Annotated in this window: 85 protein-coding genes and 3 pseudogenes; 32 read left to right on the top strand and 56 right to left on the bottom strand. The window is 69.3% G+C overall.

Annotated features, from left to right (window positions below; all coding sequences use genetic code 11):
• From ACIBHX_RS48640 to ACIBHX_RS48655, 4 genes are all read right to left on the bottom strand, one after another.
• Positions 1–506, bottom strand: a 506-nt coding sequence (locus tag ACIBHX_RS48640) for a hypothetical protein (protein ID WP_397075379.1), incomplete at its 3' end; no start/stop codon positions are given.
• A gap of 351 nt (positions 507–857) precedes the next feature.
• Positions 858–1,289, bottom strand: coding sequence for a CocE/NonD family hydrolase C-terminal non-catalytic domain-containing protein (locus ACIBHX_RS48645; RefSeq protein WP_397075498.1), 432 nt, complete (start codon positions 1,287–1,289; stop codon positions 858–860).
• Positions 1,286–1,498, bottom strand: coding sequence for a hypothetical protein (locus tag ACIBHX_RS48650; protein WP_397075503.1), 213 nt, complete (start codon positions 1,496–1,498; stop codon positions 1,286–1,288). Before ACIBHX_RS48650 ends, ACIBHX_RS48645 begins: the two co-directional genes overlap by 4 nt.
• A gap of 168 nt (positions 1,499–1,666) precedes the next feature.
• Positions 1,667–1,858, bottom strand: a complete 192-nt coding sequence (locus tag ACIBHX_RS48655) for a DUF1048 domain-containing protein (protein WP_397075500.1) — start codon at positions 1,856–1,858, stop codon at positions 1,667–1,669.
• Positions 1,859–1,917: 59 nt separating this feature from the next.
• Between ACIBHX_RS48655 and ACIBHX_RS48660 the strand changes: the two genes are divergently transcribed.
• A complete protein-coding gene (locus tag ACIBHX_RS48660) occupies positions 1,918–2,136 on the top strand; it encodes a hypothetical protein (RefSeq protein ID WP_397075504.1) in 219 nt (72 codons plus the stop codon).
• Here the strand turns inward: ACIBHX_RS48660 and ACIBHX_RS48665 are convergent.
• Both ACIBHX_RS48665 and ACIBHX_RS48670 read right to left on the bottom strand, forming a co-directional pair.
• A pseudogene (locus ACIBHX_RS48665) lies at positions 2,112–2,201 on the bottom strand (MerR family DNA-binding transcriptional regulator); the annotation flags it as partial. The gene ACIBHX_RS48660 and the pseudogene ACIBHX_RS48665 sit on opposite strands and share 25 nt — an antisense overlap.
• Positions 2,202–2,251: 50 nt before the next feature.
• Entirely contained in the window at positions 2,252–2,602 is a 351-nt protein-coding gene (locus ACIBHX_RS48670; protein WP_397075380.1) for a hypothetical protein, read from the bottom strand.
• Between the two features lie 268 nt (positions 2,603–2,870).
• Between ACIBHX_RS48670 and ACIBHX_RS48675 the strand changes: the two genes are divergently transcribed.
• Positions 2,871–3,305, top strand: a complete 435-nt coding sequence (locus ACIBHX_RS48675) for an MmcQ/YjbR family DNA-binding protein (RefSeq protein WP_066372915.1) — start codon at positions 2,871–2,873, stop codon at positions 3,303–3,305.
• 415 nt (positions 3,306–3,720) lie between these two features.
• Here the strand turns inward: ACIBHX_RS48675 and ACIBHX_RS48680 are convergent, their stop codons facing one another.
• The 3 genes from ACIBHX_RS48680 to istA form a co-directional block, all read right to left on the bottom strand.
• Positions 3,721–4,440: a DinB family protein gene (locus ACIBHX_RS48680; protein WP_049575795.1), complete on the bottom strand. Its 720-nt coding sequence runs from the start codon at positions 4,438–4,440 to the stop codon at positions 3,721–3,723.
• A gap of 213 nt (positions 4,441–4,653) precedes the next feature.
• The gene (gene istB, locus ACIBHX_RS48685; protein ID WP_397075382.1) at positions 4,654–5,439 is read right to left on the bottom strand and encodes an IS21-like element helper ATPase IstB; all 786 of its coding nucleotides are present in this window, start codon (positions 5,437–5,439) and stop codon (positions 4,654–4,656) included.
• Entirely contained in the window at positions 5,436–7,085 is a 1,650-nt protein-coding gene (gene istA, locus ACIBHX_RS48690) for an IS21 family transposase (RefSeq protein WP_397075501.1), read from the bottom strand. The genes istB and istA overlap by 4 nt, the downstream gene beginning before the upstream one ends.
• A 2,006-nt stretch (positions 7,086–9,091) precedes the next feature.
• On the opposite strand from istA, the gene ACIBHX_RS48695 reads away from it, so the two are divergent.
• Positions 9,092–9,340: a hypothetical protein gene (locus tag ACIBHX_RS48695; protein ID WP_397075383.1), complete on the top strand. Its 249-nt coding sequence runs from the start codon at positions 9,092–9,094 to the stop codon at positions 9,338–9,340.
• 137 nt (positions 9,341–9,477) lie between these two features.
• Here the strand turns inward: ACIBHX_RS48695 and ACIBHX_RS48700 are convergent, their stop codons facing one another.
• The 3 genes from ACIBHX_RS48700 to ACIBHX_RS48710 form a co-directional block, all read right to left on the bottom strand.
• Positions 9,478–12,333, bottom strand: a complete 2,856-nt coding sequence (locus ACIBHX_RS48700) for a tetratricopeptide repeat protein (protein ID WP_397075384.1) — start codon at positions 12,331–12,333, stop codon at positions 9,478–9,480.
• A gap of 557 nt (positions 12,334–12,890) precedes the next feature.
• Entirely contained in the window at positions 12,891–13,445 is a 555-nt protein-coding gene (locus ACIBHX_RS48705) for a hypothetical protein (RefSeq protein WP_397075385.1), read from the bottom strand.
• A gap of 133 nt (positions 13,446–13,578) precedes the next feature.
• Positions 13,579–14,049 (bottom strand): hypothetical protein, encoded by a 471-nt coding sequence (locus ACIBHX_RS48710; RefSeq protein WP_397075387.1) that lies wholly within the window; start codon positions 14,047–14,049, stop codon positions 13,579–13,581.
• 84 nt (positions 14,050–14,133) lie between these two features.
• Between ACIBHX_RS48710 and ACIBHX_RS48715 the strand changes: the two genes are divergently transcribed.
• From ACIBHX_RS48715 to ACIBHX_RS48735, 5 genes are all read left to right on the top strand, one after another.
• A complete protein-coding gene (locus ACIBHX_RS48715) occupies positions 14,134–17,139 on the top strand; it encodes a tetratricopeptide repeat protein (protein WP_397075389.1) in 3,006 nt (1,001 codons plus the stop codon).
• A 267-nt stretch (positions 17,140–17,406) separates the two neighbouring features.
• Complete coding sequence (locus tag ACIBHX_RS48720) at positions 17,407–18,615, top strand: M20 family metallopeptidase (protein WP_397075391.1); 1,209 nt, start codon at positions 17,407–17,409, stop codon at positions 18,613–18,615.
• Positions 18,608–19,495 carry a GNAT family N-acetyltransferase gene (locus ACIBHX_RS48725; RefSeq protein ID WP_397075392.1) on the top strand — a complete coding sequence of 296 codons (888 nt, stop codon included), beginning with the start codon at positions 18,608–18,610 and terminating at the stop codon, positions 19,493–19,495. Before ACIBHX_RS48720 ends, ACIBHX_RS48725 begins: the two co-directional genes overlap by 8 nt.
• The gene (gene menC, locus ACIBHX_RS48730; protein WP_397075393.1) at positions 19,492–20,598 is read left to right on the top strand and encodes an o-succinylbenzoate synthase; all 1,107 of its coding nucleotides are present in this window, start codon (positions 19,492–19,494) and stop codon (positions 20,596–20,598) included. Before ACIBHX_RS48725 ends, menC begins: the two co-directional genes overlap by 4 nt.
• Before the next feature lie 87 nt (positions 20,599–20,685).
• Positions 20,686–22,365 carry a PucR family transcriptional regulator gene (locus ACIBHX_RS48735; protein WP_397075395.1) on the top strand — a complete coding sequence of 560 codons (1,680 nt, stop codon included), beginning with the start codon at positions 20,686–20,688 and terminating at the stop codon, positions 22,363–22,365.
• Here the strand turns inward: ACIBHX_RS48735 and ACIBHX_RS48740 are convergent.
• The 7 genes from ACIBHX_RS48740 to ACIBHX_RS48770 form a co-directional block, all read right to left on the bottom strand.
• On the bottom strand, positions 22,343–24,406 hold the full coding sequence (locus ACIBHX_RS48740) for a prolyl oligopeptidase family serine peptidase (RefSeq protein ID WP_397075396.1): 2,064 nt from the start codon (positions 24,404–24,406) through the stop codon (positions 22,343–22,345). The two genes, ACIBHX_RS48735 and ACIBHX_RS48740, sit on opposite strands and share 23 nt — an antisense overlap.
• Positions 24,403–25,524 carry an erythromycin esterase family protein gene (locus tag ACIBHX_RS48745; RefSeq protein WP_397075398.1) on the bottom strand — a complete coding sequence of 374 codons (1,122 nt, stop codon included), beginning with the start codon at positions 25,522–25,524 and terminating at the stop codon, positions 24,403–24,405. Before ACIBHX_RS48745 ends, ACIBHX_RS48740 begins: the two co-directional genes overlap by 4 nt.
• The gene (locus ACIBHX_RS48750) at positions 25,524–27,371 is read right to left on the bottom strand and encodes an ABC transporter substrate-binding protein (RefSeq protein WP_397075400.1); all 1,848 of its coding nucleotides are present in this window, start codon (positions 27,369–27,371) and stop codon (positions 25,524–25,526) included. The genes ACIBHX_RS48745 and ACIBHX_RS48750 overlap by 1 nt, the downstream gene beginning before the upstream one ends.
• Positions 27,372–27,466: 95 nt before the next feature.
• Positions 27,467–28,369 (bottom strand): ABC transporter permease, encoded by a 903-nt coding sequence (locus ACIBHX_RS48755; RefSeq protein WP_397075401.1) that lies wholly within the window; start codon positions 28,367–28,369, stop codon positions 27,467–27,469.
• Entirely contained in the window at positions 28,366–29,316 is a 951-nt protein-coding gene (locus ACIBHX_RS48760) for an ABC transporter permease (protein ID WP_397075403.1), read from the bottom strand. The genes ACIBHX_RS48755 and ACIBHX_RS48760 overlap by 4 nt, the downstream gene beginning before the upstream one ends.
• The gene (locus tag ACIBHX_RS48765; RefSeq protein ID WP_397075404.1) at positions 29,313–31,382 is read right to left on the bottom strand and encodes a dipeptide ABC transporter ATP-binding protein; all 2,070 of its coding nucleotides are present in this window, start codon (positions 31,380–31,382) and stop codon (positions 29,313–29,315) included. Before ACIBHX_RS48765 ends, ACIBHX_RS48760 begins: the two co-directional genes overlap by 4 nt.
• Before the next feature lie 155 nt (positions 31,383–31,537).
• On the bottom strand, positions 31,538–32,923 hold the full coding sequence (locus ACIBHX_RS48770; protein WP_397075405.1) for a serine hydrolase domain-containing protein: 1,386 nt from the start codon (positions 32,921–32,923) through the stop codon (positions 31,538–31,540).
• Between the two features lie 217 nt (positions 32,924–33,140).
• Between ACIBHX_RS48770 and ACIBHX_RS48775 the strand changes: the two genes are divergently transcribed.
• From ACIBHX_RS48775 to ACIBHX_RS48785, 3 genes are read left to right on the top strand one after another with little or no spacing between them, the layout of a single operon-like run.
• A complete protein-coding gene (locus ACIBHX_RS48775) occupies positions 33,141–35,342 on the top strand; it encodes an MMPL family transporter (protein ID WP_397075407.1) in 2,202 nt (733 codons plus the stop codon).
• A 5-nt stretch (positions 35,343–35,347) separates the two neighbouring features.
• Entirely contained in the window at positions 35,348–36,520 is a 1,173-nt protein-coding gene (locus ACIBHX_RS48780; RefSeq protein WP_397075409.1) for a sensor histidine kinase, read from the top strand.
• Between the two features lies 1 nt (position 36,521).
• Positions 36,522–37,163 (top strand): response regulator, encoded by a 642-nt coding sequence (locus ACIBHX_RS48785; protein WP_397075411.1) that lies wholly within the window; start codon positions 36,522–36,524, stop codon positions 37,161–37,163.
• Positions 37,164–37,201: 38 nt separating this feature from the next.
• On the opposite strand, the gene ACIBHX_RS48790 is transcribed toward ACIBHX_RS48785, so the two are convergent.
• From ACIBHX_RS48790 to ACIBHX_RS48800, 3 genes are all read right to left on the bottom strand, one after another.
• Positions 37,202–37,660, bottom strand: coding sequence for a hypothetical protein (locus ACIBHX_RS48790; RefSeq protein ID WP_397075412.1), 459 nt, complete (start codon positions 37,658–37,660; stop codon positions 37,202–37,204).
• A complete protein-coding gene (locus ACIBHX_RS48795) occupies positions 37,612–37,923 on the bottom strand; it encodes a hypothetical protein (protein ID WP_397075414.1) in 312 nt (103 codons plus the stop codon). The genes ACIBHX_RS48790 and ACIBHX_RS48795 overlap by 49 nt, the downstream gene beginning before the upstream one ends.
• Positions 37,924–38,344: 421 nt before the next feature.
• Positions 38,345–38,842 (bottom strand): MarR family winged helix-turn-helix transcriptional regulator, encoded by a 498-nt coding sequence (locus ACIBHX_RS48800; protein ID WP_397075415.1) that lies wholly within the window; start codon positions 38,840–38,842, stop codon positions 38,345–38,347.
• Positions 38,843–38,923: 81 nt separating this feature from the next.
• Between ACIBHX_RS48800 and ACIBHX_RS48805 the strand changes: the two genes are divergently transcribed.
• The 3 genes from ACIBHX_RS48805 to ACIBHX_RS48815 all read left to right on the top strand — a co-directional run bounded on the left by ACIBHX_RS48805 (position 38,924) and on the right by ACIBHX_RS48815 (position 41,970).
• Positions 38,924–40,123: a flavin-dependent oxidoreductase gene (locus tag ACIBHX_RS48805; RefSeq protein ID WP_397075417.1), complete on the top strand. Its 1,200-nt coding sequence runs from the start codon at positions 38,924–38,926 to the stop codon at positions 40,121–40,123.
• Positions 40,120–40,593, top strand: coding sequence for a DUF3237 domain-containing protein (locus ACIBHX_RS48810; RefSeq protein WP_397075418.1), 474 nt, complete (start codon positions 40,120–40,122; stop codon positions 40,591–40,593). The genes ACIBHX_RS48805 and ACIBHX_RS48810 overlap by 4 nt, the downstream gene beginning before the upstream one ends.
• Before the next feature lie 393 nt (positions 40,594–40,986).
• The gene (locus ACIBHX_RS48815; RefSeq protein ID WP_397075420.1) at positions 40,987–41,970 is read left to right on the top strand and encodes a DUF1838 family protein; all 984 of its coding nucleotides are present in this window, start codon (positions 40,987–40,989) and stop codon (positions 41,968–41,970) included.
• 289 nt (positions 41,971–42,259) lie between these two features.
• Here the strand turns inward: ACIBHX_RS48815 and ACIBHX_RS48820 are convergent, their stop codons facing one another.
• The 3 genes from ACIBHX_RS48820 to ACIBHX_RS48830 all read right to left on the bottom strand — a co-directional run bounded on the left by ACIBHX_RS48820 (position 42,260) and on the right by ACIBHX_RS48830 (position 44,738).
• Complete coding sequence (locus ACIBHX_RS48820) at positions 42,260–43,126, bottom strand: CU044_5270 family protein (RefSeq protein ID WP_397075421.1); 867 nt, start codon at positions 43,124–43,126, stop codon at positions 42,260–42,262.
• Entirely contained in the window at positions 43,119–43,706 is a 588-nt protein-coding gene (locus ACIBHX_RS48825; RefSeq protein WP_397075422.1) for an RNA polymerase sigma factor, read from the bottom strand. Before ACIBHX_RS48825 ends, ACIBHX_RS48820 begins: the two co-directional genes overlap by 8 nt.
• 489 nt (positions 43,707–44,195) lie before the next feature.
• Positions 44,196–44,738 (bottom strand): dihydrofolate reductase family protein, encoded by a 543-nt coding sequence (locus tag ACIBHX_RS48830; protein WP_397075424.1) that lies wholly within the window; start codon positions 44,736–44,738, stop codon positions 44,196–44,198.
• 268 nt (positions 44,739–45,006) lie between these two features.
• Between ACIBHX_RS48830 and ACIBHX_RS48835 the strand changes: the two genes are divergently transcribed.
• Positions 45,007–45,231: a hypothetical protein gene (locus ACIBHX_RS48835; RefSeq protein WP_397075425.1), complete on the top strand. Its 225-nt coding sequence runs from the start codon at positions 45,007–45,009 to the stop codon at positions 45,229–45,231.
• 162 nt (positions 45,232–45,393) lie between these two features.
• Here ACIBHX_RS48835 and ACIBHX_RS48840 read toward each other — a convergent pair whose 3' ends face one another.
• The 12 genes from ACIBHX_RS48840 to ACIBHX_RS48895 form a co-directional block, all read right to left on the bottom strand.
• Positions 45,394–46,374: a phosphotriesterase gene (locus ACIBHX_RS48840; protein ID WP_397075427.1), complete on the bottom strand. Its 981-nt coding sequence runs from the start codon at positions 46,372–46,374 to the stop codon at positions 45,394–45,396.
• 40 nt (positions 46,375–46,414) lie between these two features.
• Positions 46,415–47,638: an FAD-dependent oxidoreductase gene (locus ACIBHX_RS48845; protein ID WP_397075429.1), complete on the bottom strand. Its 1,224-nt coding sequence runs from the start codon at positions 47,636–47,638 to the stop codon at positions 46,415–46,417.
• Positions 47,635–48,366, bottom strand: a complete 732-nt coding sequence (locus ACIBHX_RS48850; protein WP_397075430.1) for an SDR family NAD(P)-dependent oxidoreductase — start codon at positions 48,364–48,366, stop codon at positions 47,635–47,637. Before ACIBHX_RS48850 ends, ACIBHX_RS48845 begins: the two co-directional genes overlap by 4 nt.
• Positions 48,363–49,127, bottom strand: a complete 765-nt coding sequence (locus ACIBHX_RS48855; RefSeq protein WP_397075432.1) for a sugar isomerase domain-containing protein — start codon at positions 49,125–49,127, stop codon at positions 48,363–48,365. Before ACIBHX_RS48855 ends, ACIBHX_RS48850 begins: the two co-directional genes overlap by 4 nt.
• Positions 49,124–49,978, bottom strand: a complete 855-nt coding sequence (locus ACIBHX_RS48860) for an ROK family protein (RefSeq protein ID WP_397075433.1) — start codon at positions 49,976–49,978, stop codon at positions 49,124–49,126. The genes ACIBHX_RS48855 and ACIBHX_RS48860 overlap by 4 nt, the downstream gene beginning before the upstream one ends.
• Positions 49,975–52,023: a GH36-type glycosyl hydrolase domain-containing protein gene (locus ACIBHX_RS48865; protein WP_397075435.1), complete on the bottom strand. Its 2,049-nt coding sequence runs from the start codon at positions 52,021–52,023 to the stop codon at positions 49,975–49,977. Before ACIBHX_RS48865 ends, ACIBHX_RS48860 begins: the two co-directional genes overlap by 4 nt.
• Position 52,024: 1 nt before the next feature.
• Positions 52,025–52,822: a carbohydrate ABC transporter permease gene (locus tag ACIBHX_RS48870; protein WP_397075436.1), complete on the bottom strand. Its 798-nt coding sequence runs from the start codon at positions 52,820–52,822 to the stop codon at positions 52,025–52,027.
• Positions 52,819–53,751: a carbohydrate ABC transporter permease gene (locus ACIBHX_RS48875; protein WP_397075438.1), complete on the bottom strand. Its 933-nt coding sequence runs from the start codon at positions 53,749–53,751 to the stop codon at positions 52,819–52,821. The genes ACIBHX_RS48870 and ACIBHX_RS48875 overlap by 4 nt, the downstream gene beginning before the upstream one ends.
• Positions 53,748–55,037, bottom strand: coding sequence for an extracellular solute-binding protein (locus tag ACIBHX_RS48880; RefSeq protein WP_397075439.1), 1,290 nt, complete (start codon positions 55,035–55,037; stop codon positions 53,748–53,750). Before ACIBHX_RS48880 ends, ACIBHX_RS48875 begins: the two co-directional genes overlap by 4 nt.
• A gap of 70 nt (positions 55,038–55,107) precedes the next feature.
• Entirely contained in the window at positions 55,108–55,875 is a 768-nt protein-coding gene (locus ACIBHX_RS48885) for a GntR family transcriptional regulator (protein ID WP_397075441.1), read from the bottom strand.
• Positions 55,876–56,329: 454 nt separating this feature from the next.
• Positions 56,330–57,376, bottom strand: a complete 1,047-nt coding sequence (locus ACIBHX_RS48890) for an aminotransferase class I/II-fold pyridoxal phosphate-dependent enzyme (RefSeq protein ID WP_397075442.1) — start codon at positions 57,374–57,376, stop codon at positions 56,330–56,332.
• On the bottom strand, positions 57,373–57,525 hold the full coding sequence (locus ACIBHX_RS48895) for a hypothetical protein (RefSeq protein WP_397075444.1): 153 nt from the start codon (positions 57,523–57,525) through the stop codon (positions 57,373–57,375). Before ACIBHX_RS48895 ends, ACIBHX_RS48890 begins: the two co-directional genes overlap by 4 nt.
• A gap of 86 nt (positions 57,526–57,611) precedes the next feature.
• Here ACIBHX_RS48895 and ACIBHX_RS48900 point away from each other — a divergent pair, with 86 nt between their 5' ends.
• The 4 genes from ACIBHX_RS48900 (at position 57,612) to ACIBHX_RS48915 (ending at position 62,064) form a co-directional block, all read left to right on the top strand.
• Positions 57,612–58,082, top strand: coding sequence for a luciferase family protein (locus tag ACIBHX_RS48900; RefSeq protein ID WP_397075445.1), 471 nt, complete (start codon positions 57,612–57,614; stop codon positions 58,080–58,082).
• Between the two features lie 124 nt (positions 58,083–58,206).
• Complete coding sequence (locus ACIBHX_RS48905; protein WP_397075447.1) at positions 58,207–58,557, top strand: DoxX family protein; 351 nt, start codon at positions 58,207–58,209, stop codon at positions 58,555–58,557.
• Between the two features lie 379 nt (positions 58,558–58,936).
• Entirely contained in the window at positions 58,937–60,334 is a 1,398-nt protein-coding gene (locus ACIBHX_RS48910; RefSeq protein ID WP_397075449.1) for a CHAP domain-containing protein, read from the top strand.
• 80 nt (positions 60,335–60,414) lie between these two features.
• Positions 60,415–62,064 (top strand): glycoside hydrolase domain-containing protein, encoded by a 1,650-nt coding sequence (locus ACIBHX_RS48915; RefSeq protein ID WP_397075450.1) that lies wholly within the window; start codon positions 60,415–60,417, stop codon positions 62,062–62,064.
• 30 nt (positions 62,065–62,094) lie between these two features.
• Here the strand turns inward: ACIBHX_RS48915 and ACIBHX_RS48920 are convergent, their stop codons facing one another.
• The 3 genes and pseudogenes from ACIBHX_RS48920 to ACIBHX_RS48930 form a co-directional block, all read right to left on the bottom strand.
• Entirely contained in the window at positions 62,095–63,084 is a 990-nt protein-coding gene (locus tag ACIBHX_RS48920; protein ID WP_397075452.1) for a GlxA family transcriptional regulator, read from the bottom strand.
• A gap of 214 nt (positions 63,085–63,298) precedes the next feature.
• Positions 63,299–63,514: pseudogene (locus ACIBHX_RS48925) on the bottom strand (transposase); the annotation flags it as partial.
• Between the two features lie 583 nt (positions 63,515–64,097).
• Positions 64,098–64,445, bottom strand: a complete 348-nt coding sequence (locus tag ACIBHX_RS48930; RefSeq protein WP_397075454.1) for a hypothetical protein — start codon at positions 64,443–64,445, stop codon at positions 64,098–64,100.
• 676 nt (positions 64,446–65,121) lie between these two features.
• Here ACIBHX_RS48930 and ACIBHX_RS48935 point away from each other — a divergent pair.
• The 5 genes from ACIBHX_RS48935 to ACIBHX_RS48955 all read left to right on the top strand — a co-directional run bounded on the left by ACIBHX_RS48935 (position 65,122) and on the right by ACIBHX_RS48955 (position 67,645).
• A complete protein-coding gene (locus ACIBHX_RS48935) occupies positions 65,122–65,400 on the top strand; it encodes a hypothetical protein (RefSeq protein WP_397075456.1) in 279 nt (92 codons plus the stop codon).
• A 104-nt stretch (positions 65,401–65,504) separates the two neighbouring features.
• Positions 65,505–66,005, top strand: a complete 501-nt coding sequence (locus ACIBHX_RS48940) for a hypothetical protein (protein WP_397075457.1) — start codon at positions 65,505–65,507, stop codon at positions 66,003–66,005.
• A gap of 442 nt (positions 66,006–66,447) precedes the next feature.
• The gene (locus tag ACIBHX_RS48945) at positions 66,448–66,918 is read left to right on the top strand and encodes a hypothetical protein (protein ID WP_397075459.1); all 471 of its coding nucleotides are present in this window, start codon (positions 66,448–66,450) and stop codon (positions 66,916–66,918) included.
• A gap of 182 nt (positions 66,919–67,100) precedes the next feature.
• Positions 67,101–67,466: a VOC family protein gene (locus tag ACIBHX_RS48950; protein ID WP_397075460.1), complete on the top strand. Its 366-nt coding sequence runs from the start codon at positions 67,101–67,103 to the stop codon at positions 67,464–67,466.
• A 2-nt stretch (positions 67,467–67,468) separates the two neighbouring features.
• Positions 67,469–67,645, top strand: coding sequence for a hypothetical protein (locus ACIBHX_RS48955; protein WP_397075462.1), 177 nt, complete (start codon positions 67,469–67,471; stop codon positions 67,643–67,645).
• Between the two features lie 403 nt (positions 67,646–68,048).
• Here the strand turns inward: ACIBHX_RS48955 and ACIBHX_RS48960 are convergent, their stop codons facing one another.
• Entirely contained in the window at positions 68,049–69,020 is a 972-nt protein-coding gene (locus ACIBHX_RS48960; RefSeq protein WP_397075464.1) for an Acg family FMN-binding oxidoreductase, read from the bottom strand.
• A 75-nt stretch (positions 69,021–69,095) separates the two neighbouring features.
• On the opposite strand from ACIBHX_RS48960, the gene ACIBHX_RS48965 reads away from it, so the two are divergent.
• Positions 69,096–69,431 carry a hypothetical protein gene (locus ACIBHX_RS48965; RefSeq protein ID WP_397075466.1) on the top strand — a complete coding sequence of 112 codons (336 nt, stop codon included), beginning with the start codon at positions 69,096–69,098 and terminating at the stop codon, positions 69,429–69,431.
• A gap of 19 nt (positions 69,432–69,450) precedes the next feature.
• Here the strand turns inward: ACIBHX_RS48965 and ACIBHX_RS48970 are convergent, their stop codons facing one another.
• Positions 69,451–70,077, bottom strand: coding sequence for a TetR/AcrR family transcriptional regulator (locus tag ACIBHX_RS48970; RefSeq protein ID WP_397075467.1), 627 nt, complete (start codon positions 70,075–70,077; stop codon positions 69,451–69,453).
• A 91-nt stretch (positions 70,078–70,168) separates the two neighbouring features.
• Here ACIBHX_RS48970 and ACIBHX_RS48975 point away from each other — a divergent pair, with 91 nt between their 5' ends.
• Entirely contained in the window at positions 70,169–70,417 is a 249-nt protein-coding gene (locus ACIBHX_RS48975; RefSeq protein ID WP_397075469.1) for an SCO4226 family nickel-binding protein, read from the top strand.
• Between the two features lie 233 nt (positions 70,418–70,650).
• Here the strand turns inward: ACIBHX_RS48975 and ACIBHX_RS48980 are convergent, their stop codons facing one another.
• From ACIBHX_RS48980 to ACIBHX_RS49000, 5 genes are all read right to left on the bottom strand, one after another.
• Positions 70,651–70,851, bottom strand: coding sequence for a hypothetical protein (locus ACIBHX_RS48980; protein WP_397075470.1), 201 nt, complete (start codon positions 70,849–70,851; stop codon positions 70,651–70,653).
• Positions 70,852–70,959: 108 nt separating this feature from the next.
• The gene (locus tag ACIBHX_RS48985) at positions 70,960–74,502 is read right to left on the bottom strand and encodes a phospholipase A2 (RefSeq protein WP_397075471.1); all 3,543 of its coding nucleotides are present in this window, start codon (positions 74,500–74,502) and stop codon (positions 70,960–70,962) included.
• Positions 74,503–74,537: 35 nt separating this feature from the next.
• Positions 74,538–75,545 (bottom strand): helix-turn-helix domain-containing protein, encoded by a 1,008-nt coding sequence (locus ACIBHX_RS48990; RefSeq protein WP_397075472.1) that lies wholly within the window; start codon positions 75,543–75,545, stop codon positions 74,538–74,540.
• Positions 75,546–75,555: 10 nt separating this feature from the next.
• A complete protein-coding gene (locus ACIBHX_RS48995; protein WP_397075473.1) occupies positions 75,556–75,753 on the bottom strand; it encodes a hypothetical protein in 198 nt (65 codons plus the stop codon).
• A 389-nt stretch (positions 75,754–76,142) separates the two neighbouring features.
• Positions 76,143–77,108 (bottom strand): NPCBM/NEW2 domain-containing protein, encoded by a 966-nt coding sequence (locus tag ACIBHX_RS49000; RefSeq protein WP_397075475.1) that lies wholly within the window; start codon positions 77,106–77,108, stop codon positions 76,143–76,145.
• A 95-nt stretch (positions 77,109–77,203) separates the two neighbouring features.
• Here ACIBHX_RS49000 and ACIBHX_RS49005 point away from each other — a divergent pair, with 95 nt between their 5' ends.
• Positions 77,204–77,794, top strand: a complete 591-nt coding sequence (locus ACIBHX_RS49005) for a hypothetical protein (RefSeq protein WP_397075477.1) — start codon at positions 77,204–77,206, stop codon at positions 77,792–77,794.
• Between the two features lie 291 nt (positions 77,795–78,085).
• Here the strand turns inward: ACIBHX_RS49005 and ACIBHX_RS49010 are convergent, their stop codons facing one another.
• A complete protein-coding gene (locus ACIBHX_RS49010) occupies positions 78,086–78,694 on the bottom strand; it encodes a zinc-binding dehydrogenase (protein WP_397075479.1) in 609 nt (202 codons plus the stop codon).
• A 384-nt stretch (positions 78,695–79,078) separates the two neighbouring features.
• On the opposite strand from ACIBHX_RS49010, the gene ACIBHX_RS49015 reads away from it, so the two are divergent.
• Entirely contained in the window at positions 79,079–79,234 is a 156-nt protein-coding gene (locus ACIBHX_RS49015) for a hypothetical protein (protein ID WP_397075481.1), read from the top strand.
• A gap of 148 nt (positions 79,235–79,382) precedes the next feature.
• Here ACIBHX_RS49015 and ACIBHX_RS49020 read toward each other — a convergent pair whose 3' ends face one another.
• Positions 79,383–79,772 (bottom strand): nuclear transport factor 2 family protein, encoded by a 390-nt coding sequence (locus ACIBHX_RS49020; RefSeq protein ID WP_397075483.1) that lies wholly within the window; start codon positions 79,770–79,772, stop codon positions 79,383–79,385.
• A 411-nt stretch (positions 79,773–80,183) separates the two neighbouring features.
• Between ACIBHX_RS49020 and ACIBHX_RS49025 the strand changes: the two genes are divergently transcribed.
• Complete coding sequence (locus ACIBHX_RS49025; protein ID WP_397075484.1) at positions 80,184–80,537, top strand: nuclear transport factor 2 family protein; 354 nt, start codon at positions 80,184–80,186, stop codon at positions 80,535–80,537.
• A gap of 9 nt (positions 80,538–80,546) precedes the next feature.
• The gene (locus tag ACIBHX_RS49030) at positions 80,547–81,167 is read left to right on the top strand and encodes a LysE family translocator (protein WP_397075485.1); all 621 of its coding nucleotides are present in this window, start codon (positions 80,547–80,549) and stop codon (positions 81,165–81,167) included.
• A gap of 82 nt (positions 81,168–81,249) precedes the next feature.
• Here ACIBHX_RS49030 and ACIBHX_RS49035 read toward each other — a convergent pair whose 3' ends face one another.
• From ACIBHX_RS49035 to ACIBHX_RS49045, 3 genes and pseudogenes are all read right to left on the bottom strand, one after another.
• Positions 81,250–81,414, bottom strand: coding sequence for a hypothetical protein (locus ACIBHX_RS49035; protein WP_397075487.1), 165 nt, complete (start codon positions 81,412–81,414; stop codon positions 81,250–81,252).
• Positions 81,415–81,562: 148 nt separating this feature from the next.
• Positions 81,563–81,745, bottom strand: coding sequence for a hypothetical protein (locus ACIBHX_RS49040; RefSeq protein WP_397075489.1), 183 nt, complete (start codon positions 81,743–81,745; stop codon positions 81,563–81,565).
• A gap of 146 nt (positions 81,746–81,891) precedes the next feature.
• Positions 81,892–82,140 (bottom strand): annotated as a pseudogene (locus ACIBHX_RS49045) (recombinase family protein); the annotation flags it as partial.
• A 106-nt stretch (positions 82,141–82,246) separates the two neighbouring features.
• On the opposite strand from ACIBHX_RS49045, the gene ACIBHX_RS49050 reads away from it, so the two are divergent.
• Positions 82,247–82,762 carry an RICIN domain-containing protein gene (locus ACIBHX_RS49050; RefSeq protein WP_397075491.1) on the top strand — a complete coding sequence of 172 codons (516 nt, stop codon included), beginning with the start codon at positions 82,247–82,249 and terminating at the stop codon, positions 82,760–82,762.
• Between the two features lie 456 nt (positions 82,763–83,218).
• On the opposite strand, the gene ACIBHX_RS49055 is transcribed toward ACIBHX_RS49050, so the two are convergent.
• Both ACIBHX_RS49055 and ACIBHX_RS49060 read right to left on the bottom strand, forming a co-directional pair.
• Positions 83,219–83,794, bottom strand: coding sequence for a dihydrofolate reductase family protein (locus ACIBHX_RS49055; protein WP_397075492.1), 576 nt, complete (start codon positions 83,792–83,794; stop codon positions 83,219–83,221).
• A 209-nt stretch (positions 83,795–84,003) separates the two neighbouring features.
• Complete coding sequence (locus tag ACIBHX_RS49060; protein ID WP_397075493.1) at positions 84,004–84,174, bottom strand: CGNR zinc finger domain-containing protein; 171 nt, start codon at positions 84,172–84,174, stop codon at positions 84,004–84,006.
• Here ACIBHX_RS49060 and ACIBHX_RS49065 point away from each other — a divergent pair.
• Entirely contained in the window at positions 84,104–84,661 is a 558-nt protein-coding gene (locus ACIBHX_RS49065) for an SRPBCC domain-containing protein (protein WP_397075495.1), read from the top strand. The genes ACIBHX_RS49060 and ACIBHX_RS49065 overlap by 71 nt on opposite strands.
• Here ACIBHX_RS49065 and ACIBHX_RS49070 read toward each other — a convergent pair.
• Positions 84,645–84,833, bottom strand: a complete 189-nt coding sequence (locus tag ACIBHX_RS49070) for a hypothetical protein (RefSeq protein ID WP_397075496.1) — start codon at positions 84,831–84,833, stop codon at positions 84,645–84,647. The two genes, ACIBHX_RS49065 and ACIBHX_RS49070, sit on opposite strands and share 17 nt — an antisense overlap.
• 423 nt (positions 84,834–85,256) lie before the next feature.
• A complete protein-coding gene (locus ACIBHX_RS49075; RefSeq protein WP_397075497.1) occupies positions 85,257–85,952 on the bottom strand; it encodes a DUF6348 family protein in 696 nt (231 codons plus the stop codon).
• Between the last annotated feature and the right edge of the window lie 546 nt (positions 85,953–86,498).

Raw genomic sequence — 86,498 nt, forward strand, 5'->3', positions numbered from 1 at the left:
GACTGAGTGCCGAGCACCACCTTGCCACCCACGGCCTCAGCGATCCGGATGTCACCCCGCGCCGCGCTGATCTGCGCAGGGCCGCCCAACCGACCGACCTCGACATCACCGTCAGTCGCAGTGAGACGCAGGCTCGCGACCTCGTCAATCTTGATCAGGCGGTACGCACCGTCGAAAGCGACGTCGCCCAGGCGACCGACGGTCCGCAGTTCAGCGCTGGCCGTCTTCGCCTCAACCTGAGAACCGGCAGGCAACTGAACCGTCACATCGATGGCTCCAGACGGGCCCAGGTACTGATTCTTCCCCACCGCAGTCTCGATCCGCAGCACACCATCGGCGTACTCGACCGTGGTCTGCTCCACCGCCTTCACATCGCGGCTCTTCGAGGCATTCGTCGGCCGGACCTCGACCGTAGTGTCAGCCCGGTCCGCAGCGATGAACTGAACACGCCCCGCAGGGACGTCCAGGACGACGGAGATCGGGGCAAGGGTCTCGAACTTCTGCATCATGCGCTCCTTGTGCTGTGTTCCTTCGACATCCACCATCTCCAACCGCTCTGATACCAGGCCGTCGCCGACCTGACACCGCCGCTGACATGACCCGGAACTCCCACCGCCAGGGCACTGAGCAGGTACTTCGCCTCCGAAGGGCTGAGCACGTACACCCATGTCACCGACCATCGAGGGCGAGCCTGCCCAGCTCGGCCCGACCGGATACCGGCCCCTGCGGATACGTGTTCCAGGATCGCTCGCGACCGGCGCCGGCCAGGGCGTGGGGAACGGTGCCGTGCTCGGGACGTCATACCTAGGGTCGCGGCCAATGGCGGCCGCGACCCTAGGCGAAGATCGATCTTGCTGTTACTTGATGGATGTGCCGGTGACCAGTGGCAGCGAAACCGACGTGCCGGCCAGGTCGACGGTGACCTTGGCCCCGGTGCCGGGTTCGACGTCGTCCCCGGAGCCGGTGCCGGTCTGGTCGAGGTTGAAGTCGTCGTTGGCCCCGGTCAGCACCAGGCCCAGCCGGTGCCCGGCCTTGAACTCGTAATCCAGCGGCAGCATCTTCCAGGTGATCTGGTACGACTTACCCGGCGTCAGCGGTGCCTGGCGGCTGAGCGATGTGTGGTTCTGCGCGTCCAGGATTCCGCGGGTGACCACGTTGAAGCCGGAGGTCGCCGTGTTGTCGCCGGCCTTGAGGTAGCAGCCGTCGTCATCGGCCGTGCTCTGGCCGACGCAGTCTTCGCCGCCGATGAACTTGAGGCCTTCCGCGGACGCGGGCGGGCTTGCCGTCAAGCGGCGTCGACGCTGCTCAGGTTCATGCCCTTGGGATACGTGGCGAGCACGTGCCCGACCAGGCCGGTCCTGGAGCCCAGGGCGATGGAGCCGTCGACGGCGGCCCGGTGGGGCTTGCCGGTGGCATCGGCGGCGGCCATCAGCGAGACGGCGCCGTAGGCGGCGGTCCGCAGGGTGATCTTGTCCTGGTCGGTAAGGGTGATGGACATGGTGGTGTGCTCCTTTGAATCGGTTACTAGGCGGTAAAGCGCCCGACTTTGCGGCTTCGGTGACCGAGCCGCCCTCGTCCGGGTGCCATCGGAATACGGGCGGAAACGAGCCGCGGACGCGATCGCCGCAGGCGAGCGGCCGTACGCGCCCGCTGTGGCGTTCTCTCGTTACGGCTTGTCGCCCGTGACGCGATCGATGGCGTCGGTCAGCCGTTCCCGCTCCCGGCTGATCCACTGACTCTCCGGGTAGTTCCGGAGAAACGCCTCGGCGAACTCCACCGGGTCCTCCCCGACGACATCGCGGATCGGGGTTCCGTCCGCCGCGCTCTGCGCGAACAGGTCGGCGAGATCCTCCAGCAGCCAGCAGGCTGTCGGCGTCCCTCGGCCCGAAGTCCTCCAGGCAGCGCCTCGATCGCCATGTGATAGTTCGCGGGAAGCTGCTGCGTGCGCGCCTTGTGCTGCCGGTAGCGCCTCTTCTGCTCGATCGGCCCTTCGATCCGGTCGGTGAGGCGCCGCTGGACATCGGCAAGGGCGTCGGCATCGAGCAGGTCCCGATCTCGGCCAGCGGCACGCCGGCGGTGGCCAGGGTCCGGACTTGGACCAGCCGCAGCAGGTCGGCCGAGGCGTCGCATCGGTAGCCGGAGCTGTCGCGGCGGGGTTCGTCGATCAGCCCGTGCCGATGGTAGTGCCGCACTGTCTGCACCGTGACAGCAGCGAAGGGCGCTGCCAGGCTGATCGTCAGCCCGCCGGTCTTCAGCGCCGCCCGCGGTCGAGGGCGGCGACTTCGCGTACGGCCTCTGCGATGGCGCGGAAGTCCTTCTTCAGGATGGAACCGTGGTTGCTGGGGACCTTCGCGTGGATTTTGATGTTGGGGTTGCGTTCGCACACCTTGGCGAGGCTGGCGCGGATGCGTTCCTGCTCGTCATCCTTGCTGCCGAAAGACCTCCCCGACGCGACCACATACCGGGCCGGGACGGTGATGTTGTCCAGCACGGGGGCCAGCGCGCGCACGCTGGCGATCCGGCCGATCTCGATGTTGCTCTCCGCGATCTGCGCGGCGGACATCCGCGAGGTCAGGCCCGTCGGGCGCAGCACCAGCAACAACGGGCTCAACCGCCGAAACAGCTTCCGAAGCCGCACCTTGGCGTTCGCTCAGGTGTTGATCAAGTCAGCGAGAGTGCCACCTGACGCTGATGCATCACTGAAGGTCTCCGCCGCCTGCCTCAGGGTCTTGAGCGTTCCGGCTGTTCAGCGGTTGATGATCGGTAAGGCATGTCAGGCAAGTGGGTCAGCCGCCAGGACGATGTCGACGTGGTTCAGGCTCATGGCGGGGCATCATGCACGAGAGCACCGACAATTTTGGGAGACGCCGATGCCGGACAGCCCCGACGTGCCGGACGACGTCCTCGACCGCCTCCGCGCGCTGTGCCTCGCACTCCCCGGCGTCTACGAGGAACAGGCCTGGGTCGGCACCCGCTGGCTGGTCCGCAAGAAGACCTTCGCCCACGTCCTCGGCATCAGCGACGAGTACCCGCCCGCCTACACCCGCGACGCGCCGTTCGTCGGGGATGCCACCGTCCTGACCTTCCGCTCCGACGGTGCCGAGCTCGCCGCGCTCGTCGGCACCGGCCACCCGTTCTACAAACCGAGGTGGCACCCGCAGGTCGTGGGCATGGTGATCGAACCGGACGCAGACTGGGACGAGATCGCCGAGCTGCTCATCGAGAGCTACTGCCTGCGGGCGCCGAAGAAGCTGGCGGCACAGGTTCCCCGGCCAGGTCCATGTCGGCCGCCCGAACGGCGATGACCGCGATGAAGGACATGCACCGCGCCACCACCTACGAGGCCGATTGTTATCTGGGTTCTCAAGCGAACTTGCTGGTCAGCTGTTTGAGGGGCTGTCAGTCACGTTAGGCAAGTAGGCTGCCCGGATCGGCTTCGGTGGTCATGTTGGGCAGTGGGCTCGTCCCGCTGGTTTCGTTCGCGTGACCTGACCGCGGTTGTTCGTCGGCTGTGACCGCGGGCATGGTTGGGCGAAGTCGTTGTTCGTGGGATTCGACCGCACTCATGGACCGTATCGCCGGCCTCCAGGGCAGCGCACCTCTACGAGCTCGCCGACATCCGGGCGGCCGCCCGTTATCAAAGGTGCCTGCGGAGCATCAGGCATGAGAGGCAAGTACCGCCGGATGCTCGAGAAGTACCGCGTGAGTCCGTGGCCGGTCCTACTCAGCGTCCTGTGCCTCGATCAGGTCGAGGTCGCGGACGCAGAAGCCGTGGTGCTCGAAGGTCTCGTTGAGCACCGTGCCGAGGCACTGCCGCACCGAGCGGCCCCGGGCGTACGGCGGCCAGACATCGTCGTCGGGCACCGGCGCTCGCCCGGCGAGCTGCTCAGCGGTGACCTTGTCGAGCCAGGCCTCGAGCTCGGCGGCCTGTGCGTCACGCACGCTCACGATCTCGTCTAGGGACGGATCGAGCGAGAGGTCAAGCCCGTGCGCTCCACGGTAGGGCTCGACGGTCGTCCCGATGCCCATCGGCGTGAACAGCTCCGTCGAGCCCAGGCAGCAGCGGCGGAACCACGAGTCGTGGACGAAGACCAGGTGGCGCATCGTCTGCACGGCCGACCACTCGTCGTTCACGCTGCGGCGCTCGATGCCGGGCGTACGACGGATTCGCTCGATTGTGGCGGCCCAGCCGGCATGGAGCTGACGCGCTGCCTCGCGCAGCTCGGCAGGGTCCTCGGAGCGGATCAGCAGCCGCACCGGATTACGCCGGTCGAGCTCTGCCTCGACGTACTCGGTGACCTCGACCCCGTTCACCACGAGGTTGGTGATAAGCCCGTCGATCACGGCGTCCTGCATGACGACGCCGATCAGGCGTGCCCCGGTCAGATCGCACTCGCGGAACTCTGCACCGTGCAGGTCCTCGTCGACATATCGTTTCATGCTCCGCATGCTAGGGCCGAGTACTGACAAACTGGCCTCCCTGACCCCGCGACCTCCATCCCATGGTGCGGTCGGCTCTCCCGAACATTGATCATGGTTCCAGCCCTCAAGTGCGGTCAGAACTCACGAACAAATGCGGTCACTTCTCACGAACGAAACCAAACGCACGGCCGTCGATGGCATCGGGTGGCGTGGATGGTCGGAGGCTGGGACTCAGGCTCCGCTTGCCTGGCGTGCGCGTGTCTGTGCGAGTCGGTAGGAGCTGGTGCCGGTCTCGATGATGGAGCCGTTGAAGGTGAGCCGGTCGACGATCGCGGCGCAGAGGCGGGGTTCGGTGAAGGTTTTGGTCCAGCCGCTGAAGCTGTCGTTGGAGGCGATGGCGACGCTGGCGGTCTCTTCGCGTTCGGTCAGGACCTGGAAGAGCAGCTGGGCGCCGCGTTTGTCGAGTTCCATGTAGCCGAGTTCGTCAATGCAGAGCAGTTCGTAGCGGCTGTAGCGGGCGATGGTCTTGTTGAGGATCATCTCGTCGGCGGCTTCGACCAGTTCGTTGACGAGTTTGGCGGCCAGGACGTACTTGACGCGGTATCCGGCCATGGCGGCCTCGGTGCCCAGGGCGATGAGTAGGTGTGACTTGCCGGTGCCGGAGTCGCCGATCAGACACAGCGGGTGCCCGTTCTTGAACCATTCGCATTTGGCCAGGGTGTGAATGGTCGCTGCGGGGATGTCGGGGTTGGCCTCGAAGTCGAAGTCGGACAGCCATTTTTGGCGGGGGAATCCGGCGGCTTTGATGCGCCGCTCGGAGCGGCGGCGCTCTCGGTCCTCGCACTCGCCCATCAGCAGCTCGGCGAGGAAGCCGCGGTAGGTGAGTTGTTCGCGCTCGGCGGCGTCGGCGATGGCCACGAACTGGCTGCGCATGGTGGGCAGGCGCAGCATCTTGCAGGCCTGGTCGATCGCGGTCTCGGCGGCCGGCTCGGTGAGACCACGCTGGTGAATCGTCATGGGGTATCTCCCTGGCCGGTAGCGGGTGGACGAAAGCGCAGGAGCTGGTCGTAGGCGGCCACCGACGGCAGCGGTCGGCTGTCGGGTGGGAGCGCGGCCAGGCGCCGCTCGGTCAGCGAGGGCAGCGGCGGCAACTCGGCCGGTTGGCCCACCGGGCCGGTCGGCGAGGAGGTAGTGGCGGAGGCCATTCCGGTCTCGGCGTGGGCAGCCTTGCGGGCCTCGATCGCGACGACGTCACTGGTCAATGCGCCGACCGACAGCGCGGTGGCGATGCCGTCGACGACGTGCCGGTGGGCCATGCCGCGATGGAGGAGTAGCACCTCGATCAGCGCGCGGGTGCCCTCGGCCTCGCCGTGGGCCTTGCGGACCGCAGCCCACCAGGCGTCATGGACGGTGGTGAAGGTTCCCAGCTGGCGGGCCTGCTCCAGCGCCGTTGACCCGGCCAGCGCGCCTGGTTTGCGCAGCAGAATCTCCAGATAGTGATCCAGCCTCAGCCGGGGCTTACCCCGGGCGATCAGCCGCTCGTGGCGGGCGACTTCGGTCTTGCCGTCGAAAATGACCAGTTCCGAGGCGTGTAGCAGTACCCGGACTTTGCGGCCCACCAGCCGTACTGGCACCGAGTAGTAGTTCATCCGGACGCAGACCAGCGAATGACGGTTCACATGGGGATGGAAGACGCGGCCCGTCTCGAATCGATCGTCGGGCAGCGGCCGCAGCAGGGGGCGCTCGATGGCGAAACTCTCGCTCACAGTGTGCGCACGCGAGCCGATCCGCCGCTGGTCATCGACGGTGTCCCACTCATCGATGGTGGCATTCAGCTCCGCGAGCGTGGCCACCACCGGGACCGGGACCAGGTGGTTGCGGCGGAATCGGCCCACCTCGCCCTCGACCCCGCCCTTCTCATGGGCTCCGCTCAGGCCGGGGCGGCAGTAGAAAACTTCCAGGCCGTAGTGCGAGCGGAAGGCGGTCCAGCGCTCGTTTTCCACCCGGCCGCGGGTGAAGCCAAGCACCTGGGCCACCGCGGAGGTCAGGTTGTCGTAGCGGACTTGGCCCGTCGGCAGGCCCCCGAGCACGTTGAAGGCGTGTTCGTGTCCTTCCAGGAACGCTTCTTGGCCGCAGGAAGCGGTCACGCGGTGCACCGCCTTGCCCGAGTACGACATCCGGAACACGAACATGTAGCACACGGTCATCGTCCCGGCCAGATTCACCCACACCTCGCCGAAGTCGACCTCGGCCTCGACTCCGGGCCGTTTCGACTGGGAGATGAACACCTCAGGAGCCGCCCGGCCCGCCTCAATGCGGATCTTCGGGCGCCGGTCGTGGACGTATTCGCACAGCGTGGAATAGGACACGCCTTCCATCTCGTGTTCGGCGACCAGTCGGTCGAAGATGCGCTGAGAGGTATGCCGCTGCTTACGGGGCGCGTCCAGGTCAGCCCGCAGGATCTCATCGATCACCTGCTTGTAGGGGTCCAGCCGTGATCGGCGCGGGAGCATCTTCTTCCTCGGTAACGGCCATGCCGAGCCCAGCGCGTCCCGCACGGTGCGGCGGTGCACCTCGTACTTGTCTGCGAGTTTGCGGATCGACAGGCCCTCAGCCCGGGCATCTCGGCGGATCGCCGCATACAACTCGACCTTGGTCTTCAGACCCACCACGTGCCCCCTCGCCATCGGGCACATCGAGAGTCTCACCACAAGCCTGCGGGTGGGGCCAAAACTCACCAGAACGCAATCAACCGATCACGCAGTGGGGCCAACACTCACCCGTAGATGGGGCCAGCTCTCACCCTTGAAACCATTGCAGACCTCTGACACCCGAGATTCCTGACATCCCCTACCTCGGATGCCATGTTCTCGCTGGTCGGGCATATGTGTTGGATATTCACTTCTCGCCCGGCTTCGGCTCGTCGGCCGAACGGCTACGGACTACTGGGCTGCTCACGGCTTCGATCCAGCCAACCCATCTCGACTCCAGACAGTGAGCCTTCCTCAGGGCGATCAGCCGGCGCAGCGGCGGCCGGGGCTTCGACGACGGCCGGATGGCGGTGGCCGTCTTCCTTGCGCGTGATGACGATCGCGAGGGTTTGGCCGGGATAGTGGACCGCGCAGCATGCGCAGACCGACATCACCAAGTCGTTTTCGGCCAGTCTCCGGCCGACCGTGCCCAGGGCGGTGGCGTCGGCCTCGTCGTACGGCTCCAGATCACTTCCGCCCGAGAAGGGATGGCTCCCTCGCTGCCGGTCAGTGGAGCCAGTCCCCGTCTACGAAGTCAGCTCATCCCGGCCAGCGCATCCGAATTGGATGGCGCATATCTGGCGAGGCTCCCGCACTGCTGTCCCCTCCGCGACGACCTGACCCTCGATACAGTAACCAAGTTTCTCCTTAGTACGTAAAGTAACTTTCGCCTTCAACACTCTCTAGAGCCCAGAGCATATGTCGAACGGCTCTTCGTTCAGCACATCAGGCGGTTCAGCCTCACTAATTCTTTCCCAGAATCCGGGAGGCGGTCGAAGAGGCTGGGAAGCGACGCAGGCATCTCTTATAAAGCTGGAACTCAGCTTGGGCAGCAGCCATGAATAAGCCCCGCCAGCCCTTGTTCCTACGGTAATCACGGTCCCACCCTCGTTCATGGCCAGCTGCCAGCTTTGAGACTCAGGAACTCTTAACGTGGCCAGTAGGATTGGGTGCGACGGATCCTTCAGCCCCCATATGACTACCGGGCCAAGGCTCGACACCCCACCCGATTCGTTCTCAACCGTGGCCACGATACTTCCGTCGCCGGCGACGGCCAGCGGCGCTCCCCCTGCTGCCGGACTTGGCAGGCTTCCCATTCGGGTCGGTCGCGCCGGGTCGGTCACATCCCAAACAGTCCGGCCGATTATCGCCCTCCGGCCGTCGGTGCTCATCACGCCGCCGCCCCATCCGCTCACAGTGGGCTTCTGCTCCGCACTCTTGAGTCGCGAACTCAGAGCAGGGTGGAGCGGATCAGTGAGCGACCAAACGACAGCCGAATCCTCGCTAATGGTGAGCAGCTTTCTTCCGTCCGCTGACGCCGACACCACGCTCACGTCAGAGGTGTGCTCACGCACGCGAGCCAGCAGCCGAGGCTTCCGCCCAGCTCCCAAGCTCCAGATTTCAACCGAGCCGCTCTCAAAGCCGGCGAACAGCGTCATGCCATCGGCACTCAGAGAGATATCGAGAAGACGCCCCGTATAGTTCCCAGTACAGACAACGGTTCTACGGGGATCGTCGTCCTCGCTCAGGTCCCACATCTTTCCGAGTGACTCAGTACGGCGACATAGCCCAGTAGGTCTGCGGCATACCAGTCCGACCCGCGCTGCTTGGTGCCGTCAAGGGCGATTGCCCGAGCCTCGGACACAGTTTGAGCTTGCAGGCCGAGAGACACCCCTGTCCCTATCAACAAAGAGAGCAGTACCACTCCAGCAGCAAGCATGGGGCCCAGGCGCCTCCAACGACGCTCGGAGCTTACCTTTGCTATGGCAGGAAGTTCCTCGTCAGCATCAGGCTTCGGCATGGCACCTCCCACACATATTTCCGCGCTCCGTCGCATCACACTGACGGAGTGGCTCGACTTGTGTTCTTGTCTTTCAGACAGCCCTCAAAACCAGAGTCCCACCCACAGCGCCTCGCTCATGCTGGCGGCCGGCGTGGAGATGAAGGTAGTGCAGGAAACGCTGGGACGCACCTCCAGCGCCTTCACCACCGACACCTCCGTCTACCCACAGGTAGCCACGGCCGCGGCCGAGAAGACCGCCCCCTTGCTCTTCGGCGACGAAGGCCAGGCCGAACCCGGAAAACTCATCTTGCTCCACCACGTAGTGCGCCAGGTCCGGATCTCGCGAACCCGGGCGAAATCGCGGAGTTCTATTCACTTGGGCTGATGCGGCGACCGGGTTGCGACCATCATGCATACGAGTGCCTTTACCGCGAGGCGCAAGGTGTCGATCGCATCGAACAAGCATCGTCGCGGAAAGTCGTTGTGCGCCGAAAGGATCCAGCGTTTTCCCAATTGTCCGCGTTATTGGGGTGGCGAAGGGTCCTGCTCGGACGGGTGGCCCTCAGGTTTCGGGGCGGGCGAGGGACGCATCATCGACGGGTCGGCGTAGGCGAGGTAGCCGTACTGAGAGTAATGCTCGGCCCGCCGTAGATCCTTTTCTCGCCTCTCGAGCTCACGCAGAGCCCTGCGGGCGAGCGACTCCGTCTCCGGGTGCCCGCTGGCGATCGCCTCGCGGTACCAGCGGCGGGCCTCGTCCTTGTTTCCCTGCCGCTCCTCCAACCACCCGAGATTGTGCTTCGCGCCGGGCGCCTCGTCCGGATGACCGGAGGCGATCACCTCCTGAAACCAGCGGCGGGCCTGCTCGGCGTTCCCCTGTCGCGCCTCCAACTCCCCCAGATTGCGCATCGCGGCAGGAGCCTGGTTCCGGTGACCGGACGTGATCGCTTTGCTGTACCACTGCCGCGCCTGCTCCGTGTTTCCCCACTGATGATCTTCCAGCCACGCGAGAGTGCGCATCGCGGCGGGCGCCTCGTTCGGGTGACCGGAGGCGATCGCCTCCCGATACCAGCGCCGGGCCTCCTCCATATTGCCCTGCAGCTCTTCCACCCACCCGAGACTGTGCTGGGCGGCGGGCGCATGGTCGGCATGGCCCGATGCGAACGCTTGGTGGTACCAGCGCCTGGCCTCGTCCATATTCTCTTGCTGCTGTTCAAGCCACCCAAGGTTGCGCATCGCGGCGGGCGCCTCGTTCGGATGACCGGAGGCGATCGCCTGCCCGTACAGGTCCCGGGCCTCGTCCAGATCGCCCAGGTCCCTTGCCAGCCAGGCGAGACCCCGCAACGCCATGGGCGCCGCCTCCGGGTGACCGGAGGCGATCACCTCCCGGTAGCAACGCCGGGCCTCGTCCAGATCACCCTGCTCCACTTCCAGTTCGGCCAAGCCGTTCATCGCGACCGGCGCCTCGTCCGGATGACCGTAGGCGATCGCCTCCTGATACCAGCGCCGGGCCTCATCCACATGTCCCTGCTGCTTTTCCAGCAGCCCGAGGTCGTGCATCGCGTTCGGCGCGTGGTCAGGATGGCCGGAGGCGATCGTCTCCGTATACCAGAGCCGGGCGGCAGCAATCTCGTTCTGCTCATGTAGCAACAAGCCCAGATGGATCATGGCCCAAGGCGCGTAGTCGCCGTGGCCGGTGGCGATCGCCCTACCGAACCAGTGCCGGGCCTCGTCCAGATTGCCCTGCTGCTTTTCCATCAGCCCCAGGCTGCCCTTGGCGCGGGATGCGTGGTCGGGATGACCACTGGCGATCGCCTCGCCATACCAGTGCCGGGCTTGCTCGAAATTGTCTTGGCGCTTTTCCATCAGGCCGAGTTCGTACATCGCGTACGGCGCGTGGTCAGGATGGCCGAGTGCGATCGCCTTCTTCCACCAGCGGCGCGCCTCATCGAAATCTCCGGCATTCTGCAACTGACTGGCAGTTCGCCCCCACACGTCTGCCTCAATGTCGGTGTCGGTGTGATTCAGCAGGGAAAACGCCGCCGGGTACGCCTGCCGCTGCAGGGCGGCATAGCCGATGTCCCGGCGCTGTTCCCCATCGAAGTACTCGTCGGCGTAAGCCCATAAAGCGTCGTGTACGGGCCAGCGGGCCGGTTCGCTCAAGTCCTCGGCGAACACGGTCAGCAGCGGGTGAGGAGCATAGAACCGGCCCGACCTCGAAGCCTTGAGATCGATCAACCGCGGTCGGCTACTGTCGGCGGTCATAGCCCACTTCAGGGCAGAGCGGTAGCCGGTGACAGGAACGGGAGCATCGGAGGGCAGGGCGGCGATCTCACGCCGGTAGGTCTGGAAGAGATGGTCCAGGATGTCGCGGGTGAGCAACCGCCGGCTGTCCAGGTGCAGGCGGTACCAATCGGTGACTGCGCGCAGCAGCGCGATGCGGTCGGTGGAGCGTTCCCCGTCACCGGCCAGGGCACGGCGGATCTCTTCCCAGGCCACCATGAGGCGGCCCATCAGCACATCATGGCCCTCGGCCAGCACCGGCCGCAGCGCGGCATAGGCGTCACAGGACTCGAGGGCTCGACGCTCGATCGGCGTGATGGTCCGCAGTTCGACCCGCACCGCGTTCTCGTCGAGGAACTTGGCCGGTCGGCCGGAAAGCGGCTCTACCTGAGGCCCGCCGTCGGCCAGGGTGACTGCCACCCACAAGCCCGGCGTGAGCTGGTCCACCGCAATCGCCGCCAGCTCAGCGAGGCGCTGCGGGGTCAGGCCGTCCAGCCAGAGCACCACACCGCCGCGATCGGCGCGATGACGGGCCGCATGCTCGATCATCGCGCTGATCGACAGGCGAGGATCGTCGTGGTAGGCCACCACCCGATAGTGACCAGGCAGATGAGTGAGCACCGCGTGCGCGAGGGTGGCGGTGGCTCCCGCCAGCCGAGGCCCGTGGACGATCACGAGACGCGGGCCGTCGTCGCCGGTGAACGCCGCCGCGAGCAGATCGTCGGCGACACGCGCGATGTAGGGCGGCTGCCCACTGACGGCGAACCTGTTGACGTGCACCCCTAAATCCCGCGGAGTGATCTCGCTCAGCTCTTTCGGGCGGCCACTCCCGCCGGTGAGCTCCGGCCACAGGACCGGCTGGAGTTCGGCGTCGGCGAGGTCTCGCCGGTACAGCCACCGCTGCAGCGCTATGGTCAGCACCGCCAGCACCAGCCCCAGGACCAACCACAGCGGCTGGAAATCGTCGCCGTTGAGAACCTGGTTGGTCGCCACTCCCAGGCTGATCGTCAACACCGCGGCGGCGATGACGTACGCCACACCGCGCGCCGTCTTCGCGGCGGGGTGCCGGCGACGTGTGGCACTGCGATGAGGGGCCATGCTCCGTCCTCTCCAGAGCTGCAGGGTCCCACATTGACTCAATAGTGCATCGGGAGTCACCGGAGAGCACGTCTGGACATCGTGAGCACGACGGTAGCTCGGCCGAGATGTACGTTGGCGCATACCGACAGGACGCTGTTCCCGGTTGCGGCCGTCCCGTGCCGGGCGCCACGGGCAGCCCACGGGCAGAGATCTTTCAGGGCAGGTCCCGACGCGCTTGGTTGCGGCGGTGGTAGATCCGCTGCAGGACTTCGACGCTGTGTCCCGCCCGTTCGGCCGCCTGAGCGGCCGGAACACCGGCGGATAGGCGCCACGTGACACCTGCATGGCGTAGGTCGTACGGCCTGCCCGTGAGCGGCGATACGACTTGGTCGGGGGTGAGGGCAAGCGGTCGTACTTGGCCCATGTGGGCTCAATAATCTTGACCATGCCCGACGTTCCGGCCGAGGCGGGGCCGCTCTGCGGCCCCACGACGACGCCGGCAATCGTGACCAGGACCGCCAGCAGTCCCGCGACAGTCGGCCGTGTGCCGTGCGAGCCTCCTGTCGCCGCATGGGTCAGGGCCGGTGGAAGACGAGGACGGTGATGTTCTCCTGGCCGCCGTTGTCGTCCCGGTTGGGGTCGTTGACCTGGAATCGGAGGCGACCGCTCGCCGAGCCCCGGTAGATGTAGCAGGGGCTGTTGGACCCGACGGGCCGCCACGCGGTCGTGCTGAGCTCGCCGTCGTCGAGCCGGATCGGCCGGTTCGTGACCCGCGAGAACGCCTTCACCATCAGCATGTACGGTGCGAGCGTCGGCGCCGGCCAGCCGGACCCGGCGATCCGGCCCTCGTCGCCGTCGGGGTCCTTCGTGGTGCCCCACCAGTCGATGCGCAGGATGGAGAAGTTGTCGGTGCGCGCGGAGAAGACGTCTCCGGGGACGAGCGTGGCGACGCTCACTCCCCGCGGGTCCTCGCCGTCGAGGGTGGCGTGCAGGACCCGGTCCGGGGCGTCCCCGCCGTCGCAGTGGTCGAACGGGGCGCGGACGGTCGCGCTCGCCGGCGCCGTGGCGAACCCGGCCGCCAGGGGCAGCGCGAGGGCGAGCGCGGCGGCGAGCATTCGGCGTGCTTTCATGGTGATCTCCTTGCCTGCCTCAGAGAAGTCGATAAGCGGTACGTTCGAGCCCTGCCTTCATGGCCATCGCCGAGGCGGGGGCGGAGCAGAGGGCGGCCAGGAGCGCGCTCAGGATGAGCAGCCGCATCGTGCCTCACCCGCCGACAGGGTTGGGGACGACGTCGTCGCGCAGGGACACGCAGCGGACCGAGACGTCGACCGGGTTGGAGTAGTGGATGCCGTCGTCGTAGTAGACGGCCGCGCTGAGACGCCGGACGCTCTGGTGGACGATCAGGTTGGTCTGCGGCGCCATGCGCTGGCCACCGCCTTCCAGGTTGAAGTCGAGCTGATGCCACCGGTAGGCGCGGTTGGCCGCGTAGAGCCGCCAGCGCAGCGAGACCGGCGCCCGCCGCACCTCGACCGAGAGCGTGAACCGGAACGGCACCCGCCGCCCGGTGCTGTCCACCGGGTAGCCGTTGACGCAGCGGCCGGTGAAAGAGGTGCGGTCGGCGCTGAGCCAGAGCCGGCTGATCGGGCTCGGGTCGGCCGTCGCCTGTGCCTGAGCCGGTACGGCAGGCAGCAGCACGCCCGCCGCGACAGCCGCCACCACCATCGTCGTTTTCATGGTCCCCCTTACGGAGTGAGGTGATACGACGATGAGTGAGCGGCGGGCGAAAAACCTTGAAGAATCCTTGAACGGGAGAACCGCGTGGAATTCAGGTTGCTCGGCTGGGTCGGGCTGGAGGACGGTGGCCGCGAGGTTGACACTGGGCACAACCGGCAGCGCTGCGTTCTTGCCGCGCTGCTGATCGACGCCGGTGAGCCGGTGATGACCGCCGAACTGGTGTCCCGCGTGTGGGGCAGCGACCCGCCCGACTCGGCGCTCAACGTGCTCTACGGCTACGTCACCCGGCTGCGCAAGGTCCTCGCGCCCTCCGGGATCCGGCTCCTGCGCCGCGGCGGCGGCTACCTCATCGACGTCGAACCCGCCCACGTCGACGCGCTGCGCTTCAAGCGCCTGCAGGCCACGGACCCCGCCACGGCGCTGGAGGCCTGGCGGGGCAAGCCGCTACCCGGCATCGAGGGCGAGTGGGCGGATCAGGTCCGTGCCGGTCTGATCGCGCTCCACCTGTCGGCGCGGCTCCGGCTCGCCGAGGAGGAGACCGCGCAGGGCCGTCACACCGCCGCCGTGGACAGGCTGGGTGGCGTGCTCGCCGAGCATCCGCTGGAGGAGCGAGTCGTGGCGGTGCTGATGACCGCGCTGTTCCGCGCCGGGAACACGCCGCAGGCCCTGGACTGCTACCAGGCCTTCCACCGGCGTCTGTCCGACGAGCTCGGCATCGGGCCGGGACCGCGGTTGCGCCTGCTCCACCAGCGCATACTCGAGGGTGACAGCACGCTGGACCGGCAGGAGGTCGCGCCTGTTCCGGCCGGCCTGCCGTACGACGTGCCGGGATTTGTCGGGCGCGCCACGGAGCTGGCGGCGATGAACAGGGTGCTGGGCAGCCGGACGCCGCTGGTGATCTCCGCGATCGAGGGCATGGCGGGCGTCGGCAAGTCGGCGCTCGCCGTGCGCTGGGCGCACCGGGTGCGCGAGCGTTTTCCCGACGGCAGCCTCTACGCCGACCTCGGCGGCCACGCACCGACCGGCCCAGCGGACCCGGCCCGCGTGCTCGGCGACTTCCTCGCCGCACTCGGCACCGCGCCCGCCCGCATCCCTGGCGGGCTCGACGCCCGCTCGGCGCTCTTCCGCGCCCTGCTTGACCAGCGCAGGATGCTCATCATCCTCGACAACGCCCGCTCCGAGCAGCAGGTCAGGCCGCTGCTCCCGACGGCGGACAGTTGCGCCACGGTGATCACCAGCCGCGTGCCGCTCCACGGCCTGGTCGTCCGCGAGCGCGCACAACGCATCGTCATCGGCACGCTCACCCCGGCCGAGGCCGAGTCACTGCTGCGGACCTTCGTCCCGTACGGCGACGCCGCATCGTTACGAGAGCTGGCGCGGCTGTGCGCCCACCTGCCAGTGGCGCTGTGCGTCGCGGGCGAGAGGGCGGCGCGTGGCGACCGCCCGATGCCTGACCTGGTGGCCGAGCTCCGATCGGCGAGCAACCGGCTGGACCTGCTCGAGGTGGCGGGCGATCCGCTCAGCAGTGTGCGGGCCGTGTTCTCCTGGTCTTACCACACGCTGCCGGAGCCGGTGGCCTCGATGTTCCGCCGGCTGGGCGCGCACCCGGGTCCTGACATCGAGCCGGGCGCCGCGGCGGTGCTGGCAGGCTGCTCGACCGGCGAGGCCGCCGAGCTGCTCGGAGCGCTCGCTGAGGCGCGGCTGATCGAGCCATACCAGCCCGGCCGCTGGCGCATGCACGACCTGCTGCGCGCCTACTCCGTCGAGTGCGGCGGCGAGCAGGACGAGGCCGTGACGCGGCTGCTCGACCACTACCTCGACCGCCTGTCCTCCGCCATCAGTCTCGCCCTGCCGGGAGAGGTCGTCATCCGGCCCGACACCGAAGCGTTCCCCGACCCGGCGCAGGCGCAGGCATGGATGGAGGCCGAGCGCGCCAACTTGGTGGCAGCCGCCGACCTGGCGCTCACCCGGTCACCCGCGCGCGGCAGGGATCTCGGCCGGATGCTGGTACGGCACCTCGACATGGCCGGGCAGCAGGAGGAGGCCAGGCGTCTCTACCGCAGTGCGGCACGTGCCGCGCACGCCACGGGCGACCTGATGGGAGAAGCGTCGGCGCTCACCGCGCTCGGTGTGGGGCTGATCCGCAACGGCGAATTGGACGAGGCGTACGAGAGCTTCCGCCGTGCCGTGGAGCTCTGGGAGACCCTGGAGGATCCACGCAGCCAGGGCAGCGCGCTGGGCAACATCGCGATGGTCGAGGTGTTCCGGGGGCACTACACCGCCGCGCTGGCGAATTTGGAGCGCGCGGCCGCCCTGTTCGAGCGCAGCGGCCACCTGTCCGGGCAGGCCAACGTACTCAACCACATCGGCGAGATCTACTGGCGCACCGGCGCCTACCGACTCGCCGTCCCTCTGCACGAGAGGGCGATGGAGATAACCGCCGAGATCGGAGACCAGCCGGGCGTGGCCGTCTCGCGCGGCGACATCGGCAACACCCTGTTCAGGCTCGGCGAGTACCGTGAGGCCCTGGAACACCTGGAAGCCTCCCGGGACTTGGCCAGGTCGATCTCCTACGTCTACTCCGAGCTGAACTCCATGGTCAACATTGGCCGCGTGCATGCCGCGACCGGCGACCTCCAGGCCGCCTACGACCTCTACCAGGAGGTGCTCACCGCGCTACGCGAGACGGAGGACCGTGACATGGAGGCGGAGACGCTCGACTGTCTCGGCGAGATCTACCTGGCCTGGGGGGAACACGAGCGCGCACTCGACCACCATCGACGCGCCCTGGAGCTGTTGCGCGCGTCCGGCAGCCGCACATTCGAGGCCAGCGCGCTCAACGGGCTCGGCGAGGTGGAGCGCGCGCTCGGGCATCCGAAAGAGGCAGGTGCCTGGCATCAGGAGGCGCTGGAGCTCACGCGGGCCATGGGTGACCGGTTCCAGCAGGCCCGCGCGCTGGTCGGCCTGGCCAGGCTCCGCGCCGACCAGGGGCTGCCGGCGGAGGAGTGGGGGGAGGCTCTGCGGCTCATGGACGACATGGAGGTCCCCGAGGCGGCCCAGCTACGAGGGGAGCTGAACGCCCCGCTCTGAAGCGGGGGTACGGACAGCAGCTGGTCGTAGAGGCCTCCGGAAGGCGCCAGGGTGATGTGCACATCGTCCAGGTCGTCAAGGCGAAGGACGGCAAAGCCGCCTCCCTCGAGGCGTACATCGGTGTCGAGATGGCCGTCGCCGTCTGAACACGAGTTGATCCCGGGCGGCCGGCTGCGCCGCCCAATTCATCGCCCAGTCCCAACGAGGCGCGCCGATGTTGGCCTGTCGGACAGACCCGCGCCCGCCGCGCTTCACCATGCTGGAGCGATGCGCCGATCAGGAAATGAAGGTCCCGCCGCAGCCGCGATGATCCCCGACATCGAGCGGCTCGTGCGCTGCGAGTCTCCGTCCGAGGACTTGGCCGCGGTCGGCCGCAGCGCGGAAGCGGTCGCCGAGGTCGGCGCCCGGCTCCTGGGCGCGGAGGCGGAGCGGCTGGTGGTGGACGGCCGCACCCACGTGCGCTGGCGGTTCGGCGGCGAGCCCCGGTTGCTGCTGCTCGGGCACCACGACACGGTGTGGCCGGTCGGCTCGCTGCGGACCCATCCCTTCGAGGTCCGCGAGGGGCTGCTGCGCGGGCCCGGGTGCTTCGATATGAAGGCCGGGCTGGTGATGGCCTTCCACGCGCTGGCGGCACTGGACGACCTGGACGGCGTGACCCTGCTCATCACCGGTGACGAGGAACCTGGGTCCCCCTCCTCGCGCGAGCTCATCGAGGGCGAGGCCCGCGGGTGCCGCGCCGCGCTGGTCCTGGAGGCCGCCGGGCCCGGCGGAGCACTGAAGACCGCGCGCAAGGGCGTCTCGCGCTACGAGGTGCTGGTGCGGGGACGGGCCGCGCACGCGGGACTGGAGCCGGAGCGCGGCGTCAACGCCTCGGTGGAACTGGCCCGCCAGGTCGTGGCCGTGGCCGGGCTGGGCGATCCCGCGCTGGGCACGACCCTCACGCCGACCCGCCTGGAGGCGGGCACCACGGTGAACACCGTGCCAGGATCGGCGCGCTTCGAGGTCGACGCCCGGGTTTGGGAGGCCGCCGAGCAGATCCGCGTCCACGCCGCGATGCTGGGCCTACGGCCCGCACTGGAAGGGGCCGAGCTGGAGATCGAAGGCGGTCCGAACCGGCCGCCGCTCCCGGCCGCGGCGTCCGCGGATCTGTTCGAGCGGGCCCGCCGGCTCGCGGCGGCGCTCGGGCTCGGCCCGCTCGCCTCGGTCGCCGTCGGCGGCGCCTCCGACGGGAACTTCACCGCGGGAGTGGGCACGCCGACCCTCGACGGGCTGGGCGCGGTCGGCGGCGGGGCGCACGCCGACGACGAGCACGTGGTCGTGGCGGAGCTGCCAGGGCGGACGCGGCTGCTCACAGCCCTGGTCGCCGAGCTGCTCGCGGCGCGGGGTTGTCCGCTCGGACGAACCGGGGCCCGTCCTCCCGTGCTCGCCGACCAGCTACAGGGCCTGACCGGCTGGAACCATGACCAGCGTGACTGATCTCATCCGCGACCGTCGCGGGTCCCGGCCCGTCGACTTGGCGTACGCCGCAGCCGAGGCGGCCGCGCGCAGCGCGGGCATCGACGTCCGCCCTCTGGACAGAGTCGTCGAGCTCGAGGCCGTCCGCCGCCTGTACGAGCGCATCTGGCGTACCGGAGAGAACAACCCGCCGGTGACGGCCGACCTGCTGCGGGCGATGGCGAAGGCGGGCAGCTACATCAGCGGCGCCTTCGATGGGGATGAACTGGTGGGCGCCTGCTTCGGCTTCTTCTCCCCGCCCGCGCGCGAGGCCCTGCACAGTCACATCGCGGGGGTGCTGGCGCGCGTGCAGGGACGCAACGTCGGCTTCGCGCTGAAGCTGCACCAGCGCGCCTGGGCCATGTCGCGCGGCGTCCGCGAGGTCTGCTGGACGTACGACCCGCTGATCCGGCGCAACGCCTACTTCAACATCACCAAGCTGGCCGCCGACACGGATGAGTACCTCCCGAACTTCTACGGCCCGATGGACGACGACATCAACCGCAGCGACGACACCGACCGGGTGCTGGCGCGGTGGCGGCTGGAGTCGCCGGCCACCGTGGCGGCCTGCGCGGGCCTGCCCAGGCCGGCCGACGCGGCCTCCGCCCGCGCGGCGGAGGCGGCCGTGGCGCTGGATGTCTCGCCCAGGGGCGGGCCGGTCGCCGGCCGCGCCGGCACGCGCACCGTGCTGGTCGGCGTCCCCGGGGACGTCGAGACCATGCGCGAGCACGACCCGGGGCTGGCCGCGCAGTGGCGTACGGCGCTGCGGGACGTGCTTGGTGACCTGCTCGCCGAGGGCGCGCGGGTGCGCGGTTTCGACCGCGCGGGTTGGTACATCGTGGACAGGCGGGAGTCGCTGTGAACCTCATCGGAGTAGAGATCCGCACCATCCGGGTGCCGCTCGTGTCGCCCTTCCGGACGTCGTTCGGGACGGAGACCGTACGGGAGGCGCTGGTGCTGCGCGCCGTCACCGGCGAGGCCGAGGGGTGGGGCGAGTGCGGCGCGGGGATCGCGCCGCTGTACTCCTCGGAGTACACGCACGCCTCGGCCGACGTGCTGAGCCGCTACCTGATCCCGGCGCTGGCCGGAGTCGCCGGCCTGGACGCGCACCGGGTCGCCCCGGTGCTGGCCGGGTTCAAGGGGCACCGGATGGCCAAGGCCGCGCTGGAGACGGCGGTGCTGGACGCCGAGCTGCGCGCGGCCGGGGTCTCGTTCGGCCGGGCCCTCGGCGCGGTCCGCGAGACTGTGCCGTGCGGGGTGTCCGTGGGGATCACCGAGTCGATCCCCGAACTGCTCGACGCCGTGGCCGGCTACCTAGAGGCCGGCTACCTGCGGATCAAGCTGAAGATCGAGCCCGGCTGGGACGTCGAGCCGGTCCGCGCGGTGCGCGAGCGCTTCGGCGACATCCTGTTGCAGGTGGACGCCAACACCGCCTACGGGCGCGGCGATGCGCGGCACCTGGCCGGGCTCGACCCGTTCGGACTGCTCCTGCTGGAGCAGCCGCTGGCGGAGGACGACCTGCTCGGGCACGCGGAGCTCGCGGGGAGGATCAGCACGCCGATCTGCCTCGACGAGTCGATCGTCTCGGCGCGCGCTGCCGCCGACGCCATCGCGATGGGCGCCTGCCAGGTGGTCAACATCAAGCCGGGCCGGGTGGGCGGGTATCTGGAGGCCAGGCGGATCCATGACGTCTGCGCGGCGCACGGCGTGCCGGTATGGTGCGGCGGCATGCTGGAGACGGGGCTGGGCCGCGCCGCCAACGTGGCGCTCGCCGCGCTGCCGGGGTTCACCCTGCCCGGCGACACCTCGGCATCCGAGCGCTACTACCGGACGGATCTCACGCCGCCGTTCGTCCTGGAGGGCGGGCACCTCGCGGTGCCGACCGGACCAGGGCTGGGCGTCGCCCCGATCCCCGAGGTCCTGGACGAGGTGACGGTCGCCACGGAGTGGGTACCCCTCCCCTGAGGTCGGTCCGGCCCGACGAACTGGATAGCATCCTGTTGTCATGCTGAACGAACGCCGACCCGCCCGCGCTGCGCTAGCTTCAGGCGCGTGCTTGTCCCCGTGACCAGCCTCCCGCGCGCCAGCCTCGCCCGCGTCCTGGAGGAACTCGGCTCCACCCTGCTGGACGTTGTCTGCGGCGACGTCCAGCAGGCCGGCGACGTCGGTGGCGTCGTCATCTACGACCCGCTCGACGAGCCCGAGCTGCCGAGCCGCGCGCTGGTGTTCGGCGTCGGCATGCACGACCCGGCCGACCTCGCCCGGGTGGTGACCCAGCTCGGCCGGCACGACGCCGTCGGCCTCGTGGTCCGCGCGCCGGTTGTGCCCGACGACGCTCTTGTCGCGGCGGCGCGCGAGGCGGGGGTGACGGTCCTGTCCTTCGCGCGCGGCGCGTCATGGACGTACCTGGCGGGGATGCTCCGGTCGCTGACCGCCGAGGGCGGCGGGCTGGACGACGCGGACGCGCACACGGCCGGCCGGATCAGGTCCGGCGACCTGTTCGGGGTCGCCAACGCCATCGCCGCGCTGCTCGACGCGCCCGTCACCATCGAGGACCGCAACTCGCGGCTGCTGGCCTTCTCCAGCCGGCAGGAGGAGGCCGACCACTCGCGTGTCCAGACGATCCTGGGCCGCCAGGTCCCGGAGCACTACACACGCATCCTGGAGGAGCGTGGGGTGTTCCAGTCGATCTACCGCAGCGACCGGCCGGTCTACGTGGCGCCCCTGCCCGAGCCGGTGGACCCGTCGCTGCCGCCGGAGCTGTCCCGGGCGGTGATCGCGGTGCGGGCCGGCGACGAGATCCTCGGCACGATCTGGGTGGTCGTCCCCGAACCGTTGGACGAGGAGCGCAGCGAGGCGCTGTACGAGGCGTCCAAGCTGGTCGCGATGCACATGGTGTGGCAGCGTGCGGACGCCGACATGGAGCGGCGGCTGCGGGCCGAGCTGCTGAGCACCGCCCTGGAGAGCGGGCCGGGGTCGCTGGAAGCGGTCCGCCGCCTCGGACTGAAGGACGAGCCCTCGGTCGTCCTCGCGCTGACCGTCGTCGGCTCGGCGGCCGAGCACTCGCTGCCCGCCCAGCTGGCCACCGAGCGCAAGCGGCTGGCCGACGCTTTCGCCATGCACCTGTCGGCGGCGCACCCGCGAGCCGCCGCGGCCCTCATCGGCGACGTCGCCTTCGGCGTGCTGCCCCTGCCGCAGAACCGGGAGCAGGACCGCGAGGACGCCGAGGAGCGCGCGGTGTGGATCGCCACCGAGTTCCTGGCCCGCATCGGCTCGCGGCTGCGCCCGCTGATCGGGGTCGGGCCGATGGCCGCTGACAGCTCAGCGCTCGCCCGGTCGCGGTCGGGGGCCGAGCGCGCCCTGCGCGTGCTGCGCTCGGGGATCGGCGGGCCACAGGTGGCACGCCTGGACGCCGTGCACGTCGAGGCACTGCTGATCGAGCTCGCCGACCTCGTCCCGCGCGGCGACATCCCCAGCGGGGCCGTCGCACGCATCGTCGCCTACGACAGGGAGCACCAGACCAGCCTGTTCGAGACGCTCCGGGCCTGGCTCGACGCCTTCGGCGACGTCGCGGTGGCCTCGACCGCGATGCACGTGCACCCCAACACCTTCCGCTACCGGCTGCGCCGCGCCGCCGAGGTCGGCCGGCTCGACCTCGGCGACCCGGGCGCGCGGCTGTCGGCCATGTTGCAGCTGCGCCTGATGTCGATCAGGTCAGCCCCGGACGGCTGACGCCCGGCAGGCCGAGCGTGCTGATCAGGAAGGCCAGCCACTCGGCGTCCTGTGCGACAGCGACGTCGTGGGCGGTCGCCGCGCCGTGGCCGGCGTCCTCGAAGACGTGCAGCAGGATCGGCGCCTTCCCCCGCTGCGCGGCCTGCAGGCGCGCGGCGAACTTGCGCGCGTGCCAGGGCCGGCACCGTGGGTCGGTCGCCCCTGCCTGCAGGTAGACCGCCGGGAAGACGCCGGGCTCGACCAGCTGGTACGGCGAGAGCCCGAGGAGTCGCCGCACCTCGGCGGGGTCGTCCGGGTCCGCCCACGCCTTGCGGATGACGAAGTCGAGGTAGGGGTCGCGGGTGCCGCCGATGAGGTCGAGCAGCGGGGCCCTCGGCAGGACCGCACGCCACAGCTCGGGCCGCCGGGTGACGGCGATCCCGCACATGAGGCCGCCGTCGGAGCCGCCGGTCAGCGCCAGCCGGTCGGGGGTGGTCAGGCCGGTGGCGAGGAGGTGCTCGGCGACCGCGACGAGGTCGGCGTCGCGGACGTGTTTGCGCTCCCGGTGCGCGGCCAGGTACCAGTCGCGGCCGAACTCGCCGCCGCCGCGCAGGTACGCCTGGACCAGCACGCCTCCGGCGGCGACGAAGGCGGCCAGGTCGGGCTGGTACTGCGGCAGGAGCGGCACGTTGGCCGCGCCGTACGCGGAGATCAGCACCGGCGCCGGCGCACCGCCGGCGCCGCGCACCACGTGGTACGGCACGGCGACGCCGTCCGGCGCGAGTGCCTCGCCTTCCTCCAGCACGGCGTCGAGGATGACCGCGGGGGGCATCAGCGTCTCGGTTTCCGTCTCGCCGGGCCGGTGCCGGTAGACGCCCCACGAGCTGGTGAGGCTGGAGAAGGCGAAGACGAAGTCGGCCGCGGGCATGCCGGTGGCCAGGGCGGTCAGCGGGAAGAAGGGCGCGGCGAGCGCGCCCCGGCCTGGGAGGGGGACCTCGCCGGTGACGTCTCCCGAGTGGTCGAGGATCCGTACGCCGGCGAAGGTCCGGTCGAACTCGCTGAGGTAGAGGTGCTCGCCGACCGGGGTGAGGGAGCGCAGCACCGTGTCCCCCTCCGGGACGAGCTCGGTCCACCCGGCCGGGTCGCCGGGGTCGACCGCGTCCAGCGGGATGGCGACCACCCTGCCGCGCGGGGCGTCGACGTCGGTCACCGCGATGTAGCGGTCGCCCACGACGTGCCCGGCGATCGTGCCCGTGCACCCGGTGATGAAAGGCCGCCAGGCCGTATCGGGGTCGGACAGGTCGCGCACCGCGACCGGGACGGGGCTGCCCACCCGGTGGGCGGCGACGGCCCAGCGGCTGCCGGTCGACATCTGGACGAGCGTGTACTCGCGGGAGCCCTCGCCGACCGGGATCGGCTCCGGTTCGGTCCCGCGGCCGAGCCGGTGGAGGAAGACCGCCTGCTGGAACTCCTCCGGCGCGCCGGTGAGCGCGAAGAAGTAGAAGCCCGTGCTGTCCGGCAGCCACGAGACGCCGCCCGCCCACGCGCTGTGCAGGATCTGCTCGGGCGCGCCGTCGAGCTGCCGCCCGGAGGCGACGTCGACGAGCCGGATGGTGTTGTGCTCGCTGCCGTCGGTGCACAGGCCGAGCGCCAGGACGCGGCCGTCGGGCGCGGGCGCCAGCCAGGACACGACCGGCGGGTGTTCGCCCTCGCCGGATCGGGCCAGGTCGACGACCGTCCGCCCGTCTCCGAAGGGCTTGTCGGCGACGACCACCGCGGGCGCCGAGCCCCCGGGCGCGGCCACGACGCGGAACCAGCGGCCGGAGGCGTACTTCGGCAGCGCCGGGCGGGAGCCGGTGTAGTAGGCGCGGATCAGGTCGCGGACGGCCTCCGGATCCTGGCCGGCGTAGACGGCGGCGGTGGCGAGCTCGGCCTGCTGCCGCTGCCACTGCCGCACCTCCTCGGTTTCCTTCTCCAGCCAGCGGTAGGGGTCGGACACGCGCACGCCGGCGACGTCCTCGAAGTCCTCGACGGTGCGGGCGGGCGGGTATGAAGCGGTCACGGTGACTCCGGTTCTTCTGGGGGCTGGGCTTCGGCCTCGAGCTCCGCGCGGAGCCGCTCGAACGCGCCGGGGACCCGGGTCACCCGGCGGACGTGGATGAGCGCGTCGTAGGCGGCCGGGAAGTCGTCGACGGGGTCGAGGCCGCCGGCGGCCAGCGTGCCGTCCACCCCATCGAACAGCTCGGCCGGCTCGTGGCGCAGGTCGACAGCGGCCACGGGCGGGCCGAGGCGCTCCAGCCGCGACTCGATGGCGTTCGGCGGCAGGGTGCGCTCGTGGAGGGAGACGTCGCAGTCGAACGGGCGCGGCGAGCGCTGCGTGAAGCGCACCTCGGGGCCGGAGCCGTACGTCATCCCGATGACGACGGGATCCTCGCCGAGCAGGCCGCCGAGCATCGGCCGACCGTGCAGCGGCGTACGCCGGACATGCGCGTTGTGCGCGCTCACGACGACCCGCTCCTCGCGCTCCAGGACCCAGCGCACGGTGTCGGCCATGAACACCTCGCGCGGGTACGGCCCGGTCTCCGGCACGTCCAGCTCGGCGAGGAAGGCCCCGATCGAGGCCCCGCACCGGTGCACGACCCCGTCGTCGTGCGCCGCCGTACGCTCCACCAGGTCGCGGAGGCCGTCGAGCAGTCGGGCCCGCTCGGCGGCCGGCATGGCCTGGTAACGGATCGCCGCCTCGGTCCGGCCGCCCAGGTCGCTGAGGCGACGGAGCTCCTCGTCGCCGGGGAGCTCCGGCAGCCGGTCGAGGCAAGCGCGCACGGCCGGTCCGGGCGAGGTGGAGGAGCCGGGCAGGTCCATGCCGTAGAAGCTGACCTTCGTCGGGTTCGCCGCGTTCCACTCGCGCATCCAGGTCAGCTGCCGCCGCATCGGCTCGCACTCGCCGAACCGGTAGGTGATCCCGTCGCGGGCGACCGTCTCGACCTCGCCGGGCCCGCCGTGGATCCACGCGTCGACGGCCAGCCCCTCGGCGAAGCCCGACTCCATCACGAAGGCGGTGAACCCGTGCTCCTCGACAAGCAGGCGGAACAGCTCGTCCTTGAGCTCGTAGAACTCCGTGATGTTGTGCGCGCCCTCGCCGAGGGCCACCACCCTGGCGCCACCGGCCAGGTCTCGCACTAGCCGTGGAAATACCATAGTTCCGGCGTGTACAGGAAGCTGATCAGGGCGTTGAACGACGACTGCGGGCCCGACAGGGTGTTCTTCCACACCACCAGCGTGTGCGGGGTCGGGAGGAAGAGCACCGGCAGGTCCTGGGCGAGGCTGGTCGCCTCGGCCGACAGCGCCTTCTCGTCCGCCCCGAAGGTGGCGGCGGCGATCAGCTTGTCCACCTCGGCGTTCTTGTAGCTGCCCAGATTGAAGCTGCCCTCGGTGTTGAACACCGTGTTGCTGCTCGGGTAGCCGGCCGCCAGGTAGAGGGGGCCGTAGTCCTGCATCGCCCACTCGTTCTTGGTGGCGGGGGCAAAGGTGTTGCCGTAGTTGGCGTACATGTAGTTGAGCGACTTGGTCACGATCTTGACAGCGATGCCGAGCTTCTTGGCCGCTGAGGCGAAGGCGACGTCACGCGCGCCGACGAAGGCCGGGGAGCTGGCGGAGGCCAGGGTGAAGCTGATCGTCTGCCCCTGTGGGATGTCCGCGCCGCACTGGCCGGGCCCGGTACCGGGACGCTCGCAGGTGGTGGAGCCGTTCGGCGCCACCTTCCAGCCGTTGTCGGTGAGCAGCTTCTCGGCGGCGGCCGGGTCGTAGGGGTAGGGCGGCTGGTCGCCGAAGGCGGGCGGGTAGGGAGATCCGGTGCCCACGGTGCTGTAGTTCGGCGAGGCGGCGCCGTTGTAGATGCCGCGGCTGGCGATGTAGCCCTGCTGGTCGACCAGCCGCTGCAGGGCCTGTCGGACGTACGGCTGCCTGATCACCTTGTCGAAGTTGTTGACGGTGTTCGCGAAGTTGATGACGAGCGAGTCGAACCGGGCCGGTGCGGGCGCGCCGTACACGTTGTAGCCCTTGGCCTTCAGCTCGCCGATCTGGGCGGCGAAGCTGGAGTCCAGCGTGCCGACGGTCAGGGTGCCGGCCTTGAACTGGTTGAGCACGGCGGCGGCGGAGGTGAAGGCCTTGAAGTCGACCTGGTCGAGCCGCGACTCTCCCGGCCCGCTATAGGACTCGTTGCGCGCCAGGGAGAACGAGCCGGTCGTCGGGTCGAAGCTCTTGAGCCGGTAGGGGCCGTTGACGACCTGCCAGAGCGGGTTGCCGGCGAAGGTGGCCTGCGACTCCGACTCCTTGGTGAGGTACTTGTAGATCGCCTTGGCGTTCTTCGGCTGCTTGTAGTCGAGGTGCGGGCCGCCGGTGGCGGCGATGTTCCACTCGGTGGAGGGCAGCACGTACAGCAGCGTCAGCATGGACAGCAGGTACGACGGGTTGTACGCCGTCTCCAGCTTGAGGGTGAGCGTGTCGGGCGCGGCGGCCTCGGCGCTCACGCCGTCGGGGAACTGACCGGGGGTGTAGAAGCTCCAGTTGGCCGGGCTCTCCGCGAGCGCGGCCTTGAGCAGTGCCAGGGAGAAGACGACGTCATCGGCCGTGACCGGCTTGCCGTTGGACCACTTGTAGTCCTTCATCTTGATGGTCACGGTCTTGCGGTCGGGGCTGTAGACGGGCGGCTCGGCCAGGCTCAGCTTGGCGTCGGCGACCTGGTCGCCCTCGCCGCTGGGCCGGTAGAGGGAGCGCCACAGCTGGCCGCGGGCGATGACGGTGCCGTTGGCGGCTGCCGGCGGGTAGGGGTAGATGTAGTTGGGGCTGAGCCCGGGCGTCAGCGCGACCGTGGCGGTCCCGCCCTCTTTGGGGGTGCCGGCCTGCGTGGGCTTGGCGGTGTAGCTGCCGGCGATGTCCTTCGTCGTGCCCCCGCCGCCGCTGCACGCTGTGGCCAGCACGGCGACGGCTGCGACGAGTGTCGCGGAGAGGCGGCCTCGGTGCTTCATTGATGGCTCCCTGAAGAAATGTGCGGAGTGCGTTGACGATGCACCGGCGGTGCGGACAACTCCGCGCGCCCGCCTCCGTCCTGGTGGACAGGTCATCAGTCGGCCCGCCGCCCGACCGCGTCGCGGAGCGTGTCGGCGAGCAGGTTGAGCGCCAGCACGGTGAGGATGATGCAGCCTCCGACCGGGTAGACCAGCCACCAGTAGTCGGCGGAGATGTAGGTGACGCCGCTGGCCAGCTGGCTCCCCCAGTCGGCGGTGGGGTAGGTCAGGCCGAAGCCCAGGAAGCCCAGAGCCGCGACGACCAGGACGGCGTCGGCGACCTGGAAGGTGATGTTGACGATGATGACGCCGAGCGCGTTCGGGATCAGGTGGGTGAGAATGGTCCGCCGGCGGGAGGCGCCCATCAGCTTGGCGGCCAGCACGAACTCCCTGACCCGCAGGGTCAGCACCTCGCCGCGCACCAGCCGGGCGGAGACGAGCCAGGAGAACCCGCCGATGACGAGGCTCAGCGTCAGCGCGTCGGCGTGGAAGCGGGCTGACAGGATCAGCACGAAGAACAGGAATGGGATCGACAACATGACGTCGACCAGCCGCATCATGAACCCGTCGACCACGCCCCCGGCCAGCCCAGCCACGGCCCCGTAGAGGGTGCCGATCGTGGTGGCGAAAAGCGCGGCCAGCAGCCCGATCTGCAGCGACACCTGGCCGCCGGACATCAGTCGGCCGAGCACGTCGAAGCCGTTGGTGTCGGTCCCGAGCGGGTAGCCCGGGCCGGGCGGCAGGGCCGCGTTGACTAGGTCCACGTCGGTCTGGTTGGTCTGGTAGAACAGCGGCCCGAGGAAGCAGAACCCGGCGATGAGCAGCAGGAGCAGCCCGCCGGCCAGGCCGAGCGGATGCCGGCGCAGCCCGCGCAGGACCGACCGGATCGAGCCCGGATTTCTCTCCGCCATCGTCTCGGCCTCGGGGGATGGTGCGGCGGTCACGTCTGGTGCGGTCATGTGCTCAGCTCGATTCGGCGGTCGGCGGCCGCCACCACGACGTCGGCGATGAAGTTGCCGGCCACGGTCAGCACGCCGCCGATGAGGGTGTAGGCCAGGAGCACCGGGTAGTCCTCGCGCTGCAGGCTGTTGAGGAACAGCAGGCCCAGGCCGGGATAGTTGAAGAGCGACTCGACGATCAGGTTGCCCGCCAGCAGCGTGGGAACGAGCGTGCCGACCAGCATGACCAGCGGCAGGCAGGCGTTGCGCAGCAGGTGGCGGGTGAGGATCAGCCGCTCCGGCAGGCCCTTGGCGCGCGCGACCCGGACGTAGTCCTGGCCGAGCTGGTCGAGGGTGGCGGAACGCTGGTACTGCGCGAAGATCGCGACGCTGGTGACGGCGAGCGTGATGACCGGCAGCGCCATCGCCCGCGGATCGGTGAAGACCACCCACGGCGAGTGCGACTGCGACGCCTCCGCCGGGAAGATCGGGATCGTCTGGCTGAAGAGGGCGATCAGCAGCAGCCCGAGGAGGAACGACGGCGTCGCGTAGAGCACGTACGACACCGCGGTGGCGATCCGGTCGACGGCGCTGTTGCGCCGGACCGCCTGCAGAATGCCGAGTGGGACCGCGATCAGCAGCGCCAGCACCAGCCCGGCCAGCGACACCATCGCGCTGCGGCCGGCGTTCAGCGCCAGCAGCGTGCCCACGTTCTCGTTCAGCTGGTACGACCGGCCCAGGTCGCCCTGGAGCAGCTGACCGAGGTAGCTGATGTACTGCACGACGACCGGGCGGTCGAAGCCGTGCTCCCGGTTGAAGTCCGCCACGGCCTCCGGCGAGGCGCGCTGCCCGAGGACGACGCGTCCCGGGGTGTCCGACACCAGGTGCAGCATGAGGAAGACGACCGCGGAGATCCCGAGCAGGACGAGGAGCGAGACCGCCAGGCGGCGGAGCACGTACCAGGTCATGAGCGTGACTCCTCTCGGCGCAGTGGGTGGTGGCAGGCGACGTGGTGGTTGCCGGTGACCGGCGTCAAGGGGGGCTCCTTCTGGGCGCACAACTCGGTCGCCAGGGCGCACCGGGTGCGGAACCGGCAGCCGCTGGGCGGGTTGATGGGGCTTGGCAGCTCACCGCGCACCCTCGCGGCCGCCGGGGCGCGCGGCGCCTCGGGGTCGGCGTCCGGGATCGCCGCCAGCAGCCCCGCGGTGTAGGGGTGCGCGGCTGAGCCGTACACCTCCTCGGTGGTGCCCGTCTCGACCAGCTTGCCCAGGTACATGACGCCGACGCGGTCGGCCAGGTACCGCACCACCGCGAGGTCGTGCGAAATCACCACGCTGCTGAGCCCGCGTTCGAGTTGGATGCGGCGCATCAGGTTGAGGACCTGCGAGCGGATGGAGACGTCCAGGGCACTGACCGGCTCGTCGGCGACCAGCACCTTCGGGTCCAGGGCGAGCGCGCGAGCCAGGCCCACCCGCTGCCGCTGCCCGCCGGACAGCTCGTAGGGGTAGCGCTCCAGCACGCTCGCCGGCAGGCCCACGTCCCGCAGGAGCTCGCGTGCGCGGGCGGTGCGCTGGGCGCGGGTGCCGACCCCCTGGATGGCCAGGGGTTCGCGCAGGATCGTGCCGATGCGCATGCGGGGGTCGAGGGAGGCGTTGGAGTCCTGGAACATCATCTGCAGCTGGGTACGGCGGGGCCCCAGCGCGCGGGCGCTCATCCGGGTGACCGGCTCGCCGTCGAAGATCACCTCGCCGGAGGTGGGGCGGTCGAGAGCCACGAGCATGCGGCCCAGGGAGGACTTGCCGCAGCCCGACTCGCCGACGAGCCCGAAGGTCTCCCCTGCCGCCACCTCGAAGCTCACGCCCGAGACCGCCTTCACGGTGCGGCGGCCGCCGAACAGGCCCGCGCTGCCCGCCGGGTGCTCGCGCCGGAGGTCGACCACGCTCAGGCGCGGCTCCGGGACGGTCGGCTCCGTGACGGCCGGCTCCGTGACGACCAGCCGCGCGCGGCCCCTGGCGGCCCGGCCGTCGGCGGGGTGCCAGCAGCTGTAGACGTGGCCGTCGGCCTCGGTTGCGGGCGGCGGGGGCTCCTGGCGGCACCGGTCGGTCGCGGCGGCGCAGCGCGGCGCGAACGGGCAGCCCGCCTGGACCACGGTCAGGTCCGGCGGCACCCCGGGGATGCTGAAGAGCTCCTCGCGGCGGTCCTGCGTGAGCGACGGGATCGAGGAGAGCAGCGCCTGGGTGTAGCGGTGCCGCGTCCGGGTGAACAACACGGGCGTCGGCCCGGTCTCGGCCACGCGCCCGGCGTACATCACCCCGACGCGGTCGGCATGCCGGGCGATCACTCCCATGTCGTGGGAGACCAGGATCATCGACATACCCAGCCGGGACCTGAGGTCGTCGAGGAGGTCGAGGATCTCCGCCTGGATGGTGACGTCGAGCGCGGTGGTCGGCTCGTCGGCGATGACGAGCCGCGGCTCGCAGATCAGCGCCATCGCGATCATCACGCGCTGCCGCATGCCGCCGGAGAGCTGGTGCGGGAAATCGTCCAGCCGCTCGGCCGGCCGCGGCAGCCCCACGAGGGCCAGCATCTCCTCGGCGCGTGCGCGCGCCTCCCGCTTCGAGGCGCCGCGGTGCAGCCGCACCGGCTCCGCGACCTGCTCGCCGATGCGCTTGGTGGGGTTCAGCGCGGTCATCGAGTCCTGGAAGACCATCCCCACCTCGTTGCCCCTGATCGCGCGGTACTGCGCGGCAGGCAGCCCGACGAGCTCCCTGCCGTCCAAGTCGATCGAGCCGGCGGTGACCCGACCGCCGGCCGGAAGCATGCCCATGATCGCCAGACCGGTCATCGACTTGCCGGACCCGGTCTCGCCGACGATCCCCAGGGTCTCGCCTCGGTCGAGCGCCAGGCTGACGCCGGAGACCGGGCGGACGATCCGATCGCCCCGCCGGATCTCGACCGACAGGTCACGGATCGTCAGCACGCGGCCGCCATCCACGTTCTTGGAACCATCGGCCGTGCTCAAGGCAGTGCTCAAGGCAGTGCTCTCCCAATCCATTCGACGATAGTGGGACCCGATCCGCCTGGTGGTGTTCGTCGCCTCGGTAGAACCTCGAGGCCGCGTTCGTCCACCGGGACGAACTGATCGCGCGAGCCGTCGCGGCGGAGCGGGAACCGTGAACCGCTAGGCGTTCAGGACGGCACGCGTCGGTCGGCCCGGCCGGTGTGCAGGTAGAGGGCGCGCCCCTGCCCGTCGTCTCCGAGGAAGGCGAGCGGCGCGCGGACGCCCCGTTCGGATTCGGTCGGGAGCACCGAGTCGCCGCGCCAGGCGACCAGTTCGGTGCGGTACGGCGCCTCGTCCAGGTCAGCGGTGACGCCGAGGGGGACGCGGTCCAGCCACAGCCGCCCTTCGGCGTCCTGGCTCACCGTGGTCCGCGAGGTGCTCGACAGGTAGGTGCCGGCGTAGCGGGCGGCGTCCAGCGGAGGCGCGGCCGGGTCCGGCCGGGGCGTCTCGCCCTGGTCGACCTCGGCGAGTTCGCCGAGCACGCGCCCGGCGAGCTCGCGGAAGACCGGCTTCGCGGAGCCGCCGTTGGTGAGGATCACCAGCCCCACGTCGCGCTCCGGGACCACTCGCAGGAACGCCGACTGGCCGATGGTGTTGCCGTCGTGGCCGAAGACCGCCCGGTCGGGGCGGTGGAAGAGCTCCCAGCCGAGCCCCCAGCCGGTGCCCTGGTCGAGGTCCGGCTGAGTGACCTGCGGCTGCCGCATAGCCCGGACGCTCTCCTGGCTGAGCACGGCGCGGCCGTCCGGCCCCAGGCCGCCGGCCAGGTGCATGCGGGCGAAGGCCAGCAGGTCGCGGGCGCGCATCGCCAGCATCGAGCCGGCCGGCGCGTTCGATCGGGCCAGAGCCCAGACGCGGGTGGGTTCGATCGGGCCTCCGGGCTCCTGCTCGATGTGCCCAACCGCAGTGCGGTGGAGGATCGCGTCGTACGGGTCGTTCGCGGCGTGCGTCAGGCCCAGGGGCTCGAACAGGTGCGCCCGCATGCAGTCGTCGAACGGCTTGCCCCGGACGACCTCGACGATCCGCCCCAAAACGCAGAAGCCGGCGTTGTTGTAGGAGAACATCTCTCCGGGCTCGAACAGCTGCGGCACCTCGCGCAAGAGGTCGACGTACTTCTCGAGGCAGTCGTCGCCCTTGCCGGTGTCGGTGAAGATGTCGCCTTCAAAGCCGGCGACGTGGCACATCAGCTGCCGTACGGTGATCTGTACGGCAGCGTGGTCGTCGGCGAGCCGGAACTTGGGGAGGTAGGTCCGCACGGGAGCGTCGAGGTCCAGCTTGCCCTCGTCGACCAGCTGCATGGCCAGCGTCGCGGTCAGCGTCTTCGTGATCGAGCCGATCTGGAAGAGCGAGTCGGCCGTGGCCTCGACGCCCGTGACGGTGTTGAGCAGCCCAGCCGCGGCCTCGACCATCCCGTCGCCGGCGCAGACCGCCACCGCCGCCCCTGGTACCTGGTTTTCCATGAGCAGATCCGGCAGCCGGTGCCGCAGCCAAGCAGCGATCTCATCCAGTTTCGACACCGGTATCCCCTTCTGGCTCCGTTTCCGGGGGAGCTTAGGGGCGACGGACACGGTGGTGTTCGTCAGGTTCCACCACTAGCGGCCCGTCCGTTCGTGGGCTCGGCCAAGCGTCTTCTAGCTCGCCATCGAGATGAGCGGCCGTCCACCGACCGGTGGACAAGAGGTTCAACCGGTCGAGGCTGTCGGGACCGAGGGTCCGCTGACCAGCATTTACGGCATGACGAAACTTCCTCTGAGGGTGGCTCGATGGAGTGCCGGGCATCCGTGGCGTGCGATCGTCGGATGGTTCCTGTTCGTGGCGGTGTGCCTCGGCATCGGCATGGCGGTCGGCGGCAACGCCGCAAAGTCCGAGGACTTCCGTATCGGAGAGGCGGGGCGGGCGGAGGCGTTGGCGGCCGAGGGCGGACTGCCACAGCGGGCCGTGGAACGAGTGCTGATCTCCGCCAGGCCCGGCACCGGCCGGCTGGACGAACACGCGGCCGACGCCGCTGCCCTGGACGTCGTCCGGCGGATGAAGGAGCTGCCCGAGGTGCACTCGGTCTCGGCGCCGGTCTCCTCGACCGACGGCACGGCGGTACGGGTCGACGTGGCGATGAACGGCCCGGAACTCGACGCCGAGCAACACCTCGACCCGCTCCGCGTGCAGACCGAACAGGTGCAGGCCGCCCACCCCGATCTCCGGATCGAGGAGACCGGTAGCCCGTCCATCGGCAAGGCTGTCGACGAGCTGCGCGACGAGGACCTGTCGAAGACCGAAATGATCGCGCTGCCGATCACCCTGATCACGATGCTGGTGGTCTTTGCCTCGATCGCGATGGCCCTGGTGCCGCTGCTGCTGGCGATCTCCTCGATCGTGGCGTCCGTCGGCCTGTCGATGCTGGCCTCGCACGTCTTCCCCGACACCGGCATCAGCACCAACATCATCCTGCTGATCGGCATGGCGGTCGGCGTCGACTACACCCTGTTCTACCTGAAGCGGGAGCGCGAGGAACGGGCCCGTTCGGGCGGGCGGCTGAGCCCGCAGGCGGTGGTGGAGCTGGCGGCGGCCACCTCGGGACGGGCCGTGGTGGTTTCAGGGTTCGCGGTCATCGTCTCCAGCGCGACGCTGTACCTGGCCGACGACGTCATCTTCGCCTCCATCGCCACCGCCGCGATCGTCGTCACCCTGGTCGCCGTGGTCAGCTCGATGACCGTCCTGCCCGCACTGCTGGCCAAGCTCGGCGCCCGGGCGGAGCGCCGCCTCGAGCGCAAGCGGGCCCGGCACGGCGCCGCCGTACAGGCTCGGCAGCCAAAGCGCGGCGCGGGACCGATCACGTCCGCTCTGCTGCGCACCACGAGCAGGCGCCCCTCCGCCACGTTGGCGGCAGGCGTCATCGCGATGCTCGCCCTGGCTGCGCCGCTCCTCAACCTCAACCTGACCGACATGGGCCCCGAGACGTATCCGCGCTCCATCCCCGCCATGCAGACCTTCGACCGGCTCAACCAGGCGTTCCCCGAGCTGAAGTCCATGAATCAGGTCGTCGTCCGCGCCGACGCCGGTCGCGAGGGTGAGGTGACCGCCGCACTCCGCGATCTCGCCCAGCGTGCCAAGGCCGACCAGAACATGGCCGGTACGGCGAGCCTCCGCACGTCGCCGGACGGCCGGGTCAGCGTGCTGGAGCTGGCGGTGCCCCACTATGTGAGCGACAAGGCGGCCCAGCAGTCCCTCAAGGACATCCGCGAGGAGTACCTGCCGGTCACCGTAGGCAAGTTGGCCGGGGTCGAGGCCGCGGTGACCGGGGACGTGGCCCGCTTCGCGGACTATCCCGAGCACCAGAAGCAGAAGCTGCCCCTCATCATCGGGGCCCTGCTGCTCGCGACCTTCGCGATGACGGTCTGGGCGTTCCGCTCGGTGGTCCTCGGCTTGGTCGGCGTGCTGCTCAACCTGCTGTCGGCCGGCGCCTCGCTCGGCTTGCTTGTGCTGGTCTTCCAGGGGAAATGGGCCGAGGGGCTGCTCGCCTTCGACTCCACCGGCTCGATCGGCTCCCGGGTCCCGCTGCTGCTGTTCGTGATCCTCTTTGGCTTGTCGATGGACTACCAGGTATTCGTGATCAGCCGGATCAGGGAGGCGGCACTGCGCGGGGTGCCCACGCGGCAGGCCGTACTGGACGGTATCGGCAGCTCGGCCGGTGTGGTGACCAGCGCGGCCTTCGTGATGGTGACGGTCTTCGCCAGCTTCGTCCCTCTGCACATCATGGAGATGAAGCAGATGGGCTTCAGCCTGGCGGCGGCCGTGCTGCTGGACGCGTTCGTCATCCGCGTGGTGATCCTGCCCTCGCTCATGCTGCTGCTCGGGAACGCCAACTGGTGGCCGTCCCGCGGCATGCGCCGGGCGCAGATCGCCCAGCCCCTTGAGAGTCCGCTGGAAAAAGTAGGCTGACCAGCATGATTCCGGCGCCGCACCTCAACGACCGGTACCAGGTGCGGAGACTCCACCTCTGGTACTCCGCCCTCTGGCTGATCTTCGGCCTGGTCCCCCCGGCCATCGCGGTGCTGGTAGACGACCACTCGGCCGCGACGAGGTCCTGGTCGTTGGCGCTGCTGACCGCGCTCGGTCTTTGCTATGCGATCCTCAGGCTCTTCCCCCGCAACCCCGTCCTGCGCCCGCAGATCTTCCTCGTCCTGCTCGCGCTCGGTTTGGGCGGCCAGTCGTACCTGCTGCAGGGGGGTGCCGCGATGTTCATCATCTCCCTGCCCCAGTTCTGGATCTTCGCCGGCGGGCCGCGGCGCGCGATCGCGCTGAGCGGCGCCGCCGCGGCGGTCACCGTCGCCGGCGGGACCATCAGCGACGGCTTCTTCCGCGGCAACGTCGTCTTCACCTTCATTGGGTACGCCGCGGGCGTCCTGCTGGGCCTTCTGATGCACTGGTACATCCGGCAGAGCGAGGAGCGTGCCCGCCGCCTGAGCACGGAGCTGGAGGAGACCCAGCGGCAGCTGGCCGAGGCCCACCGCCGCGAGGGTGCCGCGCAAGAGCGCGAACGGCTCGCGCGGGAGATCCACGACACTCTCGCGCAGGGCTTCGCCTCCATCATCGTGCTGGCCGAGGCCGCCCGCGCCGGCCTCGGCGCGAGCTACGGGAAGAGCTCGCAGCAGTTGCTCTCGATCGAGCGCACTGCCCGCGAGAACCTCGCGGAGGCGCGGGTCCTGGTCGGCTCGGCCCCGCAGGTCGTGCAGGGCTCGGTCGCGCAGACCCTGCGCCGGACGCTCGACCGGTTCGCTGAGGACACCGGGCTGACCGTCAGCGCGGAACTGCCCGACATCCAGTGCGATCAGCAGGCCAGGATCGCGCTACTGCGCTGCACCCAGGAGTCGCTGGCCAACGTCCGCAAGCATGCCGCCGCCACGACCGTGGGCCTCGTCCTCGCCCGGGAACCGTACGGCATCGAGCTGGAGATCACCGACGACGGGTGTGGCTTCGTGGTCGGCGAGTCCCGGGGCTTCGGCCTCGACGGAATGCGCAAGCGTCTGGCCGAGCTCGGCGGCGAGCTCACCATCACCAGCTCTCTCGGCGACGGCACCCGCGTCCTCGCCATGATCCCCACGAACGATCAGGTGTGACATGACCACAGACCCGCTCCGCGTGATCCTCGCCGACGACCACGCGGTGATGCGCGCCGGCGTCGCCGCGCTGCTGGCCGCCGAGCCCACCATCACCATCGTCGGCGAGGCGGGCGACGGCCGGGAGGCCGTCGAGTTGGCCGAACGCCTCGAACCCGACGTGGCCCTCCTCGACCTGCGGATGCCCGTCCTGGACGGCGTCGCCGCGACCAGCCAGATCGTCACCGGACCGGCCGCGACCCGCGTACTGATCCTGACCACCTACGACACCGACAGCGAGATCGAGCGCGCAGTCGAGGCCGGGGCCATCGGCTACCTGCTCAAGGACACCACCCGCACACAGCTCGTCGACGCCATCCACGCCGCGGCCCGTGGCGAGACCGTCCTGGCCGCCCGGGTCGCGGAGAAGCTCGTCGCCCGCATGCGCCGCCCGGCACCGGTGAACCTGACCTCACGCGAGATCGACGTCCTGAACGCGGTCGCCGACGGCCTGTCCAACGCCGACATCGGCAAACGGCTGGTCATCGCGGAGGCCACCGTGAAGACCCACCTACTACGGGTCTTCGCCAAACTCGACGTCAGCGACCGCACCCACGCCGTCGTCGTAGCCCTCGAACGAGGCCTCCTCCCTCGCCCCGACTGAGAACACCTTGCCGATCGAGGGCGACTCCGTCGCTGAATTCAGGTGATGTCGGACTGCTCGGTGCGCGTGGCCTTGTAGCCGAGGTAGAGGGCGGCCAGCGCCTCGCAGGCCATCATGACCTGCCGGGTGACCACCAGCCGGGCCTTGACGGGGTTGTTGGCCGGCACGAGTTCCTCGAAGGACAGGGCACTGTTGAGTGACCACAGGCAGTTCTCGATGAACTTGAAGGAGATGAGGATGGTCCAGTCGGTCGGGTCGGTGTCCTTGGGTGCCCCCTCCTGGGACTCCAGGTTGATGGAGTAGCAGACGCACATCAGCATGGCCAGGCCGTAGCCGCTCTCCAGCATCGGCAGGCCCTCCTCGGCGAGCGGGTCGAGGTTGCCGTTGAACTCGCCGACCAGCAGGGCGCCGTCGCGTACGACGGGGATGATCTGGCTGACGACCACGATCATGTCGAGGAACTCGCGGTCGTTGTTGATGCCGCGTTCGTTGACCACCAGTGATAGCCGAGCATGCTCTTGAGGATGTAGTTGATGTAGTCCTGCGGGATCGCGAGGATCCAGTTGACGCCCTGCATGGTGGTCGCGCTGCGGTCGTACGGCGAGGCGGGCGGGGCGGCGGAGCCCAGGAGCGGGGGCGCCGGGGTGGCAGACGTCTCCCCCTTGCCTGACTTATCACGCTCCAGCTTGTGTGGCTTGTGGCCCTTCTCGGGCCTTTCGGGCTTTTCGGGGTGGTGTGGGTGCTTGTCGTGCGAGGGCATGGGGATGTCCTCCCTGTGGCCGGAGACCTGGGCTGTGGTGCTCTGGCGTGCGGGCGGCTAGGGCGCACGACGTGTGGCGCTTCCCCCGGAGGCCCCGAGCATAGGTCGCCGGTGCGCGGCGGTTTAGGGCCAAGGCCGGGATCGGCCACGGCCCCGTCGATGACACGCCCACCTACCCGCTGGAGTTTCCGGACGGCCCGGCTCCGGCCTTCTGCGACCTGGGGCGACCTCGCGCTGATCCAGGAGCACGCCACCCACCAGCTCGTCATGCCGACCTTGGGCCGCATGTCCAGCAACGCGTTCGCCGCCATCACCGGGGCCTGTGGGTGCCAAGAACTCGGCCGCCCTGTGCGACCTGCGCGTACTCGTGGATCAGCCCGCCGAGCCGGTCACTTCGCGGGAGGATGCAGACTGAACGGGGTCAGTCCCGTGGGCGGGCGGCGATGAGGCGGCGGACGAGCTCGGCCAGTTGCTCGCGCTCGGGCTCGGTGAGGGTTGCGAACCATTCGCGCTCGCGCCGATTCTGCTCCTCGAAGGCCGCGCTGACCGCCTGCCTGCCTTGGTCGGTGAGCGCGACCATGACGCTGCGGCGGTCATCCGGCACGCCACGGCGCTCGACCAGCCCATCCCGCTGGAGGGTGTTGACGGCGTTGGACACCGCCGAGCGGGTCATGGCGGACATCTCGGCGAGGTCGCTCACCCGGGTCGGCCCGAGCAGCCAGAGCTTGAACATCAGCCGGAACCCGGGAAGCGTCCAGCCCTTGGGCCGGTGGATGTGCGACTCCAGGTCGGCCACGAGCACGTACGACAGGTGCAGCAGGTTGTAGGCGAGCCCGAAGACCGACGCGTCGACGTCGGCGGGCAGCTTGGCCACGTGATCGCGCGCGTAGCGCTCGTACCAGACGTCCAGCCGTTCCACCTGGGAATCCTCTCACCTCTTGTCGCCCTCAGATAGATGTGCGCACAATAGTTTTGGCCAAACCAATCTACGGGAGTTGTCATGCGGATCCTCATCGTCGGCGGCGGTATCGGCGGCCTTGCGGCGGCCCTGAGCCTGCACGCCGCCGGGTTCACCGAGATCACCGTGACCGAGTCGGTCGAGGAGATCCGGCCGCTCGGGGTCGGCATCAACCTGCTCCCGCACGCCGTACGGGAACTGACCGAGCTAGGTCTCGGCGAGCAGCTTGAGGAGACAGGGCGGGCCACGGCGGAGCTGACCTACTTCGACCGGCACGGCGGCCTGATCTGGAGCGAGCCGCGCGGGCTGGCGGCCGGATACCACTGGCCCCAGTTCTCGATCCACCGGGGCGAGCTGCAGATGTTGCTGCTGCGCGAGGTCGAGGCGCGGGGCGTGCCGGTGCTCACCGGGCGCAGGCTCACCAGGTTCGACGAGGCGGAGGCGGAGTTCGCGGACGGCTCGACGCTCGGGTTCGACCTGCTCGTCGGGGCGGACGGCATCCGCTCGACCGTCCGGGCCTGGCTCTATCCTGACGAGGGACCGCCGCCGTGGAACGGCCTGGTGCTGTGGCGGGGCACGACGAACGCGCAGCCGTTCCTGTCCGGACGGTCGATGATCATGGCCGGTGACGGAGAGCGGAAGTTCGTCGCCTATCCCATCAAGGACGGCTTGATCAACTGGATCGCCGAGCGGCCCGTCGTCGGCGAGGCGGCCGACCGGGGCGACTGGAACCGGCGGGTGCCCGCGCAGGAGATCCTGCCGCACTTCGAGCAGTGGCGGTTCGACTGGCTGGACGTGCCCGGCCTGATCGCGGGCGCGGAGGCGATCTACGAGTATCCGATGGTGGACCGTGACCCGTTGCCGCGATGGACGTACGGGCGGGTGACGTTGCTCGGTGACGCCGCGCACGCGATGTATCCCATCGGGTCGAACGGCGCGTCCCAGGCGATCCTCGACGCCCGCGCCCTCGCCTTCCACCTGGCGCGGTCCAGCGATGTGGGACATGCGTTGCCCGCCTACGAGCAGGATCGGCGCGAGCCCACCACCGCGCTCTGCCTGGCCAACCGCCAGATGGGCCCGGAGATCGTCATGAAGCTCGTCCACGAACGAGCCCCCGACGGCTTCACCGACATCGAACAGGTCCTCCCGCGAGCCGAACGGGAGGCCATCGCCGCCTCCTACAAGCGGCTCGCCGGGTTCCACCCCGACCTGCTCAACCAGCGCCCCTCCTACACGCCATGACGACCTACGAGCCGCTGCGACCGGGCCTGGAGCCGCTGGCCCGGTTCCGGGTGGAGCTGGCCGCGGTCAAGGAGCTCGGCCAGACGCCGTGGGGCCGACGGCGGGTCATCGACGTCCTCGGGGGATCGTTCGAGGGGCCCAGACTGGCCGGAGAGGTACTGCCGGGCGGAGCGGACTGGCAGGTCGTGCACGCCGACGGCAGCGCCAGCATCGACACCCGCTACACGCTGCGCACCCACGACGGCGCTCTGATCTACATACAGACCCAGGGGCTGCGCCACGGGCCGCCCGATGTGCTGGCCGCGCTCGGCCGCGGCGAAGCCGTCGACCCGGCCACCTACTATTTCCGGCTCGCGGTCAGGTTCGAGACGGCCGCGCCCGGCTATCTGTGGCTCAACAACACCCTCGCCGTCGCCTCCGGCATGCGCGCGGCGACGGCCGTGTGCTACGACGCCTACGCACTGTCCTAGCGGTAATGTCCCGGGTGGGGACGCATCGGCGAACCCGCGAAACCCACGACGCTGCGCCACGTGCGAGAACAGGTCATCAAACCGGGCCGCGTACTCCTCCAAACGGCCCCGGAACGGGCGGACACAACTTCCCCTCCCCCGCAGGCGTTGGCGGCGTCGGTCCCTGCTGACCCTTCACGAGTGGAGCGAGCGCATGGTCGGCCTGCCCCGCGTCGCCGCCGAAGCCAGGTCCCGTTTGGCCGGGCGAGGAAGGATATCGAGGCGACCAAAGTCCCCTGTCGGAGAAGAGCCTTCGCGAAGGCTCTGGTGACAGGTTCGTTGGTTGAGGCTGGGTCTCGGCAGCTGAAATGATCACGATGGCCGCTGCAACCCCTCAGCTTCGCAGGAGCACCCATGTTCAAGCGCCGCAGTCTGACCTTGTCCGCAGCCCTCGCCGCGTTGTTGGTGTGCGTCGCCGTTCCTGGTGCGGCGGCGGAGGAGATGGATGATCCGACCAATCCCGGGCCGGTGTTCAGGACGGTTACCGACAAGAGCGGCATGCTGTCGTTACAGACCAATGGGCGTCCGGACGGGCGGGACATGGTCTTCCGGATTTCGGGAGCCGTTTACGCCAACATCGAGGGCAACGCTTACGACCCGCGGTTGCGCCATGGCCAGAAACTGTTCAACATCGAGGGCTACAACATCCGACGGCTGTACCGGGTCCCCGGCACCACGCAGCTCTACCAGCTCTCCCGCGAGATCGTCTTCTACACCGACCCGGCCGACCCCACGAAGATCCTGCGGGAGTGGAAGAACCCGATCGACCTCAAGACGTACCCGGTCGTCCCCATCAACAACGATGCGGTGAACTTCGGTCCGTTCAACGTCACCTCCTCCTACGTCGGCCCGCCGCTGCGGGAGATGTACGACGAGACCGAGTGGACCAGCGACATCCCGGTTCGCACGGACCTCAAGCTCGCGTTGGGCGACCCGTTCGGGCTGGTGAACGGCGTCTATGCGGCCCAGGAGATGTTCGACTTCTACGTCGACGACCGCGAGGTCGCGGCCCGCACGATTGCGGGCACCGTACCCAGGGGTGCGATGAAGACCAAGATCAGCTGGGCCAGGACGAGCCCGTGGGCACCGTTCATGTGCCTGCCGGAGACCGATGTCCGCGGGCAGCTCACCTACCACGCCCGCAGCTGGTCGCTCCAGTCCTACCGCGACCTCGAGCCGTGGCTGCGTGCGGAGGTCGAGGCCGCCTACCCGCTCTTCACGGCCGCACCCACCGCGCCCGCTCCGAGCGAGAACTCCTGGTCCTCCTTCTACAACAAGCAGCTGGGCAAGGGCGCGACCACGTGGGCTGACTGGTGCACCGCCAACGGCAAGGCCTGATGGCCTGACTCCGAGGCGTTGGGCCAGCGGTTCGGCACCAGAGACCACCAGGTGATGCAACGCCAGCACCACTCCGCCGGGCCGATCCGGGTGCGGGCGGTGGCGGGCGCGGTGCGGGCGCGGTGCGGGCGGCTGGGCCGGTCGTGCAGACCTGCTTGGCCGTAACAGTCAACCGGGCGTTACGGTGGGATGCGAAGCCTCCGCGCGGTGCTGATTCGACACCACCACCACGCCGGAGGCTTCTCTCTTGATCAAGCCCTCCTGTTGACAACGCTCATGGACGCTACAGCTAGCTCTTCTTCACCGAAGGAAGCTGGTCCGTCCACTCGGTGGACACGGAGATGAACTTGTCGCTCCACGCCACGCCGCCGTCGCCGGCGAGGACGAGGTTGGCGCGGGTCACCCGGGCCTTCTCGGGATCGACGACCAGCTCGATGCCCTTTTTACCGCCGTCAGGATCAGGGAAGCGCAATTGCTGGCCGCCTTCGACCGCGCCCGCATTCTCGACTCCCGGCGTCGCGGCGAGCGCCCGGAACGCCGCGGAGCGGACCTCCGCGGGCGCCGGCAGCTCGGTGATCAGCGTGAGCAAGGTGAGGGTGGGGTTGCCTCGGATTTCGGATGCGGACATGTCGTTCTCGTTGCCCTTGCGCTCGGCGATCCACGCCTTCAGCGCCTCCGGGTCCGTCGGTAGCCCTTCGAGGTCCTCGAAGCTCACGTTGGCGCCCTTGAGGTGGAGCGTGTTCCAGGCCGGTACGACGACGTCGGGGGGATTCCCTGGCTCGCCCTTGGTCCAGCGCTTGCCGTCGCGCCTGGTCCAGCTCTCCATCGGCGGAATGTCCGCCTTGGACCACTGGCGTGTGACGTGCCAGTACGTCCCGGAACCTTGGGGCGTACGTTCTGCGCTGACGGCTGCCATGAGCAGGACCTCCTTGCCCGTGACCGGTGCGCCGCCGTTCGTGTGCGCCCCCGTGGCGAACACGACCGCCGCGGCGGCCCCGGCGGCGACCAAGGCGGCTCCCGGCACGAACCAGCCGACGCGCCTGCGCGCCCGGCCCGCCCGTGTCCTTTGCTGGAGGCGGTGCCTGCTGCGCGCGGCCGCCTCAGCGGACGGCTCCGGCTTGGCCAGCAGAGTGGCGACCTCTTCCAGGTCATTCATGGGTCGTCTCCTTGTCGATGAGGGGGCTGTCAATGAGGGGTTGGATCTTGGCGCGGGCTCGGCTCAGCCGCGAGCCCACTGTGCCGATGGAAATGCCGAGCGCCTGGGCGATCTCGTCGTAACTGAGCTGGCTCAGCGCCAGGAGCAGCAGCACGTCACGCTCGCCGCCGTTCAGCGAGGCGAGCGCCATGGCCAGGTGCGGCTGCATGCGCTGGACGGTCACGGAGGTGACGACCCGGTTCTCGTGTCCTTCCACGACCGGCTCGGGATCCAGCCGTGCCAGCGCCTTGTAGTGGCGGGCCTCCTTGCGGCGGTGCCTGGCCACCAGGTTCGTGGCGAAGCCGAACAGCCAGGGCCGTAATCCCCCTTTCTCCGGGTTGAACCGGTCACGCCGGTTGAACGCCAGCAGGAACGTCTCCGCTGTGATGTCCTCGGCCACCTGGGTGTCAAGGCGGCTCGCCACGTACCGGTAGATGTCGCGGAAATACCGGTCATGCACGGCGGTGAACAGCTCGGGGTTCTGCCGGTAGCCGGCGACGAGGTCGGCGTCGGTCACCTGCTCGCCCACGTCGGCGGTCATGTGCCCGTCTCCGTCATAAGTGCGCCTTCCGGATGGTGATCATTGCTTTCATCCATCCTTCGCCGCACGTCCGCATCTTCTTCCCGCCCCCAGAAGGGCGGCCGTCCAGCGGCTGGGCGCGTCTTCCGCGCGTGCCGCCTCGTCCCTACCACCAGAGTGATTGCCGCCTTCGTTCTCCGGCCTTCTCCCAGAAGGACCCAGCCGAAAGTGCGGGGGTCTGTCCAGTGAACTGCGACAGAGCCGTTCTTTGTACAGTCCCCGGTGGGGGGAAAGCTTGGGGAGCACTAGTGACGTGCGGAGTACGGCTGGCGGCCGCACTTCGTGATCTGGGTCAGTTTGACGGTCGGACGGAGAACCGGCGACGGGTTCAGTCCGCCGCGGGGAGTCGCCACCGGCCAGACAAGCAGAACCGGACCCTGATCGCCTTTCGGCTGGTCAGGGCCCGTTTCTTCGGGTAATGGGTGGGCCGCGGTCACCGATCGGGCTCGATCACGGCTGCGCCGCGAAGACGTGGGCGACGGCTCCTCCGCTGAAGACGGTCGTGCTTTTCGGCTCGAGGGTCAGCGGCGCCGGGAAGATCCGCTCGCCCGCGCCGAGGACGGCCGGGTGGACGAGAAGGCGGTATTCGTCGATCAAGCCGGTCTCGACCAGCGACCGGGCGAACCGTGCCCCGCCGTGGGCGAGCAGGTAGCCGTCGGAGCGCTCCTGCTTGAGCCGCGAGATGGATTCGGCCAGGTCTCCGGCCGCGATCGTCGTCTCGTCCCAGTCGGCGGAGGTGAGCGAGTTCGAGAACACGACCTTCGGGATGTCGTTCATCGGCTTGGCGAACGGCCCGGAGTCGTTGGGATAGTAGGCGGCCAGCACCGCGTACGTGGTGGCTCCCATGAGATGCACGCTGGCGTTGCTCACGGTCTCGACATTCCAACTGAGAGCGTCATCGGAGTCTCCCGCGGCGATCCAGGCGCCGCTCCCGTCGAGTGGTGCGACGTAACCGTCGAGCGAGACCGACATCTTCAGAACCAGTGAGGCCATGCCCTGTTTCCTTCCTGGGATGGACGACACGAGCGGCTCGCGTCGATGGCGATACGGGGTTGTTCGGGAGTCGGCGATACAGACTGGCGACCATCGCGAAACTCATCGCCGTTCCCGGCTACTCCGGCCGTAATTTTTGATCTTCACGTTTGGTGTTCGGTTTGCTCTGGCCCAGGCGGCACCGTCCAGGATCCGATCGCAGATTCCAACCGTTGACAACGGTGATCTGTGAAGCGACAGTTTCGGTCATCCGTACAACTTGTGGAGTATGAAGCAGCATCCGATCATCACCTGTGGGAACGGCACCAACGCCGTGCCCACGCAGTACTCCGGCGTGCTCAACCAGCTCGCCTCCTGGGGCTTCGTCGTCATCTCCCCCAACTCGGCGATCCAGGGCTACTACGACAAGGTGCCGGGCGCGGCGGCCAAGGCGCTGCTCAAGGGCGCAGGCCACAACACCGTCCAGGGCACGGGCGGCGGGTTCCTCGGTTAACTGACGGCCTGGCTGATGTACCGGCTCCAGGACGACGCCTACGCGCGCACCGCCTTCGCCGGCTCCTCGCCGGAGCTCAACACCAACGCGAGCCGGCAGACCCAGGCAGAGAAGAACCGGCCCGGCGGCCGATCAGCGCGGCCGGGCCGGGGATGTCGTCGGCTAGTCGGCGCTGGGGCGGTGGTCGGCGAGGGTGGTTTTGGGGCGTAGTGCGAAGGCGGTGTGCGCGTTGGCGGTCAGCGCGGCCTCGGCCACGTCGCCCAGGCCCGCGGCCTGCAGCCGCGGCACGAACCTTTCCAGGAGGTACGGCAGGCCGGGGCCGCCGCCCAGGCTCGGCCAGTAGGAGCGGCGCGCCAGATCCATCCCGAACAGCAGGCGATGCCCGAGACCGCGGTCGGCGAGCGCCCCGACGAGCGTGACGATCTCGCTGTCGGGGCCGTACTTGATCCGTCCGGGCCGGTCAAAGGCCAGGTAAGCGCCCCTGTCGGCCAAGGAGATGAGATATCCGGCATCGGGGTTGTGGTCGATGTGCCCGAGCACCACCCTGTCGGCCGCCACACCCTCGCCCAACAGGGCGTCCAGCAGCTCATGGCCCATCGTCCCCTTGTCGCAGTGCGTGACGATCGGGACGCCCGACCGCAGGGCGGCGGCGGCCACCGCGCCGACCAGCCGGCCGACCCCCCGGCCGAACGCGTGGTACCCGGTGGCCAGCTTGATGGCGCCCGCACGGGCCTGCGACCGCCGCACGAGCGGCCCGACCAGCCCGTACTCGTCCATGCCTGACTCGATCTCCGACACCAGCAGCTCCGCGATCTCGTCGACCGGGTAGTGGTGCAGCCAGTGGTCGTCGCCGTAGTAGCCGCTCTTGTGTAAGCCGGTCACCGCGATCACGTGCAGCCCGGTGCGCTCGGACAGGGCCCTCATCAGCGACGGGCTGCGGCCGAACCCGAGCGGCGTCATCTCGACCACCGCCGACAGCCCCAGCCGTTGGGCGGCCGAGACCTCCGCGACGGCCGCGTCTAGGGAGTCCAGCCGGTAGTCCGGCTCGTTGCGCACAGGCCAGCCGCCGGTCATGAACAGGTGCTCGTGCGCATAGGTGACACCTATGGACTCGACATCCCCCAGCACGGTCCGAACCGTCACAGCAGCATCCCTTCCGCGTCCCCTGGCACCGTCCGAACCGTCACAGCAGCGCTCCTTCCGCCCGTAGCCGGTCGCGTAGCGCGTCCGCGTCCACCGCCGCGGGCTCCACGCCTGCCCGCGCGGCCAGCGCCGCGGCCGTCCCGGCTGCCTGCCCCATCGCCATGCACTGCCCCATGGACCGGGCGGAGGCGTGCGCGTCGTGCGTGGCCGACAGGCATCGCCCCGCCACGATCAGCCCGCCGACCTCGACGGGGAGCAGGCAGCGATAGGGGATGCCGTAGGTGCCGTAGTCGCGGACGTACTCCCACCGAGTGCCCGCCCCCGCGTCGTGGTCCTCGATGGGCGCGCCGCACCGGGCGATCGTGTCGGGAAAGTCCCTCCCGGCCAGCACGTCGTCGGCGGTCAGGACGTACCGTCCGACCAGCCGCCTGGACTCCCGCACCCCGATGCGCACCGACGTGCCGAGCAGCACGGCCGAGCCGTATCCCGGCACCTTCTCGCGCAGGAAGCGGACGTACTCGCGGACCTGCCGCCGCCCCTCCCGCTCGGCCCTCGCCAGCTCGAACGGGTCGGTCGGATCGAGGCCGGTCACGCGGGTGAGGTTGGTGTGCACGATCCCGTCGTGCACGGTCCTGTGCACGGACCCCTCGCGCCTCGGCAGATCCGCCTCGGCCATCAGCGCGTGCAGCTCCGCCGTGCTGGTGGCCGACGGGTCCACCCCGCCGAGCCGGAACGTGGCGGTCATCGGCTGGAGCCGCATGCCCGGACGTTCGAGCGCCGCCCCCGCCCGCCAGGCCACCTCGGCGTCTCCCGTGGCGTCCACCACCACCCGCGCCCCGGCCAGGAACCGGCCCGCCACGGTCTCCACGACGACACCGGTGCCGGGCACGAAGTCGCAGACCCTGGCGTGCAGGAGCACGGCGTCGTCCGAGGTGAGCGCGTCCCAGACGAGCTTCAGCTCTTCGGGCTCGTAGGTGACCCCGGTTCCCGCGCCGTAGGTGTTGGGCCGTTCGAAGGCGGCCCCGGCCTCGAACAGCCTCTCGCACACCTCCCAGCCGATGCCGCCGACGACCCGCCGCTGTGCGGGGCCGGGCGCGTAGAAGCCGTAGAAGGTGTCGAGCACGGCGGTGCCCGTGCCGCCGAGGAACCCCGCCGACTCCACCAGCAGGACCGACGCCCCGGCACGTGCCGCGGCCACGGCCGCCGCGCACCCGGCGCTGCCTCCGCCCGCGACGATCACGTCGCCTTCCCACAGCACGTTCACCGCAGGTGCCACCCTCCGTCGACGGGGATGACCGCGCCCGTGGTCCGTCCGGACGACGGCGAGAGCAGCCAGAGCACGACCTGGGCGACCTCCTCCGGCAGGCACGGCCGGGCGCCGAGCGGCATCAGCGAGGGCAACCTGGCCTGGATGGCCTCGGACGTCCGGGCGCGGCGGCTCATCGGCGTGGTCACCAGCCCGGCGGAGATCAGGTTGACCCGCACCCCGTGCGGCGCGGCCTCCCGAGCCGCGCTCCTGATCAGCGGGATCAGCGCGCCTTTGGCGGAGGCGTAGGCCACGGTGCGGAAGTCGTCGTCGATCGAGGAGCCCAGCGCGGAGCCGATCACCACGATCGACCCGCCCCGCGGCATCGCCGGGATGGCCGCGCGCAGCAGCCGGAACACCGACTCGTGGTTGACCCTGTGCACCTCGCTCCATGCCAGGTCGGTGCACTCGGTCACGCCGCCGTCGCCGAGCGACCTGCCGGACATGCCGACCGCGTGCACGACCCCGGAGATCCGCCCGTGCGCGGCCGTAGCCTTGGCCAGCGCCTGCTCCACCCCGCCGGGGGCGGTGATGTCGATCCCGTCGGCGAGATCCACGCCGAAGGCGGCGGCGCCGGAGGCCTCGACGGCCTCGACGCACGCGCGCCCGATGCCGCCCGCTGCCCCGGCCACCAACACGGCACCCGCCGCGGCATCTCTCGCGGTGGACGTCGAGCGCTCGCTCATGGCTTCCTGAGCACCGCGGCGGCGCGGCGGGCGTGTTCCAGGTAGGCGGCCTCGAACAGCTCCTCCGAGCGCGGGCCGCCGACGAGCTTGGCGCTGGAGATGACCGGCGGCACCCATCCGCCCGCCACGAGCAGTTCCGCCGTCCGCACCTTGATCTCGTTGACCACGGAGACGGCGGCCAGCGTGCTGCCGGGACCGACGGGCTCGGCCAGGCCGTCAACGGAGCAGAGCGCGTCGCCCACCGGGGTCCGCAGGTCGATCACCACGTCGGCGTGGTCGGCGAGCCGCGTCCCGCTGGGATGGCCGGGCTCGGCCGCCATGGTCTCCCGCATCGACGTCACCGCCACCACGGGCAGCCCCGCCTTGCGCAGCCCCATGGCCATCTCGATCGGCACCGCGTTGAGCCCGCTGACGCTGAACACGATCGCCGCATCGCTCGGCCGCAGCTCGAAGTTGGCCAGGATGGCGTCGGCGAGCCCCTCGACCCGCTCGATGAACATCGCCTGCCGCATCCCGTTCGACCCTGCCACCTGGGTGTAGAACGTCGTCGACAGATCGACGATGGGGTGGAAGCCCGGATAGGAGCCGTAGCGGGGGAACATCTCCTCCACGCCCATCCGCGAGTGCCCGGTGCCGAACGTGTGCACCACACCCCCGCCGCCGATGGCGGAGGACGCGATCAGGGCCGCCGCCGCCAGGGCGTCCTCCTGTGTCCGCTCGATCTCGCCGAGCAGTTCCATCGCCTGCCTTATCCATTTCAACTGGATCTCCTTCCATAGAGGGCGGCGCCGATCGCCCCGGCCATCGGGCCGAGGATGGCGGGCAGCACCGCGATGTCACCGATGAGCGGACGCCTCCGCTCCAGCTCCGCGTGCAGGGCGGAGCTCATGAGGTCGAGCGCGCCGGCCACGCCGCCGCCCACGACCACCGCGCCGGCTCCGAGCAGCGACGCCGCGTCGCCCAGCGCGACGCCGAGCGCCCAGCCGGCCCTGGCCAGCACCTCGATCGCGCGCCCGTCGCCCGCCCTGGCGGCCGCGGCGACCGCCTCGGGCGGGCCCGAGCCGAAGGCCCGCACGATCGCGGGCCCGCCGGCGAACGTCTCGACGCATCCCCTGCCGCCGCAGCAGCACGGCGCCCCCCACGGGTCGACCGTGACGTGCCCGATCTCGCCGAGGTTGTCGCGGGGGCCGACGAGGATCGCACCGCGCGCGGCCACCGCCCCGCCCACCCCGGTGCCGAGCACGGTGAACAGCACGTCGGGCAACCCTCGGGCGGCGCCGAGAAGCAGCTCGGCCAGTGCGAACGCCCGGGCGTCGTTGACCACGGCCACCGGAGTACCGGTGAGCGCGCTCAGCCGCGGGCCGACCGGGTACCCGTCCCAGTCTCCCGGCGGGTTCGGCACGAACAGCGCGGTGCCGGTCTCCCTGTCCACGTGGCCGGGCAGCCCGATGCCGACGCTCTCGACGCCCCGGACCGCCAGCGAGGCCACGAGGGCCACCGTCTCGTCGGGGCCCGGCGGCGTGCTGACGACGCCCGAGCCGGCCACCGCGTCCCCGTCGAGCAGCGCCCATTTGATGTACGTGCCGCCGACGTCGACCCCGAGCAGCGTCACGGCCCTACCTTCAGGACGCGCGAGGCGAACCGGGCGCCGCCGCCCGCTTCGGGCGCCGTGCGGAACGGCTCGACGCCGAGCAGCCGCAGGTAGGCCAGCAGCGGCTGGGAGTGGCTGTGCAGGTTGGCCACCGGGTACGCCTGCATGGCGACGCCGACGTCGGCCAGGTCCCAGGTGCGGCCAGGACGGTCGGTCTCGGGCGCCAGGTAGGCGTCCGGCCCTGACAGGGTGCCCTCCCAGACGTCCGGGTAGGCGGCGGCGTGCGCGGCCAGGGTCATCTGCCGCCACCATCGCCAGCCCAGCTCGGGGACGTGCTCGGCGGCGGCCCAGATCAGTGTCATGTTGATCGCGTACCAGATGGTGCCGGCGCCGTTGGGATCGTGGCCGCCCCCGGCGGGCCAGCGCAGGCGGGCGCCCAGCGGCGAGCCGGCGGCGGCCGTCCGCTCGATGGTGCGCAGCAGCTCGACCGCCCGCTCTGGCGGGGCCGCGCCGCACAGGATGGCCCATGGCTGGACCTCCAGCCACAGGTCGGAGTCGCCGACGACCGCTCCGGGACCGTACGCGCGCCGGAACCACCGGCCGTTCCACTCCCCTGCCACCAAGCCGCGCAGTTCCTCGCCGAGAGCGCGGGCCTCGGCCGCGGTCGCGTGGTCGCCGAGCCGCTCGGCCAGCACCGCGTACCGGGGCAGCACCCAGGCGGCCATGGCCGAGTTCAGCACCGACTCACCCTGCGCGATCATCACCTCATGGTCCACTCCGCTCTCGTTGATGGCCATGTCGTTCCAGTCGGCGTTCAGTATCCGGACGTGGCCGTGCTCGCCGCGTCCCACCTCGTCGACGAAGAACCTGAACTGCCTGCGCAGGTGCTCTCCCAGCGGCACCGGCGCCGCCTGGTGGACCGGGTGGTACGGCACGGCCGCGTCGAAGGCCGCCCTGTCGCCGGTCGCGGACAGGTACTCGGCCGCCAGCCAGAGCGCCCACAGGTTCTGGTCCGACGGCCGGAACACGTCGGTCCATGGCTGCTTGTCCGGTCCGAGCGCGTACGGCAGGTCGCCGTCCGGGCTGCCCCACGCGCAGGTGTTGCGCAGCACGGACAGCGCCAGGTCCGGCTCGATGTAAACGAGCGGCAGCGCGTGTTGCAGCGGGTCGCGTGCTGCGCCGTTGAACCCGTGCCTGAAGGAGTAGCAGGACCCCTGGTCCAGGGTGTGGCCGCCGAGCACGCCGTCGGCGCAGGCCGCGCCGGTCAACAGGGCCGCGTGCCACGGGATCTCCCGCTCCGCCTCGGGCGCCTGGGGGGCGCAGGCCCGAGGCAGCCGATCCCGCAGCGCGGCCAGGCTCTCCTCGAACGACGGCCCGGCGTCCCGCCCTCGCGCGGCAGTGCCCCCCTCGGACGAGGCCGTCGCGTCGTCGTCTGGTGGGGCAGGGCCGTCGTCGAGCAGGCCGTACCTCAGCTCGATCAGCCGCTCGCCGTGCGCTTCCAGCTCCAGGGGGACGGCGAGCCGCCCGGTCGTGGTCCTGGGGCCGCCCAGGAGCTCCAGCTCCAGGCCGGGGTCCTCGCTGGGCTCCGCCCCGGTGATGAGCCTGATCCGCGCGGGCCTGGCCGTCCACGCCTCGGTCAGCGTCAGCCGTACCGGCTCGCCGAGCAGGTTGCGCACGCGCAGCCGGATCAGCACCCACGGCTGCTCGCCCTCGGGGCAGAGCACCGTGCGTTCCAGGGCCAGCCGGTCGTCGGCCACCCGGGTGGTCGCGAACGTCGGCCCGAACACCCGCTCAGAGCCCGAGACATCCGTCGAAAGCCCGCCCACCTGGGTGACGCCCGCGCCGCGGGTGAGCCACAGCAGCCCGGTGTGCTCGTCGAACAGGTCGGTGCGGCCGTAGTTGTCGGCCACCAGCGTGATCCGCCGATTCCCCAGGTGGACGACGTGACGGCGGGTGGGTGGGTCCAGGACGGGGTCCCACTCCGCCCGCGGGTCCCGTTCCTGGTCCATCGTGTACGCGAAGGCGGGCAGCCCGTGCGCGGTGGTCCACTGGCCGAACGCGCTCATCTCACTTCACTCCTCCGAGAGTCAGCCCAGCGACGTAGTAGCGCTGGAGGACGAACATCAGCGCCAGCGGCGGCACGGCTGTGATCAGGGCCGCCGTGCTGACCAGGCCGATGCTGAAGTCGTATTCGGTCTGGAGCTGCGACAGGCCCACCGGCAGCGGCCACAGGCCGGGATCGTTGGCCACGACGAGCGGCCAGATCAGGTTGTCCCACTGCGCGAGGAACTGCAGCAGGAAGAGCGTGAGCAGCGCCGGACGCAGCAGCGGCACTCCGATGCGGAGGAAGATCCGCAGCTCGCCGGCGCCGTCCACGCGTGCGGAGAGCAGCAGCTCGCGCGGCACCGACAGGGCGAACTGGCGGACCAGGAACACCCCGAACGCGCTGACCATGAACGGCACGATCATGCCCTGGAAGGAGTTGATCCAGCCCAGCTCCCTGACGATGACGTACATCGGCACGAGCACCACGATCGGCGACAGCGACAGCGTCCCGACGACGACCGCGAACAGCACGCTCCTGCCGGGGAACCTGAGCTGCGCGAGCGCGTATCCGGCCGCCGCGGAGAAGACCACCTCCAGGACGGCGACGCCGAGCGAGAGGATCACGCTGTTGCGCAGGTAGAGGGGGAAGCCGCCGTTGCCGAACAGCCGCGAGACGTGCTCGCCGAGCTGGGCGATGTCGAAGGAGAGCCCGCCGAGGTCGGTGGCGTCGGACGCGGACGAGACCGCCAGCATCGCGTACACCGGCAGCAGCATGACCGCCACGACCAGGGTCAGCAGCGTGCCGCGTAGCGCCTTCACCCGTCATCGCCTCCTCTGAGTACGCCGAACTGCACGAGCGAGAGCGCCAGCATGGCCACGAGCAGGACCATGGCGATCGCCGACGCGTACCCCATGCGCTCGAATCCGAAGCCGGTAGCCCACAGGTAGAGCGGCAGCACCTCGGTCGCGCCCGCCGGGCCGCCCTTGGTGAGCAGGAAGGCGGGCACGAACGACTGCATCGCTCCGACGACCGCGATGACCAGCACGAACAGCAGGGTGCGGCGCAGCAGCGGGAGGGTGATGTGGGAGAAGATGCGCACCGGGCCGGCGCCGTCGAGGGCGGCCGCCTCGAACACGCTCCGCGGCAGCCCCTGCAGCCCCGCGGTCAGGATGACCACGAACAGCCCGAGGTGCTTCCACGTCGTCATGATCACCAGGGCCCAGAGCGCGAGCCCGTCGTCGGTCAGCCACGGCTGCGGCCCGATCCCGACGAGCCCGATCAGCGCGTTCGCCAGGCCCCGGTCCGCGAAGATGACCGACCACACCATGGAGGTCGCCACCAGCGGCATCGCCGCCGGGATCATGACCAGTGCGCGCAGGACGCCGTTGAGCCTGCCCGGCTTGCTCAGGGGCAGCGCGATGGCCAGGCCGAGCACGATCGACGGGACGACGGAGCCGACCGTGTACACGGCGGTGACCTTGGCCGAGTTCCAGAAGGCGGGGTCGTCCAGCATCCTGCGGTAGTTGTCGAGGCCGGTCCACGTGGGCGGTCCCGCGAGGTCGTAGCCGGTGAAGCTGAGGTAGACGGCCGAGCAGAACGGCACCACCCAGAAGACCAGGAAGTAGACCGCCGCGGGCAGCGCGAGCAGGCCGCCCGTGCGGGCCTCCGCCCACCGCTGCCCCCTTCCTGAGACCTGGGCGACCGGCGGCGCGAGCCGTGGGGAGAGGGTCTGTGAGGAGAGGGTCACAGCGCGATCCGCATCGCCTGGTCGAAGTCGGCCGCCGCCTGCTCGGGCGTCCGCTTGCCGAAGGCGACCGAGTCGGCGGCGTCGGTCAGCGCCTTGGCCATCTCGTTCCACACCGGCGTCTGCGGGCCGAAGTCGGCGTGCGGCGCGGAGGCCGCCATGATGTCCAGCGCCTTCTGGTCGGCTCCTGGCAGCTTCTCCCACCCCTTGACCGGGGTGAGCAGGCTCGCGTCCTTGAGCTGCCTGGCCGCGACGTCCTCGCGCTGGAGGTAGTCGACGAAGTGCCAGGCGGTGTACTGCAGCTTCGACTGCGCGGCCACCGCCCAGCCCCAGGTGTAGGCGGGGGCGACGGGCGGGCCCGCGTCCCAGCGCGGCAGCGGGGCGATGTCGAAGACCTGGCCGAAGGTGAGCTTCTTGTTCAGTGTGGGGAACAGGTCCATCGCGAACAGTCCAGAGACCACCATGGCCGACTCTCCGGTGGCGAACAGCCCGAAGCCCGACAGCGGATTCGACAGCTTCGCGTTCCCCAGGCTCCCGTAGTAACGCAGCGCCTCGACGCCGGCATCCGTGGCCAGCGTCGCCTTGGCGGCGTCGGCGCTGAGAATCCCGCCGCCCTTGCCCTTGACCAGCGCGAGCAACTGCATCAGGGTCCACTGCGGGTTGCCCAGGATCCACTGCAGGCCCACCTTCTTGCCGTCGGCCGAGGTGAGCCGCTTGCTGTACTCGGCGACCTCCTCCCACGTGGTGGGCGGCTTGTCGGGGTCGAGCCCGGCCTCGGCGAACCTGTCACGGCGGTAGTAGAGGAAGCAGATCGTGTAGTCGATGGGGACGCCGTACAGCCTGCCGTCGTAGGACAGCGAGTTGATCGCGTGCTCGTCGTAGCCCTGAACCAGGGCCTTCTGGTCGGCCACGCCCATAGCCTTGGGGATGATCGGCGCGAGCCTGCCCTTGCGCGCGTGGCCTGGGATCGTCCAGCCACCGATCTTGAACAGGTCGGGCGGGACGTTCCCGGCGAAGGCGGTCAGCAGCTTGGCGTCCAACTTGTCGACGGGCACGTACAGCGGCGTGATGTCGACGCCGCCGAACTCCTGCATGTAGCTGTGCAGCAGGGGGGTGAAGACCGCGTCGTACGCCTTGGTCTGGTGCAGCCAGACGGAGATCTTCCCCCGCGGCACCCCGTCGGCGGGCACGGCGGCCTCCTGGCCCGCCCCGGAACCGCAGGCGGCGAGCAGGCCGGACGCCGTGGTCAGCGCGGCGGTTCTGAGCAGGTCGCGCCGGGTGATGGTCATGCTCAACCTCCGGAAGGCAGTGCTCCGCCACCGGTACGGCGGCGCCGCACGGGGAGGTGGCGTTGGGGGGTTACTGGCCCATCAGGGCGTTCTTGGCGTCGTTGAGCTCTACGGAGAACACGGCGAAGTCGCCACGGGCGTGGCGGATGGTGTATTCGAGCGCGGCCCCGCTCTCGGTGCTGGTGCTGCGGGCGGTGGCGAGCAGGGCCGCCGCCATGGGCACGCGCAGCAGCCCGGCGAGCCGGTAGTCGGCGTTGACGGCGCCGATCGTCTCCCTGCCGTTCGCGGGGGCCAGGCCGTACTTCATCCGGAGCAGGTCGTAGAGGGAGCCGGTCAGGTCCTCGTCGAGGATTCCGGGCACCAGCTCGGCGGGCAGGTGGGCGCTCTCGACCATGCAGGGCTCGCCTTCCAGCAGCCGCAGCCGCTCGACGAAGACGACGTCCTGCCCCTCCCGCAGGCCGAGCGCGACGGCGACGTCGGCGCCCGCCGGCTGCAGGCGGGCCAGGAGCACCTGCGTGGTCGGCTTGCGGCCGAGCCTGGCCATCGTCTCGGTGAAGCCGGCCGGGCGCGCGCCCAGCTCAGGCGCGACGGCCAGCGGCGCGGTGTAGGTGCCGCTGCCCTGCCTGGCCACCAGCAGCCCTTCTTGGACCAGGTCGCCGATCGCCCGGCGCGCGGTCGCCCTGCTCACGCCCGCGTAGGCCATGAGGTCCTTCTCGGCGGGGATCAGGGTGTCGGGCTCGCAGTCGCGGATGACCGCCCGCAGGCGCTCGCGCAACTGGTAATAGAGCGGCAGGACGGCCGATGGGTCGAGGGCCAGCCGGCGTTCCCAGTCAGTCATGGCTTCCGTTCTAAGTTGTACGGACGACCGTATCTTTGCCCTGTGGGACGCGGGATGTCAACAGAACGAGCTCGCCATTATGCGGCCCAGCCGTCCAACCGGTCACGGCCTGACACCAGCGCGAGATTCGCGCGCGAGGACCGGCCCTTCCTCGCCGCCCTCCTGACCTCGCTGCCCCACGAGGATGCGCCGACCGCGGCTCCGGCGCCAGAACGGGCGTCCACCATCTGGGCCGACTTCCTGCGCTTCGCAAGCTGATGCCCTACTGGCCTCGATGAACTCGATCATGGAGCGGTGGGTGCAGTCGTGCCGTCACGAGCTTCTCGACCGCTGCCTCGTATGGAACGAACGCCACCTGCGGCACGCCCTGCACGAGTACGAACGGTTGGGACTGAAATGCAGCCAGCCCATGAGAGACAGCCATCAGATGCCCTCTCAGGGTTCTCCGTCCGTGCTAGCGGGGCCGGGAGCGTCTGCCGGCGCGGGCGGCGATCGCGAGGTGGTGGGCCAGCTCTGCGTGGCAGATCGGCGGCGCCGCGGCGACGTCGCCGCCCGCGTCGTCCTCGATCACGACCGAGCCGGGGAACTCGGCGAGCACCGACGCGAGTTCGGCGGCTCGCTGTGGGGTCCATGAGATGCCGGCCGGGTTGTGGGCGCGGGGTTGCAGGAAGACCGCGGCGGGCCTGCTGCTCTCGAGGACGTCGCGCAGCCGGTCGGGCCGGGGTCCTTCGCCGTCCAGGGGAACGCCGATGATCTGTGTGCCCAGCGCGTCCAGCAGATCTATCAGGTGGGGAAAGGCGGGATCCTCCACCACCACGCGGTCGCCGATTCTCAGCAGCGAGGTCGCCAGAAGGTCCATGGCGTCCATCGCGCCGTCGACGACGGTCAACTGTTCGACGGGGTACGGCCACCGTTCGCGGAGCAACTCCTCGAGCGCGGGCAGCACCGAGTCGTCAAGGTACGCGCCTGGAGGCGTGGTGTGCACCCGGCTCAGCGCCGGGCCGAGATCCGGCAGCAAGGCCGGGTCCGGCTCGCTCGAAGCCAGGTCGAGCCCGAGGTCGGCCACTCGCCCGCCCGCCTGCCAGTAGCGGCGCGGACCGGTAGGACGAGGCTCGGCGACGGTGGTGCCGCGCCGGCCGTCGGCGTGCAGGACGCCTGAACGGGCGAGCAGTTGCCAGGCGGCGTTGACCGTCGTCGGGGACAGGCCCAGGCCGTCGGCCACCTGCCGGACGGGCGGGAGTTTGGTGCCGGGGGTGAGCACTCCGTCCCTGATCGCCTCGTCGGTAGCGTCGCTCTGCGCCTGGTACTGGTCGATGGCGAGGGCGGGCTTGCCGGAGTCGACGCACTTCTTGGAGCGGGCGGTGGCGTCGTCCAGTGAGACCGTGCCGACCTGCACGGCGATCTTCTTGCCGCGGGCGTTGTCCAAGTCGACCGTGGATCCTGGTCGCTGTGCCCACCGAGTGCCGGCGGAGAAGTAGGTGACCATATTGAGCGTCTTCATTCGCTCAGGGGTGGCGGAGAACGATGAGACACCGATGTCACCAGCACGCTCCACTTGTCGCCCACCCGGTCGAGGACGTCGCGGAGCTGCCAGGTCGAGGCGCTCACGCCGATCGCCGCACGCACATCTGTGTTCGGTACGACGGACAAAGTGCCTTCTTCCGTCATCCGGCCGTTGTCGACCAGACTCTGGGAGCGAACAAGAAGTAACCAGCGCACAGAAAGTGCGGTTCCATATGAACATCAACACTCCGCCACGCCGAGTCGGCCCCCGGCCGACCACCACCGGCCTGGAGATCCCGCATGACCAGATGGACCAGTTCTCCCCGCCGGAGATCCGGGCTGCCCTGATCAAGGAGGCAGAGTCACTACCGGGAGTCTTCACCGGCCCCAGCCAGGTGTCGGAGCCCTCGTCCCTCGCCCTGCGGCTGCACGAACCCCGCGGTCCGTGGCAGGCGTTCCTGCATCCCAGCCGCGACGAGTTCGGACACATCCACCGGGCCGGATTCATGCACCTCACATTGCCCGCTCCCCTTATCGACCCCCTGACCGAGGCCGGCTGGGTCGAGGCCCATCCGATCAGCCTGCGGCCGCAGTGGCCGGACACGATCGTGATGCTGTACGCCCCCCGCGACGAGGCCGAGCTCGCCGTCGCCGTCGCAGCTCTGCGCGCCTCCTGGCAGCAGGCGTCCAGCCAACTCCCCTGACCAACATCCGGGCGGCGTCGAAACCGAGTTCGTCTCCCGCCTGAGCACCACGTTCGCCATCACCACTTGACCCCCGATCGCCCGTGGCCGCTCCCGGCCACGGGCGGCCCCCTCTTGGAGAGTCATGTCCGTCGCTTACGTACTCACCGCAATCCTGCTTTCGATCGCCCTGATCGGCTCCGGCCGGGCCAAGCTCGTCAAGGACGAGAAGATCACGGCGGGTCTGACCAAGGTCGGCGTGCCGGAAAGCTGGTTCCCGCGCCTGGCCGCGCTGGAGCTCGCCGGCGCCCTGGGACTGCTGATCGGTATCGCCTACCGTCCTCTCGGCATCGCCGCGGGCGCGGGTGTCGTCCTGTACTTCGCCGGCGCCGTGCTCACCCACCTGCGTGCCCGCGACCTGAAGGGAGCCCCTGTGCCTGCCGTCCTGCTCCTGCTGGCCGCCGCCCCCACACTGCTCGGCATCGCGACTGCCTGAGCCGTCGGGAACTGTACGCCGGTCCTGCACCGACCTCAGCGACGGGTTCGAAGGAGAACTCGCCCGCTACCTGGTGATGCCCAGCCGTCACCACTGCCCGATCTGCCCGCCCGCCGGAGACGGCTGACCGCCACGCGCTTCCTGCTCCCGCTTGCGGCGCTTCCACGCCGCCGGGGTCCGGTGCTCCACGAAATGGCGAGATCGCCGTTGACGATGGCGATCCAGCCCCTCGATCTTTCAGGCCTGCTTCCCGAAGATGACGATCACCAGAGTTCGATCTTCACCTCTCGAAGGGGGCGATGTGTTGAGTCCTGCGCGGAGAACACGAAGAGGGCGGTCGGTCACCTGGCCCGTTCGGCTCCTGGCGGCCGGTCTGCTGATGGGTTCGGCGCTGGTCGGCGTCGGGGCCGGTACGGCGTCGGCGTCGGTCAGCCGCAGCCAGATCGTCAGTGCCGCCGACAGCCAAATCGGGAAGAGCTGTTCTTCCGAATATGACGGCATCGACTGTAGCGAGGAGTGGTGTGCCGCGTTCGCGGTCTGGGCGTGGCAACACGGCGATGTCGACACTTCGTCCCTCGGCTGGACGGTCACCACCTTCACCGACTACGGGCACAACAACCGAACCTGGCACGACCCCACCGGCTACACCCCGCAGCCTGGAGACGCGATGATCTTCGGGTCGCCCGCCTTCCCCACGGAGGGCGCCCACGTGGGCCTGGTGGAGTCGGTGGATGCGAATGGTGTCATCACCGAGGTCGGCGGCAACCAGGGCGGCAAAGTGTCGCGGTATAGCGGAACCGCCAGCGAACTCGAGCGGAAGATCGAGGGTCCGTCACCGGATAACAAGTTCCTGGGCTACGTGAGCCCGGTCGGTGCGACGAACCAGACGAACCTGAGCTCGCAGGTGGCCGCGGTCGGCAACGACGGGCTGATCTACCACGAGGTCCGGGATGGGAACGGCAAGTGGAGTGGCTTCCAGCCTGTCGCCGGCTACGGGGGCGCGGCCCACTTCGCCGCCAGGTCGGTCGCGATAGCCGGGACGCCGGACGGCTCGGCCCAGTTGATCGCGGTCGGGAACGACGGCAACGCCTACCACAACGTCCGGTACGCCAACGGGACCTGGCAGGGCTGGGCCTCGCTTGGTTTCGCAGCCGCACAGGTCTCCATCGCCGCCATGCCCAACGGGTCCGCGCAGGTCCTGGCCATGGCACCGGACGGAACCCTATACCACAACATCCGCTTCGCGCCCTCCGGGAACTGGCAGGGCTTCCGAGCCCTGGCCGGGTACGAGGGCGCCGCCACCTTCCGGGCCAAGTCGGCGGCGATCGCCGGGATGACGGACGGCTCGGCCCAGTTGATCGCGGTCGGGAACGACGGCAACGCCTACCACAACGTCCGGTACGCCAACGGGACCTGGCAGGGCTGGCGGCCGCTCGGTGTCGCGGCGAGCTCGGTCGCCTTGGCCGGGATGCCGGCCGGCGATTCGGCTCAGTTCGTGATCGTCGGGAACGACGGCGGCGTCTACCACAACATCCGCGGGGCCGACGGGACCTGGCAGGGCTGGCGGCCGTTGGGCCTCACCGCCACCCGGGTCGCGATCGCCGCGATCAGCGATGGTTCGGCACAGGTGCTCGCCGAGGCTCCGAACGGCACGGTCTACCACAACATCCGCTTCACGCCCTCCGGGAACTGGCAGGGCTTCCGGGCCCTGACTGGCTACGAGGGAGCGACCACCTTCCAGGGCGGCGCCATGTCGATCGGCGGCTTCCCCTACTGACCAGCACAGACCGTGTGCCGGGCCTGGCAACCGCTCACCGGGCCTGGCACGCCTGAACGGAAGGCATGCAAGGCATGGAGATGAGAAGCAACCCTGAACCCTTCGGTCTCACCCGTCGCCGGCTGCTCGGCTCCGCGGCCATGGCCGCCACCGGAGCGCTGGCCCTCGCAGCGGTCGATCTCGGCGCGGCCCGGCCGGCCCGCGCCGCAGGTTGGCCCACCGGCCTGGACGCCAACACCGACCCGGACCCGGGCGCAGCCGCGGCGGCCGGATACACCTTCATCTCGTACTACACCAACGGCCCTGGAAGCATGACGGCAGCCAAGGTCGCGGCCTGTGCGGCCAAGGGTGTCGCGGTCATCGCCAACTACGAGGGGCTCGAGAATCCCACAAGCGGAGGATCGGCGGCCGGTAAGTCCAACGCCCAGACCGCGCTGGCCGCCGCCAACGACTGTGGTCTTCCCGGCGACCGGCCCATCTACTTCAGTCTCGACTTCGACGTATTACCCTCCCAGTTCTCCGCGGTGGACGCCTACCTGGACGGGGTCGCCTCTGTCCTGCCGCCCAGCCGGATCGGCGTGTACTCCAGCACCTGGTGCATCGATCACCTGGTCGGCAACGGAAAGGCCACCTGGTTCTGGCAATCCAAGTCAACGGGCTTCTCCGGCGGCCACAACGGCACCCTCAACCCGCACACCCATATCTGGCAACAGTCCTCTCCGGAGTACGTCTACATCGGCGACAAGCAGTGCGACTGGAACTACGTGATCACCGCCGACTTCGGCCAGTGGGGGATCTCGAAGCCCTACGCCACGACCAGCCAGCTGGTCGCCGTCGGCAACGACGGCAACGTCTACCACGACATCCGGAACGGCACCGGCACGTGGCAAGGCTGGCGGGCCGTCGCCGGGTACGAGGGCGGCGCGACCTTCGCCGCACCCGGTGGCGTCGCGATCGCGGGTGCCAAGGGGGGATCGTCGCAGCTGGTCGCCATCGGCAACGGCAACGGTCTCTATCACAACATCCGCCACACCGACTCGTCCTGGCAGGGCTGGGCCCCGTTGGGCCTCACCGGCTCCCAGTGCGCGATCGCCGCGATGCCCGACGGCTCGGCCCAGGTGCTCGCGGTGGACGGAAGCGGGAACGTGACCCACAACATCCGGTACACGTCCGGCTCCTGGCAGGGGTTCAGCGAACTGCCGGGCACGGCCGGCGGCGCACATTTCCAGGTCGGCAGGTCCAACACCGGAATCGCCATCACCGGCATGCCGGACGGTTCGTCGCAAGTGCTCGCGTACGGCAACGACAACGCCGCCTATCACAACATCCGGTACGGCAACGGCACCTGGCAGGGCTGGAAGGCCCTCCCCGGAGCGTTCAACGCCACGACCTTCTCCGGGTCCGCTTTCGCGATCGCGGGAATGGGCGACGGCTCCGCCCAACTCCTGGCCATCGGGAACGACGGAAACCTGTACCACAACATCCGGTACCCCAACGGCACCTGGCAAGGCTGGCGATCGATGGGATTCGCCGGGCACTGGGTCTCCGCCGGAACAATGCCCGATGGCTCACTGCAGGTCCTCGCGGCTGCGAACGACGGGACCCTCTACCACAACATTCGCTTCACCCCCTCCGGGAACTGGCAGGGCTTCCGGGCGGTCCAAGGGGCCAACGGCGCGGCCACCTTCAACGGCACTCATCCGGGAATCACCGGCTTCTTCTGGGGGTGAACCGGGGCGGGCGTGATGTCCTCGCGGGCATCACGCCCGTTTGAAGGCCGCCCGGTAGTCGCGGGGACGTTTGCCGGTCCGTGCGGCGAAGAGCGCGGCGAAGGTGCTGGCGTCGCTGTAACCGACGGCGGCTGCGATGGCGGCGACTGGGCGGTCGGTGGTCTCCAGCAGCACCCGGGCCCGCTCGACGCGAGCGGCGCGCAGGTACTCCAGCGGACTCTGCCCGGTCTCGGCCCGGAACCGGCGCAGCAGCGTGCGGGTTGAGACATTGACGGAGGCGGCGAGCGCGGTCAGGTTGTAGCGGCCTGCGAGATCGGCCTCGAGTACGGCCATCACGGCTCCGGCGAACTCGCCGCCGGGCCGGGGCAGCAGGCCGGGTTCGACGTAGGGAGTCTCAGAGGTACGGGCATCGTCGGTGAGGGTGGCCCACGCGGTGGCGAGGGCGATGCCGTCGCTGTAGAGGTGGCGGATCAGGTCAAGGGCGTAGTTGTACATGGCGGTGAAGGCGGCGGCCGTGGTGACGCCGGTGTCGGTGATCACCAGGCGGTCGGGCTGGATGGCGGCCAAGGGATGCCGTCGCGCGAGCTCGGCGGCGTACATCCAGCACGTGGTCGCCCTCCGGCCGTCCAGCAGGCCGGCCGCGCCGAGCAGGAACGCGCCGACACAGGTGGACACGACCGGTCTGTCCGCTGCCGCGTGTGCGGCGATCGCCGCCATCTCAGGGCGCAGCGGCTGTAGCGGGCTGTCGAGATCGTGGTTGGGGGTCTCGTACCCGGGGACGATGAGCAGGTCAAGCTGGTCGGCAACGGCCGCGAGCGGTGTGACGGCGATGGGCACCATGCCCGCAGCGGTGACCGACCTACGCGGCGAAACTATGCTGACCCGGCACGTGACCGTGTCTCCATTGAGCCGGCCGCTGAGGTGTGTGGCCATCGTGAGCATGTCGGGGACGCCGTACACGCTGCTGGCGAAACAGCCAGGGTAGGCGAGCACGCCGACATGCAGTATTCCGGGCGGCACTGTCGTCTCCATCCTCGTTACGGACATTGGCGAGCCTGACGCAGTGTGGGCAGAGGACGACCGCGTGGCGGCCGATCCGGCGGGCTGGGAGTACGAGGGTGAGCAGGCACACCTCGACGGGTGCTTTGCCCTTCTTGTCGAGCGGGACCGGGGCAGCCGAAGATGACGGCGCAGCCTGTACCGCTCGAATATTGGGGTTACGTGGCCTGAGCTGTTAAGCGGTAAACGTCTGCGGGAGCAGGGTCTGGGCGGGTGTGTTGCCCGACAACACCCGCATACCGGCATTGGCCAGCACGTCCAGCCCCATATAGCGGCGGGCCTTGACCCACTCGTCGGTCTGCTCGGCCAGCACCGCCCTGACCAGCCGGATTACCGCGGGCCGGTCGGGGAAGATGCCGACCATGTCGGTGCGGCGGCGGATCTCCTTGCTTGGGCATGACCTCGCGCCCGGACAAGCAGTCTGCTGCCTGAGCCGGAGCAGCAACGACCGTCAACGCAGAGATGGCGGTGACCGTGGCCGCGAGCACTCCGCGGGTGATAACGGTCAGGTTCTTCATCGAGACACCTCTTCTGATCTACAGGCCCGAAGGCGGCTAGTTGGCCGATCTAGGGTCGAGTGGGCGGGGCGGTGATTCTTTAGTTGTTGGTGGTTGGGGTCAGGGTCCGGCAAAGCGCCAGTTGCTATTGACTTCGGCCCATTGCGACCATGTACCGCCGGAGTTCTGCGTGTATCCGATCGTGCCGCGGGCCGCCCTGGTCGGGTCGGGACAACGGCCTCACCGTGGTTGTCGTCAGCTGTGGGGCCGTGACGGTGGCGCGTCCTGGGTATGGGTGCACGCGCGGTAGCCAGATCGTAGGGTGGGTTCGACCGCGGCTTGCCCCTGGCACCGCGGCCGGACCCACCTGGGCGAGTGAAAACGCAGAGTTGGCTGCCCGATTCGGCCATGAAGCGTTCCGGGTGCTAAGGATGGTTAGGCCGTCCTATCCCAGCCCACGTTCCACGGGACCAGTCGTCAGCGCGCCGTCCAAGCCGATGGCGAGTACAAGTCAGCGTCCTGCTCGCCGGAGCCCCAGGCGTCGCTCTCCATAAAAATCTGGAACTCTCCTTCCAACAGCGTGTTCGGGCTGTGAACAGTCGGCGAGAAGCATGCAACGCTGGTATTCGGCGGGATGTGATGGGTCGAGGTTTGCTCATTGTCGAGGGGTCCGCAGAGGCCGGCTTCCACGCTCTGGCTGCTGCCGCCAGAGAAGAGCCATTCCTGCTGGAAATCCCCTATGTATCGTCTCTGTCCGGTGGTCGTGGCGATCAGTATCGCCTGCCAGTCTTCGCCTACGATCTTTACGCAGGGCAGCACGTACAAACCGCCAACGTTCTTCGTGCTTCCGCCGGGTCCGCAGTTCCACGAGCTGTCGCGCGTGTGGCCTTGTCATGTCAACGCAGTCGCGCTGGCGGTGCTGGTCATTCCGAGCAACAGAGCGCAAGTCGCCCCGAGGATCCCGGTCAAGTACCTGGTACATGCCATCCTTCGCCTCCGGTGGACGGTCATGGCGGAGTGCTGTATCAGTGTGCGGCAAGCAATGGGGCGCCTTTATCGCCGTCCGCAGCAACTCGCGTGGTCTTGACAAACTGATTTTGCGCGGCTGCCGAGACGCGTAGCCAGCATCCCGTACAGTTCCGGACACTCCATACAGCGCTGGGCATGCACGAGTGGCTCACGGTTCTGCAAACAAGTAGTCGAGCAGCGTGGCGACGCCGTTGGCATGCATGGTGCAGGGCGCGGTGAGGATCACTTAGTGCCCGTGTACAAACTGATCCGTGAGTCCGCTGCGTGGGGGCGGAACCGCCTGCTCATGCGTGGCCTTGCACCTGCCGATAATCACATCCGCACAGGTCATGACCATGCGAGGGCTTCGCGTGGCGGGCGCGAACTCCAGCCACCCAGGAGACGAACCAGTGCGGCGCGATAATCGGCCGTGCTCCTTCGCCTGGCCTACCTCACTGTCACGAACACGTTCGCCGCACTGCGGTTACCGCCCATGGGTGATCGGGACAAGGACGTGGAGATACTTGCTCTGCGTCACCAGATCACCGGCCTTGAACGCCAACTCGGCGCCGACACCAGAGTGAGATTCGCGCCCGAGGACCGGGCCTTTCTCGCCGCCCTCCTGACCTCGCTGCCCCACGAGGTCCTGCGCCGACTGCGGCTCCTCATCCGACCGGACACCGTCCTGCGCCGGCACCGTGATGTGGCGTGGCGGTTTCTGGCAGGCAGATTCCAGAAGCCGGGAGTGTATGGATTCGTACGGGAAAGGTGACTCCATCCAGCCTGCCCGGGCACTCTGGTCCCGTCCCCAGATGCAAGACGGATCCACGCGGCATCCCGCTGAGCCTCCACACTTCTCAAACGGAACGGAGATCCATGAAAAGCCGCGAGCGTGCGCGAGCCCTGACGCGAATGACCCTCGCGGCTGCCCTGGCCGTCGGGGCCCTACTGGCCACTGCCGGCGTGGCGCAGGCCTCGACGTACTACGGCCAAGTTCAGGCATGCCGCGGTTACACCAGCCCTGGCGCATACCCGTACGGAGTCCGGCTCAACCCATGCCTCGATTCCATCCAGTCCAACGGCCACTGGGTATGGAGCGACGTCGAGGTTTTGTCCCCGCAGACCGACATCCACATCTACAGCCAGACCGGCTGGAAATACCGCGGCAGAGACGGCAACCCCTGGCCCGGCGAACCCCACTGGAACGGAGCGGTCCTCGACTGGGGCAGCCACCAAGGGCATTACGGCCCCGACTATGACGTCCTCCAGGAGTATGGCCAACACGTCGACCCGGGCCACTGCTACTACAACAAGATCTGGTTCACCGAAAGCGGTCACACGTACGGGCCCGCCGAATCGCCCGGCGACTGCTTCTGACGAAACCCGACGCCGACCGAGCCCGCGCGGCGTCCTATCCGCCGGTCGCCTCGAGCTCCGCTGATCGGGGACGCCGAAGCCCATGGCGGTTGGCCTGTGGGGATGCGTGACCAACACCCCCAGCACATCGACGAGCTGCAACTGGTACCACCGCGGTCTCGACCCGGCGACCTGGCTGCCGTCGGCAGGTGCCGACAAGCTCCACCGACGACTCGCCCCAACCCCCGCCACATCCCAACTGGGCAGACGTGGATCAAGATCGGTGGCCCGGCAGGGCAGATGTACGCGGGCGGCGACTGCCGCCGCCGTGCCCTGGACCTGCTGTCCGAGCCCGGGGCACGCCGCCTTCCGACCATCTTTTGAAGGCCGCCAAAAGTTCATCGACCCGTTCCCACCACGTCACTCTCGAAGAGCTGCATTCATCGGAATGAAAGGAAACCTCGTGCTTACTCGTACCAAAGCCGCCACAATCGCGTGCTGCACAGCGTTCGGCATGATCGGCCTGCTCGGCACCGTCGCTCCGGCGGCCTACGCCACGTCCTCGGGCAGCAACTGTGTCGGCACTCTCGTAGAGGAACATGATTTGAAAGCGCCCAGCGGCAAGGTCCTGGGCTACCTGAACCTGTACTGGGACGGATCCACCGGAGAGAACTGTTTGACGGTCACCTCCAGCTCCATCGACTGGGGCATCCCCAAACGCATGTACGCCGACCTCTACGAATGCGCCACCGACATCCCCACGAAATGTGCACCCGTCATTGTCCAGCGGATCGACAACCAGCCGAACTACCGCTACCAGGCGGGCCCGATCTCCGTTCCCGCGGCGGGGCACTGCATCCTCTTCGTCGGCGGAGTTAACTTCGGTGGCGAAGTCGCCTATTACAACGGAGCCGAAGTCGGCTCCCACTGCTGAAACGCAACCTAATACGGTTATCTCGTCCCGCCGCAGGTCGGGGCCACGATTCGTGGCCCCGACCTGATCTGAAAGTAAGTTCCATGACATTGCCTGTAGTCAAGCAGAGGGATAAGGGCTGGGGTCATGAGAATTCTTCTGATGCGTTGGCGCCTTGCGGACGCGACTGCTCGTGCCGGTGAATGATGGATCCTAGATGGTCGGCCGTCACCGACCAGGACCGCGCCAAGGACTTCTACGCCGGCACCCTCGGCTTCGAGGTGCTCGCCGACCGGCAGATGGGCCTCATGCGCTGGCTCCAGGTAGCCCCCAAGGGCGCGCAGGCCGCCTTCACCTTGGCCACCGCCGACCAGATCGGCCAGACACCGGGCAGCGTCAGAGGCATCATGCTCGAGACGGCTGACCTCGATGGCGACTGTGCCGAGCTGACCCGCGCCGGCGTGGAGGTCGACGGGCCGCAGGATCTGCCGTGGGGCCGCCAAGCCACACTCGCCGACCCGGACGGCAACGCCCTGATCCTTTCGCAGAAGCCCGCTTCCGAGGCCTGACCGTGCATCGGGACGAGGCCGAGGCCTTCGCCGCGCCGGCCAGCCCGGTCCGCCGGCAGGTTCTCGAGTTTCTGCTGGAGCGCAGCCCCCAGCCGGTGACGGGCACCATCGACGCCGGATTCTGCCGGCCGCCGTCCTCGCGTGGTTCGGCGTCGCGCTGGTGGTCGACCTCGTCCTGATCGCCACACTCAAGGAGAACGCCGACCTGCTGTCCCGGGGGCTGGCTGTACCGACTGATCAGCGCCAACCTCGGCGTGGTGCTCCTGGTCCTGCCCGTGGCAGAGCCCCTCCACGTGGCCGGTTGGGTCCTCCTTCTCGCATCCGTGGCGGCGTTCGTCGCGCTGACCGCGACAGCACTCCTGCGAGCTCGCCATCCGGGGCGGCGGATGTTCCCCGCTCCGCTGGGCGTGGCCATCGGCAGCGTGCTGACCGGGGCAGCCGTGGTGGTGGCCATGTCCGGAGGCATCACGACGTCCCGGGTCCAGGTCGCTCCGGGGGCTCTCTGGCCAAGGATGTGCGCAGCCACGGCGTGGCGGCAGGGTCGGCAGGGCCGTACGGCCTCTGTGGGGTGGCCGTGCCGCGTCAGCAGCGCCACTGCCGCGCGTTGAGGACTTCGTCCAGGGGGCGCCGTGACACGGCGGGGACCGACGGGCCGTAGCCCAGCCGCAGCAACATCTGCACATGGCCGTGTGCCCCGTCCCGCCGACCGCCGAACCGGTCGTCCTCGAGATCCAGCGGCTGGCTGAACATCGACACCGACACATCGTGGGCGGTGGCGGTGAGCAGCACCCGTTGCAGGGCCTGCCCGGCCACCAGCCAGTCGCGCGGCCCATCGCCGCCGGTCAGCAGGGCCGCGATCTGCGGATCGCCTTCGAAGTCGGCCACCTGCGTGCCCGTCCCGAGGCTGAAGTCGCGCATCGGCAACCCGCCGTCCCGGGGACGCGGGCCGAAGGCATCGCTCGGCACCCCGTCGTCGCGCAGGCCGTCTGCCGTCCAATGGGCCAGCTCGGCACGGTAGGCCTCGTCACCGGACAGGGTCCGGTCGGCATGGGCGACCAGGGCGAGCACCCGGCGGGCCGCCTGGCCGCGCAGCATGGTGAGAGTCGCCCCCTCCCGGCCGGCCGCGGCGGCGAGGTCGCCGACGACCTCCGCAGGCAGCGGGTGCCCGTCGAAGGGGAAACGGTTGGTGCGCCGGTGCGGGATGGCGGCATGCAGCCGCCGCTCCTCGGGCGACGGCGACTCCTCCTGGGCGGTACGGACGACGGCGAGGAGATCCGGCGCGGAGCGCGGAGCGGGCAACGTCACGACACGGGCCTCGTATCCGGTCATCCTGATGGCCAGCCTCATGTTGAACAGCGCCGCTCCACAGCTCATGCCGAGGCTACGCCCGAGGGGGTCCGCGACCTTCAGGTGCCGGCGAAGATCGGCATACACGGACACGCTGTCCTTGAGGTGGTAGAACAGCCACGGCTGGGTGTTGTGCACCGAAGGCGCGGCGATCGCGGCCTCGATGACCCGGCGCACGCCGGACCGGGTGGCGAAGGGCTTGGTCACCCTTCGAGCCTCGCGCCACGCCCCCGGGTTGGGCGAAGGTCTTTGGTCCCGAAAAGTCCGACCATTCGTCACCGGATGACCCGGCAGGCCGAACAGCTGCTTGCGATTCTTCCCCCAGCCGAGGTGAACACCTCAGCCTTCGGCTACAACGAAGCCCAGCTCCGCTTCCATGCCGGCAACGCCCTCACGCATCTGGGCAGAGGCGATGAAGCCCGGCGGCACCAACAACGCCTCCTGGCCCTGTATCCGATCACCGACTATATGGATCGGGCCCTGACAATGCTCGACCGCACGATCTGCCTGGCACAACAGGACGATGCTCTGGCAAACCAATTGCCAGAGCATATTCGGGGCGTCGATCGGACGCATAGGAGCCGCCAAGCAGGCACCGAGATCAGTTTTTGCTCATAGTCACGATCTTCAGATGAGCTCAGGATCCCGGGCTCGCGAGCCGCAGTCGCTGCTCGATGCCCACACGGGCGCGATCGAACACCTTGGGGTCGGCGAACATGACGTAGGTCGAGTTCGCCAGGGCCAGCAGCGAGTTGAGCTCGAACGCGAGCTGCTCCGGATCTTCCTCTCCCGCGACGTCGCCGACCGACTGCGCCTTCTCGACGAGGTCGACCAGGCGTCGCATCCACTCGGCCTGGAACTCGGCGATGCGCTCGCGTACCTGCCCCGGGTGGGTGTCCAGCTCGGCGGCCGCGGCCGCGAAGAAGCACCCGCCGGGAAAGGTGCCGCTGCCGACGTGCGTGAGAAACCCGTCGAGCAGTTGGGTGAGCTGCTCGATCGGGTCGCCCACGGCGAGCGCCGGGCGGACGACGTCGGCGTCGAAGATTTCCGCCGCGGTTTCGATGGTGGCGAGCTGGAGCTCTTCCTTGCTGCCGAAGTGCGCGTAGAGCCCGCTCTTGCTCATCCCGATGTGCTGGGCCAGGTCACCGATGGAGAGCCCGCGCAGACCCTCGGTCGTGGCGAGCTCCGCCGATGCCTTGAGGATCGCGTTTCTGCTGCGTATGCCGTCCGAACGCGGGCGGCGCCGCCTCCTGGTGCTCGTCATGTTTGACAAGTTAGCACGGTCGTGCTTACTCTCCATGAAGTACGAACGGTCGTGCTATCTATGCATGATCAGTCCATGTCAGGAGATCACCATGGCGAAGTTCATGGACGTACACGAAGGCTTCACCGACGCCACCCAGGAGCAACTGGCAGCGGCCCACGAGGCCGACCTCGCGATCGAAGCGGAGGAGGGCGTTCACTTCGAACGCTCCTGGCTCGACCCGCGTTCGGGCAAGGTCTTCTGCCTGGCCAACGGGCCCGACAAGGAGGCGGTGATGCGCGTCCACGAGCGTGCCGGGCACCCCACCGCCGAGGTCTACGAGCTCGAGGCAGAGGTCTGATCCCGCGCCCGAGATCATTTGGTGGCGCATCGAGGAACCACTTCCTTCAGAGGCGTCTCTCGGTCGTTGGCGCAATGGTGACCGCCGCCGGCCTATTGGTCGGCGGCGACCTGGCCAACACCACTTCGACGCCGGGCACGGTGTCCTCGTGTCCGAGCCCGCGGCGGTCAGGGCGTCGATCTGGGAGCCGAGGTCCTGCTGCGCGGTCGAGCAGCGGACGTACCCGATCCGGATCAGCCCGCCTGCTGCGGCGGGCGGCGGCGCGGTCTCGGGGCCCGGCCATCCGGCAGCGCGCTGCGCAGCTCGGCCAGCATCGCCGGGTCCGGCTCGACCGCGATGACCTCGGCGCCCAGCGCGCGCAGCGCCGCGGTCAGCTTGCCGGTCCCGGCGCGGGCTCGAGCACGCGCGGGCCGGGCGCGGGCTCGAGCGCCCACCGCACTGCGGGGTGGGCGTAGTCCGGACGGTGCTCGGCGTACGCGGCCGCCGCCGCGCCGAACGACGAGCTGTGATGTGACCGTTCGTCCTGTTCCACACGATCACCGCTAGAGGGGTGGGTGGGCCACGCGGACAGCGAACAAGTAGACCGCGGCGAGCGCGTAACAGTTGGAGCGCGACAGGATTGTCACGTCCTTGTCACACGCGTGCTTCATGTCGCGCAGGAACGTCAGATCCACGCGGTGCTTGGTGGCGTAGTCGAACCAGTCGTTCTTCTGATAGTTGCGGTAACCGAAATCGTGCCGACCGCAGGCGGGGCGCCAGTCGACCTGTTCGTAGAGCGGCGGCGGGAAGATTGGGAAGATCGGCTGGTCCACGCCAGGCCGGGTGCAGTAGTCAGTGTCCCAGTTGAAGTCGTAGTACGCCCAGATGCCATGATCTTTCTGGTTGTGGCCGCGCATCCACTCGTCCTGGCTGTCCTGGTTGGAGGTGGTGAGCATATCCAAGGCCACTCTCTTGGTGGGCAGCACGTTGGCGGCCTTGACCTCGCTCGGCTTGCTCTCCCCCGCCGGGTTGACGGAGGTGATCCTGATCTTGTACTCGCCGACGGGCAGGTAGGTGAGGTTGAGCTCGGTCCTGGCGACCGGGTAGCGCACCTTCGTCCACAACCCGATGTTCGCGGGCCGGTAGTAGACCCAGTAGTAGTCGTAGGGAGAGGTGGGCGTCCACGAGACCTGGATCTCCCCGATGGAGGACACGGCGTCGACGATCTGCGGCGACTGCGGCGTGCCGAAGCCCGGCGCCGCCGTGACCGGGGCGCTCGGCGGGCTCTCCCCCGCGGGGTTGACCGCGACGACTCGGAAGTCGTAGTAGTAGCCCGCCCACAGCGGATAGGAGACGCGCGCCTCGTTCCTCGTCACCGGCCACGCGAAGCGCAACCACGCGCTCGCGCCGGCGGATCTGAACTCCACCCAGTAGTAGACGTCACTCGAGGTGTCCTCGTCCCAGTAGAGGACGACCTCATGATCTCCGGCCAGGGCCTTGACGTTCTTCGGCTGCTGCGGCCGCTGCGGTCCTACCGTGACGCTGACGGTGTTGGAGGGGCCGCTGGTCCCGGCCGTGTTCTCCGCGACGACGCGGAACTCGTAGGTGAATCCGTTCCACAGGAAGCCTTCCACCCGGGCGGTGGTGCGCGTCGTCGGGTAGGTCATCTGGTACCAGGTCTCCTGGCCGGCCGATCGGAACTGGACCCAGTAGAAGACGTCGCCGTTCTGGCCCGCGTCCCAGGTCAGCTCGACGTATCCGTCCCCGTTTCGCGACACCCACAGGTTCTGCGGTGGCACCGGCGCATCGGAGGAGAGCTTGGCCGCGGCGCCGGTGGTCAGCTTTTTCAGCGGAGCGACGGAGGTGGTCTTGGCGGTGGCGGTGACGACCGTGCTGGCCGTACCCTCACCACCGTCTCCCACCGCGGCGACCTTGAACTCGTACAGGTTGCCGTTCACCAGATCGTCGATGACCATGCTCGTGTCCTCGGTGGGACGTGGCACGCGGGAGAAGGCCTGCTGCCCGAACGTGACGTCGCGCCGGTAGACCCAGAAGGCGCGGGCCCGAGCGGGCGCCGTCCAGTTCAGCTTCACCGAGCCGTCGGCCTGCGGCGTGGCGCTGAGGCCGGTCGGCGCGGCAGGGGGCGTCAGCCGCGCGGTCGCGGTGGCGAGGTTGCTCGGCGGGCCCACCCCGCCATTGTTCTCCGCGGTGACCTTGAACTCGTAGGTGCTGCCGCTGGTGAGCAGGGGCACGGTGGTGCTGGTCTGCGAGACGGGCAGATCCAGCCGGCTGAAGGCGGTCTCCCCCGCCGTGACGTCGCGGCGATGCACCCAATAGGTCGGCGCACCCCCCGCAGGGGCGGCCCAGGCCAGGCGGACGGATCCGTCGGGCAGGGCGGTGGCGGTCAGGTTCGTCGGCGCTGCCGGTGGCGCGAACCGGGCGGTGGCCTTGACCAGGTTCGAGGGTTCGCTCTCCCCCTCCTGGTTCACGGCGGTGACCTTGAACTCGTATTCGTGCGCGCTCTGCAGGCCCTTGACCGTCCCCGCCGCGGCGTAGGGGTCGTCGATGGAGGTGTCCTGGACGAAGAGGGTTTCGCCCGCGGTGATGTCACGCCGGTAGACGTGGTGGCTCACGCCCGGTTCCGAGGCCGTCCAGGTCAGGGCGACGTCACCGACGGTCCCCGGGACGGCCTTCAGGCCGGTGGGCGCAGGGGGAACGCTGAGCCTGCCCTCGATCGTCACCGCCGGGGTGAACGCGCTTTCCTGCCCGCCCACCGCGATGGCCGTCACGCGGTAGGCGTAGGTGTGCCCGGCCTTGAGCATGACGTCGGTGTAGCGGGGCTCGGTCGCCGGGTTGAGCGTCCTGGCGAAGTGCGTCTGCCCGGCGGTGATGTCCTTGCGGTAGACCCAATAGTTCAGGTTCGCGCCCGGCGGCGCGGTCCAGGTGAGGCCGGCCGAACCGTCGCTCGCTGCCACCGCTCGCAGGCCGCTGGGGGCGGCAGGGACCTTGGCCGGGTCAGGGGCGGGCGGCGGCCAGGCGACCTCGACGAATCGCGGCCGGTACACGCGCGCGTCCTGGAAGTCGTCGTTCTTGTCCCAGACGTTGACGTCGTAGGACAGCAGCAGCTTGCCGGGCGCCGACAGCTCCGGGTGGACGCGGGCGGCGTAGACGAACTGCTTCCAGCCGCTGAGCTCCGGCTCGATCGCCTCGTGCAGGTAGATCGGGCCGGTGAAGGGCCCGGTCGGGGAGGCCGCGACGTAGGCCACGATCCAGCTGCTGAAGACCTCGTTGTTCTCCTGGGTCACCGCCACGTACTGGTTGCCGACCTTGCCGACCGACATGGCCTCGCCGCCGCCGCTCATCAGCGGCTTGGACGCCGACTCCTGGCTGGACCAGTCGCTGCCCGTCCAATACTCCCACGGGCCGTCGAGCGCCCCCTGCGCGGCGCGTGCCACGTGCACGAACTTGACGCCGTCGGCGTACTCGCTGCCGTAGATGTAGGTCTGCGCGCCGTCTTCCATCAGCGCCGAGCCCCACCCGATCTTCCCGGACGTCGGCAGGTCGCGTACCGAGGTCAGTTTCAGGTCGGGGAGACTGAAGGTGGCCAGGGCGGTGCCCGCCAGGGCGAAGCCCAGCGGCGGTCCCTGGCCGGTGGTGGTGTATTTGCCGTACAGGACCTTGAGCTTGTTGTCCTCGACCGTGCCGTCGGCCACCCAGTAGAAGTCGCCGGCCGAGGAAGGGGTGACGAGCGCGGTCGGGTTGGCCGCCGTCCCGCCGTGCAGGGTGGGGCCCAGAGTCGTGCCGTCCTGGACGACCAGGGAGTTGTTGATGAACGGGGTGTCGGGCGAGCGGGAGTAGTCGTCGTTGACCGTACCGAGGAAGGTGTCGGCGTACAGCCAGGCGATACGCCCGTCGGGCAGCGGCACGCTGACGCTCGCGTCGCCGCCGGTCCAGTGGCCGCTGCCGTTGTCTCCGTAGTTCGCCCACATCGCGGTGACGTCGGCGGCGGTCGCGGGCGCGGCTTGCTGCGCACTGGCGGCCGCGGGCGTGATCAGTAATCCCGCCATCAGGAGGACGGTCGCCATCAGGCGAGTAACGATGCCCATGATCGACACCCTGCTACGGTGTCGCCCCGCAGTCGTTAGCGCTGGGCGCAGTCTTTGTTCGCATCAGGCGCAGCGCGGGCCAGGGCGCTGTGCCGGTAGTCCTTGGGCGGCAGGCCGTACGCCGCGCGAAAGGATCGGCTGAAGTCGGCGGCGCGGGGGAATCCCCAGCGGGCCGCGATGGCGGAGATGGGCTGCCCGGCGAGGCTCGGGTCGGCCAGATCGGTACGGCAGCGCTCCAGGCGGCGGCGCCGGATCCACGCCGTCAGCGTCGTGCCCTGACGCTGGAACAGCAGTTGCAGGTAGCGCACGGAGATGTGGTGCCGCTGGGCGACGGCGTGGGGGGTCAGGTCGGGGTCGGCGAGGTTGTGCTCGACGAACGCCCGGATGTGCGCCATCAGGGCCAGGCACCGGGTCTCGGGCGGCAGGTGGTCGCGGGCGTTGAGCCGATGAGCCAGGAATGCCATGGCCAGGTCCAGCGTGGAAGCGCCGAGCCGCTTCGCGTCAGCGATGGCCATGGACGGCGCCTCGCACACCAGGGTCCTGAGGTAGGCGGTCAGGATCGCGCCGATGCCGCTGCCTGCGGGCATCCTGTCTGCCACGAGCGCGTCGACCTTGCTGGCGGGCAGGGGCAGGTCGGCTCTGGGCAGATGCACGATGATCGCCTGCGCCGGGGTCCGGCCGTCGAGCGCGCCGCCCTCGTAGGGGTGGGAGGTCTCCCACATCACCAGGTCGCCGGCTCTCATCCGGGTGTCGTTGCCGCCCTGGGAGATCCACATCGCGCCGCCGACGATCAGGGCGAGCTCGTATCTCTCGGGGTCGGAGCGGCGGATCAGCGCGGGTGTGCGCATCGAGCTGAGCGCGGGGAACGACATGGTCGTTATCTGTACGGCGTCCATGTCGATCGCTCCTGCAGAGGCTCGGAAGTCGGCGACGTGGTCGCTGGTGACACGGACGGGCGCCACGTCGCGGCTGATCAGGTCGCACCACCAGTCGAATCGCTGGTCGGGCGGCAGGTCCGTGCTGTGCAGCGTGACGAAGCTCAATCTGCACCTCTCACGACATGATCTCGGGCTTCGAGACGCTACTCGATGTGGCGTCGGTGACGGCGACCAGGTGCCATGGCTCGTTCAGATCGTTGGCGTAGGCCTGGCGCTGGGCCGTGGTCCAGTCGTAGGCGGCCGAGTCCCAGGCCTCGGCCAGCGGGACGAGGTGATCGACGTCGAACCTACGCCTGCCGAAAATTCCATCCATGCAGTTCAAGCGGCATGTGAGTACTCGTGGAAGACTCCGCCGAGCCGGTCTCGCCGGCGGATGGTCAAGCTCGCGATTCGCTCGGGATCAGTGATCGGATCCGGGACGGGACGCAGCGGGGCGGCTTGGGCGAGAGCTTGATGGGCTCGTTGCAGGTTGTGGCGCGCTCGACTTCGTTCATGCGCCACCCGCCCATGTCGAGCGGGGCCACCTTTCTCGGCTGGAGGTCGAAACCGCAGATCAAGCACCACGCGATGAATTCTGACGCGGTACAGGTGGTGTCATCAGCACGATCGTGTTCGAGCGGCACACCAGCAGCTGCGAGACCTTTACCCCTGACAAAAGGTGCTGCTGCCCGTACGGCTCGGCCGTACGGGCAGCCAGGGGGTTCAGCCGCAGACGACCCGGGCGCCGCCCCAGCTCGTGCGGTCCCACCAGTTGTTCACGTCGTACTTGGAGACCACCAGGACCAGTCGGCGCACGCCGGTGACGTCCAGGTCAACGGCCAGTGGCCGGCCGCCGCCCTTGAGGACATCGCTGGTCAGTAGCGGCTTCCCGTCACCCTCGACGCGCACCACGACGTCGCCCTCCGCCCCGGGCTTGTTCATCGAGTCGTCAATGCCGACGACGGAGACGAACCGGGTGCAGGCGCCGCCCAGGTGCAGTTCCAGCCGCGCGTCGGCGTTGGAGCCCAACCCCTTGGCGTAGGCGACGCCGCCCAGGGAGATGGTGCCACCGTCACCGGCCGCCGACTCGCCGTTGTTCATGTCCCGCTCCCAGGGGCCAACGCCACCGGTCGAGGACACCCAGGGCAGGTCGCTGAGGTAGTGCTCGCCGGGGGCGGGCGTCTGCGGCCCCTCGACGACGCCGACCTGGAATCCGTCGAACTCGGCGATGCCCCGAGCTTGCGAGCCGCCGTTGGTCGCGGTCATGAACAGACCCGCGTCCAGCGCGACATTCGCCGGAGCGGGCGCCGATCCGGCCTCGGTCCAGGTCTTGCCGTCGCTGCTGCAGGATCCAGTCACGGTGTCGCCGGTTCGCGCCAGCCGTACGAAAGCAGGAGCCTTGATCGCGCTCAGGGCGGTGTAGCGGTCGAAGCTGCCGTTGTTGTCGTTGTCCCAGGAGAACACGCAGCCCTGTCCGGGAGTGAGCGCGATGTTGACGTAGCCCGCGCCGCTCGCCGTACCCAGGTCGGTACGGGCGATCAGCCCGGCTTGGGCCCACGGGCCGGTGTTGTCCTGCGCGGTCACCCGCGTGCTCACCATCGTGGCCGGGGCCAGCACGTCGTCGCGGTAGATCGCGCCGAAGTGGTTGGTCCCGCCCCAGAGGTCGCGCGGCTCTGCGCTGCTCCGCACTGTGGAGCGGGCCCATGCCCATCGCGCCCGCCAAGTCGCCGTGGCTCAGTACCGGCCGAGCCGCACACCGGTGTCGCCGGCGTGATGGACGTCACGTGGGCAGCGCGTACTTCTACACCGAAGAAAGTTTTGGAGAGGCCTACCGTCGAGGACATCGAACCGGACACGCATTGAATGGAGAACAAACCATGTCCCTCAGATCTCGACTGATGCTTTCGAAGCGTCTGATGACCACGACCGCTACAGCCGCCATCGCCGCCGGCGCCATCCTGGCCGGTCCGGCCAATCCCGCGCATGCGGCCGGCGAGGACCTTCAGGTCACGCTGCGCTTATGCACCCAGTTCAAGAACACCTTCAGCTGCGCGAAGGACTTCGTTCTGGAGAAGGACCCGATTCCGGCGGGCTCTCCCTTCCGCAGGAACTACTTCCTGATCCACCGCCCGAACAGCGTGATCCAGAGCAACTTCAACGTGCAGGTCTTCAGGAACGTTGCCGGGGGCCCGGTGATCGCGCAGACGAAGTCCGTCTTGCTGGTCGACCAGCAGACAGGCAAGACGCTCGCCAAAGTGGTCGGGCCTCTGGTCACGCTCACGCCCAACACGGTGACCGTCAAGAACCTCTCGGTGTCGGAGCCCACCGCGCCCAGCCAGGCAAACAGCGGGTTCACGATCACCTGGCACAAGTGATCCACCTCGCTCCGGAAGGCCCCGTTCCCGGGGGCCTTCGCGTACGGCACGGCCGCGGCGCAGGCGAAGAAGCCGCAGGTCGCCACCGCTAATTTCTGCACTTGGCTTCATCGAAGGCCGGCCAGTCCGCGGGGGCCGCCCCCGCTCGCGCGGACGGCCGTGGCAGCAGGAAGGTGGGGCCGGCTCTCTAAGGTCAAGAAACGGGAAGAGATGCAGGCACAAGAGTCTCTAGGCTTCTCCACGTGACCGACCCCAACAGCGTAGGGGGACGGGGCAGTTCAAGACGATCACTCAGGGCACGGCGACGATGATCTTGCCACGAGCGTGGCCGGCGGCGCTGACGTCATGGGCCGTGGCGGTCTCCTTCAGCGGGAACACGGCCTGCAGGGGGACGGTGAGGCGGCCCTGATCGGCCAGGTCCGCCGCCAACGGCATCGCGATCTCCAGGATCTGCTCGTGTTCGCGGTCTTGGCCGCTGGTGCCTTCCAGATCGAGGGCCCGGATGGGCGCGGTCGGATGCTCGCGGTGCCGAGCACTGCGGCCGCGATCACGGCGGTCAGGTCCCGGTACTGCCGGCCGGTCATGTAGGAGGGCATTGCCGGGTGGCCCAGGACGTCGCGGGCGGCGTAGGCGTCGGTGGAGGCCGTCGATGACTGCGGCAGCCAAGCGGGTGCTGTTCGGCGAGGTGTGGGCGGTGGCCACGTCGAGGGCGGTCAGGCCGAGGCGGGCCCGGAACGCGGCGGTTGTCGGCTCCTCTGAGGTCACCAGGTTGAACGCCTGTGCGAGCACGCGCTCTAGCTCGTCTTCCGCGGTGGGCGCGATGTCGGGGCGGACGGCGATGCGCAGGAGCGACGCCACGGTGGTCTCCCATGGCTCGGCTGGCACGGTGGAGTCGATCATCGCGGTCGCCTCGTCGAGGAGCTGTGAGTGCCGAAATTCGTCCCCCTACGCTGAGCTGGGATTCTTCACGCGCTGGTCACTCACTTCTGAGCGAGCGCTCAACTAGGTTTGAGCGAGTGCTCAGCAGTGAGGGGGCACGGTGATCGCGCTGGGTGCGGTCGGCAGCCTGACTCACTCCTGGCCCACGGTGGACGCGGTGCCTCTGCCGGCCAGCGCGTTCCTCATGCTCACGGGACAGGCCATGGCCTGGTGGTGCCATCGGCAGATCGTCGTCAACGGCGATGTGGCGCACGGGCGGGTTCTGGCGGCCGCGCCCGGCCACGTCCGGGGGGTTCAGAACGGCCAGCACGACGCCTTCTGCTCCCGCCAGACCACCTTCAGACCGTGCCCAACATTCACCACATCCAAGGAGATCGCCTTGCGTCGTTTCAGCGTCTTTCCGCAGCCATGCTCACCGCCGCCACCGCGCTCATCCTGGCCGCCCCTGCCCATGCCGACACCACGCCGCTCCAGCCTGATCTGGTGGCCATCTTGCTGTGACCTGGCGGCCGACATGCTGTCACCACGGTCCACCTGACCGAGGAAGGCTGACGGCGGCGAGCTGGCCGGAGCCCACAACTTCCTCGGGCGATGCTTGTTGAAGTACGCCTCGTACTCGGCGGGCCAGTCAACCTGTGCTGCACACCGCTCACGCCGGGCTGGCGTGAGCGGCCAGGATGCGCCACCCGTGCTCGTTCGTGTGAACCCACGTCCGCGTGTAGCTCATCCGTCCGGCGAACGGCGTTCCGGCGAAGCTGCCCTCCAGCGTGCCGAGGAAGCAGGTGACGCCGGTGCTCCCCACAACGAGCACAGTGAGGTCTTCCTGGAGGAGTTTCGTCATGACCAGTGTTCGTGAGCGGTGGTTGTGGAGATCGAGCTGCTTGGCATCCGGGTGGCACTGGCCGTCCGGCGGTCCGGTGAAGACGAGCTGCTCCTCGAGCAGCCGGTCCAGCTCTTCGACGTCTCCGGCGAGCTGTGCCGCCTGCAGGCGCTGTTCGGCCTTGTGCAGTTCATCAATGAGAGTGGTGCGGTCGGCCATGAGAACCCTCTCTAGCGATCGATCCCCGCGCGAAGTGACATCGTAGTGCTCGTGGTCGGTGCACAAGGTGCATGGATCGGGACGGACACCACGATGCGTAGCACCGCCGCCTCGCGCGGGGCACCGCCTGGCACGGTGGACGCCGGCCAGCCCCGGGCGATCAGCACCTCCTGGCCCATGCTGGGCCCGTGTCGCGATCTCGGGTCGGTGGGCGGCACCGGGCCGGCCGAGTCCGCGGTAGGGGTCGGCACGTCCGTGGGTCCGCTGAGCTACCTGAGAAGTGGGAGCGTACTGGAGCGGCTGGCTGGACGTGGCCGACGGGGTTCCTGGCCGACTACGGCGCGCCGCTCTCCGCCGGCGGCAATTGGAAAGGTCTGGTTTCTGGCGTAACCGTGCTGCTAGAACGGTGCCATGGATCTCGATGAGGCCCAGCGGTTCGCCCGGGAATGGGCGGCGGCCTGGAATTCCCACGATCTCGACCGCGTTCTGCGGCGCTACGCCCCTGACGTGGAGTTCCGCTCGCCGCTGGCCGCGCAGCTCGTCGACGGCTCCGGAGGTGTGATCCGCGGCATCGACGCCCTGCGCGCCTACTGGGCCGAGGGTCTGCGCCGGAATCCCGCCCTGCGCTTCGAGGTCACCGACGTCTACGCGGGCATCGACACGGTCGTCATCACCTACGGTCACCAGACCGGCCGCCGGGCCGCCGAGATACTGACCTTCCGCGACGGCCTGGTCGTCTCCGGCATGGGCACCTACGCAGCCTAGGACGATGCGATGATCTCCTCCTTCCTCGCTTTCCTGGGCGTCTCGGTCCTGGTCATCGTGACGCCCGGGCCGGACACCGCCGTGACGGTAAGCGCGGCCCTGGGCGGCGGTCGCCGCGGCGGGGTGTTCACCGCCCTCGGGGTGTCCTGCGGGCAGGCGCTGTGGACGCTGGCCGCCAGCGCCGGCGTCGCGGCTCTGCTGGTGGCCAGTGAGCCGGCGTTCCTGGCGGTGAAGTACGTCGGCGCCGCCTACTTGATGTACCTCGGGGTTCACGCTATCTGGTCGGCGTGCAGGCACCATGCGGTGCCGACCCAGCAGCTGAGTAATCCTGCTGAGCGGCGCGGCAAGCTGGCCTACTACCGGCGCGGCCTGCTCAGCGACCTCGGCAACCCGAAGATGGCCGTCTTCTTCACCAGCCTCCTGCCGCAGTTCGGCAGCACGTTCGCCGAGTTGGCCGGGCTCGGGCTGGTGTTCAGCGCGATGACGTTCGGCTGGCTCGCCTGCTACGCGGTGGCCGTCGACGCGGTCGGCGAGGCGCTGCGCCGCGGACCGGTACGCCGCGCCATCGACGCGGTGACCGGCGCGGTGCTGATCGGCCTCGGCCTCCGCCTGGCCACCGAACAACGCTAAGAGAGAGCCGGCCGCGGTTGTACGGCGGTGCGTTCGCCTGCACCGCGCTCCCCCCGCCAAGTAAGTGGGGCCACCACGGCTGTCACGGCCAGGCGTAGGACCGGGTGGCGAACCCGGCGTGCTGGGCGTAGTCGAGCCAGCCGACAGTGAAGCGCGGGTTGACCACGTGGGTCGAGGGCGACGACCGCGGCCATGCAGACCGGGATGAGGCGCTGTGCGGGCAAGGGCGCAGGGTAAGGTCCATCACCCGCTTGACGACGGCAGGGCGGCACGCAGGGCATCCACGTTTGCGGTCAGGACGTCTTCGAACGTGCGGGGCGGACGGCCCGTGAGGTCCTGGACCGTGGTCGTGGTGGCGGCGAGGGAACCGGATGCCACCTCCCGAGAGAGGACTCTTACATCGTCGGCGAACCCGGCCGAGACCCCCTGTGCCCGCAGAGCCGCGGAGAGTTCGGCGGGGACAGGTGGTCGACGTAGGACACGGCGCCGTCGCCGTAGGCGCCCAGCAGCCTGCCGTCGGCGGTGAGGGAGCCTGCCCCGGTGACGAGGTTCTGAATGAACTCGCTGGGTTGCAGCACCAGCCAGGCGAGCCCCGACTCCCTGAGATGGCGCTCGATCTCCCAGTGCGCGCCTCTGCGAGCCTGCCGCCTTCGTGGGCGTGCCAGACGGAGATCTTGAGGATGACGCGGCAGTGCGGCTCGTGCGCCTTGATCTGCCGGGCGGCCGTCAAAGCCTCTTCGAACTTCGGGCGGACCTTGACGCGGGTAGAGATCTTCTCACTGAAGATCCTTGCGCGGTCGATGCCGTGCGCGGCCAGGGCGTCGAGCTGGGATTGCAGTTCCTGGGTAAGCGAGGAGCAGCGGGCATACCCGATGCGGACGTCGGCGGTCGACGCCTCGGGATCGACCGGAGCCGGGAGCGGGGTGCCTGGCCGCCACGGCCGGCCTAGGCGCCGCAGGCGAATCCCTCTGATCTCAACCGCCGTACACGCCCTAGGCCGCCGCTCTCACCGCGGCCGGCAGCGCCTGAGTAGGGCGCTACTCAGGCGCGGGCGCGGGCTTGCCCCGACACTTGGCCGCATGATGAGAAAGATCCTCAAGATCGCCGCGCCGGCGGTACTCCTGACCGCGATCATGACTGCGCCGGCCTCCGCCACCTACTCCGCGCCTAACGTCCAGCTGGTGAACCGCCAGACGGGCCTGTGCCTGACGATCGCGGGCGGCGTCAGTACCGCCAACAACGTCCAGGCCGTGCAATACACCTGTGACAGTCACCCGTCGCGGCGCTGGGACGTCTTCGGCAACAGCACCACCTACCTCCAGGTCAGGAACCGCCAGACAGGTAAGTGTCTGACGATCGCCGGCGGCACCAGCACCGCTAACAACCTCGAGGCGGTCCAGTACGACTGCGACCTTCACGCCTCACGAGGTTGGACCTTCGGCGCGGCCGATGGTGGCGGCGGCAAGCAGCTCGTCAACGTCTGGACCGGCAAGTGCCTGACGATCGCGGGCGGCGTCAGCACGGCCAACAACGTCGTCGCGGTCCAGTACACCTGTGACGGGCACCCCTCGCGCTACTGGGAGATCCGCGACTGATCCGGGACGGGGCGGCTGGGCCGCGGCGTCGCGAGTTGCCATCGGTGGATCCACGCCAGGCCTGCCGATGGCCACCGGCCGCTGCTCGGCAGCGGCATGGCGACGAACGTCACCGGGAGGCCGGACAGCGTCCGGCGAAACCGCCATAGGCTTCGGCGTCCCCCCATCAGCTGAGCTCGAGGTGACCGTCGCACAGTTCTCCCCGGTCGATCCGTCCCAGTAGAGGTTCAGGTAGCCCAGGGTCTGACCTGTCGCCGTGTTGATCTTGTCGGCCTCCACAAGGGTGCCGATGCAGCCCGAAGAGGCCTGGGTCGCCTGCGCTGCGGGCAAGCCGACCATGCCGACCGCACTCAACGCGGTGCACAGAGCAGTGAGAGGAGGACCGTGAGGCGATTGCTCGGGCGAGAAAGGTCATCTCGCATTTCCCGGCATGGCTCAGCGCCGCCCCATCGCCGATCAACTGTGTCGGGTCGGCCGGTAGGTCAGCACCTGCGTGTGGCCGTCGAAGGTCCGGGCCTCGAGCAGCTCGAGGTCGAAGTCGTCCGCACCGTCGAAGATCCGGTCCACGCCGGTCGTCCCGGAGATCACTGGGAAGACCGTCACCTCGATGGTGTCGATCAGGCCGGCGTTCAGCAGCGCCCGGTTGAGCGTCAGGCTGCCGTGGGAGCGCAGCGGCACATCGGATTCGGCCTTGAGGCGCGTGACCACCTCGACAGGATCGCCGGCCTCGATCGTCGTGCCCGGCCACTCGAGCGGCTCGGTCAGCCGGCTGGAGAGCACCGTGACCGGCGAGTCGAACATGCGCGTGATCCACCCGTCGAACAGGCTGCGGTCGAAGCCTGCATCAAGGAACGGCGCGTTCGAGGAGTAGGTCTTGGCCCCGAGCACCATGCGCAGCGGGTCGCGGTAGGCAGCGGCGCGATAGGCGAGGAATTCGGGGCCCTGCTTGCCCCAGTAGCCGCCCCAGTCGCCGTCGTGGTTGGCGAAGCCGTCGAGCGTGGAGAAGATGTCGAAGGTGTACGTGGCAGTCATGGTGTCTCCTTGCGGGAAGTTGGTCGCGCGCGCCTTGTGGCGGCCTCACCCCTGCTACGAACACCACCGCCCCGATCCGACACGCCTCCCGGATTTCTTTCAAAACTCTCCGGGCTCATCCGATCTGAGTGTGTAGGTGTGGTCTGCACCCGCCATCACTTCCATTTGACACAGCCGAAGGAAGGAGCGTGACCTTCAGGTCGTCGGGTTCACTCGTGGCGACGCCTTCTGAAGGCGGCGACCTTGATGCGGCTTCTGCAGGCGAACGAGCAGAAACGCCGTACGGCGGTGCGGGAGGCGTCCATGTACATGCGGTCGCAGGACCCCACTCGGCACAACCCGAGTCGGCCGCCGAGGTTGCTGACAGCTGAGCCGATCATCGCCTCGATCTACATCGAGGCTCCCCCGGAGCGGGTCTTCGACTACTTCGTCCGTCCCGAGGCGATCATCACCTGGATGGGAGAGTACGCCCTGCTCGACCCCTCCCCCGGCGGGCGATTCGAGCTCGACATCAAGGGCGGGCCCGTCCGTGGCCAGGTCCTGGACCTCGATCCGCCGCACAGGCTCGTCGTCAGCTGGGGATACGTCGGATCCGGCCGCCTGCCGCCGGGCGCCAGCACCGTCGAGGTCCGCCTGACCCCGGAAGGTGCCGGCACCCGCGTCGAGCTTCAGCATCGCGACCTGCCCGCCGACGAGCGGCCCGGGCACGTCAGCGGGTGGAGCCACCACCTTGACCGACTCGCGCGCGCCGCCGGCCGCCACGAGCCCGGCCCGGACCCGGGCATGCCGCCCGTGTCACAGCACCTCAGGGCATCGGGTTTTGCACTCCGGGGCCTTCGGGAGTTCCGGGCTAGGACGCGGGGGTGAGGTTGACCACCGCCTTGGCGGGGTTGGGGAAGGTGAAGGTGGCCCGACAGGTGCCGGCATTGGTGTACATGTAGGAGCCTCCCAGGCCGGCGCCGACCAGGCTGGTGCCGTAGAACTTCAGCTCCCGCCCATCGGCGGAGATGGTGATCTTTGCGGGGTCGGTGAGCTTCACAGGCTCGGGCGCATCCTGTGCGGTGTCGGCGAGTGCGACCTGGGCGGGGACGGCAAGGGCCGCTGCTGCGATGGCAAGGGCGGCGATGCGCTGAAGAATCTCACGGGATGACTCCTGTCGGGACGAGATGGTGTGCCGTTGCGGCGTGAGATCACTCGGAGGGCCGGTGCGGTGTCCACCACCCGTGGACAGCTCATGCGGACGACAACCGGACACCTGCCAGGCCTGGACAGCGGCTGACGAGCGAAAAGCCGAAGGGCATGGCGCGTGTCTGATCGTGATGACCCGGTGTCCGAGCCAGGGCATGGACGCCGGCAGGGACCAGGCGAGGACCCGGCCGATACCATCGCCCCGGCCCGACACCGATCCGGTGAGGAAGGTGGCAAACGGCGGCTATGCGCGTGCCGTACCGCAAGAGAGTCCTTAGTGGTCTCCGCGATGGATCAGCAACAAAAAGGTGCGGGCGTAGGAAAGGTCGGTGGGGTGCCGGGGCCAGGGCATGTTCAGTACGGCCTGGCTGGCAGGCCCGTCGACGATGCCGTTGACCCGGACTTCGGCGATGGGACTGGCTGTATTGCCGCCGAAGATGACCTTGATGCCGACGAGTTCGTCCCGGTCGAAAGGCCCGGGCATGATGTCGCCCAAGGCGCGGGCGAGTTTGGTGTTCATCAGCCAGTTCTGAGCCGCGCTGGAGTGGTCGCCGGTGCCCCAGCCGAGGATCCCGCCATGGATCAGGTGCCAGCCGGGGAAGCCGTCGGGATCGTCCGGCTGCAAGTGCGTGGTGAAGGATTCGTCCTGCGTCATGAGCTCCAGCAGAGCCCAGCCGGTGGTGGACGCCCAGATGTGGATCGCTGATTCGGCCTGGCTCTCCGCTGACCCGCCATAGCCGGATACGCAGTCGGGGATGGTCGTTTCCTTCGGATGGTCAAGGTTGGCGACGAAGTGGAAGTCGAAGTGCTCCTCGGAGCCGGAGTGCTCGTTGGCGAGGAGGATCCCGGTGTTGGCCGGGCCCTTCACGAGACCGTCGCGGACCTGCCAGGGATAGCCCTGCAGGTTCGTGAGATGCTCGGCGATCAGAGTGAGGATCTGATCGTCGGAGAGTCTGGCGGCCCTGGCCATTGCTGATCCATCCTTAGCCCCGAATGCGAACCCCGTAGAACGTATAGCAAGGTGATGCCCCAGCGCTGGGCGGAGTGGTGGATGAAGTCCGGTGTGTATAGCCGCTGTCACCTGCGCACCGCCGCTCGAGGACGAGGCGCACCCCCGCCCGCAACGACCGGCACACCGGCGTCGGCCACGAGGGCGGTGATGGGGTGGCAGGGGTGACGCTGATGCCGTCCACACTGTCGCTGGCCACGTCCATGTTCAGACGCGCGACAGCGGGCGGTGGCCATCGGCGTCATCGTGCCAGCGTCTCGGGCAGCACCACGATCGGGCCTCTGGCTGCTGGACGCGCTCGGCTTCGGTTTGAACGCGATCATCTATTGGAACTTGCTGTGAGTCGACGCCGTGGTGAAGAAGCTCGAGGCCTTCGGCATGCAGATCAGCCCGCAGATCCGCGCCCCTGTACGACCCTGCTGGTTAACTCATTCTCATGCGGCCAGGGCTGGTTCGAGTCGGGCCAGGTGGCTGGTGCGTTTGCGGTCCAGAGGGTGGCTGTTCCAC

It is taken from the genome of Nonomuraea sp. NPDC050536 (assembly GCF_044457685.1).
Classification (GTDB): Bacteria; Actinomycetota; Actinomycetes; order Streptosporangiales; family Streptosporangiaceae; genus Nonomuraea.

What these genes read in the sequence shown, in the direction of transcription:
- ACIBHX_RS48905 (WP_397075447.1), top strand. Translation starts at nt 58,207, where the DNA reads ATGTCCGTCGCTTACGTACTCACCGCAATCCTGCTTTCGATCGCCCTG.
- ACIBHX_RS48705 (WP_397075385.1), bottom strand. Translation starts at nt 13,445, where the DNA reads ATGAAAGCACGCCGAATGCTCGCCGCCGCGCTCGCCCTCGCGCTGCCC.
- ACIBHX_RS48720 (WP_397075391.1), top strand. Translation starts at nt 17,407, where the DNA reads ATGCGCCGATCAGGAAATGAAGGTCCCGCCGCAGCCGCGATGATCCCC.
- ACIBHX_RS48750 (WP_397075400.1), bottom strand. Translation starts at nt 27,371, where the DNA reads ATGAAGCACCGAGGCCGCCTCTCCGCGACACTCGTCGCAGCCGTCGCC.
- ACIBHX_RS49060 (WP_397075493.1), bottom strand. Translation starts at nt 84,174, where the DNA reads ATGATCGGCTCAGCTGTCAGCAACCTCGGCGGCCGACTCGGGTTGTGC.
- ACIBHX_RS48710 (WP_397075387.1), bottom strand. Translation starts at nt 14,049, where the DNA reads ATGAAAACGACGATGGTGGTGGCGGCTGTCGCGGCGGGCGTGCTGCTG.
- ACIBHX_RS49010 (WP_397075479.1), bottom strand. Translation starts at nt 78,694, where the DNA reads ATGATCGACTCCACCGTGCCAGCCGAGCCATGGGAGACCACCGTGGCG.
- ACIBHX_RS48965 (WP_397075466.1), top strand. Translation starts at nt 69,096, where the DNA reads ATGACCCGGCAGGCCGAACAGCTGCTTGCGATTCTTCCCCCAGCCGAG.
- istB (WP_397075382.1), bottom strand. Translation starts at nt 5,439, where the DNA reads ATGACGATTCACCAGCGTGGTCTCACCGAGCCGGCCGCCGAGACCGCG.
- ACIBHX_RS49075 (WP_397075497.1), bottom strand. Translation starts at nt 85,952, where the DNA reads ATGGCCAGGGCCGCCAGACTCTCCGACGATCAGATCCTCACTCTGATC.
- ACIBHX_RS48880 (WP_397075439.1), bottom strand. Translation starts at nt 55,037, where the DNA reads ATGACCATCACCCGGCGCGACCTGCTCAGAACCGCCGCGCTGACCACG.
- ACIBHX_RS48825 (WP_397075422.1), bottom strand. Translation starts at nt 43,706, where the DNA reads ATGACCGCCGACGTGGGCGAGCAGGTGACCGACGCCGACCTCGTCGCC.
- ACIBHX_RS48935 (WP_397075456.1), top strand. Translation starts at nt 65,122, where the DNA reads ATGGGTGATCGGGACAAGGACGTGGAGATACTTGCTCTGCGTCACCAG.
- ACIBHX_RS48760 (WP_397075403.1), bottom strand. Translation starts at nt 29,316, where the DNA reads ATGACCTGGTACGTGCTCCGCCGCCTGGCGGTCTCGCTCCTCGTCCTG.
- ACIBHX_RS48820 (WP_397075421.1), bottom strand. Translation starts at nt 43,126, where the DNA reads ATGAATGACCTGGAAGAGGTCGCCACTCTGCTGGCCAAGCCGGAGCCG.
- ACIBHX_RS49065 (WP_397075495.1), top strand. Translation starts at nt 84,104, where the DNA reads ATGCGGTCGCAGGACCCCACTCGGCACAACCCGAGTCGGCCGCCGAGG.
- ACIBHX_RS48830 (WP_397075424.1), bottom strand. Translation starts at nt 44,738, where the DNA reads ATGGCCTCACTGGTTCTGAAGATGTCGGTCTCGCTCGACGGTTACGTC.
- ACIBHX_RS48915 (WP_397075450.1), top strand. Translation starts at nt 60,415, where the DNA reads ATGAGAAGCAACCCTGAACCCTTCGGTCTCACCCGTCGCCGGCTGCTC.
- ACIBHX_RS48780 (WP_397075409.1), top strand. Translation starts at nt 35,348, where the DNA reads ATGATTCCGGCGCCGCACCTCAACGACCGGTACCAGGTGCGGAGACTC.
- ACIBHX_RS48700 (WP_397075384.1), bottom strand. Translation starts at nt 12,333, where the DNA reads ATGGCCCCTCATCGCAGTGCCACACGTCGCCGGCACCCCGCCGCGAAG.
- ACIBHX_RS48910 (WP_397075449.1), top strand. Translation starts at nt 58,937, where the DNA reads ATGGGTTCGGCGCTGGTCGGCGTCGGGGCCGGTACGGCGTCGGCGTCG.
- ACIBHX_RS48835 (WP_397075425.1), top strand. Translation starts at nt 45,007, where the DNA reads ATGAAGCAGCATCCGATCATCACCTGTGGGAACGGCACCAACGCCGTG.
- ACIBHX_RS48885 (WP_397075441.1), bottom strand. Translation starts at nt 55,875, where the DNA reads ATGACTGACTGGGAACGCCGGCTGGCCCTCGACCCATCGGCCGTCCTG.
- ACIBHX_RS48985 (WP_397075471.1), bottom strand. Translation starts at nt 74,502, where the DNA reads ATGGGCATCGTTACTCGCCTGATGGCGACCGTCCTCCTGATGGCGGGA.
- ACIBHX_RS48975 (WP_397075469.1), top strand. Translation starts at nt 70,169, where the DNA reads ATGGCGAAGTTCATGGACGTACACGAAGGCTTCACCGACGCCACCCAG.
- ACIBHX_RS49050 (WP_397075491.1), top strand. Translation starts at nt 82,247, where the DNA reads ATGATGAGAAAGATCCTCAAGATCGCCGCGCCGGCGGTACTCCTGACC.
- ACIBHX_RS48970 (WP_397075467.1), bottom strand. Translation starts at nt 70,077, where the DNA reads ATGACGAGCACCAGGAGGCGGCGCCGCCCGCGTTCGGACGGCATACGC.
- ACIBHX_RS49020 (WP_397075483.1), bottom strand. Translation starts at nt 79,772, where the DNA reads ATGGCCGACCGCACCACTCTCATTGATGAACTGCACAAGGCCGAACAG.
- ACIBHX_RS48650 (WP_397075503.1), bottom strand. Translation starts at nt 1,498, where the DNA reads ATGTCCATCACCCTTACCGACCAGGACAAGATCACCCTGCGGACCGCC.
- ACIBHX_RS48755 (WP_397075401.1), bottom strand. Translation starts at nt 28,369, where the DNA reads ATGACCGCACCAGACGTGACCGCCGCACCATCCCCCGAGGCCGAGACG.
- ACIBHX_RS48675 (WP_066372915.1), top strand. Translation starts at nt 2,871, where the DNA reads ATGCCGGACAGCCCCGACGTGCCGGACGACGTCCTCGACCGCCTCCGC.
- ACIBHX_RS48940 (WP_397075457.1), top strand. Translation starts at nt 65,505, where the DNA reads ATGAAAAGCCGCGAGCGTGCGCGAGCCCTGACGCGAATGACCCTCGCG.
- ACIBHX_RS48950 (WP_397075460.1), top strand. Translation starts at nt 67,101, where the DNA reads ATGATGGATCCTAGATGGTCGGCCGTCACCGACCAGGACCGCGCCAAG.
- ACIBHX_RS48815 (WP_397075420.1), top strand. Translation starts at nt 40,987, where the DNA reads ATGTTCAAGCGCCGCAGTCTGACCTTGTCCGCAGCCCTCGCCGCGTTG.
- ACIBHX_RS48850 (WP_397075430.1), bottom strand. Translation starts at nt 48,366, where the DNA reads ATGAGCGAGCGCTCGACGTCCACCGCGAGAGATGCCGCGGCGGGTGCC.
- ACIBHX_RS48680 (WP_049575795.1), bottom strand. Translation starts at nt 4,440, where the DNA reads ATGAAACGATATGTCGACGAGGACCTGCACGGTGCAGAGTTCCGCGAG.
- ACIBHX_RS48890 (WP_397075442.1), bottom strand. Translation starts at nt 57,376, where the DNA reads ATGAAGACGCTCAATATGGTCACCTACTTCTCCGCCGGCACTCGGTGG.
- ACIBHX_RS48900 (WP_397075445.1), top strand. Translation starts at nt 57,612, where the DNA reads ATGAACATCAACACTCCGCCACGCCGAGTCGGCCCCCGGCCGACCACC.
- ACIBHX_RS48995 (WP_397075473.1), bottom strand. Translation starts at nt 75,753, where the DNA reads ATGGATGGAATTTTCGGCAGGCGTAGGTTCGACGTCGATCACCTCGTC.
- ACIBHX_RS49025 (WP_397075484.1), top strand. Translation starts at nt 80,184, where the DNA reads ATGGATCTCGATGAGGCCCAGCGGTTCGCCCGGGAATGGGCGGCGGCC.
- ACIBHX_RS49030 (WP_397075485.1), top strand. Translation starts at nt 80,547, where the DNA reads ATGATCTCCTCCTTCCTCGCTTTCCTGGGCGTCTCGGTCCTGGTCATC.
- ACIBHX_RS48695 (WP_397075383.1), top strand. Translation starts at nt 9,092, where the DNA reads ATGCTGGCGGCCGGCGTGGAGATGAAGGTAGTGCAGGAAACGCTGGGA.
- ACIBHX_RS48785 (WP_397075411.1), top strand. Translation starts at nt 36,522, where the DNA reads ATGACCACAGACCCGCTCCGCGTGATCCTCGCCGACGACCACGCGGTG.
- ACIBHX_RS48795 (WP_397075414.1), bottom strand. Translation starts at nt 37,923, where the DNA reads ATGCCCTCGCACGACAAGCACCCACACCACCCCGAAAAGCCCGAAAGG.
- ACIBHX_RS48865 (WP_397075435.1), bottom strand. Translation starts at nt 52,023, where the DNA reads ATGAGCGCGTTCGGCCAGTGGACCACCGCGCACGGGCTGCCCGCCTTC.
- ACIBHX_RS48805 (WP_397075417.1), top strand. Translation starts at nt 38,924, where the DNA reads ATGCGGATCCTCATCGTCGGCGGCGGTATCGGCGGCCTTGCGGCGGCC.
- ACIBHX_RS49055 (WP_397075492.1), bottom strand. Translation starts at nt 83,794, where the DNA reads ATGACTGCCACGTACACCTTCGACATCTTCTCCACGCTCGACGGCTTC.
- ACIBHX_RS48810 (WP_397075418.1), top strand. Translation starts at nt 40,120, where the DNA reads ATGACGACCTACGAGCCGCTGCGACCGGGCCTGGAGCCGCTGGCCCGG.
- ACIBHX_RS48775 (WP_397075407.1), top strand. Translation starts at nt 33,141, where the DNA reads ATGACGAAACTTCCTCTGAGGGTGGCTCGATGGAGTGCCGGGCATCCG.